Source organism: Rhodococcus sp. DN22 (assembly GCF_036669995.1).
Classification (GTDB): Bacteria; Actinomycetota; Actinomycetes; order Mycobacteriales; family Mycobacteriaceae; genus Rhodococcus_F; species Rhodococcus_F erythropolis.
In genome coordinates, this window is the sequence record NZ_CP133329.1 from 1 (window position 1) to 112,393 (window position 112,393).

General features: G+C 61.3%; 113 protein-coding genes and 8 pseudogenes (1 of these 121 cut by a window edge). 52 read left to right on the forward strand and 69 right to left on the reverse strand.

All coding sequences use genetic code 11. The annotated features are described in order from the left end of the window. Positions 1–655 precede the first annotated feature (655 nt). The 3 genes from RA302_RS32805 to RA302_RS32815 all read left to right on the forward strand — a co-directional run bounded on the left by RA302_RS32805 (position 656) and on the right by RA302_RS32815 (position 2,823). Positions 656–880, forward strand: a complete 225-nt coding sequence (locus RA302_RS32805; RefSeq protein WP_143173176.1) for a hypothetical protein — start codon at positions 656–658, stop codon at positions 878–880. A gap of 145 nt (positions 881–1,025) precedes the next feature. After that, positions 1,026–1,694, forward strand: a complete 669-nt coding sequence (locus tag RA302_RS32810) for a hypothetical protein (protein ID WP_030538086.1) — start codon at positions 1,026–1,028, stop codon at positions 1,692–1,694. Positions 1,695–2,289: 595 nt separating this feature from the next. Then, positions 2,290–2,823, forward strand: coding sequence for a potassium channel family protein (locus RA302_RS32815; protein WP_019747405.1), 534 nt, complete (start codon positions 2,290–2,292; stop codon positions 2,821–2,823). 189 nt (positions 2,824–3,012) lie between these two features. Here the strand turns inward: RA302_RS32815 and arsA are convergent, their stop codons facing one another. The 8 genes from arsA to RA302_RS32855 are packed head-to-tail and all read right to left on the reverse strand — an operon-like array spanning position 3,013 to position 9,351. After that, a complete protein-coding gene (gene arsA / locus RA302_RS32820; RefSeq protein WP_030538085.1) occupies positions 3,013–4,770 on the reverse strand; it encodes an arsenical pump-driving ATPase in 1,758 nt (585 codons plus the stop codon). A 16-nt stretch (positions 4,771–4,786) separates the two neighbouring features. Further along, on the reverse strand, positions 4,787–5,194 hold the full coding sequence (arsD, locus tag RA302_RS32825; RefSeq protein ID WP_030538084.1) for an arsenite efflux transporter metallochaperone ArsD: 408 nt from the start codon (positions 5,192–5,194) through the stop codon (positions 4,787–4,789). Between the two features lie 60 nt (positions 5,195–5,254). After that, positions 5,255–5,665: a low molecular weight phosphatase family protein gene (locus tag RA302_RS32830; RefSeq protein WP_030538083.1), complete on the reverse strand. Its 411-nt coding sequence runs from the start codon at positions 5,663–5,665 to the stop codon at positions 5,255–5,257. Positions 5,666–5,692: 27 nt separating this feature from the next. Continuing rightward, the gene (trxB, locus tag RA302_RS32835) at positions 5,693–6,679 is read right to left on the reverse strand and encodes a thioredoxin-disulfide reductase (RefSeq protein WP_075836384.1); all 987 of its coding nucleotides are present in this window, start codon (positions 6,677–6,679) and stop codon (positions 5,693–5,695) included. A 41-nt stretch (positions 6,680–6,720) separates the two neighbouring features. Beyond that, positions 6,721–7,137, reverse strand: a complete 417-nt coding sequence (locus RA302_RS32840; RefSeq protein WP_030538125.1) for an arsenate reductase ArsC — start codon at positions 7,135–7,137, stop codon at positions 6,721–6,723. 52 nt (positions 7,138–7,189) lie between these two features. Then, positions 7,190–7,843, reverse strand: a complete 654-nt coding sequence (locus RA302_RS32845; protein WP_030538124.1) for an arsenate reductase ArsC — start codon at positions 7,841–7,843, stop codon at positions 7,190–7,192. Positions 7,844–7,870: 27 nt separating this feature from the next. Then, positions 7,871–8,968, reverse strand: a complete 1,098-nt coding sequence (gene arsB / locus RA302_RS32850) for an ACR3 family arsenite efflux transporter (protein ID WP_011133472.1) — start codon at positions 8,966–8,968, stop codon at positions 7,871–7,873. After that, positions 8,965–9,351 (reverse strand): metalloregulator ArsR/SmtB family transcription factor, encoded by a 387-nt coding sequence (locus RA302_RS32855; RefSeq protein ID WP_020971547.1) that lies wholly within the window; start codon positions 9,349–9,351, stop codon positions 8,965–8,967. Before RA302_RS32855 ends, arsB begins: the two co-directional genes overlap by 4 nt. A 109-nt stretch (positions 9,352–9,460) precedes the next feature. Between RA302_RS32855 and RA302_RS32860 the strand changes: the two genes are divergently transcribed. Continuing rightward, positions 9,461–9,865, forward strand: coding sequence for a MerR family transcriptional regulator (locus RA302_RS32860; protein WP_011133470.1), 405 nt, complete (start codon positions 9,461–9,463; stop codon positions 9,863–9,865). Then, positions 9,862–10,200, forward strand: a complete 339-nt coding sequence (locus RA302_RS32865; protein WP_019747399.1) for a hypothetical protein — start codon at positions 9,862–9,864, stop codon at positions 10,198–10,200. The genes RA302_RS32860 and RA302_RS32865 overlap by 4 nt, the downstream gene beginning before the upstream one ends. A gap of 102 nt (positions 10,201–10,302) precedes the next feature. Here the strand turns inward: RA302_RS32865 and RA302_RS32870 are convergent, their stop codons facing one another. Beyond that, entirely contained in the window at positions 10,303–10,761 is a 459-nt protein-coding gene (locus RA302_RS32870) for a heavy metal-responsive transcriptional regulator (RefSeq protein WP_011133469.1), read from the reverse strand. A 305-nt stretch (positions 10,762–11,066) separates the two neighbouring features. Here RA302_RS32870 and RA302_RS32875 point away from each other — a divergent pair, with 305 nt between their 5' ends. Genes RA302_RS32875 through RA302_RS32890 form a run of 4 tightly spaced genes read left to right on the forward strand, consistent with a single transcriptional unit; the run spans position 11,067 to position 14,565 of the window. After that, on the forward strand, positions 11,067–11,447 hold the full coding sequence (locus RA302_RS32875; protein WP_011133468.1) for a metalloregulator ArsR/SmtB family transcription factor: 381 nt from the start codon (positions 11,067–11,069) through the stop codon (positions 11,445–11,447). After that, positions 11,440–13,392, forward strand: a complete 1,953-nt coding sequence (locus RA302_RS32880; protein ID WP_073513734.1) for a cation-translocating P-type ATPase — start codon at positions 11,440–11,442, stop codon at positions 13,390–13,392. Before RA302_RS32875 ends, RA302_RS32880 begins: the two co-directional genes overlap by 8 nt. 53 nt (positions 13,393–13,445) lie before the next feature. Then, entirely contained in the window at positions 13,446–13,913 is a 468-nt protein-coding gene (gene lspA / locus RA302_RS32885; protein WP_225320461.1) for a signal peptidase II, read from the forward strand. 49 nt (positions 13,914–13,962) lie between these two features. Beyond that, on the forward strand, positions 13,963–14,565 hold the full coding sequence (locus RA302_RS32890; protein WP_030538076.1) for a cadmium resistance transporter: 603 nt from the start codon (positions 13,963–13,965) through the stop codon (positions 14,563–14,565). Positions 14,566–14,927: 362 nt separating this feature from the next. On the opposite strand, the gene RA302_RS32895 is transcribed toward RA302_RS32890, so the two are convergent. From RA302_RS32895 to RA302_RS32920, 6 genes are all read right to left on the reverse strand, one after another. After that, positions 14,928–16,295 carry an MBL fold metallo-hydrolase gene (locus tag RA302_RS32895; RefSeq protein WP_003944677.1) on the reverse strand — a complete coding sequence of 456 codons (1,368 nt, stop codon included), beginning with the start codon at positions 16,293–16,295 and terminating at the stop codon, positions 14,928–14,930. Positions 16,296–16,348: 53 nt separating this feature from the next. Then, positions 16,349–16,618, reverse strand: a complete 270-nt coding sequence (locus RA302_RS32900) for a metal-sensitive transcriptional regulator (RefSeq protein ID WP_003944639.1) — start codon at positions 16,616–16,618, stop codon at positions 16,349–16,351. Between the two features lie 78 nt (positions 16,619–16,696). Then, positions 16,697–17,470, reverse strand: coding sequence for a sulfite exporter TauE/SafE family protein (locus RA302_RS32905; RefSeq protein WP_003944622.1), 774 nt, complete (start codon positions 17,468–17,470; stop codon positions 16,697–16,699). After that, the gene (locus RA302_RS32910; RefSeq protein WP_011133463.1) at positions 17,470–17,886 is read right to left on the reverse strand and encodes a DUF302 domain-containing protein; all 417 of its coding nucleotides are present in this window, start codon (positions 17,884–17,886) and stop codon (positions 17,470–17,472) included. The genes RA302_RS32905 and RA302_RS32910 overlap by 1 nt, the downstream gene beginning before the upstream one ends. Before the next feature lie 44 nt (positions 17,887–17,930). Then, positions 17,931–18,182, reverse strand: a complete 252-nt coding sequence (locus tag RA302_RS32915; RefSeq protein WP_003944652.1) for a YgaP-like transmembrane domain — start codon at positions 18,180–18,182, stop codon at positions 17,931–17,933. A gap of 26 nt (positions 18,183–18,208) precedes the next feature. After that, positions 18,209–20,275, reverse strand: a complete 2,067-nt coding sequence (locus RA302_RS32920) for an MMPL family transporter (RefSeq protein WP_223304706.1) — start codon at positions 20,273–20,275, stop codon at positions 18,209–18,211. 631 nt (positions 20,276–20,906) lie between these two features. Here RA302_RS32920 and RA302_RS32925 point away from each other — a divergent pair. The 3 genes and pseudogenes from RA302_RS32925 to RA302_RS32935 all read left to right on the forward strand — a co-directional run. Beyond that, a pseudogene (locus tag RA302_RS32925) lies at positions 20,907–21,296 on the forward strand (HAD-IC family P-type ATPase); the annotation flags it as partial. A 56-nt stretch (positions 21,297–21,352) separates the two neighbouring features. Next, positions 21,353–21,670, forward strand: a pseudogene (locus tag RA302_RS32930) (DUF3703 domain-containing protein); the annotation flags it as partial. 94 nt (positions 21,671–21,764) lie between these two features. Then, complete coding sequence (locus RA302_RS32935) at positions 21,765–22,103, forward strand: hypothetical protein (RefSeq protein WP_003944633.1); 339 nt, start codon at positions 21,765–21,767, stop codon at positions 22,101–22,103. 364 nt (positions 22,104–22,467) lie between these two features. On the opposite strand, the gene RA302_RS32940 is transcribed toward RA302_RS32935, so the two are convergent. After that, positions 22,468–22,833: a DUF4229 domain-containing protein gene (locus RA302_RS32940; protein WP_019747393.1), complete on the reverse strand. Its 366-nt coding sequence runs from the start codon at positions 22,831–22,833 to the stop codon at positions 22,468–22,470. A gap of 128 nt (positions 22,834–22,961) precedes the next feature. Here RA302_RS32940 and RA302_RS32945 point away from each other — a divergent pair, with 128 nt between their 5' ends. The 9 genes from RA302_RS32945 to RA302_RS32985 all read left to right on the forward strand — a co-directional run bounded on the left by RA302_RS32945 (position 22,962) and on the right by RA302_RS32985 (position 32,451). Beyond that, a complete protein-coding gene (locus RA302_RS32945; RefSeq protein WP_030538068.1) occupies positions 22,962–23,588 on the forward strand; it encodes a TlpA disulfide reductase family protein in 627 nt (208 codons plus the stop codon). Between the two features lie 115 nt (positions 23,589–23,703). Then, positions 23,704–25,245, forward strand: a complete 1,542-nt coding sequence (gene istA / locus RA302_RS32950; protein ID WP_030538069.1) for an IS21-like element IS1415 family transposase — start codon at positions 23,704–23,706, stop codon at positions 25,243–25,245. Then, positions 25,245–26,036 carry an IS21-like element IS1415 family helper ATPase IstB gene (istB, locus tag RA302_RS32955; RefSeq protein WP_003944771.1) on the forward strand — a complete coding sequence of 264 codons (792 nt, stop codon included), beginning with the start codon at positions 25,245–25,247 and terminating at the stop codon, positions 26,034–26,036. The genes istA and istB overlap by 1 nt, the downstream gene beginning before the upstream one ends. A gap of 146 nt (positions 26,037–26,182) precedes the next feature. Then, entirely contained in the window at positions 26,183–26,827 is a 645-nt protein-coding gene (locus RA302_RS32960; protein ID WP_011133459.1) for a TlpA disulfide reductase family protein, read from the forward strand. Then, positions 26,824–27,630 carry a cytochrome c biogenesis CcdA family protein gene (locus RA302_RS32965; RefSeq protein ID WP_011133458.1) on the forward strand — a complete coding sequence of 269 codons (807 nt, stop codon included), beginning with the start codon at positions 26,824–26,826 and terminating at the stop codon, positions 27,628–27,630. Before RA302_RS32960 ends, RA302_RS32965 begins: the two co-directional genes overlap by 4 nt. A gap of 47 nt (positions 27,631–27,677) precedes the next feature. Further along, complete coding sequence (locus RA302_RS32970; RefSeq protein WP_155277976.1) at positions 27,678–29,258, forward strand: cytochrome c biogenesis protein ResB; 1,581 nt, start codon at positions 27,678–27,680, stop codon at positions 29,256–29,258. Next, entirely contained in the window at positions 29,255–30,868 is a 1,614-nt protein-coding gene (lnt, locus tag RA302_RS32975; RefSeq protein ID WP_338481265.1) for an apolipoprotein N-acyltransferase, read from the forward strand. Before RA302_RS32970 ends, lnt begins: the two co-directional genes overlap by 4 nt. Before the next feature lie 46 nt (positions 30,869–30,914). Beyond that, on the forward strand, positions 30,915–31,715 hold the full coding sequence (locus tag RA302_RS32980) for a DUF3105 domain-containing protein (RefSeq protein ID WP_011133455.1): 801 nt from the start codon (positions 30,915–30,917) through the stop codon (positions 31,713–31,715). A gap of 31 nt (positions 31,716–31,746) precedes the next feature. After that, entirely contained in the window at positions 31,747–32,451 is a 705-nt protein-coding gene (locus RA302_RS32985) for a DUF305 domain-containing protein (protein ID WP_095996212.1), read from the forward strand. Between the two features lie 58 nt (positions 32,452–32,509). On the opposite strand, the gene RA302_RS32990 is transcribed toward RA302_RS32985, so the two are convergent. Both RA302_RS32990 and RA302_RS32995 read right to left on the reverse strand, forming a co-directional pair. Beyond that, positions 32,510–33,445, reverse strand: a complete 936-nt coding sequence (locus RA302_RS32990; RefSeq protein WP_030538024.1) for a cytochrome c oxidase assembly protein — start codon at positions 33,443–33,445, stop codon at positions 32,510–32,512. Positions 33,446–33,487: 42 nt separating this feature from the next. Further along, on the reverse strand, positions 33,488–34,030 hold the full coding sequence (locus RA302_RS32995) for a copper resistance CopC family protein (RefSeq protein ID WP_225320455.1): 543 nt from the start codon (positions 34,028–34,030) through the stop codon (positions 33,488–33,490). Between the two features lie 183 nt (positions 34,031–34,213). Here RA302_RS32995 and RA302_RS33000 point away from each other — a divergent pair, with 183 nt between their 5' ends. The 3 genes from RA302_RS33000 to RA302_RS33010 all read left to right on the forward strand — a co-directional run bounded on the left by RA302_RS33000 (position 34,214) and on the right by RA302_RS33010 (position 35,864). Beyond that, positions 34,214–34,870, forward strand: a complete 657-nt coding sequence (locus RA302_RS33000; protein WP_030538023.1) for a thioredoxin domain-containing protein — start codon at positions 34,214–34,216, stop codon at positions 34,868–34,870. Beyond that, positions 34,867–35,529 (forward strand): vitamin K epoxide reductase family protein, encoded by a 663-nt coding sequence (locus tag RA302_RS33005; RefSeq protein ID WP_030538022.1) that lies wholly within the window; start codon positions 34,867–34,869, stop codon positions 35,527–35,529. Before RA302_RS33000 ends, RA302_RS33005 begins: the two co-directional genes overlap by 4 nt. 143 nt (positions 35,530–35,672) lie before the next feature. Continuing rightward, positions 35,673–35,864, forward strand: a complete 192-nt coding sequence (locus RA302_RS33010; RefSeq protein WP_030538021.1) for an antitoxin — start codon at positions 35,673–35,675, stop codon at positions 35,862–35,864. A 132-nt stretch (positions 35,865–35,996) separates the two neighbouring features. Here the strand turns inward: RA302_RS33010 and RA302_RS33015 are convergent, their stop codons facing one another. From RA302_RS33015 to RA302_RS33040, 6 genes are all read right to left on the reverse strand, one after another. Then, positions 35,997–36,536, reverse strand: a complete 540-nt coding sequence (locus RA302_RS33015) for a hypothetical protein (RefSeq protein WP_011133446.1) — start codon at positions 36,534–36,536, stop codon at positions 35,997–35,999. A gap of 29 nt (positions 36,537–36,565) precedes the next feature. After that, positions 36,566–38,323: a cytochrome c oxidase subunit I gene (gene ctaD / locus RA302_RS33020; RefSeq protein WP_011133445.1), complete on the reverse strand. Its 1,758-nt coding sequence runs from the start codon at positions 38,321–38,323 to the stop codon at positions 36,566–36,568. Positions 38,324–38,440: 117 nt separating this feature from the next. After that, positions 38,441–39,391, reverse strand: a complete 951-nt coding sequence (locus RA302_RS33025; RefSeq protein ID WP_011133444.1) for a M56 family metallopeptidase — start codon at positions 39,389–39,391, stop codon at positions 38,441–38,443. Beyond that, on the reverse strand, positions 39,392–39,751 hold the full coding sequence (locus RA302_RS33030) for a BlaI/MecI/CopY family transcriptional regulator (protein ID WP_011133443.1): 360 nt from the start codon (positions 39,749–39,751) through the stop codon (positions 39,392–39,394). It abuts the gene before it with no gap. 32 nt (positions 39,752–39,783) lie between these two features. Next, positions 39,784–40,665, reverse strand: coding sequence for a M23 family metallopeptidase (locus tag RA302_RS33035; RefSeq protein WP_225320456.1), 882 nt, complete (start codon positions 40,663–40,665; stop codon positions 39,784–39,786). Positions 40,666–40,797: 132 nt separating this feature from the next. Further along, positions 40,798–42,747, reverse strand: coding sequence for a bifunctional copper resistance protein CopD/cytochrome c oxidase assembly protein (locus RA302_RS33040; RefSeq protein ID WP_051721010.1), 1,950 nt, complete (start codon positions 42,745–42,747; stop codon positions 40,798–40,800). 179 nt (positions 42,748–42,926) lie between these two features. On the opposite strand from RA302_RS33040, the gene RA302_RS33045 reads away from it, so the two are divergent. The 9 genes from RA302_RS33045 (at position 42,927) to RA302_RS33085 (ending at position 51,375) form a co-directional block, all read left to right on the forward strand. Beyond that, complete coding sequence (locus RA302_RS33045; RefSeq protein ID WP_030538018.1) at positions 42,927–43,847, forward strand: cation diffusion facilitator family transporter; 921 nt, start codon at positions 42,927–42,929, stop codon at positions 43,845–43,847. Positions 43,848–43,897: 50 nt separating this feature from the next. After that, the gene (lspA, locus tag RA302_RS33050; RefSeq protein WP_051721011.1) at positions 43,898–44,380 is read left to right on the forward strand and encodes a signal peptidase II; all 483 of its coding nucleotides are present in this window, start codon (positions 43,898–43,900) and stop codon (positions 44,378–44,380) included. Positions 44,381–44,625: 245 nt separating this feature from the next. Beyond that, positions 44,626–45,687 (forward strand): multicopper oxidase domain-containing protein, encoded by a 1,062-nt coding sequence (locus tag RA302_RS33055; protein WP_011133438.1) that lies wholly within the window; start codon positions 44,626–44,628, stop codon positions 45,685–45,687. 128 nt (positions 45,688–45,815) lie between these two features. Next, entirely contained in the window at positions 45,816–46,949 is a 1,134-nt protein-coding gene (locus tag RA302_RS33060; RefSeq protein WP_037127376.1) for a metal transporter, read from the forward strand. Then, complete coding sequence (locus tag RA302_RS33065; protein ID WP_011133436.1) at positions 46,946–47,365, forward strand: Rieske (2Fe-2S) protein; 420 nt, start codon at positions 46,946–46,948, stop codon at positions 47,363–47,365. Before RA302_RS33060 ends, RA302_RS33065 begins: the two co-directional genes overlap by 4 nt. An 89-nt stretch (positions 47,366–47,454) precedes the next feature. After that, entirely contained in the window at positions 47,455–48,174 is a 720-nt protein-coding gene (locus RA302_RS33070; protein WP_037127360.1) for a TIGR02206 family membrane protein, read from the forward strand. 311 nt (positions 48,175–48,485) lie between these two features. Beyond that, positions 48,486–48,815, forward strand: coding sequence for a metalloregulator ArsR/SmtB family transcription factor (locus tag RA302_RS33075; protein ID WP_030538015.1), 330 nt, complete (start codon positions 48,486–48,488; stop codon positions 48,813–48,815). A gap of 27 nt (positions 48,816–48,842) precedes the next feature. Next, complete coding sequence (locus tag RA302_RS33080) at positions 48,843–49,235, forward strand: DUF3703 domain-containing protein (protein WP_011133433.1); 393 nt, start codon at positions 48,843–48,845, stop codon at positions 49,233–49,235. Continuing rightward, entirely contained in the window at positions 49,228–51,375 is a 2,148-nt protein-coding gene (locus tag RA302_RS33085) for a cation-translocating P-type ATPase (RefSeq protein ID WP_011133432.1), read from the forward strand. Before RA302_RS33080 ends, RA302_RS33085 begins: the two co-directional genes overlap by 8 nt. Before the next feature lie 153 nt (positions 51,376–51,528). Here RA302_RS33085 and RA302_RS33090 read toward each other — a convergent pair. From RA302_RS33090 to RA302_RS33150, 13 genes and pseudogenes are all read right to left on the reverse strand, one after another. Beyond that, positions 51,529–51,636, reverse strand: a pseudogene (locus tag RA302_RS33090) (ArsR family transcriptional regulator); the annotation flags it as partial. A gap of 172 nt (positions 51,637–51,808) precedes the next feature. After that, the gene (locus tag RA302_RS33095; protein WP_021334701.1) at positions 51,809–52,606 is read right to left on the reverse strand and encodes a hypothetical protein; all 798 of its coding nucleotides are present in this window, start codon (positions 52,604–52,606) and stop codon (positions 51,809–51,811) included. Continuing rightward, entirely contained in the window at positions 52,606–54,456 is a 1,851-nt protein-coding gene (locus RA302_RS33100; protein WP_338481275.1) for a hypothetical protein, read from the reverse strand. Before RA302_RS33100 ends, RA302_RS33095 begins: the two co-directional genes overlap by 1 nt. A gap of 28 nt (positions 54,457–54,484) precedes the next feature. Next, on the reverse strand, positions 54,485–54,784 hold the full coding sequence (locus RA302_RS33105) for a type II toxin-antitoxin system PemK/MazF family toxin (RefSeq protein WP_007733685.1): 300 nt from the start codon (positions 54,782–54,784) through the stop codon (positions 54,485–54,487). Then, on the reverse strand, positions 54,784–55,020 hold the full coding sequence (locus RA302_RS33110; RefSeq protein ID WP_007733686.1) for a YlcI/YnfO family protein: 237 nt from the start codon (positions 55,018–55,020) through the stop codon (positions 54,784–54,786). The genes RA302_RS33105 and RA302_RS33110 overlap by 1 nt, the downstream gene beginning before the upstream one ends. A gap of 461 nt (positions 55,021–55,481) precedes the next feature. Further along, entirely contained in the window at positions 55,482–56,078 is a 597-nt protein-coding gene (locus RA302_RS33115; RefSeq protein WP_230587716.1) for a TetR family transcriptional regulator, read from the reverse strand. Between the two features lie 109 nt (positions 56,079–56,187). Next, positions 56,188–57,162, reverse strand: coding sequence for a DUF2637 domain-containing protein (locus RA302_RS33120; protein ID WP_030537938.1), 975 nt, complete (start codon positions 57,160–57,162; stop codon positions 56,188–56,190). Positions 57,163–57,792: 630 nt separating this feature from the next. Then, a complete protein-coding gene (locus RA302_RS33125) occupies positions 57,793–58,107 on the reverse strand; it encodes a hypothetical protein (protein WP_030537937.1) in 315 nt (104 codons plus the stop codon). Beyond that, the gene (locus tag RA302_RS33130) at positions 58,104–58,886 is read right to left on the reverse strand and encodes a ParA family protein (RefSeq protein ID WP_007733691.1); all 783 of its coding nucleotides are present in this window, start codon (positions 58,884–58,886) and stop codon (positions 58,104–58,106) included. Before RA302_RS33130 ends, RA302_RS33125 begins: the two co-directional genes overlap by 4 nt. A gap of 4,311 nt (positions 58,887–63,197) precedes the next feature. After that, positions 63,198–63,455, reverse strand: a complete 258-nt coding sequence (locus RA302_RS33135; protein WP_007733695.1) for a hypothetical protein — start codon at positions 63,453–63,455, stop codon at positions 63,198–63,200. A 774-nt stretch (positions 63,456–64,229) separates the two neighbouring features. Further along, positions 64,230–65,177, reverse strand: coding sequence for a phospholipase D family protein (locus RA302_RS33140; RefSeq protein ID WP_030537935.1), 948 nt, complete (start codon positions 65,175–65,177; stop codon positions 64,230–64,232). Positions 65,178–65,767: 590 nt separating this feature from the next. After that, positions 65,768–66,031: a hypothetical protein gene (locus RA302_RS33145; RefSeq protein ID WP_187781740.1), complete on the reverse strand. Its 264-nt coding sequence runs from the start codon at positions 66,029–66,031 to the stop codon at positions 65,768–65,770. A 28-nt stretch (positions 66,032–66,059) separates the two neighbouring features. Then, complete coding sequence (locus tag RA302_RS33150) at positions 66,060–66,542, reverse strand: polyketide cyclase (RefSeq protein WP_030537933.1); 483 nt, start codon at positions 66,540–66,542, stop codon at positions 66,060–66,062. 176 nt (positions 66,543–66,718) lie between these two features. Between RA302_RS33150 and RA302_RS33155 the strand changes: the two genes are divergently transcribed. Both RA302_RS33155 and RA302_RS33160 read left to right on the forward strand, forming a co-directional pair. Further along, positions 66,719–67,186: a hypothetical protein gene (locus RA302_RS33155; RefSeq protein WP_149357468.1), complete on the forward strand. Its 468-nt coding sequence runs from the start codon at positions 66,719–66,721 to the stop codon at positions 67,184–67,186. Positions 67,187–68,133: 947 nt separating this feature from the next. Next, the gene (locus RA302_RS33160) at positions 68,134–68,928 is read left to right on the forward strand and encodes a hypothetical protein (RefSeq protein ID WP_051721007.1); all 795 of its coding nucleotides are present in this window, start codon (positions 68,134–68,136) and stop codon (positions 68,926–68,928) included. Between the two features lie 315 nt (positions 68,929–69,243). Here RA302_RS33160 and RA302_RS33165 read toward each other — a convergent pair whose 3' ends face one another. Beyond that, positions 69,244–69,783: a diiron oxygenase gene (locus RA302_RS33165; RefSeq protein WP_230587715.1), complete on the reverse strand. Its 540-nt coding sequence runs from the start codon at positions 69,781–69,783 to the stop codon at positions 69,244–69,246. Positions 69,784–69,803: 20 nt separating this feature from the next. Beyond that, a pseudogene (locus tag RA302_RS33170) lies at positions 69,804–70,277 on the reverse strand (diiron oxygenase); the annotation flags it as partial. Positions 70,278–70,529: 252 nt separating this feature from the next. On the opposite strand from RA302_RS33170, the gene RA302_RS33175 reads away from it, so the two are divergent. The 3 genes from RA302_RS33175 (at position 70,530) to RA302_RS33185 (ending at position 71,552) form a co-directional block, all read left to right on the forward strand. After that, positions 70,530–70,652, forward strand: coding sequence for a hypothetical protein (locus tag RA302_RS33175; RefSeq protein WP_269138917.1), 123 nt, complete (start codon positions 70,530–70,532; stop codon positions 70,650–70,652). A gap of 334 nt (positions 70,653–70,986) precedes the next feature. Then, positions 70,987–71,199 carry a ribbon-helix-helix domain-containing protein gene (locus RA302_RS33180; protein ID WP_003943374.1) on the forward strand — a complete coding sequence of 71 codons (213 nt, stop codon included), beginning with the start codon at positions 70,987–70,989 and terminating at the stop codon, positions 71,197–71,199. Further along, positions 71,196–71,552, forward strand: a complete 357-nt coding sequence (locus RA302_RS33185) for a type II toxin-antitoxin system PemK/MazF family toxin (protein WP_003943396.1) — start codon at positions 71,196–71,198, stop codon at positions 71,550–71,552. Before RA302_RS33180 ends, RA302_RS33185 begins: the two co-directional genes overlap by 4 nt. A 197-nt stretch (positions 71,553–71,749) precedes the next feature. On the opposite strand, the gene RA302_RS33190 is transcribed toward RA302_RS33185, so the two are convergent. The 13 genes and pseudogenes from RA302_RS33190 to RA302_RS33250 all read right to left on the reverse strand — a co-directional run bounded on the left by RA302_RS33190 (position 71,750) and on the right by RA302_RS33250 (position 82,482). After that, positions 71,750–72,139, reverse strand: coding sequence for a helix-turn-helix transcriptional regulator (locus tag RA302_RS33190; RefSeq protein WP_007728194.1), 390 nt, complete (start codon positions 72,137–72,139; stop codon positions 71,750–71,752). Between the two features lie 1,072 nt (positions 72,140–73,211). Then, positions 73,212–73,664, reverse strand: coding sequence for a hypothetical protein (locus RA302_RS33195; protein WP_149357472.1), 453 nt, complete (start codon positions 73,662–73,664; stop codon positions 73,212–73,214). Positions 73,665–73,949: 285 nt separating this feature from the next. Next, positions 73,950–74,155, reverse strand: a pseudogene (locus tag RA302_RS33200) (IS110 family transposase); the annotation flags it as partial. A 600-nt stretch (positions 74,156–74,755) separates the two neighbouring features. After that, on the reverse strand, positions 74,756–75,196 hold the full coding sequence (locus RA302_RS33205) for a hypothetical protein (protein ID WP_024488231.1): 441 nt from the start codon (positions 75,194–75,196) through the stop codon (positions 74,756–74,758). Positions 75,197–75,923: 727 nt separating this feature from the next. Further along, the gene (locus RA302_RS33210; protein ID WP_021343300.1) at positions 75,924–76,169 is read right to left on the reverse strand and encodes a hypothetical protein; all 246 of its coding nucleotides are present in this window, start codon (positions 76,167–76,169) and stop codon (positions 75,924–75,926) included. A gap of 229 nt (positions 76,170–76,398) precedes the next feature. Further along, positions 76,399–76,833, reverse strand: a complete 435-nt coding sequence (locus RA302_RS33215; protein WP_157838978.1) for an ATP-binding protein — start codon at positions 76,831–76,833, stop codon at positions 76,399–76,401. A gap of 210 nt (positions 76,834–77,043) precedes the next feature. Then, positions 77,044–77,286, reverse strand: coding sequence for a hypothetical protein (locus RA302_RS33220; RefSeq protein WP_021343298.1), 243 nt, complete (start codon positions 77,284–77,286; stop codon positions 77,044–77,046). Between the two features lie 187 nt (positions 77,287–77,473). Further along, positions 77,474–77,707, reverse strand: coding sequence for a hypothetical protein (locus tag RA302_RS33225; protein ID WP_030537927.1), 234 nt, complete (start codon positions 77,705–77,707; stop codon positions 77,474–77,476). A 303-nt stretch (positions 77,708–78,010) separates the two neighbouring features. After that, positions 78,011–78,373 carry a hypothetical protein gene (locus tag RA302_RS33230; protein ID WP_230587714.1) on the reverse strand — a complete coding sequence of 121 codons (363 nt, stop codon included), beginning with the start codon at positions 78,371–78,373 and terminating at the stop codon, positions 78,011–78,013. Then, positions 78,322–78,642: a hypothetical protein gene (locus RA302_RS33235; RefSeq protein WP_230587713.1), complete on the reverse strand. Its 321-nt coding sequence runs from the start codon at positions 78,640–78,642 to the stop codon at positions 78,322–78,324. The genes RA302_RS33230 and RA302_RS33235 overlap by 52 nt, the downstream gene beginning before the upstream one ends. A 294-nt stretch (positions 78,643–78,936) precedes the next feature. After that, positions 78,937–79,334 (reverse strand): annotated as a pseudogene (locus RA302_RS33240) (IS6 family transposase); the annotation flags it as partial. Between the two features lie 1,097 nt (positions 79,335–80,431). After that, positions 80,432–81,469, reverse strand: a complete 1,038-nt coding sequence (locus RA302_RS33245; protein ID WP_030537926.1) for a methionine synthase — start codon at positions 81,467–81,469, stop codon at positions 80,432–80,434. A 20-nt stretch (positions 81,470–81,489) separates the two neighbouring features. Next, positions 81,490–82,482, reverse strand: coding sequence for a putative oxygenase MesX (locus tag RA302_RS33250; protein ID WP_030537925.1), 993 nt, complete (start codon positions 82,480–82,482; stop codon positions 81,490–81,492). 125 nt (positions 82,483–82,607) lie between these two features. Between RA302_RS33250 and RA302_RS33255 the strand changes: the two genes are divergently transcribed. After that, entirely contained in the window at positions 82,608–83,555 is a 948-nt protein-coding gene (locus RA302_RS33255) for a LysR family transcriptional regulator (protein WP_030537924.1), read from the forward strand. Between the two features lie 480 nt (positions 83,556–84,035). On the opposite strand, the gene RA302_RS33260 is transcribed toward RA302_RS33255, so the two are convergent. Then, entirely contained in the window at positions 84,036–85,043 is a 1,008-nt protein-coding gene (locus tag RA302_RS33260; protein WP_030537922.1) for an IS481 family transposase, read from the reverse strand. Positions 85,044–85,161: 118 nt separating this feature from the next. On the opposite strand from RA302_RS33260, the pseudogene RA302_RS33265 reads away from it, so the two are divergent. From RA302_RS33265 to RA302_RS33285, 5 genes and pseudogenes are all read left to right on the forward strand, one after another. Continuing rightward, positions 85,162–86,212, forward strand: a pseudogene (locus RA302_RS33265) (DUF2637 domain-containing protein). An 87-nt stretch (positions 86,213–86,299) separates the two neighbouring features. Beyond that, entirely contained in the window at positions 86,300–86,956 is a 657-nt protein-coding gene (locus RA302_RS33270) for a TetR/AcrR family transcriptional regulator (RefSeq protein ID WP_042926452.1), read from the forward strand. A 115-nt stretch (positions 86,957–87,071) separates the two neighbouring features. After that, on the forward strand, positions 87,072–87,314 hold the full coding sequence (locus tag RA302_RS33275) for a TetR/AcrR family transcriptional regulator (protein ID WP_230587712.1): 243 nt from the start codon (positions 87,072–87,074) through the stop codon (positions 87,312–87,314). Between the two features lie 59 nt (positions 87,315–87,373). Then, a complete protein-coding gene (locus RA302_RS33280) occupies positions 87,374–87,631 on the forward strand; it encodes a hypothetical protein (RefSeq protein WP_230587711.1) in 258 nt (85 codons plus the stop codon). A 55-nt stretch (positions 87,632–87,686) separates the two neighbouring features. Continuing rightward, complete coding sequence (locus tag RA302_RS33285) at positions 87,687–88,061, forward strand: hypothetical protein (protein ID WP_149357473.1); 375 nt, start codon at positions 87,687–87,689, stop codon at positions 88,059–88,061. A gap of 298 nt (positions 88,062–88,359) precedes the next feature. Here the strand turns inward: RA302_RS33285 and RA302_RS33290 are convergent, their stop codons facing one another. Together RA302_RS33290 and RA302_RS33295 are read right to left on the reverse strand one after the other, a co-directional pair. Beyond that, entirely contained in the window at positions 88,360–89,451 is a 1,092-nt protein-coding gene (locus RA302_RS33290) for a hypothetical protein (protein ID WP_051721006.1), read from the reverse strand. A 225-nt stretch (positions 89,452–89,676) separates the two neighbouring features. Beyond that, entirely contained in the window at positions 89,677–90,561 is an 885-nt protein-coding gene (locus RA302_RS33295) for a hypothetical protein (protein WP_030537918.1), read from the reverse strand. 336 nt (positions 90,562–90,897) lie between these two features. On the opposite strand from RA302_RS33295, the gene RA302_RS33300 reads away from it, so the two are divergent. Next, entirely contained in the window at positions 90,898–92,181 is a 1,284-nt protein-coding gene (locus RA302_RS33300) for an IS256 family transposase (RefSeq protein WP_003945410.1), read from the forward strand. Positions 92,182–92,267: 86 nt separating this feature from the next. On the opposite strand, the gene RA302_RS33305 is transcribed toward RA302_RS33300, so the two are convergent. Both RA302_RS33305 and RA302_RS33310 read right to left on the reverse strand, forming a co-directional pair. Then, a complete protein-coding gene (locus RA302_RS33305; protein ID WP_209923336.1) occupies positions 92,268–92,489 on the reverse strand; it encodes a hypothetical protein in 222 nt (73 codons plus the stop codon). 433 nt (positions 92,490–92,922) lie between these two features. Then, positions 92,923–93,561, reverse strand: a complete 639-nt coding sequence (locus RA302_RS33310) for a hypothetical protein (protein WP_024488096.1) — start codon at positions 93,559–93,561, stop codon at positions 92,923–92,925. A gap of 430 nt (positions 93,562–93,991) precedes the next feature. Here RA302_RS33310 and RA302_RS33315 point away from each other — a divergent pair, with 430 nt between their 5' ends. Next, complete coding sequence (locus RA302_RS33315) at positions 93,992–94,405, forward strand: VOC family protein (protein ID WP_024488095.1); 414 nt, start codon at positions 93,992–93,994, stop codon at positions 94,403–94,405. 39 nt (positions 94,406–94,444) lie between these two features. On the opposite strand, the gene RA302_RS33320 is transcribed toward RA302_RS33315, so the two are convergent. The 8 genes from RA302_RS33320 to fdxA form a co-directional block, all read right to left on the reverse strand. Continuing rightward, positions 94,445–94,642, reverse strand: coding sequence for a hypothetical protein (locus tag RA302_RS33320; RefSeq protein WP_024488094.1), 198 nt, complete (start codon positions 94,640–94,642; stop codon positions 94,445–94,447). A gap of 11 nt (positions 94,643–94,653) precedes the next feature. After that, positions 94,654–95,847, reverse strand: coding sequence for a globin domain-containing protein (locus RA302_RS33325; RefSeq protein ID WP_024488093.1), 1,194 nt, complete (start codon positions 95,845–95,847; stop codon positions 94,654–94,656). Positions 95,848–95,879: 32 nt separating this feature from the next. Then, positions 95,880–96,329, reverse strand: coding sequence for an Rrf2 family transcriptional regulator (locus RA302_RS33330; protein ID WP_042926755.1), 450 nt, complete (start codon positions 96,327–96,329; stop codon positions 95,880–95,882). A 174-nt stretch (positions 96,330–96,503) separates the two neighbouring features. Then, positions 96,504–96,740 carry a hypothetical protein gene (locus RA302_RS33335; protein WP_030537917.1) on the reverse strand — a complete coding sequence of 79 codons (237 nt, stop codon included), beginning with the start codon at positions 96,738–96,740 and terminating at the stop codon, positions 96,504–96,506. A 1,099-nt stretch (positions 96,741–97,839) separates the two neighbouring features. After that, the gene (locus tag RA302_RS33340; RefSeq protein WP_030537916.1) at positions 97,840–98,250 is read right to left on the reverse strand and encodes a DUF952 domain-containing protein; all 411 of its coding nucleotides are present in this window, start codon (positions 98,248–98,250) and stop codon (positions 97,840–97,842) included. A gap of 30 nt (positions 98,251–98,280) precedes the next feature. Then, a complete protein-coding gene (locus RA302_RS33345; RefSeq protein ID WP_024488065.1) occupies positions 98,281–98,727 on the reverse strand; it encodes a hypothetical protein in 447 nt (148 codons plus the stop codon). Beyond that, a complete protein-coding gene (gene ctaD, locus RA302_RS33350; RefSeq protein WP_030537915.1) occupies positions 98,724–100,469 on the reverse strand; it encodes a cytochrome c oxidase subunit I in 1,746 nt (581 codons plus the stop codon). Before ctaD (RA302_RS33350) ends, RA302_RS33345 begins: the two co-directional genes overlap by 4 nt. Further along, positions 100,466–100,852 carry a ferredoxin gene (gene fdxA, locus RA302_RS33355; RefSeq protein ID WP_030537914.1) on the reverse strand — a complete coding sequence of 129 codons (387 nt, stop codon included), beginning with the start codon at positions 100,850–100,852 and terminating at the stop codon, positions 100,466–100,468. The genes ctaD (RA302_RS33350) and fdxA overlap by 4 nt, the downstream gene beginning before the upstream one ends. Before the next feature lie 59 nt (positions 100,853–100,911). On the opposite strand from fdxA, the gene RA302_RS33360 reads away from it, so the two are divergent. The 5 genes from RA302_RS33360 (at position 100,912) to RA302_RS33380 (ending at position 107,090) form a co-directional block, all read left to right on the forward strand. Beyond that, complete coding sequence (locus RA302_RS33360) at positions 100,912–101,607, forward strand: helix-turn-helix domain-containing protein (protein WP_024488067.1); 696 nt, start codon at positions 100,912–100,914, stop codon at positions 101,605–101,607. A 167-nt stretch (positions 101,608–101,774) separates the two neighbouring features. Further along, on the forward strand, positions 101,775–102,464 hold the full coding sequence (locus tag RA302_RS33365; protein WP_024488068.1) for a hypothetical protein: 690 nt from the start codon (positions 101,775–101,777) through the stop codon (positions 102,462–102,464). 190 nt (positions 102,465–102,654) lie between these two features. Continuing rightward, positions 102,655–102,987, forward strand: a complete 333-nt coding sequence (locus tag RA302_RS33370; RefSeq protein WP_030537913.1) for a cupin domain-containing protein — start codon at positions 102,655–102,657, stop codon at positions 102,985–102,987. 223 nt (positions 102,988–103,210) lie between these two features. Beyond that, positions 103,211–106,780, forward strand: a complete 3,570-nt coding sequence (gene metH / locus RA302_RS33375) for a methionine synthase (RefSeq protein WP_215515923.1) — start codon at positions 103,211–103,213, stop codon at positions 106,778–106,780. Next, a complete protein-coding gene (locus tag RA302_RS33380) occupies positions 106,773–107,090 on the forward strand; it encodes an MGMT family protein (protein WP_030538118.1) in 318 nt (105 codons plus the stop codon). Before metH ends, RA302_RS33380 begins: the two co-directional genes overlap by 8 nt. Positions 107,091–107,468: 378 nt before the next feature. On the opposite strand, the pseudogene RA302_RS33385 reads toward RA302_RS33380, so the two are convergent. The 3 genes and pseudogenes from RA302_RS33385 to RA302_RS33395 form a co-directional block, all read right to left on the reverse strand. Next, positions 107,469–108,056, reverse strand: a pseudogene (locus RA302_RS33385) (uracil-DNA glycosylase family protein). A gap of 140 nt (positions 108,057–108,196) precedes the next feature. Further along, positions 108,197–108,859 carry a carbonic anhydrase gene (locus tag RA302_RS33390; RefSeq protein ID WP_030538117.1) on the reverse strand — a complete coding sequence of 221 codons (663 nt, stop codon included), beginning with the start codon at positions 108,857–108,859 and terminating at the stop codon, positions 108,197–108,199. A 342-nt stretch (positions 108,860–109,201) separates the two neighbouring features. Continuing rightward, entirely contained in the window at positions 109,202–109,741 is a 540-nt protein-coding gene (locus tag RA302_RS33395) for a DUF488 domain-containing protein (protein WP_024488101.1), read from the reverse strand. 420 nt (positions 109,742–110,161) lie between these two features. On the opposite strand from RA302_RS33395, the gene RA302_RS33400 reads away from it, so the two are divergent. After that, positions 110,162–111,109 carry a recombinase family protein gene (locus RA302_RS33400; protein WP_024488102.1) on the forward strand — a complete coding sequence of 316 codons (948 nt, stop codon included), beginning with the start codon at positions 110,162–110,164 and terminating at the stop codon, positions 111,107–111,109. A gap of 141 nt (positions 111,110–111,250) precedes the next feature. Here the strand turns inward: RA302_RS33400 and RA302_RS33405 are convergent, their stop codons facing one another. Next, positions 111,251–112,393 carry the 3' portion of an IS110-like element IS2112 family transposase gene (locus RA302_RS33405; protein WP_030538088.1) on the reverse strand. It continues 60 nt past the right edge of the window, so the window shows 1,143 of its 1,203 coding nt (coding positions 61–1,203); the start codon falls outside the window, past its right edge; its stop codon occupies positions 111,251–111,253.

Genomic DNA, 112,393 nt, shown 5'->3' on the forward strand with positions numbered 1-112,393 from the left:
GCGGCGCTCCTCCCGACGCTTCGCGTCGGGAGACGGAAGCGAGTCGCTGCGCTCCCCGCCAGGGAGCCGCTGCGCGGCTCGCAGTGGGTCGATTGCCGTTGCCGTCGATCGAGTCGCTTCGCTCCTCTGAATTCCGAATCTTGTTTCTTACCAAACGAATTCATCGCAACGCCTGAATCGGTACCCGACACCCGAACGAGGCTGGGGAGGAGGGGAAGGGTCACGAAAAGCGCCCCGTCTCGCGTCCACTGCCTCGTCATCATCGTGCTCCCAATCATACACCCCCACCCACCAAACCGCAAAACACCCCGAAAACATGAAACACCGAAACCCTCACCACCACAACAACATTCGACGTTCACGAAAACACCACCGTGCACACAACACACGAAACTAGCACAACACCAACTGAATACCGAAACCTACTGACACACAACAACATTCAAAAACACCCAAAACGAGCCCTCGCAACACCCCCGCACGACCCGGCACCACTCCCCCACACCACCCGACCCGAACACCCCGCCGGCCCCCGCCGGCACCCAAACCCGCCGGCGCCCCACACACCCGAAAATGATCGAACCGGTATGCCGGCACCTTCGCCTCGCGCAGAATGGGAGTCGGCGCACACACGCACGACCCCGGGAGCGGTGCAATGATCCGACGACGACTCCGCCACGCAGTGATGGCGATCGCGCTCGCCTGTGCGATCGTCTCGACCGCGCCCGCCCAGGCGCAGGTGCCCTCGCCAGACGCGGCGCCGGGAACAGTGACCGCGGCAGATCCCCTGCCACAATCCTTCTGGATCGCCGGCGCCGCCGACGTCTTCGCCCTTATCGGGATTCGCGGTGACTCGGACCGTCGCCGCGGCCCATCGTGATGCCGATGCACGCGCTTAGACATCCCCTGATCCAAAGATCCGGAACTCCTGACCAGCGATGTCGATACCTACCTCGAACAAGGCCCGGAAAGCGACCGCAGAACACGACACGGCCGGCCGTCGTCCACGATCACCGTGCCAGCCGATGACCACGCCATCCAACGGCTGGTCCGCACGCCTGTACTGGCAGTGGATTCTGTACAACACCATCGCCTTCGTAGTCGTGCTGACCACGGTGGCGGTCCTGTCGTGGATCGGCGCCGACATACTGCAGCTGTCCTGGGCAAACCGGAGCCCGGTCGCCGCGCTGCTCGTGGCAACGACTGGGGCCGTGCTGTTCGGTTGGGTGCTCGGGGCGCTGCAATGGCAGATCGTCCGCCAACGCGTGCCGGTCCCCCGGCGGAAATGGATCGTCGCAAATGTCGGCCCGGCGCTCCTGGGCTGGCTGCTGGTGATCATCCCTGCCATCACCACCGCGCAAGACTCGGGCACCAGCGTCACCGGCGCCTACCTACTTGCCGCCAGCCAAACCCTGGCACTGGGACCGTTGCTCGGGCTGTCCCAGGCGTTGGTCCTGCGAGCCCATACCCGCCGCTGGGCCGGATGGATCGTTGCCAACATCGCATCCTGGGCCATCGTCGACGCCGTGTTCTTGCTCCTTTCGTCCTGGCTCGACACCTTCGACCTCACGCGTCACGACGGCTCCGTCGCGGAGGTATACCTGATGCTCATCGCCACCACACCCCTGACCGGTCGCATGCTCCTCTGGGTGCTGGCCCCCGCCGCTACAACCACCGAACACCAGCACCCGTAACCGCCGCAGACCCTCCGCGCGATCACCGACTAGCGTTGCGCAGCACGCCCCAGCCGTTCCCGGCGCCGACGCCTCGTTGCCGTACTGGAACAGCGGGCCGACGAGCGCGGCGTCCGCGTCATGAGCACCGCCTTGCTGCTCAGGTTGTCGTCTGTGTGCCCGACCAGTGAACGAAACACCCATCACCGTTCAGAAAAACGGGGCGGCACACCGGGACACGTCCGGCCGAAATCAGTGACCGGTACCCGGACCGTTGCGATTCACCGTCACGACAGTTCGCCGGATCGCCGCGAAATACCCGGAAGCACACCATGTTGCGCACCCCTCCCGACTGACCGAACCGGCCTGCTGCCCAGTGCTGAAGCTCGAGCCCGCGCAGGGGCGGGGATCGGTGGCGTCGGAGGCGATCCGGAGGACGCCACCGACAGCCCGTGACCGGTCCAATGTTTACCGATCTGGTGTGGTGTCGACCCTGGTTATCACCGGCCCGGGCGTGCTTGGCTGGAATGGCAGGGGAACCGCGGGCAGGAACCCATCATGGCCGAGGATGACGCTCGTTACCGGTCCCACCCGCGCAGTTGCCCGGAGGAATTTCATGGGACAGGCCAGCGAGTTTCGCAACCTCGACCCGCGCGATCGTCGGCGCCTGCTGCGCCGCGGGCTCGTGCGCCCGGTCGCGACGGTTGCGCTCTGCGGCGTGGGCTACTTTGTGCTCCCGTGGACCTCCGTCGACGGCATTTCCACGGTCATGCTCCTCGTGGGGGGACTGCTCGTCGTGCTGGCGGTTGCCGTGTGGCAGATCCGGCAGATTCTGAGGTCGGACGTGCCCACCGTGCAGGCCATAGAAACGCTGGCACTGATTCTTCCCGTCTATCTGCTCGGCTACGCCGTGGGATACAGCCTGATGTCCCAGAGCTCCCCCACATACTTCTCTGAACCGCTCAGTCGGATGGATGCCCTGTACTTCTCGTTGACGGTGTTTTCGACCGTAGGCTTCGGGGATATCACAGCGACGACCGATCCGTCGCGCGCTGTCGTCAGTGTCCAGATCATCGGGAATCTGATTCTCATCGGCGTCGGCATCCGCGTGGTGGCGGCGGCCGTCGTCTGGGCCCGTGGACGGAAGTGACTAACGGAGCCGACGTCAGCAACAGTTCGACGTTGTGCGCTAGTTCCAGTAGACCCGTCCGATGACATTCCCATCGCCTGGGTGCCTCCGTGACGAACTCGATCGCCGGAAGCCCTGCGTGTCAGCATGAGTTGAGTCCACTGGTTCACAGCAACCCCGTCTGCAGGGCGAGATGATGTGACGCGATCGCTATGCCTTACTCAGTGCTGCCAGGGCGGCTTCGCCGATGGGTTCTTCGGCGAGCATCGGGACGATGGCGGTTCGTTGGCTGTATTGGCTTGTGATGGTGCCGATTTCGGTGATCTCTCCGGCTGCGCGCTGCTGCAGGAGCGGCGAGGTTGGTTCGGCAGCGGCGAGAGAGTTGTTGACCACCCACGCCCAAGGCTCGATTCCGGCTCGTTGTAGGTCGGCTTGCAGACCGGCGGCCTCGAGGACGGGTGTGGTTTCAGCGAGGGTCACGAGCAGTACCTTCGTTGCGTTTGGGTCCTGGAGTCGCATGAGTGGGGTGGTGAAGTTCGTGTTCTCCCCCATCTGGCGGGCGATTTCCCGGTGATACGAGCCGGTGGCATCGAGGAGCAACAAGGTATGCCCGGTCGGGGCGGTGTCGACGACGACGAATTTGCGACTCGATTCGTGGATGACCCGCGAAAACGCTTGGAAGACTGCCACTTCCTCGGTGCAGGGTGATCGGAGGTCTTCGGCGAGGTTCGCGCGTCCGCGTTCGTCGAGGTTCTTGCCTTTGGTGGTCAGGACTCTGGTGCGGTACTGCTCGGTGGCTTCGGCGGGGTCGATTCGGGAGACCTGGAGGTTGTCGAGTTCCCCGTTCAAGGTTTCTGTCAGGTGTGCAGCCGGGTCCGTGGTTGTCAGGTGCACCTGGTGGCCGCGTTCGGCGAGGGCGACAGCGATGACGGCGGCGATGGTGGTCTTGCCGACTCCGCCTTTGCCCATGCACATGATCAGGCCGTGATCGTCGGTGTCGAGTTCGTCGATCAGGGATGCGAGCGGAGAACTGGGTAGCTGCAGGGACGGGTCCGCTGAGGCGGCGGACACCGGGCCAAGGTCGGGGGTGAAGAGGCTTTCGAGTGCGTCGATGCCGACGATATTGGTCGCTTTGAGCGGGACCTGATCGGTCGGCAATTGCGCCAATCCATCGGGCAGGGCGGCTATCGCGGCTTGTTCACGCCGGTAGATCGCGGTCGCGAGCGGATCGGTGTCGTCGCCCGGGTCTGGGAGGACACCGTTGATCACGACATGCTGATGGGTCAGTCCGATGTCGGCGAGTTCGCGGTGGGTGCGGGTGATTTCGGCGAGCGTCGAACGCTGGGCGCGCGAGACCAGTACGAGGCGGGTCCGCTGCGGATCGGCGAGCGCGGCAACGGCGTCAGCGTAGATGGCGCGCTGCTTCTCGAGCCCGGACAACGGACCGAGACACGATGCGTCGCCCTTGCCGTCATCGAGGAACTCGGTCCACGATCCGGGGAGTTGGAGCAGCCGGATGGTGTGCCCGGTCGGGGCGGTGTCGAAGAGGACATGGTCGAAGCCCGCGGTGATGTCGTCGCGCCCGGAGAGCAGTCCGGTGAACTCGTTGAACGAGGCTATTTCTGTGGTGCAGGACCCGGAAAGTTGTTCGGAGATCGCCGCGATGTCCTTCTCGGGGAGTAGCCCGCGGACGGGACCGATGATCCGCTCGCGATAGGTGGCGGCGGCTTGTTCCGGGTCGATCTCGAGCGCAGACAATCCGGGAGCGGCGGAGATCGGGGTGATGGTGTTGCCGATGCTCACACCGAAGACCTGCCCGACGTTGGAGGCTGGATCGGTGCTCACGAGCAGCACTTTCTTGCCGGCGCGAGCGAGGGTCATCGCGCTCGCGCAGGCGATGGAGGTTTTACCGACACCACCTTTGCCGGTGAAGAACAGGAATCGGGGCGCGTTGTTCAGGAACCTCATTGCGGTGTCGACGCTTTCAGCAGCAGGTGGTGGAGTCGGCGTCGTCGGTGGAGCAGCATGCCGAAGTGTCGGAGAGTCCGAGCATGGCGATCCCGGCCGGCGCCTCAGCCGTTCCAGGTTCGGTGATGCCTGCCCATTTCGCGAGCTGGTTGCGGGTGGGATATGTACCGGTCAGGGCGGTGACTCCGTCGACGAGCGCCAGCGGGAGTCCTTCGGAACCTGAGATTTTGAGGAATGCTGCGACGGTGTCGTTTCCGGCGAAGGCCAGTGGGTCGTTGGCGAGGTTGTGGCGGGTGATGGTGCCGCCGTTGCTTGCGACCCAGTCGAGGTCGGCGGTGAAGGTGATCAGCGCTTGGTCGACGTCGTCGCCGCAGACGCCGGTGTTGCAGCACAGGGCGGGTTCGAATACTTCGATGGTGCTCATGGTGATGTCCTCTTTTCTTACTTCTCGGGTCTTTCGATTGCGCGGCTAGCGGTTCCGATATCAGCGGACCGCTAGACGGGCAGCAAGGGCGTCGACGCGGGCGGCGATGTCGTCGCGGACCAGGCGCATTCGTTCGATTCCGTCGATGCCGCGTTCGGACGGCTCGTCGGTGTCCCAGTTCTCGAAGTCGGTGCCGGCTACGGGATCGACCTTCGCTTCGTTGCCCAGGGTGACGACGAGGTCGACATCGCGCACCAGTTGCGGATCGATCAACGTCGGGGTCTGCCCGGAGATGTCCACCCCGACTTCGAGGAGCGTTTCGGCGGACAGGGCGTTGACCGCGTCGCCGGGTTTGGTGCCGGCCGAGTACACGTCCACCTGGTCGCCGGCGGCTTTGCGCATGAGGCCGGCGGCCATCTGGGATTTGCCGCCGTTCTTGACGCACACGAACAGCACTGAAGGCTTGCTCATCGAAGTTCCTTTCACTGGGTGTGGGAGTCAGACGGCGTCGACGGTGTGGCCGGCTGCGTCGAGCGTGTTGGCGGTGATGTCGCCGCGGTCGGCCAGCCAGCGTTCGGCGTCGATTGCTGCGGAGCATCCGGTGCCGGCAGCGGTGATCGCCTGACGGTACGTGTGATCGACCAGGTCACCGGCAGCGAAGACGCCGTCGACGGAGGTCGCGGTGGAACCGGGAGCGACGCGCACGTATCCGGCGTCGTCGAGATCGACCTGGCCCTTGACGAGTTCACTGCGCGGGTCGTGGCCGATGGCGACGAACATGCCGGTGATCTCGAGTGTGGAAGTTTCACCGGTGACGGTGTCGCGCACGACGAGGCCGGTGACGCTGTTCTCACCGAGCACCTCGACGGGCTCTGCGTTGGTCAGGAAGCGGATCTTCTCGTTGGCCTTGGCGCGCTCGAGCATGATCCGTGAGGCGCGGAACTCCTCGCGGCGGTGCACCAGGGTGACCGAGCGAGCGAAGCGGGTGAGGAAGGTTGCTTCTTCCATCGCGGAGTCGCCGCCGCCGACCACGACGATGTCCTGGTCACGGAAGAAGAAGCCGTCGCAGGTGGCGCAGGCGCTGACGCCGCGGCCGAGGAGGCGTTCTTCACCGGGAATGCCCAGGTAGCGGGCTGCCGCGCCCATGGCGAGGATGATCGCGTGCGCGGCGTAGGTTTCGCCGTTCGCGACGACCGTCTTGATCGGGCCGCTGAGATCGATCTCCTCGACGTCCTCGGTGCGGATGTCGGTGTCGAAGCGCAGTGCCTGCTCGCGCATCTGTTCCATCAGATCGGGGCCCATGATTCCTTCGCGGAATCCGGGGAAGTTCTCGACCTCGGTGGTGGTCATGAGGGCGCCACCGAACTGGGTTCCCTCGAAGAGCAGGGGCGCGAGCTCAGCGCGCGCGGTGTAGACACCAGCGGTGTAGCCGGCCGGTCCGGAACCGACAATGATGACGTCGTGGACCGTGGACGGGATGGTCATAGTGTCTCTTTCACGGGATCGAATACGGGAAGCGTAGGCGGTTAGCGCGATACCGACGGGGCGGTGAGTTCGCTGATCAGAGCCTGTACGCGAGTCTTGATCTCGTCACGGATCGGGCGAACCGCATCGATGCCTTGGCCGGCGGGATCCTCGAGGACCCAGTCGCGGTAGCTCTTGCCGGGGAAAATCGGGCAGGTGTCGCCGCAGCCCATCGTGATCACGACATCCGAATCCTGCACGGCGTCGGTGGTGAGGATCTTCGGGGTCTGGGCGGAGATGTCGATTCCGAGCTCGGCCATCGCTTCGACCGCGGCGGAGTTGATGGTGTCCGCGGGGGCAGATCCGGCGGAACGGACCTCGATGGCGTCACCGGCGAGGTGGCTCAGGAAACCGGCGGCCATCTGCGATCGGCCGGCGTTGTGGACACACACGAACAGGACGCTGGGCTTGTCGGACATGAGAAAGAAGGTTCCCTTCGAAGATGGAAGTTAGAGCTGAGGAAGAGGTCGCTCAGACGGCGACGGGTGTGGTCAGTTCGGTGAGCAGTGCGATCACCCGTGCATCGAGGTCGTTGCGGATTGCCCGCACCACCTCGAGGGGTTGGCCGTACGGGTCGTCGAGAGCCCAGTCGAGGTACCGCTTCCCTGGGTAGACGACGCACGCGTCGCCGCAGCCCATCGAGACGACGCAGTCCGCTGCGGCGACCACGTCATCGGTGAGTGGTTTCGGGAACTCGTCGGCAAGATCGATCCCGATCTCGGCCATCGCCGTGATGACGGCGGGGTTGATCTCGTGGACCGGCGCGGATCCTGCCGAGCGCACATGAACCCGGCCGCGGGCGTGGTGATCGAGTAGTGCCGCCGCCATCTGCGACCGGCCGGCGTTGTGGACGCACACGAACAGAACTTCGGGCACGTCCTTGGCGAGTGCTCCGCTGGACTGGGCCAAAGCGGTGAGGCGGTCGGCGGCGAACCGCGCCGCGAGCGAGGTGAGATGGGTGTGGATCTTCGCGGTGCGGCGCAGCGCCGTGTAGGACTCGAAGACGTAGCGTTCGACGGTTTGCGCGGAAAAGACCCCGACGTACTTCGCTGCCAGGTCTTGCGCGGTGCGCGAGAGAACGGCCTGCGGTGAGAGGAGATCGGGCTGGGCGCGGTGCTCGTTCATCATGACTCCCGAAGAGTTGTAGGTGACTTACGTAGCGGTGGGTGCGGGTGAAACCTCTTTGACGGCAAAGCGTTTGCGTAGAGCAAGGGAGACATAGACCAGCCCGACGAGCACCGGTACCTCGATCAGCGGGCCGACAACACCGGCAAGAGCTTGCCCCGAGGTGGCGCCGTAGGTGGCGATGGCTACGGCGATCGCGAGTTCGAAGTTGTTGCCCGCGGCGGTGAACGCCAGGGTCGTCGTGCGTTCATAGCCCAATCCGATTGCGGCGCCGAGGATGTAGCCGCCTCCCCACATGAGCGCGAAGTACGCCAGCAGCGGCAACGCGATCCGGACGACATCCCAGGGCTGGGAGGTGATCTGTTCGCCCTGCATCGAGAAGAGCACGACGATGGTGAACAGCAGACCGTAGAGCGCCCAGGGGCTGATCTTGGGGATGAACTTGGTGTCATACCAGTCGCGGCCTTTGGCGCGTTCACCGAAGAAGCGGGACAGAAAACCTGCCAGCAGCGGGATACCGAGAAAGATCAGGACCGATTTCGCAATCTGCCAGGGCGAGGTGTCGATGGTGGTCTGTTCGAGGCCGAGCCACCCGGGCAGGACCGAGAGGTAGAACCAACCGAGCACGGCGAACATGATCACCTGGAACACCGAGTTGATGGCGACCAGCACCGCGGCGGCTTCGCGGTCTCCGCACGCCAGGTCGTTCCAGATGATCACCATCGCGATGCAGCGAGCGATACCGACGATGATCAAACCGGTTCGGTATTCCGGCAGGTCGGGCAGAAACAGCCAGGCGAGGGCGAACATCAGCGCCGGGCCGAGAACCCAGTTCAGGAACAGGGAGCCGGCGAGGAGTTTCTTGTCCCCGGTGACTGTGTCGAGGCGGTCGTAGCGGACCTTCGCCAACACCGGGTACATCATGATCAGCAGGCCGAGGGCGATCGGCAGGGAGATGCCGTCGATCTGCACCTTCTCCAGGGCAGTGTTCACACCGGGGATCCAGCGTCCAACCAACAGGCCGACGACCATGGCCACGCCGATCCAGACCGCAAGATAGCGGTCGAGGGTGGAGAGTTTTCCGACGACTTCGGGGTGTTCGGTGGTGGCAGCGGTGTTGCTCATGCGGTGACCTCTGCGCATGCGTCCGCGACACTCACGCTCGTACCTTCGACCAGGAGCACGGCGGAAAGCTGTTGCAGCGCAGCCGGAATAACCCAGTAGTACACCCAGGTCCCGCGGCGTTCACAGTCGAGCAGCCCGGCCTGTCGCAGCACCTTGAGGTGATGCGAGATAGTCGGCTGAGACAGGTCGAACGTATCCGAGATGTCGCAGACGCAGGCTTCACCACCCTCGTGACTTGCCACCAAGCTCAGCAGGCGCAAGCGGACGGGATCGCCGAGGGCTTTGAACATCCGCGCCAGGTCGCCGGCCCAATCCTCGGTCAACGGTTCACGGACGAGCGGCGAGCAGCAAGCGCCGGCCTCCGCCCCATCTTGATTCGACATGCTTCGATATTGACAGATATCGAAATAACGCGCAACCAACCTCAGATGAATTTCCGCCGACGAGAGACGACTTGACTCCGTAGCCGGGTACCGGGTTCACAATGGCGACATGCGTAGCAGTGAACTGGCCACCCTCGCCGGGGTGAACGTACAGACGTTGCGGTACTACGAACGGCGCGGACTCCTGCAGCACCCGCCGCGATCCACCTCGGGATACCGCTCATATCCGGACGAAACTGTCGAAATTGTCCGGTTCGTCAAACGCGCCCAAGAACACGGCTTCAGCCTCGACGAAATCAACGAACTTCTCCATCTCGCCGGCGGCGGACCGGACGATTGCGACACCGCTCGGCGACTGGCGCAGACGAAGATCACCGAGTTCGGCGAAAAGATCCGAGATCTGCAACGCATGCGGGCCTCGCTGACCGAGTTCGCGTCCACCTGCGCGCGACCGCGAGCGGACCGGCACTGCCCCATGCTCCAGACACTGCACACCGACAAAGGACGACCATGATGCATCTCGAAATTCTGCAGGTCCCGGACTACCCTAACGTGCCGCTCCTCGAACAACGAATCGAGCACGCTCTTTCAGGCGTGCCGATCGAATGGGAACTGCGCCACGTGATCATCGAAGATCCTCGATCAGCGGAACTTGCGGGCATGGCGGGATCTCCGACGTTGCTCGTTGACGGCCACGACCCCTTTGCCGAACCGGATCAGGTGCCAAGCGTGTCCTGCAGGCTCTACCGCGACGCCGTGGGCGCGGTCGGTGGCGCTCCCACTGTGACTGCCCTGAGGAATGCATTCGAACGGGATTCACCCACTGCCGCTACTTCCGTACCTGACTGATCAATACACCGACAACACCACTACAACCGCTTCGCGCACCTCATCACGTTGCAGAGCGCCGAACCTGCTGAAATAGGAAGGGATGCATGGCCGCAATCAATTTCACGATTCGGCAACACCTTCCTGAGACTCGGATTCCAGGATCCAGCACACACCGACATCGTCGGCTTCCGACGGAATCTCCCCTTCCGCTCGACTCAGCAAAGCAACAAGGTTTGTTTCGAGCGTGGCAAGTTCGCGGATCTTGCCACGAACCTGGGAAAGATGCTCCGAGAGCATCTCCACGACCTGTTCACAAGGAGCCGCCCCGCGGTCATGGGTGGTGAGGATCTCGCGGATCTCTCGCAAGGTGAAACCTGCAGACTGGGCGCTGCGGACGAACCGCAAACGCGCAAGAGATTCCGGACCGTAGTCCCGGTAGCCGTTGGACTTTCGGACCGGGACGGGAATCACCCCACTGTCCTCGTAGAAACGCAGCGTTTTCGGGGCAACGCCACTTCGAGCGGCCAGTTCACCAATTTTCACGAGATCCTTGACCTTCCATCGCACTGGAATGTCCATTATGGATGACGTTCGGGAACCGCAGGTGACTCGGACCGTTCGTCGCCGCGCTGGCGATGAACACTCAGAAGGAGGTGAATGAAATGAATCCACTGGAGATGTTGTGCGACTGGCTGTGTCGAGCGATGGGTCCTTGCTGTCCCCCCATGTGATGCCGTGGCGAGCAACTCGCAAACTACAGATGTCACTTCGCCATTCCTGGTGAGGTACGTCGGCCGGCCACCGTTCGGCTGACGTACCGCATCTACTTCAAGTCCAGTGCGTCCACCCTTCCTGGAATCGTCCAATATTGCTATCATCGTCGTATGACGATGAATAACGAGCCTGGATGCCTCGCCGCAACCGGCAGCGGGTCGAGCCTGGATGCGGCAGTGGCACTGTTCCACAGTCTCTCGGACGGCACCCGGTTGTCGATCGTGCGCCGTCTCGCCGAAGGAGAGGCGCGGGTTGCGGATTTGATCGGTGAACTCGGCCTCGCCCAGTCGACGGTGTCCGCACATGTTGCATGCCTACGTGATTGCGGTTTGGTCGACGGCAGACCGGAAGGTCGGCAGGTGTTCTACTCGCTGGCCCGGCCGGAATTGATGGACCTACTCGCCTCGGCGGAGACGCTGCTTGCCGCGACGGGGAACGCGGTTGCCTTGTGCCCGAATTACGGCACCGCCATCGGAGATAGCCGTGAGTGACGCATGCGGTTGCGGTCACGACGAACCCCGCGTCGAAGGCGAGGAAGAACACGGGCCCGAAAAGTGGTGGCAGGTTACCGAGATCCGGGCGGCTGCAGCTGCGGGCGTGCTGCTGATCGCGGCGCTGATAGTGGGCCTGACCGGTGGGCCGGATGCTCTCGGGCTCGGTCTCGAGGTGGGCGCCCTGCTCATTGCCGGTTACACGTTCGTCCCGTCCACTCTCGCACGCCTGGTCAAGGGCAAGATCGGGGTCGGCACCCTGATGACGATCGCGGCTGTCGGCGCGGTACTGCTCGGTGAGGTGGGCGAAGCGGCCATGCTCGCGTTCTTGTTCGCGATCAGCGAGGGACTCGAAGAGTATGCGGTCACCCGCACTCGCCGGGGCCTGCGGGCCTTGCTGTCTCTGGTGCCGGCCACCGCGACAGTTCTCCGCGGCGGCCGCGAGGAAACCGTTCCGCCCTCCGAACTCCAGCTCGGCGAGCTCATGGTCGTCAAGCCTGGGGAACGGATCGCCACCGACGGGGTCATCCGCACCGGACGCACCGCTCTGGACACCTCCGCGATTACCGGTGAATCGGTGCCCGTCGAAGCCGGTCCCGGCAACGAGGTGTTCGCAGGATCGATCAACGGCACCGGCGTCCTCGAAGTCGAGGTCACCGCAGATGCGCAGGACAATTCGCTGGCCAAAATCGTGCGGATCGTCGAGGCCGAGCAGTCCCGCAAGGGCGAGGCGCAACGCCTCGCCGACAAGATCGCCAAACCGCTGGTTCCAGGTGTGATGATCGTCGCCGCAGTTATCGCCGCGGTCGGCAGTGTGCTCGGCGATCCGCTGGTGTGGATCGAACGCGCCCTGGTGGTGCTGGTCGCCGCCTCCCCGTGTGCGCTGGCCATCGCGATCCCTGTCACCGTTGTCGCCGCGATCGGTGCGGCGTCCAAGCTCGGTGTCCTGGTCAAGGGCGGCGGTGCACTCGAGGCCCTCGGCCGGATCCGCACCGTTGCGTTGGACAAGACCGGCACCCTCACCCGCAACCAGCCTGCCGTGATCGATGTGGCCACGGCGGACGGCGCCAGCCGCGAGGACGTTCTCGCGGTGGCCGCAGCGTTGGAGGCGCGCAGCGAGCACCCTCTCGCTCGCGCGATTCTCGCCGCCGTCGACGACTACGCACCCGCCGACGACGTGGACGCGGTCACAGGGGCGGGCCTGACCGGGGCCATCGACGGCATACCTGTGCGCCTCGGTCGACCGGGCTGGATCGACCCGGGTCCGCTGGCAGGGGATATCGAGCGGATGCAGCATGCCGGCGCCACTGCGGTGCTGATCGAGCGCGCCGGAACGGTCATCGGGGCGGTCGCCGTCCGTGACGAGCTCCGACCGGAAGCACGTGAGGTGGTTGCCGGGCTACGACGCGGCGGGTACACCGTCGCGATGCTCACCGGCGACAACGAACGCACCGCCCAGGCGCTGGCCGCCGACGTCGGGATCGACGACGTGCACGCCGACCTGCGCCCGGAGGACAAGGCACGGATCGTGGAAACCTTGCGTGCGAGCCGCCCGACGGCAATGGTCGGGGACGGTGTCAACGACGCCCCCGCCCTGGCCACCGCCGACTTGGGCATTGCCATGGGCGCGATGGGTTCCGACGTGGCCATCGAGACCGCCGATGTTGCTCTGATGGGTGAGGACCTGCGGCACCTGCCGCAGGCGTTGGCGCACGCGCGCCGCTCCCGGACCATCATGTTGCAGAACGTCGGACTGTCGCTGGCGATCATCACCGTTCTGATGCCGTTGGCCTTGTTCGGGGTTCTCGGCCTGGCCGCCGTGGTCCTGGTGCACGAGGTCGCTGAGATCGTGGTCATCGCCAACGGTGTCCGGGCCGGCCGCGCGCAAGCCTTCCCCACCGGATCGGTACCCGCACCGGCGGGGAAGGTCGAGGCCCGCACGTGAGCGAATTAGCGGCTCGATCAATCCGCACAGGTAGCACGCGGCGGGTGATTCTCGTGGTCGTCGGTCTCGCTCTCATCGCGATCGCACTGTCGGCCGAACCCGTTGCGCGCCGTACCCTTTCCGGTGCACGCACCGTCGATATGGGATTGCTGCAACTGAAGTTGGCGTACAACAGCGGTGTCGCGTTCAGCATCGGCCAACAGCTTCCGGCCTGGATCATCCTCGCGGTCACCGCCGCCATCACTCTCGGCGTCGGAATTTACGCCTGGCGCACCGTCCCCACCGCTTCACTGGTGGGGACGGTGGGTTGGTCGGCGATCCTCGCCGGAGCTGCCGCCAACGTGATCGATCGTGCCGTCGACGGAAAGGTCACCGACTATTTCCACACCGGCTGGTGGCCCACCTTCAACCTCGCCGACACCTACATCACCTGCGGCGTCGTGCTGCTCGTCGCATCACTGATCTTTGAGTCCACCCACGACCCGGCCGATCCCCCGCCCGCACAGGAGAGTTCGAAATGACAGCAATACCCGAGATCAGGCCGCGCCGCGGCAGCCGCCGGATGCGAGGATGATCGGCACCATCGCCGCGGCGGTAGCGATGTTCGCCGGCACCAACATCGACGACATCGTCGTACTGACCGTCCTGTTCGTCGCCTCCGCCAGTCAAGGACGGCCGCGGGCATGGCAGATCGTTGCCGGCCAGTACCTCGGCCTGATCACCCTCGTCGCGATCAGTGTGGTCGCCGCCCTCGGGTTGGTGATCGTGCCCGAGGACTGGGTTGGACTACTCGGATTACTTCCCCTGTCGCTAGGAATCTGGGGACTGATCCAGGGCTTACGCAGCGACGGAGACGGTGAACCCGTAGTGGTCGCGGCCGGGACGATCAGCGTCGCCGCCATCACCATCGCCAACGGCGCCGACAACATCGCCGTCTACACCCCGGTCTTCCGCACTCTCGGTGCGCCCCAGACCATCGTTACCATCGCCGTGTTCCTGATCTGTGTCGGACTCTGGTGCGCCGCCGGCAGAATGCTCGGCACCCACAAGAAGGTCATCGACATCCTCGAGCGCGTCGAGCACTGGCTCGTGCCCACAGTCTTCATCGGGCTGGGCGTCATCATCCTGCTCGAATCCGGTGTGATCGGCCGCCTGATCGCCGCCGCGGCATGACCGACACTGCTGGCACGGTGGCACCTTGATCCGTCCCGGCTCCTCGCGGTCGCCGGGGCACGCGGATGTCTGCGACTCCGCGCACCGCATCCCGGCCGGAACCGTGCATGGCGCGTCACAACGGTCCGGCCACCGAAGCAAAGGCGAGCGGAAGATCCAGTGCGAATTGGCAGAACGACAAACTCGGACGGCGCCCGAATGATCGTTGGACCAGCGGTGGCCGCCTTCTCGGACGTCGGCACGGGCAGGGGTTGGGCTTCCTGCCCTCTGTCGGAATTATCCGATGGCCGTTTGCTGAAATCGGGGAGATCAGCCCCGTGAACCACTCGCATCGTGCGGCTTGCGCAGCGGCGGCGCATTCGTCAGGCGGGCGATGTGTGGAGGCCGAGCTGCACGGCATGCTCGTAGTCATCGTCGATGAGGACCACTGTGCGGTGTTCGCGGTCGAGAAGTGAAGCGGCGATCGATGCGCGGTAACCGGATGCGCAGTGCACCCACACTTCGGCCGCGGAAACTTCCTCGAGTCGGTGTGGTAGCTCGTGGAGGGGGATGTTCACGGCACCAGGAAGGTGGCTGTCCGCGTACTCGGACTGTTGACGCGCATCGAGGACGCTTATCTCACGTTCGCCGGTGGCCGCCGCGAGTCCGGCGAAGTCGGATACATCGTAGGAGCGGACCTTTCCGTCGCCGACGAGCGAGTGAATCTCACCGACGGCGGATCCGGAGGGACTGTCGATGCCGATCCGAGCCAGCTCGCGGGTCGCCTCGGCGATCTGGTCGGTTGTTTCACCGATCAGCGTCAACGGCACGCCCCACTGATAAAGCCATCCGAGATAGGTGACGAAGCTGGTCGACAGTTCGAACCCGAGAGAGCCATCGACGTGGCCGGCGGCGAAAGCGGTGCGTGCTCGTAGGTCAACGACCCATTGCCCGGCGTCGATGCGGCGACGTAGTTCGTCTGGATCGACGGGCTCGGGCATGGACAGGTCGATCGGGGCCGGCCCTTTGGTGTTGATGACGCCCATATGGGCGTAGTACGCGGGATATGCAGACAGGCCCGCGATCAGCTCGTCGACATAGGTGTGTTCGTCCTGAGTCAGTGCGGGGTTGGACTGCTGCTGTTCACCGATGGTGGATGAGTCCCCGCTGGTCGGAGTTGCGGCACAGAAGCTACCGAACCCATGTGTGGGGTAGACCTCCACCTCAGCGGCCAGTTCGGCCGCGATACGGCGGACCGAATGGTACTGCGCGTGGGTCAGTTCATCAGTGTGCTCGGAGCCGAGCAGGTCAGTGCGCCCGGTGGACCCGTAGAGCATGGAGCCGCCGGTGAAGATTGCGATCGGCTCGCCGCGCCGGTGCAGAACGTAACTGACGTGGTGATGAGTATGCCCTGGGGTGTGCATGACCTCGAACGTCGTCGATCCCGCGTCGACGACATCGCCGTCGACGACTGCTCGGCGCTCGTATTCGACCGGATCGCCGTCCGGGACGACGTATTCGGCACCCGTGGCGCGCGCAAGTTCCAGGCCGCCAGTGACGTAGTCGTTGTGGATGTGAGTTTCCAGCACGTGGGTGATGACAGCGTTCTTTTCTGCTGCCAGCGCCCGGACGCGGTCGATGTCGCGTTGTGGATCGATCACCACGGCGATACCGTCGTGGCTGATCAGATAGCTGCGGTCGCCGAGGCTGGAAGTTTCAATGATGGCGATGTCCGGGTCGGTCGTGCTCATGGGGAGCTCCTACATGTTGTCGGTCGGCCTCGTTCCTGATGTGAAGCGGGCGTTCAGGCCAGCGCCAGGAAGAGCTTTTCCAGTTCTGCTTCGGTCATGGGTTCTTTGTTGTCTGCCGCTTCGCCTGTCATGCACTCTCGGAGACCGGTAGCGACGATCTTGAAGCCAGCTTTGTCGAGGGCCCTGGAAACAGCGGCGAGCTGGGTGACAACGTCTTTGCAATCGCGTCCGTTCTCGATCATGCCGATCACTCCCGAGAGTTGGCCGTGTGCGCGGCGGAGGCGGTTGAGGACCAATGCGATGCTGTCTTCGTCGCCGATCATGGGGTCTCCTTCAGATGCATGATGATGCCAGAAATTGCCAGATTACCCCCGGGGGCATCCAACGGGGTGCACGGTAGATCATCCGAGAACGAGAGTGTCGATGAGGACGTAACCTGCCACGACAAACACCAGGTAGGCGAACCACTGCCGAAGTGAGTCCGTGGCGATGCGTGTACCGAATCGTCCGGCCACCAACGAACCCGCAATGGCTGAACCTGCGAACGCTGCCGTCAAGGGCCAGTTTCCACCTAGGCCGTCGGCCTGAGCGATGAGTCCGGCGGCGGAGTTGGCGACGATGACCACCAAAGAGGTTCCGACGGCGACACTCATCTCGATTCCCAGCAGCAGAACCAATGCGGGGATGATCAAGAAGCCCCCGCCGACGCCGAACAGTCCGGTAAGGACACCGACGCCGAATCCGGTCGGTATGGACCGAGGTGCGCATCGGCGCCAGTTGATCCCGGAATTGCTCGTCCTGCAGGCGGTTCCGGGATTGTCGGGGCTGCGCAGCATGCGTGCCCCCGCGAGGATCATGACGATCGCAAAGCCGATCATCACGGCAGTTTCAGGTAGATGCTTGCCAAGGGCAGTGCCGGCCAGGGTGCCGAGGACTCCGGTGGCGGCGAAGATTGCCGCGAGTCGCCATTCGATGAGCCGCGCCCGCACCTTGGAGATGACCCCGACCGCGGAGGCGACACCGATCACCAACAGCGAAGTCGGTATCGCCTCCGGCAGGGGGAACCCGAGAGCGTACACGAGGATCGGGACAGCGAGGATCGATCCACCGCCTCCGAGGAGACCGAGCAGGATTCCGACGGTGAGGCCGAGCGCCAGCGCCAGGGTCAACGTCATCAACTGCGCACTGCATCCCGACTGCCGAGCGTGTCCAGGGCGGCTTGGAGTTTGGTGGTGGCCTCGGCCGCGACATCTGACAGTGCTGGTTCGCCCGTCACTTGGACCATGAGGTCCGGGTTCATCGCCTCGACGATGACCGATCCGGCGGTGGTGTCGGCACGGACGACGACGTTGCAGGGCAGTAGCAGGCCGATCTCACGCACGATTCCTACGGCGCGGTGTGCAAGCGTGGGATTGCACGCGCCTAGGATCAGATACTTCTCCATGTCTGTGCCAAGTTTGGCTTTCAGGGTGGCCTGCATGTCAATTTCGGTCAGCACACCGAAGCCTTGCTCGGACAGTGCTGCTTTGGTGGCGGTGACCGCCGTCTCGAAGTCGGTGTCGGTCAAGGTGGTCGAGAGTGCGATGGTCATGGTGGAGAATTCCTTCCGTTCGTCGAACTGCGGCAATTGTGTGCCTATCCGCTTCGGGGGTGGCGAAGACTTGGTACGCCCGCTCTGGTGAGAAGCGCACTTGCCGGGCACCAGCCGACCGCGGCGTAGAGGGCGAGGTTCGCGGCGGCGAAGGCGCTGAGCAGCCTCCACCGTGGTGCGTGGAGTTCGCCGAGGGTCAGGCCCGTCGCGGTGACGCCGGCGGCCAGTGCGGGGACGATACGTTCGATCGGCCACCCGGCAGACGTGCTCGAATGCGTGATGTTCGGATCGGTCATGATTCCTCCGTGAGGTGTTGTAATGGTCAGTGCGAGAAGCGGATCGACGGCAACATTCTGCGCAGCCAGCCCGGTGCCCACCATGCAGCGTGACCGCTCAGCCGGAGCAGGACCGGGAGCAGGATCAGCCTGATCAGGAAGGCGTCGAGCAACACCGCGACGCCGAGGATGATGCCCATTTCCTTGGGTGGGAGCGGATCGGAGAGCGCGAAGGTGAAGAACACGGCGACCATGACCGCCGCAGCGGCGAAGATGACGCGTCCGGAGTGCGCGAGGCCGTCGACCTGAGCAGCCTTCGGGTCCCCGGTCTTCTCGTAGTGTTCTTTCGCGGTGGCGAGCAGGAACACGGTGTAGTCCATGGCGATGGCAAAGATCATCGCGAAGAAGAACACCGGCCCCCAGCCGTCGAGGAAACCTTGAGGGGTGAAGCCGAGCAGCGACGATCCGTGTCCGTCTTGGAAGATCAGCTTCGCAACCCCGAACGCTGCGGCGGTCGACAGCAAACTGACGGCGGTGCCGAGGATCGCGATCAGTGGTGCCTGCAGAGCGACGAGCAGCAGGATGAAGCCGAGGGCGAGGATGATCCCGATAACCAACGGTAGGTAGTCGTTCAGGGCTTGCTGCAGGTCGAGGTTCTCCGCTGGCGCGCCGCCGACGAGCGCGGACTCCGGTAGTTGTGCGCGTAGGTCACCGAGGATCGTGCCCATGGCCTCTGCGGAAGGGTCCACGGCAGGAAACGCTTGCAGCAGTGTGTAGTTCGAATCGTCTGTTGATGGTGTGGGCGGGGTGACCATCGAGATCCCGTCGACGCTGCTCGCTGCCGCGGCGGTAGCAGCCGCATCGGAAGACGGGACAACTATCTGCAGCGCGCCGGGTGCCCCGTCACCGAACTGGGCCTGAACCAACTCGTAACCTTGCCGAACGGGCGCATCGTCGGGAACGACAGCGATGGACGGCATTGCCACCTTCAGTCCCAGGACAGGTAAGGCCAGGGCGACGAGGATGCCGACGGAGACCAGCGCGAACGGCCATGGGTACTTGTGAAGCAATTCGCCCCACGCAGCGAACTTCGGGGATCGGTGCTGTTGGCGTTTCGCGTAAGGCAGGGATGCTGCGTTGACCTTGGGGCCGAGTGCGCCCAGCGTGGCCGGAAGAAGTGTCATGGTGGCGATCAGAACGAACGTGACGGCCAGCATGATGCCTACGGCCATGGTGCGCACGGCCGGTGCGGGAACGAGCAGCACTGCCGAGAGGCTGACCAGGACGGTAAGTCCGGACAGGAGCACCGCTTTGCCTGCGGTGTCCATGGTTTCGGCAACGGCTGCTCGTGGATCGGCCGTACGGAGGGCGTCGCGGAAGCGGGCGACGATGAACAAGGCGTAGTCGATGCCGAGAGCGAGGGCGAACATCATCGCGAAATTCATCGCCCATACCGAGATCGGTGTGACCTCGTTGAGCAGCACCAAACCGCCGGCGGAGGCGACGAGTCCGGCCACTGTGAGCAACAGCGGCAGCCCGGCAGCGACGAGGGAGCCGAATGCGAGCACCATGATCGCCAAAGTGACTGGCCAAGAGAATAGTTCAGCCTGAATCATCGCATCGTGGTTGGCTTTGTTGAAGTCGGACCACAACGCGGAGGATCCGGTGGGATAGACCTCGATACCGTCGCCGGAGAGTGCGGTCAGCTCGTCTTTGACATCGTCGACGGCTTTGACCATGTCGTCCGCGTTTGCGTTGGCGCCGGCGATGAGGATGCCGGTGTGGCCGTCGGGGCTGATGGTCATACCAGGCTGTGGGGCGATGACGGCACCGAACCGGGTGTCACCGTCGAACACAGCTGTGACGTCGATGAGTCTCTGCTGCACGGTGGGATCGTCGATCGACGCGGTGTCCGAATGGACCACCACCTGAACCGCGGCCGAGGAGTTCCCGCCGAAATGCTGTTGCGCGAGTTCACGGACCTGGACCGATTCGGATCCGTTGGCTTGCCACCCAGCACCCGCCAGTGACGAAAAAACCGACGGCGCTGCAGATCCGAGCGCGACAAGCGCGATCAGCCAGACACCGAACACCCATCGGCGGCGTGCGACCATCGCGCTTCCCAGGCGTCCGAGTATGCCGGGTGTAGATACGCGATCACGATCGTCACGACCGGTGGCCGTCACGGTGTCGGGCACAGACATAACTTCTCCTAAAATACGGGCTGGGGTATTCAAATGAGCGAGCTAGACCTCGGTAAACCTGACCCAATTGGAAGGTTAGGCCCTTGCACTCGCGACCGGGATTGGCGGCGAAACAGCGATCGCGAGGCGCTGGCGCCGATCGATAGGACCAACGGTCTCAGCAGAGCAGGTGCACTGCCGAGGCCGTGAAACATCCTTCGTGACGTCGTCGACATGTCGATCGCAACCTGCCCACGCGATCTTGTCGCATATCGGGCACGGGACGGGGTAACACATAGACAGTCCTTTCTGACGAGCGTCTACCCACTGTTGCATATACCCAGGGGGGTATGCAAGTACCCCTGGGGGTATACGCTCGGGTAGGCCGTTCGCTCCTCTCGGGCGCCCACCCGAGGGGGTGGGCCGTCCGGGTCGTCGAGTGCCCAGGCGAGGTACCGCTTTCTGGGTAGCCGACGCACACGTCGGCGCATCCGTCGAGACGACTCAGTCCGGGTGCGGCGGCCACGCCATCGGTGAGAGGTCTCGGGAACTCGTGGCGTGGATCGAGCGCGCCGGAACCGTCATCGGGGCAGTCGCCGTACGAGACGAGCTCCGACCGGAAGCACATGAGGTGATCGCCGGGCTACGACGCGGCGGGTACACCGTCGCGATGCTCACCGGCGACAACGAACGCACCGCCCAGGCGCTGGCCGCCGACGTCGGGATCGACGACGTGCACGCCGACCTGCGCCCGGAGGACAAGGCACGGATCGTGGAAACCTTGCGTGCGAACCGCCCGACGGCAATGGTCGGGGACGGTGTCAACGACGCCCCCGCCCTGGCCACCGCCGACTTGGGCATTGCCATGGGCGCGATGGGTTCCGACGTGGCCATCGAGACCGCCGATGTTGCTCTGATGGGCGAAGACCTGCAGCACCTGCCGCCGGCTCTGCATCCGATGAACCGAATGCTCGCACAATTGCGCAGTGTCTACACGAAGCGCATCGCTTGCACGACCGACACAGCGCCGTCGCGTTTCGGCCCGCAAAGAGGACCGCAGCCGGCCGCACCAGCGATGACACCCAGCGTTGGCATCACCTCGAACGCACACATGTCCTCTCCCAGCCCTGTCCATGGCCACACAAACCACCTCGCCATGCTCCCCTGGCCTTACATCAGCGTGACTGCCGCGAAGCCGTCGGGCAGGTTCTTCGCATCATCGTCGTCGCCGCCCCGGGATCCGCACTGGGCCGCTATCCGGAGGGCAACACCGAACGAACTCGTGCCGGTCTTATGACACCGATGCCGATACCTGACGATCTTGCCGAGAAAATGCAGACCTACCAGTCCTGGGTTTCGTTTACCGCGAGCTGTCCTGCACTGCCGCATACTCGAAACCACACGCCGACGGAGGAACACCATGATGCACCTTGAAATTTTGCAAGTCCCGGACTGCCCGAACGTGCAGCTCCTCGAACAACGGATCGAGCACGTTCTCGCGGAGGAGTCCATCGATTGGGAACTGCGCCACGTAATCGTCGACGATCCTCGATCCGCAAGGCTTGCGGGCATGACCGGATCGCCGACGTTGCTCGTCGACGGCCGCGATCCGTTTGCCGAACCGGACCAGGTCCCCAACGTGTCATGCAGGCTCTATCGAGATTCCACGGGCGAGGTCGGTGGCGCTCCTACCGTTGCTGCACTGAGGGGTGCGTTCGGTATGGCTGCGCCCACAGCTGATGTAGAGGGCGATGAGTGAAAGTATCGGCCACCCACCGGTGGTCCCAACAGGGTCGTCTCCAGCAGCAGCCCCGGGGTTCCTCACAAGGGCGAGCTGACTCAACGGTCCTCCGTACTGCGCCTGCTCGAGTCTCGTCCGCCTGATCCCGCAGCTTGTACCGATTCCGAAACTCGAGACCACCACGGATACCGCCGACTCCGCACCTGATCCCGTCACCTGACATCTTCATCCCAATGCCAATCAATGCATGATCGCGCGCCCTCGGCATCACCCAGGAAGGCAGCTTTGAGCGGTCATACGTCCAAAAAAGACAGGTTGTGGCACCGATGCTGGGCATTTTCGTTACTGGAGCTTTCACGCGCACCTAACCGGAGGGAACCCTTCACCGGGTGCGCATTGCACGCCGTTTTTCATCTACGACCATCACTTCTTCATTGATCCGGCGGCGCAATGACCGGAACGCGATCGCAGAGATGGCGAATCCGAGCAGCACCGCCCCGAACAGTGCTAACACACCGGGGATTTCGAGTTCGAGTATGGCGTTGATTCCCATGATGATCACTGCGAGGCCGGCGATCAGGGCGAGTCGAACCGCGGTGTAGTACATCACCAGACGCACGAGCTTTGACCGTGCTACACGGTTGATCCGCGCCACGCGCGTCTGCGGTGCTTGATGGGCACCCAGTGCCGCAATTTCTGGGCTGACTGGTGGATTGATACGGCCCTTCGGAGCGGACTGGCGTTTCACGATGCTCGATTCTCGGGTTCGGATCCCGCCTCTGGTTGGCGGGGGCGACAGAACGAACCATATGTCTACTATGCACAATAGTAGTTCAGTGTTGTCCCGGTTCACCGCACCACGCTTGGAGGAAGTGCATGCAGGCACAGTCTCGGTGGTTCCTGCTCTTCCTGGTTGTGATCGGTCTTCTCGTCGTGGCGATCTGGCCTCGATCAACGTCAACCGAGACCCATTCCTCGACCCGGCCTCAAGTGCCTCCGGCCGCCCAGGCAGATGAAGATCGCGTCGACTCGGGGTTTTCCTCGAAGTCCGCGGCAGCAGCGGTTCCCTGTCCTGTGGCCCCGGCAGTACCGCCCGCTGGAGGAGAACTCCTGGGAATCAAAGCGACGTGTCTTGGCGAGAATACTGTGGTCGACCTCGGTGCAGCGCTGTCCGGGGAGCCGACCCTGATCAACCTCTGGGCCTCGTGGTGCGGGCCGTGCCGATCGGAAATCCCGGTCCTGAATGACTATGCAGGTACTCCGGGCTCCATCCGAGTAGTCGGGATCAACGTCCAGGACGACATGTCCACAGCACTAGCGCTTCTCACCGCTGCAGGCGTGCACTATCCCTCGTTCGCTGCGGTCGACGACATCGGAATTGCGCTATCGGCGCCGCCAGTTCTGCCGCTGAGCTTTCTCGTCCAACAAGACGGGTCCGTCGAACAGATTACAACCCCCATGGTTTTCGAAAACACTGACCAAATATGTCGACGGCCATCGTAAGCTCCCCACTGGCGGCCATTTATGGCGCATTTTGTGGCCATGGTTTCTCCCCGCGTACGGCCAGATAGTTCCCCACCTGCTGTGAGTCAGATTCGGTCCCGGCAACGCTGGGTGGATGAAATCGAGCAGGGAGATCATGGAAATTTTGGAGGCGTACGACCTCACGGGTAGTTATCGGGCGGCGGCGGAGCTGGCTGGGTGTGATCACCACACGGTGGCCCGGTATGTGCAGATGCGCGCTGCGGGGCAGCCGCCGGACCGCCGGCGGCATCGAGCGCGGGCGATCGACGACTTTCTGCCGAAGATCGAGGAGTTGGTGGTCCGCTCGCAGGGCAAGGTCCGCGCGGATGTCATCCACGAACGGATCGTCGCGCTGGGGTTCACCGGCGGTGAGCGGACCACGCGCCGGACGGTCGCGGAGGCGAAGGCCCAGTTTCGGGCTGGTCGGCGGCGAGTGTATCGGCCGTGGGTAACCGAACCTGGGCTGTGGTTACAGTACGACTTCGGTGACGGGCCAACGATTTCCGGCCGGAAGACGACGTTGTTCTGCGCATGGTTGGCGTGGTCGCGATTTCGGGTGGTGATCCCGATCTGGGACAAGACATTGCCGACGGTGGCGGCGTGTTTGGATGCGACATTCCGCCGCTTGGGCGGGGTTCCGGTCTATGTCCTCACCGACAACGAGAAGACCGCGACGATCGATCACGTGGCCGGGATCGCGGTCCGCAATCCGGAGATCGTGGAGGTGGCACGGCATTACGGCACGACGCTGCGGACGTGTTTACCTGCTGATCCGGAGTCGAAGGGAGGAAGTGAGGCGACGGTGCGGATCGCCAAAGCCGACCTGTTGCCGAAGGAGGTGAACCTGCGCGAGCAGTATCACTCTTTCGGTGAGCTCGAGTCGGCTTGCCGGCAGTTCTGCACCGACGTCAACACCCGCGTCCACAGCTCTACTCGGCGGCGGCCGGTCGAGCGGCTGGCCGAAGAGTTGCAGCGGCTGCATCCGCTGCCGAAATCTCCGTTCACCGCGGTGTTCGGCACTACCCGGCGGGTGAACTGGGAGTCGACGATCTCGGTGGAAGGGGTGCGGTATTCGGTGCCGCACACGTTGATCGACACTCGGGTCTGGGCCCGCTTCCATGGTGAGGAGCTGATCGTGACCGCCGTCGACAATGATGGCGGTGCAGTCGAAGTCGCGCGGCACCGCCGCGGCCAACCCGGTTCACCGGTCCTCGACAACGACCACTACCCACCCCGCCCAGACCGCGACGCCGCCGACCGGGTGCCCAAGCCTCGTACCGCCGCCGAGCTCGCCTTCCTACAGTTGGGCCAGGGTGCCAACAGCTGGCTGGTCGAGGCTGCCGCCGCGGGAGCGCGCCGCATCAGGGCGAAGATGGCCGAGGCCGTGGACCTTTCGAAGCTGCACTCCCCGGACGCAGTCGACAGAGCGTTGGGGACGGCGGCGATGACCGGCCGGTTCGCCGATCGGGACCTGATCTCGATCCTCGACTACCAAGTCACCCACGAACACGCTGATCCGGTCCGTCGCAGCGAGAACCACACTCTGCAACCGGGCACCGCCGCCTGGTCCACCTTCGGCCAGACACCAGCGCCGGCCAGCCCAGCCACTACTGACGATGAAAGCGATGACGCCTGATGAGCACCCCTTTGCGCACTGTTACCAGCGCTAACGGCGACCCGTTGGCCGAGGCGATCGACCTGACTAAACGCCTGAAACTGCCCCATATCCGCAGGTCCTTGAGCGATATCATCCCGACCGCGAAAGCCCAACGCTGGGACCCCGCCGAAGTCGTGCGGGTTCTCCTCGCTGAGGAAGCCGCCGGCCGGGACCGGGCGAACCTGCACACTCGCCGCAAACGCGCGGGTTTCCCTACCGGCAAGACCTTCGGCGACTGGGACGAAACGAAATCGTCGATTCCCCGCGCCACCCAGGACGCGCTCCGCACCCTGGAGTGGGTCGGGCGGCGTGAATGTTTCTGCGTCTGTGGGCCTTCGGGAACTGGCAAGTCTCACTTCACCGAGGCACTCGGGCAGGCCGCAGTCGAAGCTGGGCTGGCGGTGTCTTGGTTCACCATCGAAGACCTCGGTGCCCTGGTCCGCCGGCACCGTGCCGACGACTCCATCGCCCGAGCCCTGACGAGGATCATCCGCTCCGACCTGATCATCGTCGACGACATCGGTCTGCTCCCGGTCTCTGAAGACGCCGCCGAAGGATTCTATCGCCTCGTCGACGCTGCCTACGAACGCCGAGCGATTGCCGTCTCGAGCAACCTGCACCCCTCCGGCTTCGACGAGATCATGCCCAAAACATTGGCCACCGCCACCGTTGACCGGCTCCTGCACCATGCGCACGTCGTCGTCACCGACGGCGACTCCTTCCGCCTCACCGAAGCCACCACCGGCAAGGGGGTGAAGCCCTTCAGCTAACCCAAATCAGAAAGCGGGTGGGGAAAAACAACTGGCCGCCACCGGGGAGAACCCGTGGCCACCAGCGGGGAGAACTACTGGCCGCCTACGGGGAGAACTTCGTGGCCATTGACACAAATACGCTCCGCTGTAAGTGAGTTGATGAAATGAATGCCCCCGCACTCCCTCGCAAATCGAGACAACGCGTACTCGGAAAACCGACCCGCATCCTCCCACTGGTCGCTATTCTCACTGCGATCGTCGTCGCCGCGAGTGGATGTGCAACCGGCACCGATGCAGTCGCTTCGGGTGCGAATTTCGATTTCGTGTCACCGGGAGGACAAACCGATATCTTGTACGACCCGCCCGAATCGCGAAACATGATCGGTGTATTGGCCGGACCTGACCTCATGGCCGACGGTAGCGATATTTCACTCACTGATTACGCCGGTCAGGTCGTCGTGATCAATCTGTGGGGGCAATGGTGCGCCCCGTGCCGGTCCGAGGCCGACGATCTCGAGCGCGCGTACGAAGCAACCGAAAGTCTCGGTGTTCAGTTTCTCGGGATCAATGTTCGGGATCCTCAACGAGACAAGGCCCAGGACTTCGTCGTCGACAACAGCGTGAGCTACCCCTCGATCTACGACCCGTCGATGAGAACTTTGACAGCGCTCGGCGGAAACTATCCGACAAGCGTGATTCCCTCCACCTTGGTGTTGGATCGCAGACAGCGCGTCGCCGCTGTGTTTCTTCGCGCACTTCTCACCGAGGATCTGCAACCGGTCATCGAGCGTGTGGCGGCCGAGCGGTGAACGAACTCGCCCAAGGTGTCGGGTCCAGCTTCCAGACAGCCGCCGCGAGCGGCCCGTTACTGCTCGCCGTAGCAGCGTGCATTCTGGCCGGTCTGGTGTCGTTCGCATCGCCGTGTGTGGTGCCGCTCGTTCCCGGATATCTGTCGTATCTGGCCGGCATTTCCGGAGCTGATTCTCCAGCGGTGACCCGTGGCGACGAGACCTCGGAACCTGCAGGCAGATGGCGGGTTACCGGCGCGGCAACGATGTTCGTTGCCGGATTCACCGTGGTGTTCGTTCTCGCCACCGCGTCGGTGTTCGGGGTGATCGGCACCCTTCGTATCAACGAAGACCTGCTCCAACGGGTGGGTGGTGTGATCACCATCGTGATGGGGTTGACGTTCATCGGCTTGATTCCTGCCTTGCAGAAAGACGCACGGTTCGCCCCGCGGCGTATCTCATCCCTTGCCGGCGCTCCCTTGTTGGGGGGCGTGTTCGCGTTGGGTTGGACACCGTGTCTCGGCCCCACCCTCGCTGGGGTTATTTCGGTTGCGGCCGGAACTGAAGGCACGACAGCAGCGCGAGGGGTGATACTGATCGTCGCCTACTGTCTGGGATTGGGACTTCCGTTTATCGTGCTGGCGTTCGGGTCGGCGAAGGCGCTCCGCGGCGTCGGGTGGCTCAAACGCCATTCACGGACGATTCAGATCGTCGGCGGAATAATGCTCGTCGCTGTCGGGCTCGCACTGGTCACCGGCGTGTGGGGCATGTTCGTCGGCTGGTTGCGCAACGAATTCGTCAGTTCGGTCGTGTTGCCGATATGACAGATAGCGCCACCGCGGGAGGTCGCATCCGTCGCCTCCCGAGACTGATGATCCGAGAAAGCGTTCGGCTACTGCGCCAGAATTGGCGCAGGTTGACGTCGATGAGTACCGCGCTCGTGCTCCTGTTCCTCTTGGCGCTCGCAGCACTTCCCGGTGCTATGTTGCCTCAGCGAAATCTCAACGTACAGAAAGTTTCCCAGTACATCGCGGCGCAGCCAACCCTCGGCCCGCTATTCGACAAGCTGGAGTTGTTCGACGTCTTTTCCAGCTTCTGGTTCACTGCGATCTATGTCCTGCTGTTTCTCTCTCTCATCGGCTGTCTGGTTCCACGCTTGCAGGCGCATCTCGGCGCGCTTCGGAGCCAACCTGTGCGAGCGCCTCGAAATCTGTCCAGGTTGCCTCACCATTTTCGCGGCGTAGTTGACATCTCGCATGACGAGGCCCTCACCAGAGTGCGGCAGTCGCTCAAGGGCTGGCGGGTAGCGGTCAGGTCCGAAAAGGATTCCGAGGTAGCGGTTTCCGCGGAGAAGGGGTATCTGCGTGAGGCCGGGAATCTGGTGTTCCACTTCTCGCTGATCGGGTTGCTCGTCACCGTCGCGATCGGCAAGTTGGTGGGGTACGAGGGTTCGGTGATCGTCATTGCCGACGGCGGCCCCGGTTTCTGTAATACGTCACCTGCCGTGTACGACTCGTTCCGCGCGGGAAGTGCTACTGACGGCACGGGTCTCGCGCCCTTTTGCATCAAGGTCAACGACTTTTCCGCAGATTATCTCGATACCGGTCAGGCCGAAATGTTCACCTCCAACATTTCGTATCAGAGCGGGCAGGATATCGCGACCAATACCTGGAAAGACTATCGTCTTCGGGTCAACGAACCGCTGCGTACCGACGGTGCCCGTGTTTATCTGACCGGCCATGGGTACGCGCCGCAGTTCACCGTCACTTTTCCCGACGGACAGTCCCGTACCGAGACGATGCAGTTTCAACCGGACGATGCGGTCACGTTCCTGAGCAGTGGGGCGTTGCGGTTCGATCCGCCAGGTGGATCGTTTCCGAATCCGGACGAGCGCCGGAAGAATCAGATCGCCATCGAGGGACTCTTCGCGCCGACCGCTTCCTTCAGCGGGACGCTTCTGACTTCGTCGTTTCCCGATGCGCGTGACCCTGCGGTCGCGATCGACATCTACAAGGGCGATACGGGTCTGGACACCGGCATCCCGCAATCGATCTTCTCGTTGAACAAGGAAATGATCAACCAAGGAAGGCTGGTCAAACAAGATCGTGTGAACCTCCGCCCTGGAGAGACGCGGACTCTCACCGATGGAACACAGGTTCGGTTCGACGGCGCCAAGGAATTCGCCAATCTGCAGGTGTCGTACGACCCTGCGCAACAGTGGGTTCTCGTCTTTGCGATCACGATGATGCTCGGACTTCTGATCTCGCTCGTGATCAGGAGGCGGCGAGTGTGGATCCGCCTACGCCCGGGGACGGGACCGGAGCAGGCTGATCTCGAACTCGGTGGACTCGCGCGGACCGATCATGCCGGCTGGGGCGGCGAATTCGACGATCTCTGTGAGAAATTGTTGACTGACCAGCGCAGTTCTCCTTCTACGAGAGCGGGCCTGTGAGGGTCCTTTCGGTCGACCGTGCGATCACTGCCGACAGTGAATTAGATGCATGCCTGAAGAGTGGTCGCCCCAAACGGCACCACGGTGGGATCGCTTTGCGTCTCGCTCTTTCGGTGGGCGCTGGGTGGCTGCTGTTTCTCAGCTTTCCGCCGCGCACGCTGTGGTTTCTCGCCCCTGTAGCCATCGCCCTGCTGACCGTCGTTCTCCAGGGGCGCAGTCTCCGTGCGGGTTTCGGATTCGGCTATGCCGCGGGACTGGGATTCTTCGTTCCCTTGCTGCCATGGGTCGGAGCGTACGTGGGTGCAACGCCTTGGTTGGCGTTGGCGGCGATTGAAGCGCTCGCGTTCGGAGTGTTCGGCGTACTGGCGGTGGCCGTCGGCCACGCTCCGCTTTCCCCGGTGTGGATTGCGGGTGCATGGGTCACCGCAGAAGCACTTCGTAGCCGAGTTCCGTTCGGCGGTTTCCCGTGGGGGCGTTTGGCCTTCGGGCAGGCAGACGGCCCGCTGCTGCCGTTGGCTTCGATCGCGGGGGCGCCAGGTCTTTCCTTCGTGACTGCACTGATCGGAACACTCATCGCCTGGTCACTGGCTGGGCCCTTGAATGTTCGATGGCAAGCATTGGCGAAAGGTGGCGCTTGCATCGTCCTCATCTTTGTGAGTGCATTGGTGACCGGTTCTCCCGGTGCCGCCCCTGACGAGGTCGTCACTGCGACCGTCGTTCAGGGCAACGTGCCGCGACTCGGCCTCGATTTCAACGCCCAACGCCGAGCGGTGCTCGACAATCATGTTGCCCGCACCGAACAACTCGCAGCTGAGGTCACAGCGGGCCGAGCAGCCCGGCCACGACTTGTCATCTGGCCCGAAAACGCTTCGGATATAGATCCTTTGACGAATCGGGATGCGGCGGATCGACTGGACCGAGCAGCCCGTTCTATCGGCGCCCCGATCCTGGTCGGTACGGTCCTGCAGGGCGAGCCAGGAACATCGATCAACAGTGCCATGGTCTGGGATCCGACGGACGGCCCTGGGCAGCAACACATCAAGCGGCAGCTTGTGCCCTTCGGGGAGTACCTGCCGCTCCGATCGATCGTTAGTGCGGTGTCGTCATATGCCGATTCTGCGGGCAATTTCGTTGCCGGGAACGGGAACGGCGTCGTCGACCTCAACGGAATTCAGGTAGCTGTTGCCACGTGTTACGAGGTGGCCTTCGACGATCTGGTGACCGAGTCCGTCAAGGCAGGAGCCACCGTCATCGCGGTTCCCACCAACAACGCGACCTTCGGCCGGACCGAGATGACCTTTCAGCAGCTGGCCATGTCGCGGGTGCGGGCGGTCGAACACGGCCGCAGTGTGCTGATCGCAGCAACCAGCGGTGTCAGTGCGATCATCACGCCGACGGGAGAGGTACGCCAACAGAGTGAGATCTTCACAGCACAAGCATTGACCGACGAGATCGCCCTGCGTTCCGATCTCACACCGGCAACACGTCTGGGCGCGGTTCCCGAGATCGCCCTGGCGGTGATCGTCCTTTCTCTCGCTGCCGCATCTCTTCGGGGGCGCGTACCGCTTCTGTCTCGGCAGAAGAACGAAACCATGAATTACTATGATTGATAGTAATTCAGTGTCGGTGCCAGCGCGCAAGGGAACGAGTCCACCAATGTCGAAGAACCGCAAGAAGAACACACCCCGCCCCCGCGGCGGTGGGGTGCCCGGTGGCCGAAGTTTTCCGTGGTCGATATCGATCGCAGTCCTGATTATCGCCGGCCTGGTCTCGGTCATCGCCTACAACATGGTGCCCAAGGCCATCGAGAGAACCGAAGCGCAAAAATACGCTCCGAGCGCGGACAACCCGGACCCGTCGAAGTCGATCGAGGGGGTGACCGAAATCGAATATGCTGCCGCCAATCATATCCAAGCGCCTCAGCGTGTGGCATACGATCAAACTCCGCCTTTGGGCGGAGCGCATGATCAGTACTGGGCAACGTGCACAGGCATCGTCTACCCGGAGCCGATTCGCACAGAGAATGCGGTGCATTCACTCGAGCACGGCGCGGTTTGGGTGTCCTACGATCCTGACTCCTTGAACTCGTCCGACGTCGATGCCCTTGCCTCCCAAGTAGATGGTGAACCGTATTCTCTGATGTCACCGTTCCCCGGCATCGATTCACCTGTTTCGATTCAATCGTGGGGGCACCAACTCAAAGTCGACAGCGTCGACGACCCCCGTATCGCAAAGTTCGTCACCTCCCTCAAACAGAACCCGAACACCCATCCGGAGGTCGGGGCCAGCTGTGCAACCGTCCCCGGCGGATTCGACCCGAAGGCTCCTTCCCCCTTCGACGCATCTCCGCCAGGCCCTGATGCGATTCCCGCAGCATCGGAGCAGTCAGCAACTGGTCTCCCCGGGGCAACGGCCACACCGACGCCCGCGATCACGGGAGAACGCCGCAATGGTTGAACACGCTCCGGTACCCATTGAGACCGAGTCGATGTCCGATTCATCGGGCAATCGCCGTGACACGAGGCCCACAGCGTTGGTTCTCGGTGTTGTCATCGCCCTGTTGGTCGGAATCGTCATCGGACTGTGGGCAAAGGGACGAATCGAAAACACCTCGCAGAGCGCCCCAGCCGTCGGCGCAGTAGAGGTCGGCTTCGCGCAGGACATGTCCGTTCACCACGGGCAAGCGGTCGAGATGTCATCCCTCGCACTGATGAACACAGCCGACCCTGCCATCCGTACGCTCGCCTACGACGTCGTCACTACTCAGCAAAGTCAGATAGGAATGATGCAGGGGTGGTTGTCCCTCTGGGATCGACCAGCCCGGGGCACGGGCGAATACATGGAGTGGATGCCCTCGACTACCTCGGCGATGAATCACTCGATGCCCGGCATGAGCACCGGACAAAATGATTCCGGCACAAATTCGTCAGCTGTGATGCCCGGCATGGCTTCTCCTGCCGAACTCGCGGAACTACGCGCGCTGACAGGGCCGGCATTCGAAATTCGCTATCTGCAATTGCTGTTGCGCCACCATCAAGGGGGAATTCCGATGGCCCAATACGCCGCCGACAATGCCGATCTCCCCGTCGTGACAAATCTTGCGCGACAGATCGCCGCCACACAGCAAGCCGAATCGACCGCATTGCGAGAACTGCTCGCAATGCGAGGCGCCCAACCGATTCCGATGAACTGACACTCTTCTCACCCGCCGTCGCATCTGCTGAACCGGGGGTTACCGAATTCTGCGAAATTCATCGACGTGGGAGGGTTTTGAGGAACTCGTTGTATGCCTCGAGATCGACGTCACCGTCCCTGGCGGCCTTTTTGTCGACGGCGGCGTTGGTGTGGGTCTCGTCGCGATTCCACCTCATCGCGAAAACCACCATGATGATCAACGCGACCGGTTCTCCGTACGACCATGCCAAAGCCCCCGCCATTTGTTGATCGGCCATCAGATCGACGTTCCAGGACGCCGGCGGATTGGTGAAGGTACTCAGAAGCGGCGAGGTTGCCATCATCAGGATCACGCCGATGAAAACATGGAGAGGCATTTCGACGAACAGGTCGAAACATCGCCCCAGGTTGCTTTGCTTGACGGGCAACGGCCCCGATGAGAGCACCGGAACGATGAACAACACTCCAGTGGCCAGGAAGAAGACCTCCAGGCCCGTGTGACCGACCCAGGACGACGCCACCAGGTCGAACACCGGAGAGAGGTAAATGCCGTAGTAGCTGAACAGGAACAGCGGAATCGTGACGCCGGGGTGTAGCAGAATCTTCGCCGTCCGGCTTCTGAGTGCCGTCAATGCAAGCTTGAGGATCGGAATTCCCCAACCTGCATGAGGCGTGGAGCGCAGCAGAAGCAGACCTGGACTGCCGAGAACCAGCAGTGGTGGAATCGCCATCGACAAGGTCAAATGCTGGAACATCCAGATACTGAAGAGTTCGTACCCGTAGCCCTCGACGGCGAGCCCCGTGACCAGGATCAGCAATATACAGCCGAAGAGGAAGCTCGCCGTCCTCGTCCACGGCCACACCCGACCGGAAGCCGTCACCCGGTAGACACCCCAGCAGTACCACGCTGCCAGTAGGACTCCGATCAGTGGTAGGACCGGGAGCGGCTGCGGCGCCCACCCCACCATTGCTCCGAACGAAGGCACGGCCTCGGGTAAACGTATCCAGTCCATCACCTACGTTGTCCCTCCCCGCTCGTACTGTGTTGTAAAATCTCAGCGCTTCGAGCGCTTGTCTCCGCGGAGAACGATGACCATCCCGATCACGAACAGGATTGCCACTGCGCCACCGAGAATCGGCAACAACAGTGGGGATCCGTCGTCGGAGTCGGCATCGGCGGTCGCCGCCGACGGCGCAACAGTTGCCGGAGGTGTTGCACCTCCGGGAAGCGGCGCCGCATTGTTCGTCGCCGCGTTCAAGGTGAAGGAGTACGACCCCGTGATCGGGTGTCCGTCCTCAGAGATCACCCGGTAACCAACGGTGTAAGTGCCAGACGACATCTGACCGGTCGTCACGAGAGAAACGCGCTCTCCCTGCACCGACGGCTCCCCGGCTCCGACCTGCGTCCCGTCGGCCGCACTGACGGTCACGTTCGCGAAACTCGTCTGAATCTCCTGATTGAAAACCAATTCCACCGAACTCGGCGCAGTGTCGAGAACTGCGTCGGCGGATGGAGTCGATCCGACCAGTGCACTGTGTGCTTGCGCGGTGCCTGCGCTTATGAGCGCACACCCCGCAGCCACCAGCAGCACAACCATTGCACGCCTCAAAATCTGTTCCTCCTACTCGGCTCACACCATCGAGGTGCGGAGTCCGGCGATCGATGCACACCGCACTTCGCTGAGACAATACCTCCGACTACTATGTTGCATAGTATTCAGGGCTGTGTGGTGGCCGGGAGGTTGCACGCATCGACGAACTCCGATCAGGTAGGCGGATCCATGAAGTTGACCACCAACGCGAAATTCTCGATAGCCCTGGTAGCTGTCTTCGCTGTCGTCCTCGGCGCACTGTTGCTCGGCAACCGCAGCGCGACGGAGACCACCAACGCCGGGGCTTCGGGCGCGTCGGTTCTTCGCGACGACACACACCTGCTGTCCACTGCGCCGGACAACGACGTCGTTCTGGTCGAATTCCTCGACTTCGAGTGCGAGGCATGCCTGGCCATGTATCCGACGATGGAGCGGATACGTGCTGAGTACGCTGACCGCATCACGTTCGGTGTACGGTACTTTCCCATTCCCAGTCACACGAACAGTGGACTCGCGGCGCGAGTGGTCGAAGCGTCGTCCCGGCAAGGGAAGTTCGTCGAGATGTACCAGCGGATGTATGACACGCAGACCCAGTGGGGCGAGTCGTCCGAGTCCCAAGAAGCAGTATTTCGTTCATTCGCACAGGATCTGGGACTCGACATGGCAGCCTTCGACGCGGATGTGAACGACCCGGCGGTCGCCGAACGTGTCGAACAGGATTTCAACGAAGGAATCGACCTGGGAGTGCAGGGCACGCCCACACTGTTCCTCAACGGCGTCCAGTTGCCGTCGATGCCGACGTACGACGATCTCACCGCTCGCATCGACGCAGCACTGTCCCAATGACATCGACGGGTTCACACGGCACCCAGATTGATGCCGGAGCGTCTTCATCTGTCGGCGCGCATCCGAAAGTGTGCTCTGCCTCTGTGACCGGATGGATTCTCGTTACTACTGGCGCTCTCGGGTTGGCGGCGTCTCTGATTCTGACCATTGAGAAGATTCAGCTTCTCGTGGATCCCTCATACCGCCCGTCCTGCAGCATCAACCCCGTCCTCAGCTGTGGATCGGTGATGAGTTCTCCCCAGGCGTCGATCTTCGGTTTCCCGAACTCGATCCTCGGCATAGTCGGGTTCACCGTCTTGCTGACCACGGGAATCGTGACCCTCGTCGCAACAAACGCACTGCCTCAATGGTATTGGCGCTGTATCGTCATCGGATTGTTCGCCGGCGCGGTGCTGGTTCACTGGCTGATATTCCAAAGCCTGTACAGAATCCAGGCACTGTGTCCGTACTGCATGCTCGTGTGGGTGGTGACAATGACAGCCCTGTGGTACGCCACTTTGCACCTGTGCACCCGTAGCCGCTCAGCCTCCTCTCGAACCGTGACGAGAATCGTGACCGTCGGCACCAAGAATCACACGCTCGTGCCTACTATTTGGGTCTTGTCCGTCGCGAGCATGATTCTCAACGCATTCTGGACCTACTGGTCGACGCTGGTCTGAGAGTCTCACGAGAATCCGCCGACGCCGTCGACCTCGGTAGTTGCGCGAGCAGTCACCCCTTAACGCAACTACTATGGATCTTAGTTTTTAGATCCGCAATCTTCTCGACCATCGGCGATTGAGGCCAGACCAAGGAGACGACCATGAAACTCATGGGTGCAGCGAAAGCGTTAGTCGACAAAGGCAAGGAGGCTGCCTCGAAGAACGCAGACAAGATCGAAAATGCAATCGACAAAACTGCCGCTTCTGCCGAAGCCAGGACGGGCGGAAAACTGACCAGCCAGATTCAGAAGGCTGCGCTTGCAGCAAAGAGAGCAATTCCTCCGAAGAAGTAGCTGCTCTCTTTGCCGTGCCGCACTGATTGCTCGTTGGTCGCCGCGCCGTACGACTGAGAATCGGCGTCGAGATCGCGAACAATCTCACTTCGGTGTGCCCCCCTCGTGACAGCACACCGAAGCGAGGAGCGCTCAGGGTTCGATCTGCGGAGGAATGACGATACTCGCGTCAAAATCTTTGTGCCACAGCCGCGCAAGGAGAGCGTAATAGGATTCGGTCACCCTCGATCGGGTCGAGAGCGCCGCTTCCGACGACTCGATTGTCGCCGGAACGAGAAGGAGGGCACGATTCGCCAACGCCGCCGCGGAACTCCCGATATCCATCACCGCGCCACTGATACTGGCTGAGGCATTCAGCACGGGGTCTGGAAGGACAGTGGCGGAACGCGTGAAGATCCGCTCTGCGTCAACCGAACCCGCTACGGCCTGGAGATGATTCTCGATTGCCGCGATTGCTTCGCTGACTCGACGGGTGTGAACCCGAAGTTTGCGAGGGTGCCGGATGTGGCGACGAGATACCGGCGGCAACGCTCGCAACCGGGCACCAGCATGGTTCGCCACACCGCCGTCGAGAGCGGCCGGCAGTACGTCTCGAATCAACCAGTCCGCGAGTGCGGCAGCAGCAGCATCGGTTGCCGGGACGATGACCACCGGCATTGTTCGTGTTGACATTGACTTTCCCATCGGTCTTCGTCGCCGAACTACTTCTTCTCGTCACCATCGGACGTGGAAGCGGTAAGTACCTGCTCCGATTCCGATGAACTCGTCTCCGGCCGATGACCGGCCCCGACGTGCGCTTCTGCCCGCATCCGAGCAACCATGTGCGGGTAATGCAATTCGAAAGCAGGGCGTTCGCTGCGGATGCGCGGCAACTCGGTGAAGTTGTGGCGCGGCGGTGGGCAGGTCGTTGCCCATTCCAGCGAGTTTCCGTATCCCCACGGATCGTCGACAGTGACAACTTCGCCGAATCGGTAGCTTTTGAAGACGTTCCAGATGAACGGGAGGGTGGATGCTCCGAGAATGAAGGACCCGATGGTCGAGACTGTATTGAGTGTGGTGAACCCGTCCGCGGGCAGGTAATCGGCGTAACGACGCGGCATACCTTCGGCACCGAGCCAGTGCTGGACGAGGAACGTCATGTGAAAGCCGACGAACGTGGTCCAGAAGTGCCACTTGCCGAGGCGCTCGTCCATCATGCGACCGGTCATCTTCGGGAACCAGAAGTAGATACCGGCGTACGTGGCGAACACGACCGTACCGAAGACCACGTAGTGGAAGTGGGCGACCACGAAGTAAGTATCCGTGACCTGAAAATCCAACGGAGGGCTGGCCAAAAGTACACCGGACAGACCACCGAAGAGGAAGGTGATCAAGAATCCGAGAGAGAACAGCATCGGTGACTCGAACGTCAAGTGTCCCTTCCACATCGTGCCGATCCAGTTGAAGATCTTCACACCTGTCGGCACGGCGATCAGGAACGTCATGAACGAGAAGTACGGCAGGAGAACAGCGCCGGTTGCGTACATGTGGTGAGCCCACACTGCGATCGACAGCGCCGCGATACCCAGCGTTGCGTACACCAGGCCGCTGTAGCCGAAGATCGGTTTGCGGCTGAAGACCGGGAAGATTTCCGAGACGATGCCGAAGAACGGCAGCGCGATGATGTACACCTCGGGGTGGCCGAAGAACCAGAACAGGTGCTGCCACAGCAGGACTCCGCCATTCGCGGGGTCGAATATGTTGCCTCCGAGGCGACGGTCGTAAAGCAGTGCGAAGAGTGCGGCGGTCAACAGCGGGAAGGCCAACAGAATCAAGACGGAGGTGATGAAGATGTTCCACGTGAAGATCGGCATGCGGAACATCGTCATGCCGGGAGCGCGTAAGCAGACAATGGTGGTGATCATGTTGACCGCGCCGAGAATCGTGCCGAGACCGGAGACGAGAAGTCCTACAATCCAGAGATCCGCACCGACTCCGGGTGAGCTGACCGCCGAACTCAGAGGTGTGTAGGCCGTCCAGCCGAAATCTGCGGCACCGCCGGGGGTGACGAACCCGCCTGTAGCGATGAGGGCGCCGAAAAGGTAGAGCCAGTAGCTGAAAGCGTTCAGTCGCGGGAAGGCGACGTCCGGCGCACCGATCTGTAGGGGGAGAACGAAATTGGCGAATCCGAACACCACCGGCGTCGCGTACAGCAGGAGCATGATCGTGCCGTGCATGGTGAAGAGTTGGTTGTACTGCTCGTTCGACAGGAATTGCATGCCCGGAATCGCCAGTTCACTACGCATGATCAACGCCATGAGTCCGCCGATGAGGAAGAACGCGAACGAAGTCACCAAATACATCAGGCCGAGTGTCTTGTGATCGGTCGTCGTCACAAGGTTCCGCAGCACCGATCCCTTCGGCGCTCTACGCGCGGGGTACGGCCGGGCGGGGATAGGGGGTGATGCAATTGCGGTCATAGTCAGCCCGCTTCCTGTCGAGACGCAAATAGAGTGTGCGCCAGAAGCATAACCCAAATACTACGTTGCATAGTTTTTGGGTTGGGGTGGCGCCTCGGCCACCCTTTCCGACTGCCGTCAGGTCACGAGGGCATGAGCGGACGCCGAAAAAACGACCATGGTGGTCAACGCGGCGATGACGGGAACGATCATCGGGAGCACCGCTGCAGAGATACAGACCAGTTTGGTGCCGCGAATCCGGGAATCCGCTTGCAGCCTGACCAAGCGCACCGAGATCTCGTCGTCACCGAGTCCGAGGGTCCACACCGGCTGAGGTAGCGGCGACGTCGCCACCACGCGCAACGCCGACCTGACGGCATCGGGGCTGGTGGCCTGTGCGGCCCGATCGTCGGCAGCTAGCTCGACCAGCCGCCGCACCGCAACAGGAGCCGCTTTGAACAGCGGGATCAACGGCAGCGCCTTCGCGAAGACTTCGCACACACTGATGATTCGGTGATGGTGACCTCGCAAGTGTGCCCGCTCGTGTGCGATCACCGCTTCACGCTCGGATGCGGTCAAGCAATCGGAAAGACCTTTGGTCGCTACGACGAACCCTGGCCGTCCCGCGACACTGTAGGCCATCGGCATCGGATGATCAAGCCAGAGAACATCATCCGATGCCGGATCTGCGCGGGCGATGATCGATACGACATCACGGTGGTAGTCGCGGACCTTCGCTCGGCCCTTATGTTGCCGATGAGCCAAGAACAAGCTGCGAGCGGCGATGAGCGCGGTAACCGCAACTCCGCCGACAGCGAGCGCTTCCCCGATCCAGGGGGCCATCGCGTGTTGGAAGGCAGTGAAGCATCGCACAAGGGCCTCGGAGAGTCCTTCGGCCGGCGCATGGCTCGGCCACAGAAGGATCGCTACTGCCGATACGGCAAAGAACCCCAGACCTGCGATGCTGCCGATCCATGCCGCGAGAATCGCTGCAGGAGCCAGAGTGGTCGATTCGAAACGCCGCAAAACCTTGGGCATGAACGCTCCGATGAGCACCGCCCCGAGAAAGAGGACTGCAGCGAGAGTCATCTACCGAACCTTGCCGTGATCCAGTGCTCGCCGCAGTGCCTCGTATTCGTCATCGGAGACGTTTTGCGCGAAGTGCAGAAGCGCTGAAACAGAGTCATTGCTGTTGTCGAGTAATTCGCGCATGGCCAGCGAGGCAGCTTCATCGCGGCTACGCGATGGCGAATAGATGTACGCGCGGCTTCGTTTTTCCCTCTGCACCCAACCTTTTTCGTGAAGGTGCGTCACGACGGTCAAGATCGTGGTGTATGCCTTCGGGGCGCCGCCCTCGAAGCGGTCGACCAGATCCCGCACAGACTGCGGCTCGTCTGCATCCCACAGGAGATCCATCACTTCGGATTCGAGCCCGCCGAGCCTCTTCATCTTCCTTCCCCCTTCGAAAATCGTCGATTGCGTCAGTCACTGATGGCCGGAGGCTGGATCTGTACCCCGCGCGCGTCCAACCATGCCATGGGATCGACCTTCTGGCCGTCTGCCTGCCACACCTCGTAATGCAGATGTGGCCCTGTTGATTGTCCTCTGTTTCCTACCGTCGCAATCAATTCTCCGGCACGCACCTTTTGACCCGCGGTTACCAGAGTCTCGTTGATGTGTCCGAAGACCCCGATTGTCCCGTCATCCTGCAGGATACGGACCCACAGTCCGAAACCCGACGCAGGTCCGGACTCGAGTACCGTACCGTCGGTCACGGACACGATAGGCGTACCAATCTCATTGGCAATGTCCAACCCGTAGTGAGTCGACCCCCACCGCGGTCCGTAGTTCGAGGTCAATGTTCCGCTCACTGGAGCCATCGTCAGCGGCTGGCGCGCAGCCTCCTCTCTCGAAGCGCGCTCGGCGTCGCGTTCGGTGCCTCGAGCCAGCTGTTCGGCCAACTTCCCCAGGTCGGCCACTTTGGGGACCTGAAGAATTTCCGGAGCCGAAGCCAGTGCCTGCTCGACGAGAGGTGCCAGCGGTTGCTGGTCGAGCTCGACAGGAGCACTGACGCTCCCTGCCGAGGCATGTGAAGCGGATGTTCCGGCGGCGAGCAAAGCGCCGGTGGCAACAGAGAGAACCAAGGCCCGCCCACCAGGACGACTGCGGGACTGTCGGCGATGAGCGCCGCCTCGTCGCGAGTGAACGCTTCCAACGCCGGATTCAACGTCGACTGCTGACGTGGTGGAGATCCGGATCGAGTCGCCCTCCAGGTTGTGACCACTGTGGAGAGTGCCGAAAAGGTAACTTTCCCGAAGCGTGCAGTCGAGATCGTCGGTGTCGGGCTTGCGGTGTCGGGCCAAGATCGCATTCCTTGCGTCGCGGAAGGTCACAGAATGGTGACGGTCCCAGTCAGCGTACTACTATTTCGCATAGTTTTTCATCGGGCGTTGACAAGAGATCACACTCTCGATGAAAAGCCTCACTGCGAGTACTCACTTTTCCCTCCTGACTTGCTGAGAGTCGGTCTCTCGACCCGCACAGCGCCTGATGACAAGGATCCCTGTAGCAATTGCCAGGGGAATTACTCCGACAGCGAGTATCAGTCCGGCACCGAGGCGCTGATCTCGTGCGAGGTCCTCTAGCCAACCTCGCTGCAACGATGTGAAGTACCAATCGGCAATCACCGCGTCAGTGGCAATCAAGGCTGCTGCGAGGCACGCATAGGCGAAGAACGCCGCCAGAAGAAGGACCGTTCTGATTGCGGGGCTTGCTCGTCTCGGCAAGGGATCGACGCCGACCATGACCCAGAAGAACATGAAACCGCAGATCAGCAGGGTGCCATTGATCACCAGATGGGGGACGTGCGAGCCGGCGACAGCGCTGTACATCCCCCCCAGGTAAAGGAGAGGCAGGGCTCCGGCGAAAATCACAGCAATCACATAGGGCTGGGACACGAATCGGAACCAGGAGCCTCTGTACACGCTTTGCGCCCATTCCCTCAGCCCGGGCGCATCTCCGGACGATCGTCGAACGGAGAGCCTAAACAGCGTGAACGGGGCGCCCAGGACCAGACAGAGTGGAGCAAGGACCGCCACGGCGGACGTTGCGGCCATATGCACACTCATCACTGCGGGTGCATATCTACCCACTCCCGACGATGTTGCGACAAGCAACACGAGGCACCCCAGAGCCCAGCTGACCGATCGGCACGTCGACCACTGCACGCCCTGCTGCCGGAGGCGAAAAACGCCGACGAAGTAGCACGCAGCCAACACCACGGCGAGAGTTCCGAAAATGAGATCGAATCGCCAGTCGACGAGCAAGCGGCCCGCAGTCGGTACGCCATCGAGCGCATACCCGAGTACCTCCTCGACTCTGCTCGGATCCTGTCGTTCCATGGGCGCCGGGGGCGGCGTGCGGCCCAGCGCGACGGCGATACCGACGGTTACTGCGAGAACGACCGACTCCACCACTGCCAGACGAATGAAGGTGCGACCGTCGCCGGGGTCCTTCGTCAGTTCGGCGATCGCGACTTTCCGTTGGCGCCAACCCGCCAGTCCCGTGAGGACCAAGGCGGCGACTTTGGCAAGAATCAAGACACCGTAGGTGCTACTCCACACCTCGGTGAGCGGCACCCGCACGGCAGCGTTGACCACACCGCTGATCGCTATGACGACGAACGCCATGAGTGCCACGGCCGAGAAGCGGCGCGCGGCGAAGTCGAGATAGCTCCCCTTTCTGCGGGCATGCAGCACGAGAGCCGCTATTCCTCCCATCCAGATCGACGCCGCAAGGATATGCAGAACCAAACTGTTCGTGGCGATGTCGTGGGATCCTCCCGAGGAGGAGTGACCCGACAGTGCCCTGGGGAGCAGGCTGAACAAAGCGAATGCGAGGAGTAACGGTGTCCACGAATATCGCAGGGTCAGACGACACGCAATCGCGAGCACGAGTGCGAGTCCTGCGGTCCATGCCCATGCAGTGGTGACATCGATGTCCGCAATCGCGCGAGCGAACAGCCCTGGATCGGCGAACACGACGGAGAGAGGTTGGCCTGAACTGTCCGAGAGGGTGAGTGGAACGAGAAGCGCCGCGCATACCGCCCAGATAGCGGCGGCGACGCTTGCGGTTCGTAGCGCCAGATATCCGTCGACATCGAGTACACCTGAAGCTTGAGGCGGAACGAGAACGGCAGCCAAAAGCAGACTGCCTACGGTAATCACGGCGGCAACCTCGCCGAACGCCATCACTGCGGGGAGTCCGTAAGTGGTCAGGGGACCTGGATCAGGAAGTCCGAGCAATCGCAGCGCTTCGGATGTTGACGCCCTAGCCAACACCGCTGCAGTGATCGCGGCTACGACACCCCATCCCAACACTTTCCGCGTGGGTCGTCCGATGACAAGAATATCGGCGCGAGTGTCATCCGGTTCGGTTTCGATCATTGCGGGTGGGGCCTCTCGGGGTGTGGATCTCGCCCGCGCGATCGGCGCTCCGGACCAAAATACTATGACCGATAGTTGCAAGGGGGTTTCAGTCGGGGTTTACTGAAGCCCTCCAATCATCAGATATGCGCATATGACAATGCGACCATGTGGTCGACGACAGAGAAGGGCAAATCGAGATGGGTCACGGTCATGGGCACGGTGTTGCAGAACAGGCTGCGAGTGCATCCGGTAAACATGTCAGCAAACTGTGGATAGCCGTCGGACTCGGCCTGGTCACGTTCGTCACGCAAGTCATCGTGGGCTTGTCCACGTCATCGCTCGCCCTGCTCTCCGACTCCGCACACGTCTTCACCGATGTGTTCGGCATCCTCATGGCTTTGACAGCCATCTTGCTTGCTCAAAGGGCACGATCGCGCCCTGATCGCACGTTCGGTATGTATCGGGCAGAAGTGTTCGCAGCCTTGTTCAACGCTCTACTCCTGTTCGGTGTCGCCGGATGGGTTCTCTACGAAGCAGCCGGTCGACTTTCCGATCCACCTGAGGTTCCGGGGCTCCCTGTGAGCATTGTCGCTGTCGTCGGCCTCGTAATGAACATCGCGGCATTTTTGCTGCTTCGCAGCGGAGCAAAGGAAAGCATCAATGTTCGCGGCGCGTATCTCGAAGTCATGGCGGACATGCTCGGATCCGTCGGAGTCCTGATCAGCGGACTGGTCACACTGATCTTCGGCTGGCGATACGCAGACCCGGTAATCGGCGTTGCGATCGGCTTGTTCGTCCTACCGCGTGCATACAATCTCGGGCGCCATGCTCTGCGAATCCTGCTCCAGCATGCCCCCGCGGGCGTGAGCATCACCGAGGTGACGCAAGCCTTGCAGGGGATCGCCGGAGTCAAGGACGCCCACGACCTTCACATCTGGACGCTGACATCGGGCATGGAGGTTGCGTCGGCTCATCTGACGATCGATGACGAGTCCGATCCGACCAAGGTTCTTGCTGTGGCCCAGGATCTGTTGGCCAAGCAGTTCGATCTCGTGCACGCGACCCTGCAAGTGGAACCTGCTGCGGGCGACGGGCGTTGCCAGGAGCTTCCGTGGTGAGCGCCAGCGAGGCACTTGCCCCGGAACACGAACAACAAACCACATATCGCATGAGACGAGCACTCTTCGTAACAACAGCGCTTATTTCGGCAGGCATAGCTCTGGCGGTTGAACCCGTTGCACGGAAGCACCTTTCCGGGTCCAACGAGATAGATCTGGGCGTCGTCAGATTGAGACTGGCATACAACAGTGGTGTCGCCTTCAGCCTGGGTAATCAGCTGCCAAGTGCCGTCATCATCGCCTTTACCGCTCTCGCCACCATTGGAATCGCCGTATACGCCTGGCGGAGTGTCCCGCAAAGTCGTGGGGTGGCCGTGATCGGTTTCGCTCTGATTGTCGCCGGAGCTGCCTCCAATGTGGTCGACCGAGCCCTCGACGGGAAGGTCACCGACTACTTCCACACCGGCTGGTGGCCCACCTTCAATCTTGCCGATACCTACCTCACCTGTGGATTCATCCTGGTCGTCGTGTCGCTGCTGGTCGAATCCTCGTGCGGGTCCGAACCCGAGATTCAGCGCCCGCAATCCGTGTGACCTGACTCGCGCGAGGAGGGAGCCGGAGCGCTGTCGGCGGGGCAGCAGCCCATCTCTTCGAACTTCTGCGGTTCGAGGTGGCGAAACCACGACGCCCCCACTCGTCGAAAATTCGCGAGGTCCGCCTGGCTTCGGTCAAATCAGTTCGGATAGTTTGGGGACTATGAAAATAAAGTTTGGCATGACAAACTTTGAGGTGTGACTCTCTTGACTGTTAAGAATGTCGATGCTTCGGTCGGGTGGCCATGAGCGCACCCTCGCGGCGCCAATTGTTGATCGGCGGGGCGCTCGCCGGATCAGCCGGACTCATGATGAACGCAGGAAGAGTGGCGGGCGCATCGCCTACCGAGCATCCCGGAGACACCAACCCGGGTGCCGCCGCACCTGACGGAGACGGCGGAGTCCGTCACGGCGGCACGAGCGGTGCGACCTTTCGGGCCGGTCGGCAGGTGAACCACCTCGCCAACGGATTTCATCCCACCGCAATGCTGCGTGACTTCGACTACGGGACGACTTCCGTATCGTCTGACGGCCGAACGTTACGCGAGTGGGAGATCTTTGCAGCGGACGAGGAGATCGAGGTAGCACCGGGAGTCTATTATCCCGCGTGGACCTTCAACTCCCGCATTCCGGGTCCCGCATTGAGGTGCAGTGAGGGAGACCGGCTCCGAGTGAAGTTCGTCAACGGTTCCGCGCACCCCCACACGATGCACTTTCACGGAATCCATCCCGCTGAAATGGACGGAATTCCCGGGGTGGGCCGGGGCATCATCGAGCCAGGAGAGTCATTCACTTACGAATTCGATGCCACCCCTTTCGGATTGCATCTTTATCACTGCCACGTCAGTCCGCTCGCCGAGCACATTGCCCGCGGAATGTACGGCACATTCATCGTCGATCCCGCTCAGGGCCGTCCAGCGGCCGACGAAATGGTGATGGTGATGCACGGTTACAACACCACCTTCGACGGACAAGGAAATCAGCTCTACGCCGTCAACGGCATCCCTTTTCACTACATGCACGAACCTGTACAGGTGAAACGAGGCGAGTTGGTTCGCATCTATCTGGTCAACATCCTCGAATACGACCCGATCAACAGCTTCCACATCCACGGAAACTTCTTCGACTACTACCCGACCGGGACACGGCTCGAACCCAGCGAATTCACCGACACGATCGTCCAGGCCCAGGGCCAACGTGGAATATGCGAACTGCGCTTTCCCCACCCGGGCAAGTACATGTTCCACGCCCACAAGACTGAATTCGCCGATCTGGGCTGGATGGGGTTCTTCGAGGTGACCGAATGAGTGACGCCCCGAATTCAACCCCTCCGACGAGCACTCATGAGAATTCCCTTGGCGCTGCGGGTTCCGCGCAGACAGAGTCCGATCACGGCGACACATCTCGCGCTGGCCTTTGGTTCCGAGGCGCTGCAGTGCTCGCGATCATCGTCGTCGCCTTGACTGCGCTGGCAATGCTCGCCGGACAAAGCCTTCCCGAACGTACCGGCCCACCGATCGAGAACATCTCCGTCGAACGGACGGCCCTCGAACCAGGCCGAATCACGTTGACGCTACGCAACACCGGCCCCGACGCGGTGACCGTCGCGCAAGTTGCCGTGAACGACACATTCGTCGACTTGGTAGGAGCTGCAGATCCCATCGGCAGACTCGAGTCCCAGACGGTCACCCTCGACTACCCGTGGATCACCGGCCAGCCGTACCTCGTATCGATGCTCACCTCCACAGGATTGGTCATCGAACACGAAATTCCCGCTGCTGTAGCAACTCCCGCCCCCGGAGTGGCATTCTTCGGCCTGATGGCCCTCCTGGGCACATACGTCGGAATCATCCCGGTCCTGCTCGGGATGCTCTTGCTGCCGGTGATGCGGCGCGCCGGCACCAGGGCAGTCAGATTCGTACTGGCCGTCACGGTCGGCCTACTCGCCTTCTTGATCTTCGACGGCACGAGTGAAGGGTTCAAACTGGCAGCAGCCTCGAGCGGAGCCTTCGGCGGCGGCACTCTCGTCGTCCTCGGCGCGGTGATCGCCTTCCTGACGCTCACGTGCATCGACCGCTATCTGAGAGGAAAACGGCGCCGAGCCGGCACGACAGGCGCATCCGAACTCAGCCTGGCACTGATGATTTCCATCGGCATCGGATTGCACAACCTCGGAGAAGGCCTCGCGATCGGATCCGCGTATGCGGTAGGTGAACTTGCACTCGGCGCATTCCTCGTCATCGGATTCACCCTGCACAACACAACAGAGGGGCTCGCGATCATCGCCCCATTGGCTCGGCGACGCACCCCCCTACTGACCTTGTTGGGATTGGGGTTGATCGCGGGTGCGCCGGCAATCCTCGGTGCTGTTATCGGAGCGGGCGTCGACAACCGTGAAGTATCTGCGTTGCTGCTCGGAGTCGGTGTCGGGGCAATCATTCAAGTCATCATCCAAATCGCACCATCCCTGCGCACACAAGGCCGCTCAGACCTGGACCCTCTGGTCCTCGTCGGCGTCGGCGTCGGAATACTCCTGATGTTTCTCACTGGTTTGGTGGTCCCCGCATGAGCACGATCGATCCATCCGACATCAAGGTCGGGCGCCGAACGGTCCTCCTAACAGCCTGCGCAACAACTTGTCTCGCCGTCGCCGGATGTAGCACCCAGAACAACAGCAATGCACCCGGCGTAACCCTGGGCAGTGCCGAGGTTCCGATATCAGCGGTTCCTGTCGGCGGCGGAGTCATTCTGGCGGACGAGCAAGTCGTGATCACCCAGCCGCAGGAAGGCGTGTTCCAAGCCTTCTCTGCGGTATGTACCCACCAGGGATGCGTAGTCTCCGAGGTCAGCGATGGAACGATCAACTGCCCATGTCATGGCAGCCGATACTCCATCGTCGATGGCTCGGTCGTGCAACGACCGGCTCAGAAGTCCCTACACAGTTACCCCCTTTCTCTCACTGGGGACACGATCATCGTCAACTAAGCCGGAGAACGGCACTTCCGAACTGGAACAGCTATCTGCGAAGGTTGTCATGGAGCAGTGCGTTCGGCGGCGCCGAGGAAGTGAGAGATGTGTATTCTGCGCAACCCGAGTTTTCGGCGTACGGCCTATCGCATTGGGCCGTCATCGCTCTGTTTGTCGTGGGTTCGGTGTTTCTGATCTTTGCGGGACGTAGACAGACCGAGGTGCAAGCTCGCCACCTCAGCCGCGTCCTCGGCGGAATACTGGCGGTGATATACGGCTCGGCGGTGCTCTACTCGCTGTCCTCGCCCACGCTAGGAGGATCCGTACCCCTACAACTCACCGATCTCGCGACAGTTTCCGCGATCTACGCATTGTGGTCGCACCGACATTGGCCGTTCGCCCTCACCTACTACTGGGGGCTTGTATTGAGTACGCAGGCGTTGATTTCACCGGCTCTGGCCGGGCCAGACTTCCCCGGTTACGAGTTTCTTGTCTTCTGGGCGATTCACCTGTTTGTCGTCTGGGCCGCGATCTATCTCACGTGGGGCCGGAGAATGCGACCTACATGGCGCAGCTACCGCCTCGCGGTACTGGTCACGCTCACATGGGCGATAGTCACTTTCATCTTCAATCGCGTCGCCGATACCAATTACGGCTTTCTCAACGCCAAACCTTCCACCGCATCGCTGCTGGATCTGATGGGTCCGTGGCCGGTGTATCTGTTTTCTGGGATGACGATCGTATTCGTCATCTGGGCTCTGATGACGTGGCCGTGGGAGAGAGACGGGAGTCTCGACAAGGATGCCGCAGATCAACCTATGGGCTAGCCGCCCTCGCTCGACCTTCGCGCCCCTGGCACTGGACTGCTTCACAACAACAATCTGCACAGAGTCCCGCCCAACAGAACTGCCGGGCAGCCCAGTGGCAGGCCAACGAGAGCGGCAGATGTGATTGCTCAACCGGTATGTGGATCCGGTGGGCGGCGCACGCTCCGATCGGCGACTCGGAGTTTCACCCACGCGAGTTCGTCGGCACGTGCTTGATCCAATCGTCGACACCTATAACGAGAGGCGTCTGTCGACATACCGCAGACTATTCATTATTTCCTGTATTCATAATATTCTGTATTATGGTTGATATGGATACCTTGCTGCATCGGGACGCCCTGTCAAGATTCGGATACGCCCTCTCGGACTCGACGAGAACCCAGGTACTGCTCAGCCTGCGGGAGACCCCGGGGTATCCGTCGGACCTCGCCGACCAGATCGGGGTATCGCGTCAGATTCTCTCGAATCACCTCGCTTGCCTGCGCGGGTGCGGACTCGTCGTCGCCGTCCCCGAGGGCCGCCGAACGCGCTACGAGCTGGCCGATCCACGGATCGGGGACACCCTCGGACAATTGATGGACCTCGTCCTCGCCGTCGACCCCACTCTGTGCCCGAAATCGGATGCCGAAGGCTGCTGCTGACCGTGTCACGAATAGGGAGGAACCGCCATGTCTACGCCGACCACCGCAGTTCGCGCACTGTACGAGCGTGAAATGTCTTCCGCGCACACCGCGTCCGACGACACGGTCCGGTGGAGTCACCTCGAACGCCCCCATATCCTCTCGCAGCCACATCCGTGGCTGCATACCCGCAACCACCTCTCGATGCTCAACCTGGCGCTGCGGCAACATGATCGACGCGAAGCACTCGGTCAAGTCCTCCGCATTGTGGTCGCCGCGCCCGGATCGCTGAGTGGGCGGTATCCGGTAAGCAACACCGGACGCACTGCTGTCGGGCTGATGACACCGATGCCGATCCCGGCTGACATACAGAAACTGCTAGCGCGCAGCAACACCGAAGACTCCGACGCTGCAACCGAACCGGAGAGCACTCATGGCTGACGCATGCTGCGGCCCAGACCCCAGCGCGCAAGACGCCACCGAGGTGCACGAGAGTGAGCAACGACTCTGGCATGTCCGCGACCTGCAGATAGCCGCAGCAGCAGCGCTTCTACTGGCGATCTCCTGGCTGATCGGACGCACCGCCGCCGGCACCGCCGTAGCTCTCGTCGCCGCGATCATCGCGGCATCGACCTTCGTACCGAATACCGCGGTGAACCTGCGCCACGGCCGCATCGGCGTCGGAACCCTGATGACGATCGCCGCGATCGGCGCGATCGCGCTCGGCCAGATCAACGAAGCCGCGATGCTCGGGATCTTGTTCTCCGTCGCTGAAGGCCTCGAACACTATGCCGTGACCAAAACCCGGCGCGGCCTGCGAGCGCTCCTCGCGTTGGTGCCGCCGACCGTCTCCGTCCTGCGCGGCGGCCGCGAAGTCACGATCGAACCGGACGAGTTGACCGTCGGTGACCGCATGCTCGTGCGCCCCGGTGAACGCGCCGCCACCGACGGCACCATCGCCGCCGGCACCACCAGCCTGGACCTGTCCGCGATCACCGGCGAATCGGTGCCCGTCGAAGCCGGACCGGGCGATCAACTCCATGCGGGGGCGATCAACGGCGGCGGAGCCATCGAAGTCGACGTCACCGCCCGCGCCTCCGACAGCTCATTGGCTCGGATTGTGCACATCGTCGAAGAAGCCCAGGATCGTAAGGGGTCCGGCCAACGCCTTGCCGATCGCATCGCCCGCCCCCTGGTACCGGCAATCATGGTCCTCGCCGCACTGGTCGCGGGAATGGGCACGCTCCTCGGCGATCCGATGCTGTGGATCGAACGAGCACTGGTGGTGCTCGTTGCCGCATCACCCTGCGCACTCGCAATCTCAGTACCCCTGTCAGTGGTGGCGGCGATCGGTGCCGCAAGCCGAAACGGCGCCCTCGTCAAAGGAGGAGCTGCACTCGAAGAACTCGGCCGCATCACGGTGGTCGCCCTCGACAAGACCGGTACCCTCACCGCCGGAGCACCCGAAGTAATCGACGTCGTCACCACGCCCGGAACCACACGCGAACAAGCACTCTCGGCCGCAGCAGCACTCGAATCTCGCAGCGAACACCCACTCGCCCGAGCAATCCTCGACGCCGCCGAGACCGTCGATCCGGCCGACGACGTCACTGCCGTCGCCGGACACGGACTGCACGGCACACATCGCGGCGTAGTACTGCGGCTGGGAAAACCGGGCTGGGTCGAACCCGGTGCCCTTGCAGCCGATGTCGACCGACTCCAACGCGAGGGCGCCACCGTCGTCCTCATCGAACGTGGAGGCGTGGTGGTCGCGGCGATCGCCGTCCGCGACCAATTACGACCAGAAGCACCCGAAGCGATCCGCCAACTGACCGCACTCGGCATCGAAACAGCCATGCTCACCGGTGACAATCACCGCACCGCACAGGCCCTGGCCGGGCAAGTCGGAATCGGCATCGTCCACGCTGAACTGCTCCCCGAAGACAAAGCCCGACTGCTCCCAGACATCGCGCGAGGCCGTCACATTGCGATGGTCGGCGACGGAGTCAACGATGCCCCCGCGCTGGCCACCGCGAACATCGGTATCGCCATGGGTGCGATGGGCACCGACGTCGCCATCGAAACCGCCGACATCGCACTGATGGGTGAGGACCTGCGGCATCTACCGCAGGTTCTCACTCACGCCCGCCACGCCAGGGCGGTGATGTTGCAGAATATCGGGCTCTCCCTGGCCATCATTGGGGTCCTCATCCCGCTCGCCGCCACCGGTGTCCTCGGACTCGCCACCGTGGTGTTCGTCCACGAATTCGCCGAAGTCCTCGTCATCGCGAACGCGATTCGCGCGGCACGCACCACGCCGCTGCCTGGCCAACCCGAGATTCCGCGCACAACGGGCCAGTTGAACGTAAGCATTGCGCCGCCACGTCACGATCTCGGTGACGCTTGCTGCACACCTGCACCTGCACCACTGACACTGAACAAGCGCGAAGGCACACCGCCCACCATGTTGACGCTGACTACACCGCACCCCACGAAAGCCGACGGCGAATCCGACGGCGGTTGCTCTTGCTGTGAAACCGCTGATCCGGAGCCGATAGAGACTCACCAACGCGGAACGTGACATCCGGCCACGAGGAACCGCCTAGACCGGCGGGAATCGTGACTCATCAACCCGCTCGCCATCCCTCGGCACTCGCACTAAGCGCTGCTTCGAGTCACTGATCACATATGACGGATCGGTTGCCGAAAATGCTTCGATTGACGGTTCAGAAGATCAGGAATGCGCTGCTGTCCGGCGTTCGAGAAGGACTGTATCGCGCCCTATTCCGTCGAATTAGGCGATTTTCTCCCGGATCCCGATGGTCCGAAATCCCGTCGCATTGCCCGCCACCAACTTCCAAGCACTTACGTTGCGTGCTTGTCGAACACCGAGTACGTGCTGGCAAGAGCGTGACGAGGCTCTCGCGTTCACGTGAATCTACCTCGTACGCAGCCGCCTATCCAGACCAATTGGGCTGCCATCGGATCGGCGAGGTGCGATCGCAATGACCTATCTAGGTCCAGTCGATGTGGACGGATTCGATGGAATCGAAGTGAAATCCGAAAGTGTCGCCGTACTGGTCGAATCCCTTGTTTTCAGGGTAATCCATCGTGGCGTGACGTTCGAGGATGGCAACCACCCGGGCATGATCGTCGCCTGCCAAAGCCATGGCGAGTTCCCATGTTTCGTCGAGACTGAAGGGACTGTCGGAGTTCGCGAAGTCGAGGGTACGCACTCGATAGTCGTAACCTTCTTCGGAACCGTTGCGGACGGACACTCCCCCGCGGACTCGGATGGTGGCCTTTTTGGGTTGCCCGTCGGGTCGTAGTACGCCGGCGCGGTCCATGATGTCGCGAGCTTTGACGTTCTTGAGTTTCTTTTTCGCGTCAGCGCGCAGTTCGTTCGTTTCGCCGGAACGGTAGCGAGAGACCGCTGATCGTGAACGGCCGATCTTCTTTGCGACAGCGTCGATTCCACCGAGGCGTTCGATGGCGGCTCGCCGCCTGGCGCGTTCGGTGACGTCGGGGTGCGGGATTCGTCCTTGCTGCGCCCAACGGCGCAGTGTTCGGTCAGAGGGTGGCTTTCTCCCGGCGTCGACAGCTGCTTGCCGTAGGCCTTCTTTGCCGATTTCCGTACGGAGCTGGCGTACGGAGACTTTGCTGGTGAGTCCGGCTAATCCCCCACTTTTGACCGATTTCGATTTTTCGATACCGCTTGTTGCTGCTGTCGAGACGGATACGTTGAGTCCGTCCAAGCCGACGGTCTTCTGTGCGGGTTTGGTTGATCGTGGTTTCGGAAGATGTAGGGCCACTATATGTTTCCTTCATCTTCGTCGGTGAACGCAGCTTTGAGTGCGAGGTTGATCTCGTGGGTGTCGCGGGCGTCGGTCAGCATGACGGTTATGTTTTCGGTGAGCGGGGCGCTCTTTTCCAGAGTCATTTTCCCGAGTGCGTCACTCTCGTCTGCGATGTCGATGCCCGGGGGCAGGGGGTAGACCCAGGAGTCGGTGACGGTGCGCAGTGGCCAACGCCCGGTTTCGCGTGCGATGCGCATCGCGACGCGGCGGCCTCGCCAGCGGCAGTGTGCGATGATCGCTGCTCGCCAGAGCGGTTGGTGGTGGTGTTGCATTTGTTTGGCGGTCCACATGTCGGGGTTGACCATTCGGCCGATGTAACCCTTGTAGCAGGCGCCGATGAACCGTTTCATTGCTGTGTCGCCGGTGTCGACGGCAACTTTGCGGGCTTCTCGCAAGATTTTCGCCCACTTGTCGAGGGCTCGACCCTGTTCGGGGTAGACCCATGCTTCTGCGATGTCGAGGTCGTCGAGTTCTGCGCCGATTCCGCCATCGGCGATGGACGTTTGAAGTGCATCGAGGCTGACGGTGGTGATCCAGGTCTGCACAGGTTGGTCGGCGAGCATGTGTGGGTGAGGCAACGGTAGAGCGGGTGGGAGCGCCAGCATGTCACCCGGTGGGAGGGTTACACGCCAGAGTCCGAACGGGGTTTTCGATTGCCGCGCGGCGTCGAGCGCGTTCTCGCCGCGAAGATGTCGAGGTTTTCCGTAGCCGAATTCGAGCATGCCAGCGGAAGCGAGGTACGCCGCTCGTTGGTCTATCGATACCAGTTGTGTTGCATCGGAAAGTTCTTCGAGGTGCGGGATGCGGGTCCATCCGAGGGCAGGTTCGAGATCTCCGCGGGGTTCGCCGTCCAGCGGTGGGACCGGTCCACCGACAGTGACGACGATTCCTTTACCGCTGCGGGTGCGGTCGCGTTTGATCTTGTCGACGATGGCGGCGCCGGTGCGTGCTGGAGTGGGACCGGGTAGCACGCCGAGGTGTTGTGCGCACCAGGCGAGCCGGCGTCCCAGTTCCTGCGCAGCGGGGAGGTCGTCGTCGGGGAGGTAGGTTCCGGCGGTGGGAGATCCGAGGATCCCCATGTCCCCCACGCGATTGCCCCATCCGAAGTCTTTGTTCCAGTAGGTCCACACGTAGGGTTCGATGAAAATGTCGACCATGGATGTGAAGTTCCCGGTGGTGCGGGAGAGGTGAACGACGTGGCCGGGTTCTCCGCGGAGTTCCCATCCTGCGGTCAGCATCGGGGTCAGCGTGGCGTGGAGGATCGCGGTGAGTTCTTCGGCAGCGCGGGTGCGCAGGATTTCCATGTCGTCGACGTCGTCTTCGCTGCCTGGGTCGATGATCCATCCAAGCATGTCGCAGGCTTCGATTCCGACTATCCAGATCTGCGCCGGTGCGCCCAGCGGGGTGAGCGTTGCCCATCTGATGAGTTTGTCGAGTTTTTCGATGGAATCGACTGGGCCGGTGAGTGTGTGGCCAGATGGTGTGTAGGTGCCGGCTGCTGTGACAATGACGGCGTGGCCGTCTGCTGCCTCGCTGGCGGGAGGAAGAGCGGCCGGTTCGGTTGCGTCGAGTTCTGGCGCCTGGGTGGGTTCCGTTTCCATTTCGTTGGAGCGCTCATCCGGAGGGGCGACGATGTCGTCGGTCCAGGGGTGCTCCGCAACCCCGGAATCCGTTTCGAGACAAGCGGTGTCGTCAACGTCGAACAGAGAAGGCTGATCGGGTTCGGGAACTTCGTCCGAACGAGTAGCGGATTCTGGTGGCTCGAGCTCGAATAGCGTGAACTGCTCCCCTTTCTTCAGCGCCATGTTTCATCCTTTCCGTTCACTGTCGTCATCATTCGAGATCGAAGGCGGCGCGCACGGCTATGGACAGCGATTCCTCTTGCGCTGGAAGAAGATAACCGATGATGTTGCCGAGTGCACTGACGGGAATGGTGGTGATGTGGTCGCAACTGACCACCGCGTCGGCGGATAGTCCGTTAGCGACGCTGACGGACACCTCAGTGGACAGTCCTCGGATCTCGCCGGTGATGGGCGCTACCGTGACGGTCCCGAGGTGTGGACGGACCATCTCTCGGGTGAGTACGAGGACCGGCCGAACTGTGTCGAGCTTGGCTTCGTGAATTGGTCGCATCAGGTCGAGCCTGTTGGCTGTCGATTCACGGCGTGGTGAGCGAGGGGGCTCAAATCATGTTCGGATGTTGCGGCCGAGAGGATCTCCGCGTCTCGTGCGGCTATCTGACGGCGACGCTCCCGTTCGAGAGCGCGCAACACTAGTGAGGCTCGCGAGGCGGCGCGATGTTCCCTGACTTCGTCGTCGAGAAATTCCACGATCTCGTCCGGTAGTCGTACCGCGATCTGCGTGCTCATATGCTGATGGTACCGAAGTGGGATTCGTTTTGGTACCACCATCGCGTGCGAGTTCTGGAACCGATCATTTCAACGGGAGGCAAGGGCCGATGAAGTACTCAGCGGCCCCGACGCGGCACATCTTGCCACGCACACGGTTTCCGCTGTCTTCATCGGTCGATCTCTATCTGGTGTTCTTCAGTCTCAGTGACGGTCCCATCGATGGTTACGTCTCCACGTCGGTACGGCTCGGATCGCTGAAATATTCGCTATGAGACAAAGCACTTCGGGGATTCGACTCTCGATGTCAGGCACTTTGTCACTCCTCTCGACGACGCGACTGCCTCGCTACGGTCGAGGAATTAGCAGTACACCGTGCACACGGTTGGCGACGTCACCGCGAGGATTGAGTCCGATTCCTCTCCCCTACTCACGACCTCGCCAGCGCGCGGACTACGCATCTGAAATCAAATACGCGTTCACTAAGTCGTCGATGCGTGAAGTGAAATCTCCAGGGTCGCCCAGTACCTGTATGACTTGAACTGCGCCGATAAATCCCGCGCACAGATTCGCTGCCAGGCGCTGGGCGGCAGAGGCGGGAAGCTGTCCGTCTGCGATCGCAGTATCGACGAGTCGGCTAACGAGTTCCACCCACTCACGGAAGCGGGTGGGGCGGTATCGAGACCTGCTTCTGTGGTGAGCCTGAGGCCGGCTCGGGCCAGGGCATCGTCGGCTATAAGCGCCGCTGAACCGTTGAAGAATGCAGCCAACTTCTCGATCGCTGGTATTGCTGATTCATCGGTTGTTTGTCGGATTCCGCCGAGCGCGGTCAACCAGTGGTTGATGAGTTCTCTCGCGATCGTTTCCTTGGAGTCGAAGTGGAAGTACACGGCTCCTTTCGTGGAGGCAGCCTCCGCAACGATGTCGTTCATGGAGGTAGCGGCGTACCCATCGATCGAGAATGAGCGTGCAGCTGCCTTGAGGATCTTGGCCTTCGTCTCGTGCGCTCGCTGTTGTCGGGGTCGCTGGCGCGGTTCGGGCGGAACGATCAAGTGGTGTCGGTCGTCTGGGTCGGTCAATGCGGGTTCCTTACCTGCAGTCTGTGGGCACTCTGCTGTGGTCAACCCCTCCATGATGATGCAATTCCTGGCGCTCGGGAACCTTGGCGTTGGCGGGTTGCGGCGCTGCTCACGTTGTAGTGACGAGTTGGTCGGTGAAGTGAACATCGGAGGCTCGCATGTCGATGAGCGGCGGGTTGTCGAAGCCAGCTGCTCGGGCCGCGGTATCGAACTTTTCGTATCGGCGCCACGAGGTCGATGTTGCAACGGGAGGGTTGGACGTCTGGGCGATCAGCTCCCAGGTGAGAGTCGGGTCTGCAAGCTTGCGTCGTGCGGTGTCCTTGACAGCGTCGGGCAGGTCCGATGTGGCAATGAACCATTCGAGTTCGGCGTGCGCCACCGCCTCTGCGTTCGACGGCTCCGGGTCCACTGAAGACCCCGTTTGTTCGGAGGGGCTCGGATGCGGAGCGCTTTCCGGCGCGTCATGCGTTTCTACGACGCCTAAAGAAGGCTGGGCTCCTACGGCTGTTTCGTTGCACATGACGACGCTTTGCGTAGCGACCGTACCCACACCTGCGGCAGCATTGTCGATCTCGATCTTGTAGTCGGAATATGCAATACCCGTTGCTTTGATCAGGATTCCCAGACCGTGCGTGAAGGCGAGTACGAGCACCGGCGGAATGACCGCGATCATGGCAGCAACGGCCGGGTCGAGAGGCGTGTAGCCGATACTCTGACCTGCCGCAACGGCCTGTTGCGCAACTGTTGCGGAGTGGAACGCATGGTAGGCGTTCCCGAGGATGCTGATCGCGACCACCGCAACAGCAACAGCAACGTAGAAGTACTTGTCGCGTCGATGCATCTTCAGTTTGCTCAGAATGACGATGGCGACGGTGGATCCGAAGATTGCACTGTCAACGATGACGGGAAAGATCCATGCGAGGTTTTCGGGGATGGTTCCTTGGCGCGCGAGGTCTCGTTGGACCGCGAAGGAGAGGACAAATGCGCCTGCGGTGATCCCGATTGCGATGAAAATCGCGATGAGAAGTGCGGCGATCAGTGCTCCAAGCTGGATCCGCGCTGCGCGCAGACTAAAATCACCCATGATCGGGTTTTCCTTCCTACAAGGGGTGTTCTCGGTCTGGAGTCCCGCTGGTTGCCGCCGGCGGGACTCCTCCTGGTTTCGGAAGATTTCTTCTGGTTGTCCTCCTGCGTTTCGTCCGTTTTGCGTGCGGTGAGGGTTGACAGCGATTTCTAGCGGTCGTATCCGAGAGTCGACTGATGTTTTTTGCGTCGCGCTCAAAGCACGTCGGCGATGTCGTTCCAGCTGCGTGCCTGTTGATCTGAGAGTGACGTGGGGTGGTCTGCAATTTTGCGTGAGAATTGCGTGACTGCAGCGGATTGTTCACGCAATTTGCTCCAGGCTTTGCGCTGCCAAGGCTTCTAAGTTCTACAGAACGGACAGTCAGCAGATGAGAGGGACATGGCATTGCGCGCGCAGCAAGGACTTCCCGCCCCGGCGGTTCACCTCCCGCCCGCACCCGACAGCCGTTCTCAATATCGAGGTCCTTGGAATGTCCCCCACATATGCCTACTCGGCTGTCGTGCCAGGCGCCTCTAATTAGGTCTTCCAGCCGAAACACAAGATGCCCTCGCCCGGGGGCCGAACTCCACAATCAAGAATTAAGACAATCCATCATGCGTGCACGCAGTGCATGCCATGCACGCGGGTCCCTTATAGTCCTCTGGCCTTCAAGTATTCGTCAAGCGCGGCCTCGGTCATCGATGCCTCGCTGATTTCGCGATCGCCAGTCTCGTACCGCAATTTGTCGACGCCGCGCCGGAGGCGATCCTTGGTCGATGGTTTGATGCGCGTGTTGTGGGTCATCGACAGCTTCTCCTCCTCATCTTTGCGGGCGCTGAGATCCGCTGAAGGCGATGGTGGCGTAGCTGCAGGTGCCGCGGGGGTCGCGTCTCCCCTGGGCGGACGTTCCGGGATGAGTTCAGCCGGATGTGTCTTACGAATGGCAGGTTCCCGCTTCACGCTCATGCCGGGGCTCCGATCACGATGGGCAACTCAGCGAGCAAGTCACTGTAGGCAAGTTGCAGCGTCAATGCTTTCCCACCCTTGAACTGGTGAATCGGAGTGCGATTCGAGTGCGCGTCCTGGCGGGCCGCGAGTTCCGGGATCGATGTCTTGGCGACGAGTGAGCCGTAGGTTTCCCGTAGCTCGCTCTCTCTGAACTCGTGTTCGCCGGTAGACCGTTTACGACTGATCACGATCTTGTCGAATTCCAGCTTCGGATTCGCCCGTTTACGAACGGTGTCGATTGTCTCTTCGAGCTTCTGAACGCCACCGACACTGTCGATTGTGGGTTCAGTGATGGCGACAACGCCATCTGCTGCAATAAGAACCGCGAACAGCACCTTGCCCATATTGGGAGGGCAGTCGAAAAGCACGGCGTCATAAGGAGAAAGGTCGAGCCCTTCGAACGCAACGTCTAGGCGAAACACCAGGTCATTCGACCCATCCGACTCGATTTTGCCGAGCTCTTCGTCTGCGGGAATGAGGTCGACGCCATCCCATGGGGTGGCAATGATCGCCTCGGCTGCAATGCCTTCTCTGGTCTGGTTCATGAGGTGGTAGGCCGTCATCATGCCCTCTTCGAGAGTGACGCCGAGGCCGCCGGTCGTATTGCCCTGTTGGTCCATGTCGACGACAAGTACTTTTCCGCCGACCGCGGTGATGGCGCTGGCAAGCCCGAGAGTGGAGGCCGTCTTGCCTACGCCACCCTTCTGGTTGCCGAGTGCGATTTTGCGTGGCTGCATTGCGGACCTTTCATCGAGGGCGTTGACATTTGCGAGGCGTGCATTGCGTGTAAACCACGCGCTGCATGCAATATGTGCATTGCTTGCTGTGTGCGCAATCCACGCTGTACGTGGGCTGCATGCAGACTGTGCGTGACGGGCAATCCGAGCTCTGCATGCATTGCGCGCTAAGTCTGCTCCACTCGCTAAACACGCACACTGTGCATTACGTGCGCGCGTAGCATAACACGCATGTCATGCGTGACGTACAAGCCTCGCACTCTGCGCGTGTCATGCACGAATTGCATCAAGTGCAACCCTTGCGTTCAGCGCGTGCAATGCTCATCACGCGTTCACCGCAACCCATGCACGCCATGCGCGACATGCTACCCATGCCTCGCTAGCAAACCCCGCATGCTTTGCACACATTGCGTACCTCGCTAGCCAAGCACTGATCACATACAACGCATGGCGTGCTCTGCACGCACCGCTAGCGGTGCTACCTCCGCACGCACGCGTTGCTCTGCATGCAAACCATATAACGCTCGCAGCGCACGCAGGGCACGCATGACGCGGTATGCAAGGATTGCACGCATGCCATGCACTGCTAGCAGGACATGCCTTGCATGCACCGCACGTCTTTCACTTCTGCATGCAATGCATGCTGTGCATACAGACCACGCATTGCGTGGACGCGCAAAATAGCAGGTCAATGCACTCATTGCCATCGAACGAATCGAAAAACATCTGCCGTGAGTGTCACACACCGTTGCAAAAGGTCGACCGACCAAGAGCAGCTTGGCTGCCACGATCACCCGGTAGCGAGGCGTTCCAGACACGAATCGAAACGTGTGACAGTCCTTCTCGATCAGATTGTCAAGGAAGTCGAAGGGACGCTATTGGGCAGCCAACTGACTAAAGGCGGAAATATAGGGTTCAGCAATCTCCGCTGTGCGCACAGAACAAATTGCTCAACCGTCGCGAGCGGTCCTGCCCAGCCATCCGCCGATGCACCGCCCTTGCGGGATGGAAGGAACGCGCCAACCTTGCGAGGCGGGCAAGACAGCCTGCCACTTCAGAAACTTTCTGATGTTCGCACCGGGGGCACTTCAATAGAACCCTGTACCCCTTTGAAGGCCAGAACATATTTCATTCCATCGGGGTCCGAACATCCAGGGCAGAAGGAAGGACTCACGTGAACCGCACGGATGGTGAAAAAACTGAGACATGCGTGGGACGAACAACCGCACTGATCGAGGGGAGGGGGTTCCAATTCTATTGAGAGATACAGCCGACTGACTGCCAGTCGGGGTGCTCATCTAACTCACGAACAACATTGCGGAATCATCTCAGGACACAGCGGGGGCCCGCGGTGAAACGAAAATTCTGCGCGAAAGGTCGGTCGCGGTGTGAACCCGGACGTGTAAGGGAAGGGACGTGTGGAGATCCGGATCAGTCGAAGTTCGGCCGCGACGGAATGACCGAAGCGAGTCCGAGCAGGCACTAACTTTACGTCACAGTGACGCAATTAGGCTTGGGGACGGGGTGGGAAGAATCAGTTCCGTTAGGCTTGATTTCGCCGCTTTGCGAGCAGAAGTTTCGGGTGGGTGGGCACATTTCGAATACAGCGACGCATGAATCGCAACGCCGAAACACACGCACTTCTCGACCGAGTGGGGAGGGGATGGAGACAGCTTCCCGTCTACAAGTATCCCGTGCACGATGCCGGCGCTGCCGTGCCGACGGCTACGAACGACGCAAGGTGGCCCACCGTTTCACGCAACAGCGCTGCCATACATGCAATGCATGCCTTGCAACGCACGCATTGCATGTATGGCATGCGCGACCAGGATGCCTCGCAAAGCATGCGTCACACGCAGTGATCGCACCATGCTTCTCTGCACAAAAAGCCGTTTACCTGCGCAAATAAAGATGCTCAGTCAGGTACATGTCTCGGAGAGATAGACCGATAGACGATCCGAATACCTACGGGCGCGTCTGCATTGGAGGAAACGGCAGTCGTTTCAATCCCTCTCGGATGTTGAACCCGTACCAGCGCGGCGTTCTTCAAGCGCAGAGAAGCTGACCGCCGGCCCGCCATTGACTGGCTCGGGCGGGGTCAGTTCTCCGAAAATGGCTGTGGAGCTCCGCGTATTAGATCAAAATGTTGTCCTCCGGGTTCTTTGTGTCCCGATCAACGTCGCCATGAGTATTTACACCTGTGGCGATCAGGGTGCTGTGCCACGGATCGCCACACTTCTCGGCAACGCTTGTCGATCATCGTGAGGCGTGTTTTTCGGACGTGTATTGCTTGGCCGGATTGGGGCCAGTAAAGCCTCAATGCTGCTGCGTGCATGTCAGGTGTGCCCGAATGCTGGCTAGGATCTTGGCGCGGTGCTCCGGGTTCGCTGCCATTTTCGTACGTTGAACATGTGAGCTTTCAAGTAATTCTTGTTCCCTCTTTCGCGCCAGGTCGGCCGATTTACGCTGTTCACTGGGCGATTCTCCGGTCCAGTCGATCCCATCGAGCCTGCGTCTGAGGTATGCCAACGGTGAGATCAGGCTTGATCTTGTTGGCCAGATCCACCCCCGGTCTGCTGTGTCTCGGGAAAGCGTCTGTGCGATGTCACGTCCTGTCCATCGCGTCGTATCGATCTTGACATCGCGGAGAAGATCACAGATCGCCCCGATATGTCCGGTCGGTCTGAGAGCCGGCGCATGGTTGACGAGTTCGGCTGCAGTCCTCTGAAGTGCCAGAGGCCGCGGTGTGATCCGAGAAGTGCTTCGTTTTTTTGTTGTGAGCTGGGCTCGCGCGTGCGCGCGTTGGTGAGTTCTTCCTAACGGAAGAACTTCAAAAGATAAAAAACCAACACTAGATAGGGTGTCAGTTCCTATCGGCCCTGGTCGACTGCTGTGGGGCTGATAGACGCGATTGACGTCGGGCCTCAGAGAGTTGTGAGCTCTGTGGCGGGTTGCTCTTTCAGAGGCGCGAGACGGCCGCGTCTTGGCGAGTTTGCGGTGAGGTGTGGTTGCCACGATTGTTCGAGGGGATGACAGTGACCATGTCGATGCAGCGCGGTGCTGTTGACCCCCGTGATGGGCTTCAGCAGCCAGAAATTCCAGGGTTTTGAGGTTCCGTCCCCGGACGTGTTCGATGCCCATTCCCAGCGCGATGAGCACTCGCCTGGCGCGATTGACAGAGGATTCGCTGACTTTGGCCCGGGCAGCGATCGTTGATTTCGCTGCGGAGACCCCGCGGCCGGTGTGGGATTCGGCGAAATGTGCGTGAGCTTGAGCCACTGCGTAAGCCTTGTCGGGCTTGATCAGGTTGCGCGCGCACAACGCCTTGCCGGCCGGGCTGGTGGTGTGATGGCGGAATTGGCGGAGCCATTCCCTGCGTGATGTCCACACTGGAACGCGTGCTTGTTCCGTTGGTTCGACAGGTAGGGACCAAGAGCGTCCACGCTGGCAAGTGGACTCGTTGAGTTGCCGTGTAGCGGATTCGAGGCGCGCGATACGTGAGAGAGCATCGTCGACTGCCGCTTGCCATTCGTCGACTTCTGTCGATTGAGGAACAGCGGATTGGGTGCCGATGCGCGACACGCCGAAGGTTGGTGATATGGAATGAGTTGGGCTGTATTCAGGGTATGCGCTACCCTGAGACATACCTGCCATAGGTAAGTCCCTTCCAGGGGATGCAGTACGAGCAGAGAAAGCGCTAACTTTCGAAGCTCACCTCTCGAGAATGTTCGAGAACAGATGTCGGAGAACCTGCCAGTTCTCAGTCGACGTCAAGGACCTGCCAGTCCTTATTTCGCCGCGATGCGGTCCGCTCCCAATCACCCCCTTCGGGGGCCTTTGTGCTTTTCAAGAGGTCTGCGCTGTTTAGTTAGGTATCGGGGCACTTCGTTCGTTGTCGGCTAGGGGCGGCCTCCCTGTCTGCGGGTCCGCTGTACGCGCGTCACGGCCGCGGTTGTTCGGAAGGTCTGTTCGATCCGGCGGCCGCACATCGGTACCACTATGGGTACGGTGCTGGCTTGCTCGGATGGGACATTCGGGACGCAGAAGTGTGATCCGAGCGCCGCGAAAGCCGAAATGTGATCTGGACGTGCCAAAAATGACACCGCGAATACGTCCGCGAGTATGGCGGAATTGCGTTTCTGCGATATCATCGAGTAAGCACCGCCTCTTCCTTTCGAGGTAGTGGTGGTCACCGCCTCTTCCTTCACTGGGTTAGTGGTGGTCAGGGAGCTGGGAAGCTCTCACAACCGCATAAACGGACAGCCCCCGATGCCGCCAAGCCCTGGGGGTTGTTCGCTGTCTAGGGGTAGTTCATGCGCCGACCGCAAGCTGCTCGATGCGGCGCAGTGATCCAGCGGCCTCGACCTCAAGCAGTCTCAGCTGGTCCGGATGCAGTTTGTCGATGATGTAGTCCGGTATGTCCAGTCCATGGGTGATGGCCAGTATGAGCACGGAGTAATCCCCAGCAGGGATTCCGAGTTCGGCGGCCCGATCCTCGTACACCTTGTGCTGCTTGAGGGGAGCACGAGTCGCGATGTGTCCGCGAGGTCCCTTGTTGTGCTGTGCCATGAGGAAAGACTAGAACCAATCTGTAACTGATACGGGTAGGCGCGCTTGTTCGGTGTGTCGCGTGTGGTTGATGTTGCCATGGAGTTCTGAGGGATTTTGCGGCGGCCCGCCTCACAGGCCGCCGCCGGCCCGACCAGGGAGGGGCTTGACGGACCACCTCTGCGGCTTCGCTGAAGGTGGAGTTTGGGTGCGTTGGCGGTCGGCGGTTCGATGATGGGTCTAGCGTCGGAATCGGGTTGGATTCTTCGGGAACGAATGGAGATGCTTGGCTCTCATGCTGTCAGACGCCGGGGAGGTTCATGTGCGACTGAACGCGGGGGAGGGGTTATGTAACCCGCGTGTTGGACGGCGCTTCCGCAGACTGCTGCCGTGTGTCGTGGAGATGGATGGAGACGGGGGTCTGTGGACAGTCGATGGTGCGTCTGCGAGCTCGATGGCTCGGGTCACGTGTCGAGAGGAGCACCTGAAAGATCCGGAAAGGCACCTTAACCTGTCAGCTGCCGAACGTAGGTTTCCAGCGGGGAGGGTTTGTGCCTTCGTGTTCGCCTGCGAATCGTGAGGGACTTCGGTTGGGGGAGGTCGATCCGCGTATATTGTCACGCGGAATGCTCTTTATCGCAGTTGCGCAGAGGATTTCGTTCACCGGATTCGAACATTAGAGTCGTGCGTCGTTCGACTTCCGTGAGTACATTGCTCGGATCGACGTATTGACGGTGCGCTGTTCGCGCACTCGAAGGAATGCTTCGCATTCCGTCAACATTCGTTTCTCAGGACTCAAAGGTTCCACAACGCCAACAGTTCGGCCCGAAGACTGAGCGAGCGAACGTAGTGGTTGGACCGCAGTTGTGCGCTGGGGTGCCCGACCTCGACGAGATACCTCTCGGTGTCTGCCACAGGAAGCGGTAGCAGGTCGTTGCGAACGCGGAGAAAGAACTGAAAATGACTGGGGGAATCCGGTATTCGATCCTGGTTGGATATCACGACAGCGGGTGGCAATAACAATTCGTTGTCCGTGGAGACGCGGATGACGACGTCCCCACGTGCCATGCTGCTTGGTTTTCCGAGTCTGAGTGTTTCGAGTCGATATCTCACGCTCGGATTGACCGAAAGATGCTTCGTTGAAGTCTGTTTCACAGGTGCGATGCGCACGGAGGGACGGGTTTCGTGATCGCTGACTTGCCTGATAAATACTCGGTTGGTCGGAGCAAGAGGAAAGTCGTTGTCAAGGTTCTGCATTCGGCCAGTGATGCCAGGTATGGGTACGGCACGCCCGATCGCCCATTCGCGCGCGGCGTTGTCGATGAATATTTGGTCTACAGCAGTGGTTTCGTCGATATTGTTGATGAACGCGCGACTGTCGGCAACCACTTGGGGGTCATCGGAAATGACGACCGCTTCATGGGTGAATGTGGAATTTTCGGAAGCATTCGGCGAGCCGATTACAGCTCGTTGGTTCGTCACGATGACCTTGGCGTGCAGTGTTGACGACGACAGGATGCGAACGCCCTTGCTGAGGTAGTGCGCAAGAACGGCAGATGAAGTGGCGTGGGCGCGGATCGCCGCGGTAGAAGCATTGACGATCAGAAGGTCTCCACTGCGAAGTGGAAGTAGTTCGGGCGCAGGGTGTCCGAGATAGGGGACAGCGGCATAGCGTGGGCCTCGCGTGCGGATCGCGCGAGTGATGTGTGGCCACGGGTTCGGTCCGTGGAAGCTGGTCCCCATAGCCTAGAACGGTAGCGCGAATCGGGCCCGATTTCTGGCGCCTGCGTGAAAGCTGCCGTTGTTCTGCGTCGTCTCCGGAGCAAAAGAAACTTCCGGATATCTGTGATCTGTCGTGGAGGTCGAAGAATGTTGTAGTGATCAACCCTGCCGGGTCAGACGGCGTTAAACCCCAGTGCGACTGCAGCGCTGTCGATTCGGCGTGCGATTTCAATACGGGACGGTGGCAGTAATGGTGCCGGACGGGTGGGAAGGGTCTGCTGCTTGTTCGAGCAGCGCCCCGCACAGTGCACCGGGAAATTTACCGCGGTACGCGATGCCGCGGGGGTGAGGGCGGGCGTGGTGGATCGTGCGGGCCCATGCCTGGAGGGGCGTGTAGGCCTGAGATCGTAGGCGCTCGCCGTGTGGATATCGGGTGGCTGATGTAGTGTCGCTGGCGGGCCGAGTCGATTCGTGATCGGTGCTCGAAAAGTGAACGCGCAGAAAACGTCTCGGCATTCTAGTGTAGGTCGGGCGGCGTGGTCTTCATGAACTGATGGACCCGTGCCTCGTGACGGGGAAGCCGGGCGTGTTGGGCTGCAGTGGAGGTTCGTCTACCGCTCTTTGGCAGCCTCTCGTCGCGAGTTCAGGTGAGGTGGCGGCTGGGAGGCGTCAGCGTGGCTTCGGCGCCCCATCAGGTAAAAGGCGATAGTGGCCGGCGTGATGGTTGTGAGTGCAACGTAGGACATTGCACTCACTGGAGACGTTGTGGCGAAGAAGATTCCGTTGAGATAGATCCATGAGGTTGCGACGGCACCGGCGATCAGTGCTGCGATTGTCACGGTGGTGGCTGCGCGCTCGCGGAAGAGGAGCATCACGGCCCCGACGCTGGGCTTTCGGGCGGGGTCAGCGCGGATAACCTCTGGCTACGGTGCGTGCAAGGATACCGAGCGTGGCTTTGAGAGATCCTTCGGCGATGACGGGAAAGATTCCTGCTTGCCGCCAGGTGGGGCCGATATCAGACCAGTCGTAGTACGAGGTCACGAGGGAACTGTGGCCGTCGTCGGCCGGCTCGATCCGATATCCGTAGACGTGCCCGATCGGAGGCCGAACAGTTCCGAGGATGGTCCATGCTATTTCGCGTTGGGGAACAAAGGTTTTGATCGTCACTGTGACGTCGTACTGTCCCATGGGTAGGTCGCCCAGAGCTTCGCGATCCATGTGGACGACGAATTCGTCGCCGGTCGCGGTCACGAGTTCGCCATCTGCGCCCATCAGCATTCCGGATCCGTCGATGGCGACGTGCCCCTGAGGGTCGCAGAGGACCGCGAAGATCGATGCGGGGTCGGCACGGATGGTGCGCTGTACTTCGATCCGTTCGCTAGTCATGTGGCGAATGCTGCCATACCGCCGATCGGTCGGCGAGGTTTCTCTCGTTCGGTGGGTGCATTCATCGGCTTCGGTCGGCGAGGCGGGGTGATGCGCGGAGATGTCGGATGCTGTCCACCACGATCAGCCCCGCCACAGCCACTCCGGTGACGGCCACCAGGAGTGGGCTTAGTTTCGTGACAACTGGCGGTCTCGAGTTGTACTGCACCAGCGTCAGCGGAACCGGAACCATCCCTCCAGCGCCCGGTAACGTGAACTCCGGAACGGGCGGCATCAACATCAACATCGCGAGCGTGGGACTGTCCGGATGTGACCTCGAAGGTGTGCCGGCAACGATCACCACGTCGGGTTCCTGGGCTCTGAACGTCAACGCCGACAGTGGATCACCGATGGGAAGTATCAAAATCCCCACCGGTGGAGCTCACGTAGTCGCTGGTAGCTGCGTCATCGACGTCACCGCCAGTACTGCCGGCCCCGTGCCCTACAGCAACACAACACATACCGTGACCGCCAACAACACCGGAACGGTGAACTTCACCTCCAACGGGGGAAGCGCATCATGCCCGGCAGCAGGGGCCGGAACAGCGAAGATGACCGGGGCGCTCAAGTTCAATTCCACGCCCGGCATCACCGTCACTCCCTGACCCGGAATGTAGTTGCGCCACAGCCATACCCGCCCTAAGAGGGTTATGCGGGTGTGGCTGTGGCGTACTGTTCGCGTAACCGTCCCCTCGGCACAGGTCGCTGCCTGAGCAGGAAGATTCACAGAACACATGATCGTTTGGCCGAGGGCCCGCCCGATCTCTCGTAGTGTTTCGCCGCAGCAGTGAAAATCCCAGATCACCTTCTAGTGCTTCACCGAGAACTTCAGTGCCTTACTGCCCATCCACGGTCATGCATCATCTCACCAGTAGTGATGCGCTGACCCTGTTGAGATTAAGATCGTAGTCGGCCGACGAATCGATCCGAATCGACGCTGTGACTCTCGGAACTTTGTGGCCCAGTGCTCGGTAGAAATGGTCGGCCGCGGCTGTGACGGAACGATTGACGGGCGAGTTCCGAGTGTCGGGACGCTTTCAGTGTCCCGCTCGGTGGCGGTCAACTCGATGTTCGCGATAAGCGCTGATCGCTTCAAAACTGCATTCCTGCAGACCGTTCGATCGATTACGCGTGAAGGTGGGACTCACGGTTTTGGGTGAAATTTCGAGTAAGCGTGCTATTACTTTTCCGGAATAGCCTTCGGCGACCCGTTCGATGATCTGTTCTTGGCGCTTACTTAATCGCATCACGGTCGCCTCCTGCGACGGTATGGATGGCGCGGCGGGAGCGACTCACGATTTGCGTCCAGTGAGGACGTGGAGACAAAAACGGTGCACAACAACGCGGTCGCTGCAGATATGGGGTTGCCGAATCCGACTTCATCACGGGTGCAGGGTTGATCCTGGCCGTGCGCGATGATTGCCAGAGTCCGGCGCGGACGGCGATAGAGCATCGAATCCTGACCTGGTACCTCGTTCGTCAGATGTAGTACTGCAGATGGATGTGCAGTCGAGTACCTGCTGATTGACTCTCTCTCGGAAGGGAGTCGTCAATGAGTACGTCCGTCAACCGAAGCCGCTGGTCGATCGTTGCGTTGTCATGCGCCGGAGCGGCATTGGTGGCCGCGTTCGTTCTGGGTCCGGCCGCGTTGTTACGCGGACGCTATCCGCAGTTCCAGGATCAATCCGTCATGAGTGAGCTGCTCGGCCGCGGCTTGGTCGACTACTGGGGTAGCGGAGTCCGCACCTATCCTCGAGGCTTGGCGGAGATAGTGGACTACTGGTTCGAGTGGCACGTGATCAAGATCGTCATCTCGGTGCTGCTGACCACGGTTCTGTGCCTGCTCGCGGCGACTCTGTGGCGACGATCTCTGACGGCCGGCGTCGGTTGCGTGGTCGCGGCGACCACTACGACTGTTCTGTCATTGTTTTCGGTGTTTGTGGCTGTGCTCAACATCCAGTCGACGGCCGCACCCGTAATCGCGCTGCTTCCGATGCTCTCCGCTGACAACGCGGACGGGCAGACAGCGCAGTTTCTGATCGAGAACGGTGTGCAGAGCGGAGACTCCAGACCGCCACTGCTCGAGTTGCTCACACAGGTCGAGCACTACAACTGGGCGGCGATTGTCGCTACCGCCGTGGTGATCGCTGTAGTCGCAACCGGAACCGTCATCGCCGTCCGACGCTACAGACCGTCGGACACGACAAACGGTGCCCACCGTCGGATGTTCGTCGCCCTCGGATCGCTCGGTGCTGTGATGACCATTGCGATGACGCTGCTGTTCGTCGCGGCCGTAGTGGCAGTCGTCGATCCAGGAGAAGCTCTCCTCGGCGCAGTCGGCCTGTGACTCTATTGCCGGACCAAGATGAACGGCGAGGCGTATCCATGACCGAATCGCGGAAGTGCTGAACGTCGCTCGCAGTACGTTGTACCGAAACTTGCAGTAGAAAAATCGAATCCGCTACGGCATTGGAAATGCTGCACTGATGTCGCCGGTTCGGCCTCGATGGATCCGCTTCCTACAATTCGATGGGGCGATTCGGGTGTGGGCCTGTGGTTGGCGCGCTGATATCTGTGCGCCATTGCCTCGACCGCGGTGAGCGGGTAACGCAGCTGTCTGTCGAAGTGGGAGAGGGGCAGCTGCGTCGCGGGTTGCAGATCGTCAAGCCGCGGCCCTCGACGGCTCGTTGCGGTACCGCGACAGCCGGCCGTCGGTTCCGGTAAGCCGCCAGGACCAGAGGGTGAGCCGGGTGCGCATTCCGTTGGCGTCGGCGAGGCTCCGGACGTCTGCGCAGGACTCTGCAAGAAGTCGCCGGAAATCGGGGTTGCGCATCGAATAGGTCTCGCGCAGAACATTGCGGGGGATACCCAGCAACGTCGCGTCCTGCCGGCTCGGGACGACGATGGACCAAAACCCTATGCGCATGACAACAGGCGTGGTGATGCCGAGTGCGAGGCGGTTGAATCGGCTCATGCGCGGAGCGTGATGGCGCAACCATGCATGGGCGAACCCGATGTGACGTGCTTCCTCGGCGAGATGGATCTGCATGATGCGGTCGGTGAGCGGGTGAATGCCACCGCCGCGCATGATGCTCTTCTGGATGTGGTCGATGGGCTCCTCTCCAGCGAGGATGATCTGAAAGAAGAAACTGGGCCACAGCGATCCCAGCGACCCGACCAGGGGAAGGCCTTGACAAGCCACGTTGGGGCACCGTGTACCTCCGGAGCCACCCGGTTGGTGAACTCCTGAAACATCTGGATGTGGTGCGTCTCTTCGGTGAGTTCGTGCATGAAGTAGCGGAATTCGGGGTTCTCGTTCGCCAGGCCCATCAAGAACTGGGTACCGCCGAGAAGGAGCAGTTGCTCGAACTGGGAGCCGGTCTTTGTTATAGATGCGAGCCGAATCCGGGCAACCCGCCGTTGTTCCTGGGGTGAGAGCGCGCGGTACCAGTCGGTGTGGGACAAGGGGTCGACCGCGGGGAGTGTCCATCTCGGGTCGTCCGCGGGGGCGGCGAACTCGGGCGAATTCCAGGCGATGTCTTTGAACGCCTCGAAGTGGAGCCCTGTCGAGGATGCCTCGGACAGTGTGCGCAGAGTGTCGTGGTAATCGCGATGTTCGTTGACGGTATTGCGCCCCGGAGTTAACCGGACAGATGGCGCGTTACGCCGCGTGCGACGAAGTGTTAGGAACTGCATTTCAGGCTCCTTTGTGGCATCTATCTCAGATGTGCCCACAGTAAACTAAGTGTGACTGCGCGTCCACAGTAACTGTATGAGTCTGCACGTCCACGGGTAAGTCCGGAAGGGCGAAAGGGGCACTCAATATCGCACCATGCACGCAGCTCTCGGCATTTGATGGTGGTGTGGGTCCTGCCATCGAGACGACGGCACTGGACGTGGTCGACGTTAGGCCATTGTGTGCATCTGCCGACCTATACGGTGGGATAGGTGCAGGACGAGGTTCTCGCGATCTCGTCACGGTCGGTGTCCCCGCTTGATCGGGTCGGAACTCACCTCGCCGAACTCGCGTCCCTGCACCGCGACGATATCCGAGGCGGCGCAGACAGTTGATCATGTGGATTGGCCCGCACGTCTTTCGGCATGCGACGGGGATCCGATAGTCCGTGGTTATTGCCGGGATAACGAGCGGTAACAGTCGAAATATCTCATCGGCAACTGCAAGTTATGTCAGTTCTTAAGTGACTGTGCAACAACCAGTTTCGACGGAGGTCGCTATCTGAATTGAAATTCTGGGCGAAAATGCGCGACGACCAATGGCTCTGAGGTGGCTATGAGGGAGACGCGTCGGGGTGGTTGCCTCCTTGAATGGGCTCTTTCTTGCTGGTGAGGCGGTGTAGCCGTTTTCGCGGGTTACCGCCAGATCATACTTTGGTACGCTTAAAGTATGACCACGAAATTTACCATAAGTCTGCCTGACGAGGATGCGCACCTACTCGACGAGTATGTGCGTGATCACGGACTTCGTGGCCGGTCGGCAGGAATTCGAGCCGCACTCCGCCTACTCTCGACGTCCGGACTCGAACGTGACTACGCTGCAGCGTTTGCTGAAGGTGACGTAGATGAAGTGTGGGACGCTGTCACGGCAGACACCGAATGATTCGCCGCGCGCACATTCACTGGGTGGATCTCGATCCGGCGCAGGGCAGTGAAGCGGCGAAACGACGACCGGCGGTGGTGGTGAGCAACGACCGGGCCAACGCTACTGCAGAAAATCTCGGCAGGGGCGTGATCACCGTGGTTCCGTTGACTACCAATACCGCGCACGTGTTTCCGTTTCAGGTGATTGTCGAGTCCGACGAGTCAGGTTTGGCGCGAGCGTCGAAAGCGCAAGCGGAGCAAGTGCGTTCGGTATCGGTTCGGCGTCTGGATCCTGAACCTGTCGGCAAGGTCGGGATGGAGACTTTCGCCGCACTCGAGGACGCGCTGCGGCTGCACCTCGATCTGCAGTAACTTGGTGCTGTTGCGGCCGGGTGATCGCCTCGATCGTCGGGGTGCGGTTGCCGAAGACCCTACGTGGTCTGCTCTGCCCACTCGCTGCTTGCTTCCCTTGCCAGCGCGGCAGTGAGAGTGCGTCCGACGAGCGGCAGGACGACTCGGCTTGCTAGCAATTGGTCTCGATACAGCGAACGAACCGAGGGGCGGAACGCCTAAGGTGTGCTGGTCCATCCGTCTGGGGTGTGAAGTACTCCGTTCACTCGCACTGGAATAGGGGGTCCTCCGGTGTCTCCTACTGTGCGGCGGCATATCTCGTCGAGGATTTGCTTGTTCGACATTTGTTGCAGCGACATCCTGGTCGGGGAGAGAGGGCGGTTCTCTTCTTCGGTCATGTAGCCGGCGGCGATCAGCACGTCTTGTATGGGCGCATCGAACAACACTGCGACCTGCCGAAGAACTTGCGGGGACGGCGATCGCACGATCGTTGCCCAATGACGCAGCAACGACGGATACACCCCTAGCGCCCGGGCAGCCTCCTCGGTGCTCTCGTAGCCCCGAGCATCGATCTGATCACGAATCCACACTCCGAATCCTGTCCGCATGGCCTGAATTTTTTCATGGATTCGTGGACTCGATATCGGTGTGGCGCTGCTTACTGAATTCTCCCGGGGGGGAGCGTGAGTTTTGACGACAGTACTTCTGTCGTGATGGTGCGAAAAGCTCGGTGGCTAGTCGAGTCGTTCCGACACCGACTCAGGATGCTGCTCCTACGCCGATGCCGCGATGGACACTCAGCGGTCATCGCGTCCACGGGTACGGCGCTGGCCTCTGACTCGGTATCGGCTGAATCACCAGGGTTTTCGTTGGTGTGGTTGCCACCTTGAGCGACGGTCATTTCGGATTCGGGTTTCATCGTCCTTGGTTCGGCACGTACACCGCGTGTCCGGTATCGGGTGCACCACCGCCATACTGCCCGCCTGTCCTGTAATCGCTTCTCTCGGACCTCTGAGTCATCGACGGATTCGCGGATGCACCCCTCATTCAGTGTGCACTCCTGACCTATCACGTCTGTCGTCGGAATAGTGGACGAAGATCCCAAACATTGAGCACTGCAGGAAAACTGGCATTTCGGGTTCGAATTTGGTTAGCATCTTGTTGCTGCGGTGATTCTGAGTGGTCAGTTCGTCCGCGCAGGACCTGCCCTCCGGCTGTCCACTCGCCGGGGGCGGCGGGCTTCTACCTCGTCCCGATTGTCACACGTTCCGAATATGTCGGGTGCGTGGCGACGGTACAGACCCGGCCCTCGTCGGAGAGTGAGGAACTTGGTATGACCGCCAATGGATCATCTGCCAAAGCGCTTCGTGATGTGCGGCGGGCACAGTCGAGACGAAAGCTGGCGGGCATCTCATGTCTTCGGTCTCTTTACTTCGAGCGCCGGTTGTTTCTTCGTCCGTGGTGATGGCTTGGTCTGTTCACGACGTGGTGGAGTGCCAGCCGGCAGGCCGGGCGAGCGTGATCGTGCTAGGTGAGGCGCGGGTGGGAAGAGTCTTTCGGGATGGGAATCGCGGGATCGTGGTGGTCAAACATTCGTCCTGCGTGGCTCGGCTTTTGGTGGACTGGACAATCAGAGGAGCCCTGTCTTTTTGAAGAAGCTAGTGACAGCAGCGTTGTCGGTCATGCTGTAGACGTCGATTGTGAGGCCGGTTTCCATGTTGACGTAACTTCCCGATACTTGTCCGGTGGCGCCGTCACTGATGTTGACTCCTGCTGTGCGGGAGTCGTTTTCGACCAGGGTGTGTTCCCGTAGTCGTATTCGCCGTATCCGAGAAGTGTCTTTTTCGCTTGTTTCAGGTCGAGGCTGGCTGTGAAGCGATTGCCGTATTCGGAGAAGCTTTCGGCGAGTTGATTGGATTTTTTGATATCGCAGCTGATCACGAGGGCACCGTCGGTGGTGAAGGTGGATTGGCGACAGTTTTCGGAGGCACTGCTCAAAGCTGTGGGGAGGGCCGCTTTGACGGTGTCGGCGTCGGTGACCGGTCCGGCAGTCGTGGTCGTTGAGGATGTGCTGCCAGCGGCGGCTGGATTGTCCACGTTCGAGTTGCCCGGTGACGGGCGCAGAACGATCACGGCTGCCACGATTGCGCCGATGACGACGAGAGCGCCATGATCCTGCCGATTGACTTACCTGGAAACGCGCAGCTTCGAAACATCAGGCACACGCTTCCGGGCGGGGGATGCGCGCGGGCGATGGGCGTTCCCAGCGCCGTTGGACTCGCGCCGCTTTGCACGATCAAGTGACCAACCTGACGGCGCTCGTGGCACTGGAGTTGGTGCAGTGCAGTTGGGAAACCGACGGGCGTTCGACGGTTCGGAGCGTCGGACGATGAGTTGCCGGGGGCCATGTTGTCTTCGTCAAGCGGCAGTCACGGCGAGTAATCGATAGGGTTCATGGTTCTTGAGCATGGCGTAGAGAACATCGCAGCGACTTCCGGCGAGGCAGATGGGCGGCGGTGTGCTTCTTTCCTTCGACTCGTTTTCGGTCGTAGTAGGTGCGACTGGCAGAATCGTGCAGCACGACGAACGCCGAGAGGAACAGGACGCGTTTGCAGTCGACGGGAGACGGGCGTCCCGCCTCCCGTCGAGTGACCAGCCGGTCGACGGGCGCCCACAGGAAACATAACTGCGAAACCCACTACTGCACAAGGATTTCCTGATTTCAGGGTCATGTCAGGCGCGCCGGCCGCGCCAGGGATATCCGTTGAGTGATTCGATCTGTGCGCGGCGGTCACCTGTTCTGCTTCCGGATGGGGAGCTCGCTGGCTGATGATCGGCGCGCATCGAACCTTGGCACCGATGCTGGAGTCGCTCCGTAAGAGAAGCAGCGTCAGTGCTACAGACTGTGCGTCGTAAGGTTGGTCTCTCACGGCGTGCAGAGCCCGCCGGCGCAGCACTCACATGTGAGCTGGCGGGCACCACCGTTTTCTGGCGGCATTGCCTGAACCGTCTGCATCGACGAGTCGTGGACCACCGTAGAGAATAGATGTGGTGGTCAGTGGCCCGCCGAGGAGAGTGTCGGCTCCCTCGGCGGGCCGGTGGACTTCTGCGGCGAACCGTGCGGTTCGAACACGCCCGAAGCCGGCCGAGGCGACCGTCCTGCGACCGTGAGAACTGGTTCCCGATCGGTGCCGCTCTCAAACAGTGCCGGATCAGGGGCGGCCCTACTTGGTCGCCAACTCCGGGCACCGGTATGCCACTGCTCTTTCAGCGACACGAGTCATCATCTCCGCACTGACCCCGGTCTCGGTCGCCATCGCGGCGGAGACGGCCCCCAGTGCTCCCGGCCCTTGGGCGTTCTCCATGTCCAGACACACGATGTTCGACATCTGCTGCGCCGCCACGACAGTGACCTGCTCCCCGGTGATGGAGGCGAAATCGGCAGCGAGTTGGGCAGCTTCCTCGGGGCGTTGCTGGATTTGCGCTTGCGCGCCCTCGTTCATCATCTCCCCGAATTCGTCTGTAGGAGCGGGGGCGGAAGAAGATGCGCCGACAGTGGGCACAGCAGATTCTTGCAACTCCGGTGGAGTCTCGTCCTTGTCTGCGCACGCGGTGATTCCAACGGCTATCGCGGCAACGACCAGCAACTTCTTCATGCTGGTCATCTCATCAGAGAAACCCGCGCACGGATACCCGAGCTCTCTTTCTGCACGTGGATTCCCTCGTGTGAGTGGGCGTCGATGGTGGACTCGAGGAGGTCGACGGACCACGGGTTCTCCGGAGCAATGACCGATCCTTGAGAGGTCCATTCCGGTTCTCGCAGTCCCGGTGCTCGAAACCAGCTGTGCTGTTCTCGGAACTGATTTTCTTGGCAGGGTCTTCTCGGCGAGACCCCTTTTCGGTCCTTACCCGGTTGCAGCATGAGGCGACGGTTGCGGTGCTCGCACGAGCGTCAGCACGACGGTAGACAGGGTGCCCCTGCGGCTTGCATCTTCGTTGGCATCGGGCAGCCGCGCCAAGCACAGCTCGCGGTGATGCTGTTGGACCTCGTGACGCTCCCGGGGCGTGATCCAGTCACCTTCGTAGACGAGATCTCCGCAGTATCGGCACCGCGTAGAGAAGTAGCCTGTGGCCGGATTCGGTGCGTTGATCTTCGAGATTCTGCACTCCTCTCGCGTAGAAGGGGCCCTGCCTCCGTATCGACGTCGCCGTCGTTCCGCCGGGCCTCCCTGGCAACTGCCGCACGCTTCAGGTGGCTGCAGCGTCCCCGTTTCGCGCAGTGGGGCTGCTCAACCGGAGCGTATCGAACGTCATGCGGATCATCCGGGAAGGGACGGCGCGCGAATCTTTCGAATACGTCCCGGGTAATCCGACGGAACGGCGAGGTCGACCCTAGGCGGAGTGAAAGGTGTATCGCCGGCTCATCGCAGCGAGGGCCTCGTCGTCGTCGTCGGAGAAGGCAGTCGCCTGCGCCCAGATCAACGCTTGCAGGTAGTCCTGATGGCGTTGGAGAAGTTCGTCGGTTGAAAGCCCTGCATACAAAGAATCATTCGGTCTCTCCTCGGCCCTGGCGATGCCGGCGAATTGCGCCAGGTACGCCGCGAGAGCAGCAGCACGGCGACGACGACTTGCAGGCATGAGTTTTCACCTCGGCTTCGGAGCGGATGCGACTACGAAGCCGAGGTGACCTCACACGCATGTACTCGAGCAACTCGTCGACTCCACTACCCCCCACAGCAATACCAGAGCTATCGACACCACATCGACGATCATTACAGTGAATGAAAAAATGTAATGGATCGCATGCCGGAACGGCCCCGGGAACGTGTCGGGTCCGGTGCGTCTCGATCCGGGTGATCGGCGGGACTCACCCGCCTGATGGGAAGGCTTTTTCTACGCTGATGGTGACGGACAGTTCGTTCGCCGCGGGTGGTCTTGCGGGTTTTTGGTCGAGTGTCGCGTTGTCGACGAGGGCGGCGAGCACGAACCATCCGAACGAAGAACTAAGGGCGTCGACCGGAGCGTGGGTGGTGGCGGTCAGGTACACCCGCAGTGAGCCGGGACCACTGTCGACGACGCACACCACAGCGCTCGCGCTGCGGGCGTGACTGACGAGAATGGCAGCGGCTTCGTCCACGGCGAGGACGAGATCATCGAGTGCATCCCGCGAAAGCGGATGACGAGACACGACTGTGCGCACCATCGACCGGAGCATCCACAGGTGGTCGGGAGAGGCCGGAACGGACAGCGACAGGGACGAGGCGGTCGGTGAGACGGTCGCCTGCTCGAAGCACATGGGCATGGGGCTCCTGTTACACGAGAAAAGGTGCGAACCCCTGCGATGTCCGCGATCGCACCCTCGAACGAGGAATTTGATCCCCCGTCCAGTTAACCGGAATGTGTAGGCCCCAAACATGGGCACAGCTCAGCAAGAAGGGCACACGTCGCCGACTGCCGAGGCGACCCTCTGCGCGTCGAGGTGACAGCGATTTCGTGTCCGCACGTTTTTCCGTCAGCTCAGAACTGCGGTCACTTCGGATTCCATGAGAATTTCAGGTTGGACGATGGACGAGCCGAGCTGATTGCAAGAGGATGCACCGGCACAATCACACCGTGCAGTGCATCGCCCGGACACCGGTGCAGCTCCAGCGCGTGAGAGGCCCTCGGTGGCCGAGGCGGTGATCAGTTTCAGAGAACGACTGAAGGTTCGGCGCGACATCATGACCGAGACGATCGCGCTGGCCGGAGCCGGCATGATGCCTGTGTGTGGGGCGCCGCACTCTCGATGAATTTTGCCGGTCATCCGCATCAGCCGCGGAGCCGACGAACTGCGAACCGGATTACGGTTGTCTTTCAGCTAGGTCAGTGCTTCGCTCAGCGCTTCACCGCTCTGGCGGGTGCCGTCGGTGGAGGCTAATGCCGCGCCGTCGGGATCGGCTTGTTCAGGGGTGCGGGTTCCTGCGTGGTGCGGGTTGGATCGTTGCTTCGAGTCGGGTGAGCCGTTGTTCCAGGGCGCTGGTGACAGCGAGCAGTCCGAGCAGGGTGGGTTCGGTGATGTCGCGACCATGTTGGGCGTGATCGAGCAAGGTGGTGCGTAGAAGCTGGCACATGGCGGCGTCATCACTGATGGGTAGTTGTTCGAGTGCGGCGGTCAGACGCTTGGCGGGGAAGGTCACGGGTAGCTCCTGCACATGTCAATCATGCAGGCACAAGAGATGAAGTGACTGCCTGTCGTGGGGTGGGTGGTGCGCTGGAACCGAGGCGGAAAGCAGCGCACCACGAGCAGGAATGTTACTGCGTCAATGCTGATCGGCTGGTACCCCGGGGGTGAGAAATGCTCTTGCCCTGCGGTCGGCGGCGACCTCGGCGCAGGGTTGGCTAAGGACGCTGGGCTCTTCGGAGGAGCGGCATCGACGGCGTTCGACGGAGTGGCAGATTCGGTGAGGGGCGTAGTAGCAGCTCCGTCTACTTCTCGGTGCTCAGCGTGAGTCGAGAGTGCGCCACAGTGGCGGGGTGTCGTCGCTGTTGGCGAGGGTGCGGATTCCGTCGGCGTCCTGGGCGAGGATGTCGGCGAAGTAGGAGCGGTTGGCTTCGTCGAGTCCGTCGGAGAGGTTCGCGCCGCGCAGGATGGATGCCGCGGCCGCATCGAGGTACCGGGCGATGCGGAGGAGCAGTGGACGTGGGGTGGGAACGAGGGAGGTGTGAGCGTCGGCGGTAATCATGCCGAGGGTCGAGAGCAGTGACAGGCCGGTGACGGCTTCGATGTCGTCGAGGTTGATGTGGGCAACTTTCAACGCTTCGGCCAGTGCTGCGGTGGTGAGTCCGACGGCGGCAAGGGGCATGAAAATATGTGTTCGAATGCGATGAGGTCGGCGCCGGGGGCTTCGTCGGAGAGCGAGACCGCCAGTGATTGGGCGAATGCAAGGAGACGCTCTTCCGTGAAGGCATTCTGCGCGGTACGGCGACTGATACCGATCAGTGTCATGTGTTCGGAGATTTTGTCGGCGAGAATTGTCTGTGCTTGGGCGTCGGTGACGGTGAGCCCGAGGTCGAGCAGAGCGGCCCGAAGTTCGGCCGATCGTGCGGCGAGCCAGATGGATCGCGGTCTCATCACTGCTCCCGTGAAGGTGAAAGTTGTGTTGTCGAGGTGAGCTTAGATCGACCGTCATCGAGCGAACACAGGGGACGCTTGAAGACGCCGAGAGATCAGTCGAACAGTAGGGGTCCCGTCCTGGGGGATTGTCACATTAACGTGAATGTTCGGTGACACGGTGTGTTCGGATGCGTGGTGATACAACGGCCTTGTCGCAGGCGCCTTTTCAGGCGGCGACGGCGCTACCGGTAGCCTCGCGCCATACGGCGAACTGATCAGCCATCACCTGCCGGTACTCACCGGCCGACAGCAGCCCTTGAGCAGGTTTCGGAAGAACTGTTTGGCCGCGTTGGTATTTCGACGGGACTGAACTAGCACGTCCAGGACTGTGCCGTCTTGGTCGACGGCATGCCACAGGTAGTGCTGAACTCCGTTGATCCGGACGAAAACTTCGTCGAGGAACCACTTGTCGCCGGGGCGAGCACGGCGGCGACGCAGCCGATTCGCGTAGGCCTGCCCGAACTTGTCACACCATCGCCGGATCGTCTCGTAGGAGACCACGACACCACGTTCGAGCATGAGTTCCTCCACGTCGCAAAAGCTCAGCGTGAACCGAAAATCGTGAACCGAAAATACAGCCACACACAATGGTCGATGATCTCGGTGGGGTAGCGGTGACGCTTGTACGACGGCGCGGCGGTGGTGGTCACGATCGAAATCGTGCCAGCTGGCCCTCGATAGCTCGTCAACGTGACAATGCCTCGGGCCCACTCCCACCGGGCACAGATGTGATCAGACGGGCCTGCTTAGCAGCGCTGGAATACTTGACGCCGCCGATCTTGCAGGAGTGATCGTGGTGGAAGAATGAGGGGATGCGCCCGAACAGGTAACCCGACGGTTATCTGCATGGGCTGGAGTTCCTGGGCAGGGTGTACCCCGATGATTCGAGGGTGATCGCCGAGCGCGGGATCGTGGCCGCGCTCGATGATGATGATGATGATGCGTTCGTGCTCTTGCTTCGCTTGGTCGGACCAGATGCCCGGCGTTCGCGGATGAACTGTGGCAGTTGATCAGTGGTTTTCTGAACAGTCGCCGCGTCGAGGAGTTGTTCGGTAGCTCGGAGAATGCCGGTTGGCGGATCTCAACACAGAGAGGTCCGAGATACCGCCCACCTCCTACTCGACCGAGGATCCAAGGTGAGAGTGCCTGACGGCTACCATCGTGCCAAATAATTCAGGAAGAACGTGCCACATAATTCCGAGACTCACACGGTGGTGCTCGTTAATTTTCATGATGCGTTTGACTTGCGTGAAAGCGCAAACAGTGGCGTTCGGTACGCCCGAGGCGTACCCGACCGGCCGTTGCATAATCAGACGGACCGATACTGAGCCGCAACCGGACGCGTAGCTTTCCCGTTCGAGATGAACCTACGACCACCTGATGCTGACGTGCAGCGGCATATCGATCGGAGGCCTGTAATCCGCCGATTCTGTCGTCATCACTACCTTTACCCCAGGAGACGATAGCTGCGATCGGTACTTGCCCACCGTGTCACCACAGCTCCCCAACCGAACAAGGCCGCTGGCCCTTTCGGCGGCTGGCAAAACACACCTCGTCACCCCCGGTCACTGGTTTCTGACCACTCTGCGGTGGACCGGCCCAGAACTCGCCCCCTTCGGCCCGCCAGTACGGGCTTGATCACAGCCCCCAAGTCATCGGGAATCTCGTCGACGCGCAACACATACCCCGTATCACGCATCAAACATTGAGCAGCCCGCTCTTAACCGGTGAGATGAGGCCCAACAGGTTAGGGCTTCGCGGTCGATAGCTCCTCACGAACGATGCGCGTACCCGCGCTGAGCGCGCTCAACTTCGCCAGTGCAATGCCTCGGGAGAAGGGCGCCATGCCGCAATTCGTGCTCGGCAGAAGCTTGTCCGCGTCGACGAACCTGAGAGTGTTCCGAATGGTGGCGGCGACTTCCTCCGGAGTCTCGATCTTCTCGTTCGCCACGTCGATGGCACCGAGCATGACCTTCTTGCCCCGGACGAGTTCGACGAGGTCGATCGGGACGTGGGAGTTGTGGCATTCCAGCGAGATGATGCCGATGCTGGACTGCTGCAGGAGGGGGAACGACTCCTCGTACTGTCGCCACTCCGAGCCGAGGGTGGCCTTCCAGTCGGTGTTCGCCTTGATCCCGTAGCCGTAACAGATGTGTACTGCAGTCTCGGTGCGTAATCCCTCTGTTGCCCTTTCCAGCGTCGCCACGCCCCAGTCCTTCATCTCGTCGAAGTAGACGTTGAACGCTGGCTCGTCGAACTGGATGATGTCGACCCCCGCAGCCTCCAGGTCTCGTGCCTCCTGGTTGAGGATCGTCGCGAACTCCCACGCCAGCTTCTCGCGGCTCTGGTAGTGGCCGTCGTAAAGCGTGTCGATCATCGTCATTGGGCCGGGGAGTGCCCACTTGATCGGCTGATCGGTCTGCTGCCGGAGGAATCTCGCGTCGTCGACGAAGACCGGCTTGGAGCGGCTCACTGCGCCGACCACGGTAGGCACATTCGCGTCGTAACGATTGCGGATCTGAACCGTCTCGCGCTGCTCGAAGTCGACCCCGTCGAGATGCTCGATGAATGTCGTCACGAAGTGCTGACGGGTCTGCTCTCCGTCGCTGACGATGTCGATGCCGCGATCGCTCTGTTCCTGAGCGGCGATACGCAGTGCATCCTGCTTGCCTTCGACCAACTCATCGCCCTGCAACTTCCAGGGCGCCCAGAGGGTTTCAGGCCGGGCGAGCCACGAGGGCTTGGGCAGGCTGCCAACGATGGACGTGGGCAAGATCTGGTTCATGGTCGACTTTCCTCCGATGGTCATCCGACGAGAACGGGGAAGCGGGCGGCCCACTGTTCGAGTAACTCGCGGTGGGGCTTCACAAAGTGGTCTTCCGCGTACTTGCCCTGCTTCGTTGCCAGCTGACCGCGTTCGATGCGGTCGTAGACGATCGGGGTAGGCGAGTAGTCCGGCTGATCCAGGGTCGGTCGGTAGATCTCAGCGGCGGGCGAGTTCGCGTTGTATATCTCCGGCCGATAGATCCTCTGGAAGGTCTCCATCACACTGATCGTGCCGATGAGCTGCAGGTCGGTGTAGTCGCTGAGCAGATCGCCGCGGAAGTAGAACGCGAGCGGGGCGACACCGCCGGGCGGCAGGAAGTACCTGACCTGCAGCCCCATCTTCCCGAAGTACTCGTCGGTCAACGAGTAGTCGTCCTGCTGGTACTCGACACCGAGGGTCGGATGGTGATTCCCGGTCCGGCGGTAGGTCCGGCTCGTGGACACACTGATGCAGATCACGGGATCCACCGCGAAGCACTCCCTGTAGGCCTCGGAGTCGAGGAAATGTTGGAACAGTTTGCCGTGCAGGTCACCGAAGTCGCCGGGCACGGTGAACTCAGAGGTGCCCTCGTTGACTGCCGGCAGTCGAACACTGAAGTCGAAGTCGCGGACGTAGGAGGAGAAGTTGTTCCCGACGATCCCCGGGAATCGTGCGCCGGTGAGGCGATCGACGATCTGAATATCTAGTACCTCGATCAGGGGGAGCCGGTGATCCCCGCCGTCCGAGCTGAACTGCAGCTCCGCGGAGACGATCTCGAGCTCGACGGCGTAGCGGTCCAGGCCCGGATTGCCCCGGCTTGCGAGACCATTGAACCGGTCATTGATCATCGCCAGGGTTCGGCGGAGGTTCTGCTGACGGTGTTCGCCTCGGGCCAGGTTGGCGAAGTTCGTGGTGGTCCGAGAATGCTCCGACGGCGAGTAGTCCTCGTCGAAGCGGGTGGTGGTGATGCTGAACGTGAATTCGTTCGACATGAACGTCCAATTCGGGTCTTGATCGGCCAGGCTCGGCCTTGCGGAAAGTCTCTGCCACTATCCTGCAGTTCCAGTTCAGTTATCGGGTAACTAACGTTTCCTATGGTCCTCTATAGCATTTAGCTATGGTACGAGAATCCAGAGGCATCACACTGCAGCAACTGCATTACTTCATCGAGGTCGCGGCGGAGGGGTCGATCACCGGCGCCGCCGACCTTCTCTACGTCGCCCAGCCGACCATGTCTGCCGCGATGAAAGACCTGGAATCCCGAGTGGGACGCACCCTCCTCACTCGATCGGCCCGGGGGGCGACGTTGACCGAGGAGGGCGCGGAGTTTCTCGGCTATGCCAGGCAGGTCGTCGAGCAGATGTCGCTGCTGGAGCAGTGCTACCTCGGTCAGCCACCGTCCCGTCGGCTGCTCGGAGTCTCGGCTCAGCACTACTCATTCGTGGTCGAGGCGTTCATCCGGATGGTGGACTCCGTTGACGCGGCACAGTACGAGTTCTCGCTTCGTGAGACCCGGACCTGGGACATCATCGAGGACGTCCGGATGCTCCGCAGTGAGGTGGGCATCCTGTACCGCAATGACTTCAACCGGAAGGTCATCGACAAGCTCCTGCGAGATTCCGGCCTGGTGTTCCGCCCGCTCTTCGCCGCGGTGCCGCACATCTTCATCTCCAGACAGAACCCGTTGGCCTCCCGAGATCGCGTCGCTCTCGATGATCTGGCCGACCTGCCACGGCTCACCTTCGACCAGGGCGCGAACAACTCGTTCTATTTCGCCGAAGAGATCCTCTCCACCCTGTCGAGCAAGCGGGAAATCCGGGTCTCCGACCGCGCGACAATCTTCAATCTCATGATCGGACTCGACGGCTACACGATCTCGACCGGCATCATCAGTGACGATCTCGACCCCGAGATCGTCGCCATCCCACTCGACGTGGACGAGAGCATCGAGATCGGCTGGATCAGCCATTCCGGGGTCCCGCTCACGGCGCAGGCACAGCGCTACCTCGCCGAGGTGCGTGCCGTCGTCGCCGACTACGGAATCGAGCTGCTCGACTCTCCGTGAATCGGTCCGCGAGTGCGGATCACGGTCGGCGACAAGGCGCGGATGGAGGGAACGGACCACGTGATGGTCGACGGCAACGGTGTGAAGTCTCGCTTCAACGGCTGGCGGCCTGCGTCTACACCACTGCGGAAATTTCCCGGGGGTCCCACAGGCGACCGCGTATCGCAGGTACGCGGTCTGGGGGGAGACACTGAGGTGCTCCGACTCCACGCGAACGCACAGGGGTTCGTTGCAGCGGTGTTCGCAGACTCTTCCATCGGCTAGTTTGTCGTTAATCAGGAGCGCGAAAGATCGATGCTCGATGCTCGGTATGTCTGGCGCGCCGATGAGATTCCCGATGACTTGTGGGCTGTGATCGAGCCCGTTCTGCTCCCCCCACTGGCGGGCCGAAGGGTGCTTCCGTGGAACGACCACCGGTTGCCCCTGGAAGGAAAGAACCCAGTCATGACCGGCTTTAGCCTTCGGGCAGCTCGTATTCAGCTAGGTGTACGAGGCACGGACGTTGGTTACGCGATGCTGGCGATAAGCAGCGGGCGGTCGTCCTCCGCGTGTTGAATGCGGTCGGTGATAATTGTAGTGAACGTTCCACACCTCAACGGCAGTACGTCGTTGCTCCTCGCTGGTGTACTCACGGGAGTACAGCAGCTCTTCGGCGAGGATGCGGTTGTAGCGTTCCACTTTCCCGTTGTGTTTCGGTGTGTACGGCTTGATGCGGTAGTGCCGCGCCTCTCGCAATGAAGCAGTGAAATCGGCTGCCCGATAGCATGATCCGTTGTCGGTGATCACGCGCTCGATCCGGTTGATGCCATGCGCCGCGAAGAAGACGCGGGCGTTGTTCATGAAATCGACGGCTGTTGCTGCGGTTTCGTTGTCGCGGGCCTCGGTGTACGCCAGGCGCGTATTGCCGTCGATCGCGGAATGCAGATAGGTGTAGCCGATGCGGGCCTGTTTGTTCCTCGTTTTCCGGCGCTGCGATCGCTTGGTCTGCTCGGAGCCTCGCCCGTGGGCACGCCACCCGCCACCGTCCGGAATTTTTCCGACTTTCTTGATGTCTACATGCACCATTTGACCAGGTCGTTTCGCGACGATGACCTGCGGTTTTCGGTTGGTTTCGCCGTTCGGGTCGATGAACCGGCGGCGGTGCAATCCCAGGTTCCGCAGGATTTTCGTGACAGACCGGCGAGCAATGGTGATGCCGTCGGTGCGCAGTTCGAACGTGATCCGCGAGGCCGACCACTTCCGGGCCCGTCGCATGGATTCGATCTCGGTCACGATCTCTGCTGCTGTGGCGGTCGGGTGGTGTTTCGGTGTGCTGGATCGGTCCTGTAATCCCAGGTCACCGTACTGACGATGTCTATTGACCCACTTGGAAGCGCATTGTCGGGAGATGCCCATTTCGGCGGCGACGTGGGCAATCGGACGACTCTGGCAGCGCTCGATCAAGCGTCGTCTTCCCTCCACAGTCAGCGGAGCATTACGGTGTGTCACAGGGCTGGTCCCTTTGCTGTTGATGGTCAGTTTCGCAACTTCCATCCTGCCGCGAAGGACCAGCCCGTCCACTTCAATCCCGCGTCAGCAACGTCCATACCCGCAACAGCTAGGCGCATTGCTTGCTGCACTCGCACTCGCGATCGTCATTGCGCTCGGTATCACCACCGGCGCATTCGTACTCTCCTTCGCCGTACAACGCGACCTCGCACGGCAAGCACTGCTCCTCGAACACCTGACCTGGATCTTCCCTGCGATCGTCGACAGCGCCATCCTCGGCGCCACCATCGCGATCGTCATCATCAGCAAGCTCAACATGAACAAACGCGACAGAGGCTTCTACATCGCCCTCGCAGTCAGCGTCGTCGTGATCAGCATCCTCGGAAACGCCTACCACGCCTATCACGCAGCAATCGCTGCACAGGAGTCAATCGGTGGTGGGGGAGACCTCGGGTTCATTCCACTAACGCCGGCCATTGCGGCGGCCATAGCGATCATTCCGCCAACCCTGGTCTTGGCATTCACCCCCCGAAATCACAATCCTGGTGAAGGCAGTCGGATTGGCGTACGCCGCTTACCGTTCGATCGTCGAAAGTGCCACCGACAGTAAGGATGCAAAGAGTATTGCGTCTGACCTCACCGTAGGCCGGGGACCGATTCGCGTCCCTCAGCGCCGCGAGAAGTTCGCCCACAATATTGCGGAGCATCGTGAGTCGGATCTAGACGTGGACGCCAAAGCGGTGGATGCGAAGGCCGGCAACGAGGACGCTATTGCGGACTTTGCGGAGCCGTTTTTCGTGGACGAAATGACGAACGAAGGCCTCGACGAAATCCTCGATCCCCAAGACGCCGCTACGGAGCCAGCCCGTCGAGACATCGAAGGAATACAGGGCGAAACGGAGGCGGGCATAGACGATCTCATGGCCTTCATTGCCGGGTCGGATCTCGCGAAGAACGTGAAGGACACGGCAGTCCGCAAGCTCACGAACCCGAACCTCACGTGGGAGACCATCGCTTTGGAATCGAAGCCGCCTGTCGCGACATCGACAGCGTGGCGCCGGTACGAGAAGTTCGATACCGCAGCCCGAGAAGCAGGCTTCGACAGTCCGCCATTGCCCGACCTGCGAGCCGCCGAGAACCCGATGCGCAGCGAACTCACCACTGTTTGACCCACACGCACCAATAAGAGGGGTGGCCCCGACAGTGCTGTAACACCGTCAGGGCAGGCCGATGACCACAGAAAGCATCTGTGACCAATGAACGATCATAACGAGCTCTCCGAAGACATCGACCACGGTAAGACCGGCCGACCACCGATGCAGCCACGAGCGAAAGTCACCCGCGAAGCGATCCTCGAGGCGTCCGTAATCCTATTCAGCAAAACGGGATACGCGGGCACCACCATCGACGACATCGTCACACTCGCCCCGGTCACCAAGGGAGCGATGTACTTCCACTTCTCGAAGAAGGAATCCATCGCGAGGGAGATGCTTGGCCGCGGGTCCGACGCAGTCACCGCGACAGTCGGGAAAGCGATCGCAACCGGTCAACCCGCTGACCGGCAAGTACTGATGATCTACCGCGAACTCGCCCGCCGCACCCAAAACGAGGCGATCATCCGCGCCGACCTCATCCTGTCTGTCGACAAGTCGCTCAGCGGCGCCCGCGCCACCTACGAAGCGTGGACCGCTGCGATCGAACCGATCGTCGTCGACGCGAGTCGTTCCCGCGCCCTCGACTCCGCCGTGTCGTGGATTGCCGATACTCTCTGCGCCGGTTTCGTCGGCGCTGTGCAGGTTGCCGCCAGCCTCGACGAGAACCACACCATCAGCAGGCGGGTCGATGATCTACTGCTGATGTGGCGTGGAACGGACCCGGCCACCGTCCGCATGATCGAAGGAGCATCCCTGTGAACAGCCCCAACGAACCGGCACCCCGGAAAGCCTGGAAAGTGCTGCCACCACGAGAACCCGCCCGCGGATCGGGCGCATCCCCGGCAGCAAGAACTCTGCAATGCAGGACTGCGCAGTGCGAACGCGAGAAGCGATCATCGCCGTCGCAGCCCGGCACTTCGACACCGACGGCTACGGCCACACCAGCATCAACACCATCAGCGGTACCGGAAAATTCGCCAAAGGCGCGATGTACTACCACTTCCCATCCAAAGAAGCGATGCCGAACACCTCATCTCGGACTGGAACCGCACCCTCGACGAAATCATCCGTGAAGCACTGGCGTCCGGTTCGAGCAGCACGGCAGGGGAGAAGCTGACAGCGATCTTTACCTCCCTCGCTCGTCAGATCGCCGAGGACACCAACCTGCGGGCCGGCATGAAACTCACCCTCGAACCCACCATCAACAACGGCGCAGCATTCGCACACTGGGTCGACGCCATCAGCGACATCATCGAAACAGCCATCACCGACGGCGAACTCACCGACACCCCCACCACACACCGACTCGCATGGACCCTGTGCGCCGGCACCATCGGAGCCGTCGACGCATCAACGATCCTGCACGAAAACGTCGACCTCACGACCCGCATCGATGACATTGTCGCAGCGCACCTCCGCGGCACACTCGGTTGATCACACCCCATGTCAGAATGCGAAAACCACCATGGAACGCGGGGGACCGTCAATCATGCACACGACGCGATCAGGTTACGGCGCACCTGAACCCGAATCCGCTGCGCAAGCACTGGCCCGGGTCGACACCTTCATCACCCACCACCAAGCCTGCGGCGATCTCGTCTTCCAGAAACGAGTCGACGCCGCCCGCATCACCGAAGACTTACTCGCAGAACTCCACAGCGAAGCAGTCTCCCTGTTCGCAGTGCTCGAAGGACACGCGGTGCGCATCACGACGACTCCCCACTGCGTCGTCGATGAGGACAAGAAATATGTCTTCGCTGCGACGCCTACCTCGAAGCGCAGGCTCTTCCGTCCTACTCGACATCACACCGCGATCGTCGAACTCGCCGGAGCAACCGGCTTCACCCTGGGGCAAACCGGGTAGACCAGATGATGTGGGACCTGGCGGTCGTGAGGATTCCGCCGATCAGGATTCTCGGGTGGTGGCGGAGTCCGGGCCGATTGGCGGTATCGACGTCTATCGAAGACGACCGCGCGGCGTTTGACCTAGCCCTAAGCGGCTGCGACCGTCAAAAAGTTGGAAGATCACACCACTTTGAATGATGCTGAACGCGAACAGGTATCGAGCGTATCGACGGGTCAGATACGCTCGATATCTGCCACTGGTCTTAGGCTGCTCGGCACCGCTCGATAGCGGTCTTTCGTATGAACCTGAATCTGTATCAGCAGGCGATGATGATGTTGGGGTCGGTCTTCATGTCCAACCATTTGCCGTAGGCGTCGTCGTTTTCCCGGTGGACGCCGGCGCATACCTCGGCCTGTGTGTAGCCAGCGGGTTTGTAAACCGCGTAGATCGGGTTTCCCTCCTTGCTCTCCTGACGGAGGGATGGGCAGGAGTGGTCGGTGCGCAGGTACTTCGCGCCGGGGTGCGCGGCGAGGGCATTTCCCACTTCGGTGGCATAGTTTCCGGGCTTGGTTGCGCTGTAGACGACCACGATCCCGAGACCATCGCACGTGGGTGGGGTGATAGGCGTCGACAGCCCGAGATCTCCTGACCCACCGTCGGTATCGCCGCCGGAGTCGTCGGCGCAGTGGGTGAAGCTGCTCAGTTCGGCTTCGGGGACGCCATCTGCCCGCGCCTGGGTGGGGCACATTGTGGTCGGGAACGATGTGTAGACAACCCACTTGCCGGCGACCACACGGACCAACGAGGAGGAGTCGCCCAGAAGGTTCCAGACCACGTACGCCCACTGTACGTGGCAACGGATTTGGCCACCAATATCGCGACTGAGGTCGGTCTCGATGGCGTCAGCAGTGCACGGTGGCGTCGCTGTTGCGGTGGCATTGGCCGCTCCGTCGCCCGTAACGACAACAAGCGTGAGGTCACCATTCTCGCACTTCGATCCATAGCCAACCAACTGGGAGGCGACAGCGGTCGGGCTCACGCACATCCAGCCATCAAACATCGCTGACATGGTGTTGCCCTGGCGGGTGATCACCGGATCGTTGTAGTAGCGGTTGATGAGCGCCACAGCATCGGTACAGGTGATCGCGCCAGTCTCTACGACCACCGTGCCGGGGGTGCCAGCCGGGAAAGTGACGGTGCCGCAGGTGCTTCCGGGGGTGGCGAGCGCCTCGGTAGTTGGTTGACGGTTCGGTTGTTGCGCCGGCTGGGAGGACGCGCTTGCCGTCTCGGGCTGGGCACTGACGGCCTGGCCGGATGTTGAACAGGCAGTTGCCACGAGGGTCATACCGACGATCGCTGTAATCGTTGCGCGTCGCAAGCCGAGTAGCTGTGCTGCCTTGTGCCGCATGCATCTCCCTGATGAGTCTGGTCAGCTCGACGATCTGACCTGTAGTCGTGTGGTTCCAGGCTTTTGTTACATCAACGGCCTTATATCGGGGCGCATGCTCTGCACATCCTTACCGATAGATGAGCGCCGGCATTACTCCGGCGTGAGAGCGGATGATGCAAGGCTCCAGTGTCTCTTCTGCGACTCTGCACGGTTCAGCGTCGGTGCCGCCGGGTGGTGGTTTGGCTAGCACCCGCCGAGCGGGGTGGTCACGAACTTCTTGGTGCCACCACGAACCTGAGTGACGGTGTCGGAGTCGCTGAGAGCACCAATTTTCGCGTTCTCGAACTGGAAACCTAAATACATGGTCGGCTTACTGGGCTGGCTGACCACGAGGACTGGGCCGAGGTCATTCACTTGCTCGACCACATCGTCGCTGAAAGCGTTGCGTACCTGGGCAGGGGTACTGCCTGTTCCCACTCCGTGGATTGCCCGTGAGCCCACCGCGCCGACAACTGCGTCATTTTTCACGTTGATTGCAGCGGTGGTCCCGTCGTAGTAGACGGTGCAATCACCACCGACAGTCCTCATGTTAGTTTCGTCGATACCGTGGCTGACCAGTTCTGATTCCACGGTGCCGGTGACAACCTCGCCGTAGCCGCCGAAAGTTATCGCACCTGTCGAGGTAGGGGTGCTCGTGGTAGAAACTGCTGACGAGGTGGCTGCGGCGACTGAATTTCCTGCGTTCGTACACATGAGAAATGGTTCGGTGACGAATTCTTTCGTACCACTCCAAATCTCGTAATGATTGAAACCGTCTGCTCCGATGGAGAAGGCCAAATATCGGTCAGGATGGTTCGGATCGCTAACTAGCAGATCAGTGTTTCGCGGTGACCTGAAATTTGACGTCGAAGTGAAAGTAGCTTCAGGATAGGCAATTCTGATGTCCTGTTCGCTCGACGCGGATGTGATCCCGCTTGATGCCGAGGTGCTATTAGCGCCCACTATTTTGCCGTCGATAGTGAATATTTCAACGGTTGCGCCGTAGTTGCCGATCGAGTAGCGCAGGCACCCGTCCACTGGTTCCCCGGCGACGGTAATTCCTTGGGCGAGAAGATCCGCTTCGCTCATCCCGGCCACCACTGGTCCAGCCCACCGAAAGTCAGTGCCCAATCAGCTGTGGTCCTATTAGTGGATCCCGACAATGATTCGTCGAAGCCACCGCAACCGGACAATGTCAAAGCCCCAGCGATACCCACAACCGCCGCGATCTGGAACCTCGAGACCATGCGTTGATGAACCCTTCTGATTATTCGATGCACGCACTGATTATTCGATGCACGCATCTCCACGATCGGCGCAGCGCGTGTGGCGAACTCCAACTGGTGACCTCATGATGAACCAGGCCAAGACTTCAGGGGGGGACTGTAAGAACAACGGTGTAACTCTGAAAGGAGATACGCCACTATGACTGATGTGATTGATCGTGAGACAGAGACGAACTCGGCTCAGCCGGGTATCAGCGATGCGCGGCTCAAAGAGCTGGTCGAGCAGGCGCGAGCCGAAGGGCTGCAGTTGACCGGAGATGGTGGATTGCTGTCGAAGCTGACCAAGCTAGTCGTGGAGTCCGCGCTCGAAGGCGAGATGGACGACCACCTCGGATACGGCAAGAGCGACCCGGCAGGCAGGGGCAGCGGCAACTCCCGCAACGGCAGACGCACCAAGAACGTGTTGACCGAGGCCGGCCCGGTCGAACTCGAGGTGCCCCGTGACCGGGATTCCTCCTTCGAACCGAAGATCGTGGCCAAGCGGCAGCGTCGGCTCTCAGGCGTGGAGGACATGGTGATCTCGTTGTCATCCAAGGGTTTGACGACCGGTGAGATCGCTGCACACCTGGCCGAGGTGTACGGAGCCGATGTGTCCAAGCAGACGATCTCGACGATCACCGAGCGGGTGATGGAAGGCATGGCCGAGTGGCAGAACCGGCCGTTGGACCCTGTGTACCCGGTGCTGTTCATCGACTGCATCCACGTCAAGATTCGCGAGGGCAACGTCGCCAACCGGCCGATCTACGTCGCGATGGGGGTGACTGTCGACGGCACCCGCGACATCCTCGGATTGTGGGCCGGTGAGCACGGCGACGGGGAAGGGGCGAAGTACTGGCTTCGGGTGTTGTCCGAGCTGAAAAACCGTGGTGTGCAGGATGTTCTGATCGTCGTGTGCGACGGTCTCAAGCATCTACCCGACTCGATCGAGCAAGTGTGGCCACAGACCATCGTGCAGACTTGTGTGGTCCATCTTCTCCGTAACACCTACGCCTATGCCTCCCGCAAGGACTGGTCCGAGATCGCCAAGGACCTCAAACCCGTCTACACGGCGCCGTCGGAGCAGGCCGCGCTCGACCGATTCGCAGAGTTCAGTGACAAATGGGAGAAACGCTATCCCGCGATCATCAGGCTCTGGACCAATGCCTGGGCTGAGTTCGTGCCGTTCCTACAATTCGACAACGCCATCCGGCAGGTCATCTACACGACCAACGCCATCGAAAGTGTCAACGCCCGAATCCGCAGGGCTATCAAGGCCCGTGGACACTTTCCGACCGAGGCCGCGGCCTTGAAATGCGTGTATCTGGCCATCATGAGCCTCGACCCGAAAGGCACCGCCCGCCAACGCTGGTCCAACCGATGGAAGGCAGCACTGAATGCCTTCGAGATAACGTTCGACGGACGGCTGTCTGCCGGACGAAAGTAGTTAGAAATCAATCAATTACACCGTTTTCTGGACAGACCCGAATTTTCGGACGCGCTTTCGTCGGTCGATGCGAGGCGGTGGTGCCGTCATGGTGTGGGGGAGGGCTGAATCGTGGCTTCGAGTCGGGTGAGGCGTTCTTCGAGGGCGCCGGTGATGGCGAGCAGCCCGAGCACAGTGGGTTCGGTGATGTCGCTGCCGTGTTGAGCGTGTTTGAGCAGCGTTGTGCGCAGGAGTGAACACATGGGGGCGTCGTCGCTGATGGGGAGTTGCTCGAGTTTGGCGGTTAGACGCTCGTCGGGGGAGGCCATGGGTAGCTCCTGCACGTGTGGATCATGCAGGCCGAGTGAAAGGGGCGACTGCCTGCGCGGTGGTAACGGGTGGTGCGTGGTGCGCTGGAACCGAGGCGGAAAGCAGCGCACCACAGTGTGATGTTACTGCGTCATTGCTGGCCGGTCGGTACGCGGGAGGTAAGTGAAGGCGACTCATGGGTGCGATGAACTAACTCGGTACCGGTTCACCTGCAGGCGGCGAGGCACTCCCCTCGATAGTTCAATGCTCAAGTAGCTGTAACTGTGCGAAGACTGGTAACCGGGGTGGGTGACACGTAAATTTTCGGGGGCGGCATCACCCGGTCCCCAACGGGCATGGCGAACGCTCCGCCGGTAGCCACCCCTGGTCTATCGGCGGGCGAGCCGTCCCGCAGGTTTCAGCGCATCGACTGTGTTTTCGCTGCACCGGCGGTCAGCGCGGGTTGGGGGTGCGCCACAGTCGCGGGGTGTCGCCGTCTTCGGTGTTGGCGAGGGCCCGGATTCCGTCGGCGTCCTGGGCGAGGACGTCCGCGAAGTGCTGTCTGTGGGTGTCGTCGAGTCCGTCGGGAAGGTTCGCACCGTCGGTGACGGATGTCGCGGCGCCGTCGAGATAGCGCGCGATGCGCAAGAGCAGAGGACGCGGGGTCGGGACGAAGAAAGCATTGGCGTCGGCGGTGATCATACCGAGAGTCGACAGTAGCGACAGGCCTGCGAGGGCTTCTTTGTCGTCGAGGTTGACGTGCGCGACTTTCAAGGCTTCGGCCAGCGCCGCGGTGGTCAGGCCGACGGCAGCGACGGGCATGGAGATGCTGCGTTCGAATTCGATCAGGTCGGCGCCGGGGGCTTCGTCGTAGAGTGACACCGCGAGGGACTGTGCGAACGCGAGGAGGCGTTCGTCGGTGAAGTCACGCTGTGCGGTCTGGCGGGTGACTCTCATCAGGGTCGCGTATTCGGTGAGTTTGTCGTCGAGGATTTTCCGGGCTTCGGTGTCGGTGATCGTGAGCCCGAGATCGAGGAGTGCGGCCCGAAGTTCGGTGGATCGGGTGTGGAGCCAGGTGGGCCGGGGACTCATCGCTGCTCCTGTGAGGGTGTGGCTTTAATTGTTCTGGTGAGTTTAGATCGGCCGAACTGTGGGAGGGACGTGACCGTGGTAAGTCGCAGGCAGTGGTAGATCAGTGGAACTGTGTGCGCTACATTCGTTTTCCGCGTCGTCTCTAGTTCCGAGACGGTGACGGATGGGGTTCTCCGGGAGGTCGTCACACACGTCCGGTGGGCCGATCCCTGATCGTGCGCCCGACTCTCCCAGGTCGGGTGTACTCGGCCCGCCTGGCTGGTACTGACGACCGTCCGGGCGGGTCACCACGGAGCGGGAGTTGGCGAACGGTCATCGACGTCAGCGGCGAATTCTGGTGCATGCGGACTTCGCGCCACAGAGAAAGCCAATACACCGAGTGCGACGGTACTGTGAAGGCCTCTGGCTTGTTCGGGAGTAGGAGAGAAAAATGTGTGCTGCCGCCAAAGTTGCCTCGTCGGTGATGCAAGTAGCCAACCTGGATCGGTCGGTGAGCTACTACTGCGACGTATTTTCCTGCCGTGTCGCCTTGCGTGAACGCGAGGCGGCGCTCCTTCTGACGCCGGATGATTTCCAGATCTACATGTATGTCCAACAGGGCGCATCGCGGCGCAACATGAGCAACATCGGCGTCCACTACGTCATGTGGTCCGCTGATACCGAAGAAGAATTGGCGCGGATCAGTGAACGACTACGCGCATACGATGCCTCTACCTTCACCCAGGTAGTCGGTGGAGTGACTTTCGTCGATGGCTGCGACCCTGACGGTATACGTGTCATCGTCGCCTACCCGGGCCCAGAGAAACTACCCCGAGAGCTGATCGCACAACGATTCCACGGATGACGTGCTCAACGCACCGCAGGTAGCGGTGCGTTGGACACGTCAGTCCTCGCTGCTCACACGGTCACCGATCCACTCCAGGAGGTCGGGATCGGATGAGGTCAGACGCTCAACTTCCTCGCCCCCGTCGCAGCGCCGTAGTGAGACCGTGATCGATGTGGAGGTGCGCCGTAGAACACGCCACGTCGCTCCCGAATCCGACCACCGCGAAAGAGTTTCCACCGGTGGGTCTTCCGTCATGTCGGCTCCGCTCAGGTATTGGCCCAGCTGTCCGGTCCGAAGACCTCGTAGTGGATATTCTGCGGCGGGACGTCCCGTTCGAGCAACGATGCGCGCATCGCCAACATGAACGGCATCGGCCCGCAGAGGAAGGCTTGGGTATCGGGCTCCACTGCAATGTCTTGCAAATCCGCCCGTCCTTCGTGAACAGATCCGAACGCCACGTGCGTGCCGAGATCCTCGTACCAACGGTGCAGGGTTGCGGCGGGAATCTTCTCGACGAGTGTGCTGAGTTCTGCTCGGTGCGCATGATCGGCGATGGATCGATCCGCATGAATGACAGAGACCGAACGCTCGGCGCCGGTGTCCACGAGATGATTGAGCATGCCGATCATCGGTGTGCAACCGATTCCGGCCGACGCGAGGAGCAATGGTGAGTCGTCGTCAGGCATCATCAGATCGCCGAACGGTGTGGTTACCGACAGCTCGGAACCTTCGAACGCGTTGTTGTAGAGGAAGTTCGACACCTCGCCGTCGGGAGTTCCCGAGATTCGCTTCACACTGATCCGCCAGCCCGCGCTGCTCGGCACGGAACAGAGGCTGTATTGACGTATCTGGCGAGCGCCGTCTGGAAGCACCACGCCGACCGAAAGGTACTGTCCGGGAGCGAAGGTGGGGAGAACGCTGCCGTCGAGTGAGGCGAGTGTCAGTGACACGGTATCGGCGGACTGCAATACCCGTTCGGTGATTCGAACCGTCCGCCAGACGTCACCGGTATCGACGCCGGCGAGCTGGTAGAGGCCTCGCTCCATCGTGATGAGGGTTTCGGCCATCAGCCAGTAGACCTCGTCCCATGCTGCCGCGACGTCGGGAGTGACTGCATCGCCGAGTATTTCGACGATTGCGGCGAAGAGGTGTTCGTGCACGATTGCGTACTGGTCAGGGGTGATGCCCAACGACGCGTGCTTGTGGGCGATACGTGAAAGTATGAGATCGACCTTGGCGCTGTCGGGTTCGAGCTGAAGCGTTGCGAATGCCGCGATGGCGCCCGCGAGTGCCTTCTGCTGTTCACCCTGCTTCTGATTGCCGCGATTGAACAGATCGCGTTCGAGTTCGGGGTGTGCGTCGAACATCGTGCGGTAGAACAGGGTTGTGATATCGCCGATGGCGGCGCCGACCACGGGAAGGGTGGCGCGAATGACCTCGGTTGACTGTGGGGAAAGCATGAGCTGCTCCGTTCGGTCGAAATTGACGTTGATCAGCTTGCTTCGTCGCTCCGGGTGGTGAGGCGAAGCAGAACAGTTTTGGACGGCTGCCGGGTGACGTCTTCGATCGTGACCGCGTCGAGTGAGACGAAAAACGCTTCCTGTGCTTCGCGCAAAGCGCTTCGAAGGAGGCAGCCGCCGCGCAGTGGGCACGGTTTGTCGCCTTCGCAGTCGACGACTTCACCCGGGCCTTCGAGGCGTCTGGCCAGCCAGCCGATGGTGGCGGTGCGGCCGAGTTCGGTGATGGAAAGCCCACCGCCGCGGCCGCGCCTGGTTGTGACGATGCCGAGCTCGCCGAGCAGTGTAACCACCTTGGTGGCATGGGAGTACGACACGTTGAGCTGCTGCGCAATTACCCGGGTACTGGGGGAGGCATCGGCGTCGAGTACGGCCAGCCGCATGACGACGCGCAATCCCAGATCGGTGAACTGCGTCAGTTGCATGATCTGAACCTACATAATTCGCATCTGAGATGACTATTTATGTGAGGGGGATCTCAAACGAAGGGCTAACGCACCACGTCGACATGGTCGAGAACGCTGTGAAGCGGCACCGACCGTGCAAAATTGGTTTGTTGACGAAAGGTCGAATCGAGCACATCGTCCCGTAGTGCACTCTCAGAGGGCTGAGGTAAAACCGTACCGTCGACGCATTTCCTTGAGGTTGGCGACGTCGTTCGTGCTGAAACTCGTTGCAGTTGACCATTGCACCGCTTGCTCGTAGTCCTCTCGCCACTGGTCGATCTCACGGGCGGTGAGGCGAGTGAGGGTCGGTTTCTGTCCCCCGGCTACGGGTTCGAATTGTGCTAGAAACACGGCGAGCAATGCGGCTTCGCGCCGACACGTGTTCGTCATGGCGCCACCGTCTTGACGCTGATTGCGGCCGTACGGAACGGTGCTGCAATGATCCCGCAAGCATCGATCGGATCTCGGTGAGACAGCTCGATGCGTCGAACGCAACGACGAACAAATAATGTACAGGGACTTTCGTTCCGGAAAAGCGCTGTGCTACATAGTTTCATTGCAGGTGGAGCTCCATTCGGCCCCGACCTCATGAAGAACGAACAACTTTCAAGTAACTTACCGTAACAGTACAATCCGGATTTTCGCTAACCTCAAGCTATCGACGGTTCGCTCACCGTACATCGCACCCAAACGGCAACTGTCGACGGTGTAACGGGTATGGGGGACTCGATCTGGAATCGGTCTGCCGCCGAAGACCGTCGTACACTTTTGCGTCGAGCGACTTATCCACAGTCGAGCTCGAGATCGCACGTGTAGGCATCGGCCCCATGTTGCACGGTTCGGTCCGTCGCGCGCTGTCCACAAGGGATCGGCAGGCACAGGCTTTTAGATATGAAACCACTCCCGACCAGGAGCGCTGTGCCGGGTCCAGTACAGCCGAGGGTGGTCGGTGAGAATCTGTATGCCCGACCGGATGATGAAGACCATCAGAAACAGATTAAGAAATTGCTGCGCACCCAACCATGTGGGAAGGGCAGACGTTTCCCCTGGGCTGACCTCGCGACTCCGCGGTGCTGTTCGACGAACACCTGCACCGACGACAACCCACGTAAGTGCTGTGCCGCAGCCACCGCCGCGATCAGGACGGCGAATCCGATCAGGAGCAGCCAGGGCAGGTTGAACCACTTTGCTGTGGCCGATGCGCATACGAGGTGCGATGCCGGCGGCATACGGCACCGAACCTGCCCACGTGACAGGGTTGACGACGTCTGCGACCGGGGCAAAATTGTGTGCGGAATCTTTATGCCACAGTAGTTTCCGCGTGCCATGGGTCCGCTCTCGGTAGTGCAGGCGGATCGGTGGAGTCGACCATCGGTCACATCCAAACGCTGTAAGCGACACCGGCGAGAGGTCGGTGCGCAAAAAATGTTCGATGACCTGACCCTGCTCACCACTATTAGCCGCAAAGTCCGCTTACATGATTTTTTGACTACCGGGACGTATCTCGGAGCGTATATGCGGACACGTCGGGAACAAGCCATTCCCCGCCGACTTCCTCGATCGGGAGAACATCGAGGACGATGTCCGGATCCAACGGTATTGCTCCCAAGATCCGGTGAACCCGCGTGTCTGCACCAGGAGGTGATGGGTTGCGCTCGTCCCACCTGATCGAGACCCCCGCTGCAAGGAGAGCATCCTGATCGACAACCACCACTACCAGTGGAAGTCGAAGGTCCCCGTACACTGTCGCGAGAACATGCTCGAGATCCCCTGCAGTGGCAGCGTGGACGAAGCTAACCTGATCGAGAGTCTTTGCGCGGGTTGATCCTTCATATTCTCCGAATCGTTGAGCGCCCTCCCAGTCATCAGCAAGGGCTACGTGAAAAATGCATTCGTTCATCGGAAACCTTTCATCGAAATGGTCCGGGTATCAGTGAAGACATGCGGACAACAACGCGAACAGGGAAATGATCACGCTGATCAACAACACAACCTTCACCAACTCGAAAGCGATGTACACCAGATGTATCTTCGAACGCGGTAGGTCTTCTCCGGCGAGGATTCGGTCGGAGCGTTTACCCAGGAGTGGCCGGATCGCCGCAACCTGAACAATGAGCACCATCGCGGCCAGCACGAAGAACGTCAACGCGGGTGTGTCAGGTTTCGCGACGATGCAGGATGCCGCCAGTACCAGTGTCAGAACCAACTCCACGGCGTTCAGTGCGGTGAAGACCTTTCGGCCGATCCCGAGCCCGATGGCCAGGCTCACTCCTGGAGCGCGAAACTTGATCGGTGCTTCCAGGAAGGAAATCGCAGCGACCATCCCGAGCCAAAAGACCGGCAAGATTAATTGCGCGTAGCGTGCCGCTTCGGTCATAGGTCATCGGCCTCACTGGACGGGATCGAGTTCGGTCCTTCCACTACGGCTGTGGAAATCTTCCTTCTAGCTGCATGTTCTTCAGTCCTCATCCGTTCGACCATGTGCGGGTAATGCAGTTCGAACGCGGGACGCTCGGAGCGGATCCGAGGCAGTTCGGTGAAGTTGTGCCGCGGTGGCGGACAGCTCGTTGCCCATTCGAGCGAATTTCCGTAGCCCCACGGATCGTCGACCGTCACGACCTCTCCGTAGCGGTACGAGGTGAACACGTTCCACACGAACGGCAGCAGTGACGCTCCGAGAACAAACGAACCGATCGTCGAGATCGAGTTAAGCGTGGTGAATCCGTCCGAGGGTAAGTAGTCGGCATATCGCCGCGGCATGCCTTCGGCGCCGAGCCAATGTTGAACCAGAAAGGTCGTATGGAAACCGACGAAAGTCGTCCAGAAATGCCACCTACCGAGTCGTTCGTTCATGAATCGTCCGGTGATCTTCGGGAACCAGAAATAGATCCCGGCGTATGTGGCGAAGACGATGGTCCCGAAGAGAACGTAGTGGAAGTGCGCGACGAGGAAATACGAATCGGTGACGTGGAAGTCGAGGGGCGGGCTCGCCAGTATCACCCCCGACAGACCGCCGAAGAGGAAAGTGATCAGAAAGCCGATCGAGAACAGCATCGGCGACTCGAAGGTCAGTTGTCCTTTCCACATCGTTCCGATCCAGTTGAAGAATTTGACCCCGGTGGGTATGGCAATGAGAAAACTCATCATCGAAAAGAACGGCAGCAGAACGGCTCCCGTGGCAAACATGTGATGTGCCCACACTGCCGCCGACAGCGCAGAGATGGCGATCGTCGCGTAGACGAGTCCGGCGTAGCCGAAGATCGGCTTGCGGGAGAAGACGGGAAATATCTCCGAGACGATACCGAAGAACGGTATGGCCACGATGTACACCTCGGGATGTCCGAAGAACCAGAACAGATGTTGCCACAGGATCGCACCACCTGTGGCGGGATCGAAGAGGTGTCCACCGAGGTGTCGGTCCACGAGCAGTCCCATCAGCGCTGCGGTGAGTATGGGAAAAGCCAACAACACCAGGATCATGGTGATGAAGACATTCCACGTGAAGATGGGCATCCGAAACATCGTCATCCCGGGCGCACGCAGACAGATCACGGTGGTGATCATGTTGACCCCGCCCAAGATGGTCCCGACGCCGGCCAGTGCGAGTCCCATGATCCACAGATCTCCGCCGACACCCGGTGAATGCAGTGCACTGGTCAGCGGGGTATATCCCGTCCACCCGAAGTCCGCGGCCCCGCCCGGGGTGAGGAATCCGGATACGGTGATGAGCGCACCGAACAGGTACAGCCAGTAGCTGAGCGCGTTCAGTCGCGGGAACGCGACATCCGGTGCACCGATCTGCAGGGGAAGTATGTAGTTCGCGAAACCGAACACGATCGGAGTCGCATACAGCAGCAACATGATCGTGCCATGCATGGTGAAGAGCTGGTTGTACTGCTCGTTCGAGAGGAACTGAAGACCGGGCACGGCGAGTTCGGTCCGGATCAACAAGGCCATCAATCCGCCCAACATGAAGAAGGCGAACGAGGTGACCAGATACATCACGCCCAGCTTTTTGGGATCGGTCGTGGTGGCAGCGGAATAGAAGAACGATCCCTTAAACCCCCGGCGTTTCGGGTAGGGCCGCGAAGGCAGGAGTTCTGTCACAACGGGAGTCATTGCCGTTCTTCCCGCGCGGGGGATGGCGGTCCGATATTCGGATGATTCGAGTGCGGATAACCGCCTACCAGCTCCGTATCGACGCCTACGCGACCGAGATTCATGGATCCCCCCGGTGATCCCACTATCTCGGCCGCTCCGGGTAGCAGTCGATGGAAGAAGTGGGCGTTGTCGTCGATGAACTCTTCCCAGCGGGCGGGGACGTCGGATTCGTACGAGATGGCCTCGACCGGGCAGACCGGTTCGCACGCACCGCAGTCGATGCATTCGTCGGGGTGGATGTAGAGCGACCGTGCCCCTTCGTAGATGCAGTCGACCGGACATTCCTCGACGCATCCTCGGTCCATCACGTCGATACATGGTGCAGCGATCACGTACGTCATGAGTGGCCTCCAGGACACTGCCTATTTTCGAGGACATCTTTCCTCTAAAGTCTTACAGTATGGCGATACGAAAGGGAACAGGGTCGGCACGCGCCGGTACTCATGCGGTACTGGCGTCACGGCGGCGTGTCCAACTGCTGGACGCCCTGCGGGCCGGCGCGGAATCGATGACCGCCGCCGAACTGGCGGATTTGTGCGATCTGCATGTGACCACGGTTCGGTTCCACCTGAACGCGTTGATCGAGGTCGGTCTGATCGCGAAGGAGACCGAACACAACGTCACCCGTGGGCGTCCACGTCAGCTCTACCGGGCACAGAATGCACTCGGCTCGGGAGTCGGTGCTACCTCCGGATACGAAAAGTTGGCTCACGTTCTGGCGGCCCACTTCGCACGCCAGAGCGACGGCACCCCGGAGAACCTCGCCGAGGCTGCGGGCAGACAGTGGGCACTCGATGAACTCGGCGCAACCTCCGGAGCCGACCGGCCGACAGAAGAAGCGGCGCTCGTCGTCACCACCTTGTTCGCGGAGATGGGGTTCGATCCGGAACTCGAAACCTCGAATACCGAAACCCGTATCCGATTGCACGCCTGTCCGTTCGAGAGCGTCGCCCGACAAAGTCCCGGCGTTGTCTGCTCCTTGCACCTGGGCTTGATACGCGGGGTCCTGACGCGACTCGGCGCACGTCAGATCGAGAGCTCGCTCACCCCCTGGGATACCCCGCGTACGTGCCTCGCGCAACTGGAGCGGCAATGACACACAGGACCGTGTATATCGACGTTGCTGTCGCGCAGTCGCATTCCCTTCCCCGCCCGTTGTGGGACCGCTGATGTGCACGCACGATCGAACGTATTCGCCGTTTCGGCGGACCGCACCGAGACATGAACAGCTGGAAACTTCCTCACGGCAAGGGATTACATCCCATGAGCATCTATCGCATCATCTGGTGGGTCGCCGCAGCGATCCTTACCGCTTCAGGAGGGATCGTCGCAGCCGCCACCGTCCCTACCGACATTCTGGTATCGGCGGTGATTGCCGCAGTATTGATCGGAGGGGGTTCACCCTGGTTGCGACCGATCACGCTTCGCACTACTCCACCGCCCCGAACTCTCCTGACGATTGCGCTACGAGACGGCGCTACGTGGGCGGCAGTCGTGATCACTGTCATCGGATTGATCGCGCTCTCCGGCGCTGCTGCCTTACCGTTGATACTGCTGATGACCCTCACCTCGGCTCCGATGTGTCGCTACATCGGCGGCAGAGTCGAGTTCACACAGGCACTACCATGCTCGCCGAAAAGTCCCCTGATACGCACCAGCACCGTCGATGTGCCGCTTCTTCCGCTGCCGGACTGCAGCCAACTCTCGGACGAAGCCCTGTGCCGATGTTGGCGCATGAGCTGGCCCGCTCTGCAGAACGGCCCCTCGCCATCGCCGTCGACGACGGACGCGCTGCACCTCGCGCGTACCCGCGAGCGTTACCTCGACGAAATCGAACGTCGCGATCCTCGAGGATTCGCCCGATGGCTCAGCAGCGGTGCTCGTGCCGGTAGTGACCCCGCGAAGTTCCTCACCACACGAGATCATCCCCAGCCCCCGACACCGCAACCCTGATGGAAAGCCCTGCACGATACCGAAACCGCCAACTGATCCCGCGCGGACATCGATCACGGCTGAATCAGTGCCGCACAAACACATATATGGACCCACAGTAGAAACCCACTCCGGAACCTCGTAACCGCCGAGTCGAGAACGACGTGAACCCCCTCGCAGGCACCGGACAAATGCACAGAAAGCGAACATCGTGGAAAAGATGTCTTTGACAGCGCTAGCGCGCCAACTCGCCGACAAGGCGGAAAACTCGAAGAGCGGCCGGAGCGCTCGTACCGTGTACGGCGGCCATGAGCACGTCCTGCGTCAAACCGTCATCGCGCTGGCTGCGGGACAAAGGCTCGACGAGCACGAGAACCCTGGGGAAGCGACCGTCTACGTGCTCACCGGTCGGGTACGCCTGTGTGCAGCCGAAAACGCGTGGGAGGGATCGTCCGGCGATCTGTTGATCGTCCCGAATGCTCGACATTCTCTCGAAGCGCTGGAGGCCTCGTGCGTACTACTGACGGTCGCTAAAGCAATCTGAAGTATCGACCCGGTCTTCACGGCCACTGATCTGACCGTCATTTCTTACTCCGCTTCGTCATCGACCATGCTCCAGTCGCGAGCTGTGCCCCGCATCGTCCGCGGGCACGGTTCGCGGTCCTTCTACGTGTCGATGGCAATCGTCCTGTTAGGTAAATGCATTGAACCGTTTCGAGACCAAGGATCCGAACACCGTTGATTCCTCGGAGCCCGCTGTCGGCGGCTTGTCTGCCCCATTTAACTCTGCCCTGCTTGATGCGCTGAAACAGCGCGTTGTCATCGGCGACGGAGCGATGGGCACCATGTTGCAGGCCGCGGACCTCACCCTGGACGACTTCCTCGGCCTCGAGGGGTGCAATGAGATCCTCAACGACACCCGTCCCGACGTGCTCAAAGACATCCACCGTGCGTACTTCGCCGCTGGTGCCGATGCCGTCGAGACCAACACCTTCGGTTGCAACCTGCCCAACCTCGCCGACTACGACATCTCTCACCGGATCCGCGAACTCGCGGAAAAAGGCACTGCTCTCGCCCGTGAAGTAGCGGACGAGATGGGACCAGGCCGCGACGGCATGGCCCGATTCGTACTCGGCTCGATGGGACCGGGAACCAAGCTCCCCAGCCTGGGACACGCACCGTACGCAGTCCTGCGTGACGCGTACACCGAAGCTGCGCTCGGCATGATCGACGGTGGCGCCGACGCCATCCTCGTCGAAACCTGCCAGGACCTGCTTCAGGTGAAAGCTGCAATCCTCGGCAGCCAGCGTGCGATGGAGCAACTCGGACTGCGGTTGCCGATCATCACGCACGTGACGGTCGAGACAACCGGAACGATGCTCCTGGGCAGTGAGATCGGTGCGGCGCTGACGGCACTCGAGCCACTCGGTATCGACATGATCGGTCTGAACTGTGCCACCGGGCCGGCCGAGATGAGTGAACATCTCCGTCATCTGTCCAAGTACTCCACGCTGCCGGTGTCGGTCATGCCCAATGCCGGCCTGCCGCAGCTCGGCCCCAAGGGTGCCGAGTATCCGCTGACTGCCGACGAATTGGCCGAAGCCCTCAGTGGTTTCGTTTCCGAGTTCGGACTCGGCCTCGTCGGTGGCTGCTGCGGTACGACGCCCGAGCACATCAGCGCGGTCGCCGACGCGGTCCGTCAGGTCGAGAAGGCCCAGCGCACGCCGATCCACGAGCCGAGCACCTCTTCGCTGTACTCGGCGGTGCCGTTCGAGCAGGACGCCAGCATCCTGATGATCGGCGAACGCACGAACTCCAACGGCTCCAAGGCTTTCCGCGAGGCGATGCTCTCCGCGGACTACCAGAAGTGCCTGGACATCGCCAAGGACCAGACCCGCGACGGCGCACACATGCTCGACCTCAACGTCGACTACGTGGGCCGCGACGGTGCCGCCGACATGTCGGAACTTGCCAGCCGCCTGGCGACGTCCTCGACGCTGCCGATCATGCTCGACTCCACCGAGCCTGCCGTGCTGCAGGCCGGCCTCGAGCACCTCGGTGGCCGCTGCGCCGTCAACTCCGTCAACTACGAAGACGGCGCCGGCCCCGAATCGCGTTTCCACAAGATCATGACTCTGGTCAAGGAGCACGGCGCGGCGGTCGTCGCCCTGACCATCGACGAAGAGGGCCAGGCTCGCACCGCCGAGACGAAGGTCGCCATCGCCAAGCGTCTGATCGAGGACATCAAGGGAAACTGGGGACTCGCCGAGTCCGACATCATCGTCGACGCCTTGACCTTCCCCATCTCGACCGGTCAGGAAGAGGTACGACGCGACGGCATCGAGACCATCGAAGCGATCCGTCAGCTCAAGGCTGCGTACCCGGAACTGCACTTCACCCTGGGTATCTCGAACATCTCGTTCGGTTTGAACCCGGCCGCACGGCAGGTCCTCAACTCGGTGTTCCTGCACGAGTGCACCGAGGCAGGTCTGGACACGGCGATCGTTCATGCGTCCAAGATTCTGCCGATGGCCCGAATTCCTGACGAGCAGCGTGAAACCGCACTCGACCTCGTCTACGACCGTCGTAGCGAGGGCTACGACCCGCTGCAGAAGCTGATGGCTCTGTTCGAGGGTGTCTCGGCTGCGTCGGCGCGCGAGTCCCGTGCGCAGGAACTGGCGGGACTTCCGTTGTTCGACCGGCTCGAACGCCGCATCGTCGACGGCGAGCGCAACGGCCTCGACGACGACCTCACCGAGGCGATGACGGTCAAGTCCCCGATCGAAATCATCAACGAGACACTGCTTTCGGGCATGAAGACCGTCGGTGAACTGTTCGGTTCCGGACAGATGCAGTTGCCGTTCGTTCTGCAGTCCGCCGAGGTCATGAAGGCAGCAGTTGCGTTCCTCGAGCCGCACATGGAAGCGAGCGACGAGGACGGCAAGGGCCGCCTCGTCATTGCGACGGTCAAGGGCGACGTCCACGACATCGGCAAGAACCTTGTCGACATCATCTTGAGCAACAACGGTTACGACGTCGTGAACCTCGGCATCAAGCAGCCCATCGCGACCATTCTCGATGCTGCGATCGAGCACAAGGCCGATGTCATCGGCATGTCCGGACTGCTCGTGAAGTCCACTGTCGTGATGAAGGAAAACCTCCAGGAACTCAACGCACGCGGAGTCGCCGAGAAGTTCCCGGTTCTGCTCGGTGGTGCGGCGCTCACGCGCTCCTACGTCGAGAACGACCTGCAGGAGGTGTACGAGGGCGACGTCAGCTATGCCCGCGACGCCTTCGAGGGTCTGAACTTGATGGACCAGATCATGACGACCAAGCGTGGTGGCGGCCCGGCGCCGGACAGCCCGGAGGCCATCGCTGCTCGCGAGAAGGCTGCCGAGCGTAAGGCTCGTCACGAGCGTTCCAAGCGCATCGCCGAAAAGCGTAAGGCTGCAGCGGTTCCCGTGGTCCTGCCGGAGCGTTCCGATGTCGCTACCGACATTGCGGTGCCGACACCGCCGTTCTGGGGCTCGCGCATCGTCAAGGGAATCTCTCTGTCCGAGTACTCGGGGCTGCTCGACGAGCGCGCTCTCTTCCTCGGCCAGTGGGGCCTTCGTGGTCAGCGCAAGGGCGACGGTCCGACGTACGAGGAACTGGTCGAGTCGGAAGGCCGTCCGCGGCTCCGGTACTGGCTCGATCGGCTGACGTCCGAGGGCATCCTCGCGCACGCCGCGGTTGTGTACGGCTACTTCCCGGCGATCTCGGAGGGCGACGACGTCATCGTGCTCACCGAACCGAAACCGGATGCACCTGAACGGTTCCGGTTCACCTACCCGCGTCAGCATCGCGACCGTTTCCTGTGCATCGCTGACTTCGTGCGCTCGCGTAAGGAAGCAGAAGCGACCGGTCAGGTCGACGTTCTTCCGTTCCAGTTGGTGACGATGGGTCAGCCGATCGCGGACTTCGCCAACGAGTTGTTCGCGTCGAACTCGTACCGTGATTACCTCGAGGTTCACGGAATCGGCGTCCAACTCACGGAATCTCTGGCCGAGTACTGGCATCGACGCGTTCGTGAAGAGCTTGTGCTCCCCGAGGGGCATACCGTCGCGGAGCAGGACCCGACCGAGGTTGCCGGCTACTTCGATCTCGAGTACCGCGGCGCTCGTTACTCGTTCGGATACGGCGCGTGCCCGGACCTCGAGGATCGTGCCAAGTTGGTGGCGTTGCTCGAACCCGAGCGAATCGGCGTCGAATTGTCCGAGGAACTGCAGCTGCATCCCGAGCAGTCCACGGACGCTTTTGTCCTGCACCACCCGGAAGCAAAGTATTTCAATGTCTGAGTTGTTGACCGAAGTATCCGAAGAAGGACCCTCTCCGTTCGCTCGCCGCGTCCTCGACATCATCGACGGTATCCCGGCAGGCCGAGTGATGACATACGGACTGATCGCTACCCTCGTCAACGGACATCCTCGCCAAGTCGGGCAGGTCATGACCCGTTGGGCAGACGAAACCCAATGGCATCGCGTGGTCTACGCCAACGGCACTCCCGCTACCTGTCACGGCAATAGTGCTCTCGTCCTACTGCGCGACGAAGGAACGCCCATGCGTGGCGGACGGGTCGAGCTCATACACGCGTTGTGGAATGGATGATCCACCGGACGTGATGGCGAGAACCGTCCTGCAATCGCCTTTGACGAAATGTCATGTCCACCATGTGAATAAGTCTTCTTCACCCTGGTATCTGCCTCCCCGGGACCATGTCTTAAATCTGGTATGTCGGATGAGACACGGCCCCTCGCTGCGCGGCCTCGGCATGCTTCCAGTGAAATGGCAGTTGGCGACACATCCGGGGGCAGTGTGTAAGGCGCGAGAGCGTGTAGCGCCGGCGCGGCGTGTGAACGGGGTGAGCTCAGCGTCCGAGAGGTCCGTCCGGTATCGGTTCGGTGATGTAGACGGTCAATTGATCACTGACGAACACAGGTGTGTGCGTGCTTCGCGTTGAACTTCTACGTGAAGAAAAGAGATCTTTCACAGGGCGAGCGAACGAACTGCGGTCTGGACGATTGGCAACACGTCCTTCTCGAACCACAGGTTCTTGGCAAGCCACGGCTGGTTGCGCGGAGAAGGATGTGGGAGGGGAAGGTACCCCAACGGCAGGTAATCCTTCGCTGCTTTGACGGTCTCGGTCAGCGTCGGCTTGCGCCGACCACGTAGATAATGTGCCTGCGCATACTGACCGACCAACACCGTGAGTCGGACGTCGAGCAAACGATCGTTCAGTGCCTCATGCCAATGAGATGCGCATTCGGATCTCGGTGGTTTATCGCCCGACCTGGCTTTGCCTGGATAGCAAAAGCCCATCGACATGACGGCTACCTTGTCCGGGTCGTAGAACTCTGTGGGCGTCAGACCGAGCCAAGTGCGCAGGCGGTCACCTCAGGGATCGTCCCAGGGAACACCCGTCGTATGGACTTTGCGGCCGGGCGCCTGGCCGATCACACGCAGCCGAGCCGATGGGCCTGCTTGCAGTACGGGACGCGGTCCGCACGGCAGGTGGTCCGCGCAGAGCGTGCACCGTCGGATGTCCCTGAGCAACTCAGCCAATGGTTCCGGCATATTCCCCCATCTCCGGGGTCGAGGCAAGCATAGAAGTGACGTCGTTATCGGATGCGTTCGAGGTCGTCGGCGTACCGGGAAATCACCGTAATTCGGGTGGAAGGCTCGAAGCCGCGTCGGTAGGCCGGCTGACAGGTTCCTCAGTCAGCGGGCAGCGGGGCGTCGAGCCCCCCAGTATTTGGCACGGTTTCTCCTATGTCTCCAACCGTGCCTCGAAGACGCATATGCCCGTCGGACAATGTGTAGGTGACGCCGACGATCGCGCAGGCGCCTTTGTCCACTTTTTCCGCGATGATCCGCGACCTCTGCATAATCAACGACCCTGTTTCCACCACATGATGGCCTTCGAGTTCGTCGACCGTCGACAATCCCTCGCGACGGCCCATCAGGATCGAGGGGGTGACGCGCTCGATCACACTACGAATGAAACCGTCGGGCACCGCGTTCTTGTCCAAGGCATCGAGAGTGGCTTTCACTGCGCCGCAACTGTCGTGGCCGAGGACGACGATGAGTGGCACATCGAGCACGTCTATGGCGTATTCGATCGAACCGAGCACCGAATCGTCGAGCACATGACCTGCCGTGCGCACGACGAACATGTCGCCGAGACCCTGATCGAAGATGATCTCGGCGGCTACGCGCGAATCACCGCAACCGAACAGCACCGCGGTGGGATGCTGTTCGTTGACCAGCTTCGCGCGGTCGACGATTCCCTGGCTCGGGTGAATGGACGCGTCGTTGATAAATCGCTCGTTACCCTCACGAAGAGACTTCCAAGCGGAAATGGGGCTTGAACGTGGCATTCATTCATTGTGCACACGACGTCTTCCGCATTGCTGACAGGGTTGCACTAATCCACAAGTGGTGAGGTACGACCAGAAGGTAAGCACGAACGCGTCCGTTCGATACACGTATCTGTACTCCGCGATCGACTGCAGTACCTCTTCGACCTCACGGCGAGAGTCGACAACGAACCTCCTGTACCAACGGTCGCTGTGATAGCGAATGACCGCGTGTTCGTGATCGCGCAGGGACTTGGCCGGATCGAGCGCGCGATCACTAACAATGGATCATGCCGTCGGGTAGTTGGGTTTCCGTGTCTGCGGAAACTCTTCGGCTCACTTCACCCACTGAGCCCAGTGCGCTCAAGGCGACGTCTCCGACGAGGCCGGGTAACTCACACGCGACCCGTCAACGCGCGCGAACGAGGTGAGCGTATGCGGAGGTGCCGACTTCTTGGTCATGATGTCGAGCACGACGACACCGCGCACCACGAGCGCATCGCCGATCATCGAACGATGGCATCGCCACGGCACAGCTTCCGCGCACATGATCGCTGCATCGCTGTTGTGTCCTCGCTCCACGAGCAGGTCGATCGCATCGGCAAACTCTTCTGTCTGCATGTAGTCCGCGTACCCCTGGAACGACGCGTTCCGCCAGGCACCGTTGATGCTGTCCTTGCGTACATGACGCAAACCGCCCAATGCCGTCATACGGCGGTACGTGATCTTGCGCGCACGCACGCTCGCCGCCAAAGCAGCCTCACCGAACTGCGGATTGTGCCGGGACTTGGCGATGGTACGCACGTCGATCAATTTCCTGATCCCGTACGTCTCCAAGAGATCAATGAACTCGTCGATCGGGTGCGTTGAGTGTCCGACAGTGTAAATCGTGATATCTGACATGACGCCACGCTACGTCGCCTTCACCCCGCAGACGTCGTACCGAACCGAAGACCATGCGGTCGGCGGAGGGCAACGCCTGCCCGGCGGCCGGCCACCTTCGGTGTCCCCCGAAATGAACTCCGCTTCCGTCTGGAAAGCCTTCTCTTTGTTTTCCTTAACCTCTTTGGCGGGCGGTTTCGCGTTGTTGCTCGTAGGTTTCGGAGCTGCCTGGGGACGCTGCGGTATGGCTTATTTGTTTTCGCTGTGTGTATGGCCGGAAAGGAATGGCCGCCGCCGGTGTTCTCGACGACTCGATTGCTTATTGCACAGAACACCGCCACTTAGCAAATAGGGGCCACAACGTACACCCAGCCCATGCTTGTCTGGAACTCGTGTCGTAAAACTATGTCGAATAACCCTGCTTCTGAGTATTGTCGACAGATGTTGTTCGGTTACGCACGAGTCTCGAGTGCAGATCAGAATCCAGCTCACCAAGTCGACGCGTTGGCGCAGGCGGGCGTCGAGGTCGAGAACATTCATCTCGATCATGCCGGCGGTGCGAAAGCCTCACGCCCGCAACTCGATGTCGTTCTGGCGCGGTTGCGGGGTGGGGACACGTTGGTGATCACTCGCCTCGACAGATTGGGGCGCTCGGTACTGCATCTGATCACCCTCGGTGCGCAGCTGCGCGAGCGCGGGATCGAGTTGAAGGTCCTCGAGCAGGGAATCGACACATCGACCGCGGAAGGCCGGGCGATGTTCGGGATGCTGTCGGTACTCGCGGAACTTCAGCGTGAGCTGATTGTGGCGAACACTCGGGACGGCTTGGCCGCTGCGCGGGCGCGCGGCAGAAAGGGCGGCCGCCCATCGAAGCTTACCGACGATCAAATCGCGCTCGCTCAGCGACTGTACGACGCGGGGGAGAATACGGTCGCGCAGATTGCGGCGATGTTGAACGTGCCCCGCACGACTGTGTACGGCCATCTCAACAAGAACAAGTCAGCTTCGACCTCCACAGCGCATCCTCCCGGGGACGTTCCTGTGAATTCTGTTGTGCACGTGCGAGTGCCACGCACCTGCCCGACGTGTGGTTACGAGCCGAGTACGCGAGCGGAAGCCGCTCATCAACGGGGCGACCTGGCCGTTGCATGGCTCCATCCGGATGTCGACGATCCGAATGCGGTCGTCATCCGTTCGCACTGTCGCCATTGCGAACCCGAGCCACCCGCTTTCGACGTCGCGTGCGCCGTATGCGGTGACGGTCCAATTCTTGCCGACACCTTCGCGCAGGCCGCGGCAGTCGAAGGTCTCCCGGTTCCTGTTCAACAGTGGCTGACTGCCAGTGGGTGGAATTTGATGCCCACCCTCCTGTGCCCGGACCACCGATGAGAGGCGACGATATGGATTTATCAGTGAAAACCCAAGCGGACCTGCGTAAACGAATAGTGCACGGTTGGAATACCGACACTCCACCAGTCCCGGCCGCCTGACCACACCCTTTCACCAGCGAAGCGAGTTTCAATGAGGAAATCAAGCAGTTCGAAGAGCGGGTGCATCAACGATGAACAGCCGGTCGTCGCGCAACAATGCCCAGATCACGTTCACTCGTCGACGCGCCAAGGCGATAACCGCTTGAACGTGCCTCATTCCTTCACTTCGTTTCTTGAGGTAGAACTCGCGATTCGGTCCATCTTTGATGATCGAGGTTTGAGCGGAGAGGTAGAAGACCCGCCGCAGTCGCCGGCTGTAGCGTTTGGGTCGGTGCATGTTGCCGGTTCGGCGACCGGAATCGCGGGGGACCGGAACCAAACCGGCTGCCGAGGCAAGGTGTCCGGCATCGGAGTACGCCGACATATCACCGGCAGCGACAACGAATTCCGCGCCGAGGATCGGACCGATACCGGGCATGGATTCGATGACCGCAGCCTGCGGATGGCGGCGGAAGGTCTCACCGATCTGCGCGTCGATACGAGCGAGCTGGACGTCCACTGCGAGGACTCGGTCGGCGATATCGGCCACCAACTGCGCCGCAACAGCCTCACCAGGCAGGACCACATTCTGCGCAGACGCCGCCTCCCACGCAATCTCGGCGACACCGTCCGCCCCGCGCACCCCACGTTTACCAAGCCACAAGCTCAAGCGAGTGCGTCCGCGTCGCCGAATGGCACGCGGGGTCTGAAAACCGGTCAACAACACCAACGCGCCCTTGTGTCGCCCGAAGTCGAAAGCCCGCTCGAGCGCAGGAAAGACACCGGTGAGAGTGTCACGCAGACGGTTGATCAGCCGGACTCGGTCAGCGACGAGATCGGTCCGATGCGAGGTCAACAGCGCGAGTTCCGCGGCCAACTGAGCCGGTGGGATCAACACAGACAGATCATGTCGGTGTCGAGCAGTTTCCGCGATCACATAGGCATCGCGGGCATCGGTTTTCGCCTCCCCTCGATACGCGCCGGACATCCTGTTGACGGTGCGACCAGGGACGTACACCGCACTCTGGTCGTGTGCGGCGAGAAGAGCGAGCAGCAACGCAGAGGAGGTTCCGGAAATATCTACCGCCCAATGGAGTTCGTCGGCCAAGGCCAGAATCTCGCTCAGCGCGTGCAGTATCGCGGTCTCGTCGTTGATGATCTTGTGCGACCACACGATCAACCCTGCTTCGTCGACCACTGCTGC

What these genes read in the sequence shown, in the direction of transcription:
- RA302_RS33085 (WP_011133432.1), top strand. Translation starts at nt 49,228, where the DNA reads ATGGCTGACGCATGCTGCGGCCCAGACCCCAGCGCGCAAGACGCCACC.
- RA302_RS33140 (WP_030537935.1), bottom strand. Translation starts at nt 65,177, where the DNA reads ATGGGGACCAGCTTCCACGGACCGAACCCGTGGCCACACATCACTCGC.
- ctaD (WP_030537915.1), bottom strand. Translation starts at nt 100,469, where the DNA reads ATGACTCCCGTTGTGACAGAACTCCTGCCTTCGCGGCCCTACCCGAAA.
- RA302_RS32990 (WP_030538024.1), bottom strand. Translation starts at nt 33,445, where the DNA reads ATGGACTGGATACGTTTACCCGAGGCCGTGCCTTCGTTCGGAGCAATG.
- RA302_RS33215 (WP_157838978.1), bottom strand. Translation starts at nt 76,833, where the DNA reads ATGCCCATGTGCTTCGAGCAGGCGACCGTCTCACCGACCGCCTCGTCC.
- arsA (WP_030538085.1), bottom strand. Translation starts at nt 4,770, where the DNA reads ATGAGGTTCCTGAACAACGCGCCCCGATTCCTGTTCTTCACCGGCAAA.
- RA302_RS33340 (WP_030537916.1), bottom strand. Translation starts at nt 98,250, where the DNA reads ATGAACGAATGCATTTTTCACGTAGCCCTTGCTGATGACTGGGAGGGC.
- RA302_RS33220 (WP_021343298.1), bottom strand. Translation starts at nt 77,286, where the DNA reads ATGCCGGCTCCGGCCAGCGCGATCGTCTCGGTCATGATGTCGCGCCGA.
- RA302_RS33005 (WP_030538022.1), top strand. Translation starts at nt 34,867, where the DNA reads ATGACATCGACGGGTTCACACGGCACCCAGATTGATGCCGGAGCGTCT.
- RA302_RS32860 (WP_011133470.1), top strand. Translation starts at nt 9,461, where the DNA reads ATGCGTAGCAGTGAACTGGCCACCCTCGCCGGGGTGAACGTACAGACG.
- RA302_RS32840 (WP_030538125.1), bottom strand. Translation starts at nt 7,137, where the DNA reads ATGTCCGACAAGCCCAGCGTCCTGTTCGTGTGTGTCCACAACGCCGGC.
- RA302_RS32920 (WP_223304706.1), bottom strand. Translation starts at nt 20,275, where the DNA reads ATGGTCGCACGCCGCCGATGGGTGTTCGGTGTCTGGCTGATCGCGCTT.
- RA302_RS33295 (WP_030537918.1), bottom strand. Translation starts at nt 90,561, where the DNA reads ATGAGCGAAGCGGATCTTCTCGCCCAAGGAATTACCGTCGCCGGGGAA.
- RA302_RS33330 (WP_042926755.1), bottom strand. Translation starts at nt 96,329, where the DNA reads ATGCAACTGACGCAGTTCACCGATCTGGGATTGCGCGTCGTCATGCGG.
- RA302_RS33335 (WP_030537917.1), bottom strand. Translation starts at nt 96,740, where the DNA reads ATGACGAACACGTGTCGGCGCGAAGCCGCATTGCTCGCCGTGTTTCTA.
- RA302_RS32855 (WP_020971547.1), bottom strand. Translation starts at nt 9,351, where the DNA reads ATGTCGAATCAAGATGGGGCGGAGGCCGGCGCTTGCTGCTCGCCGCTC.
- RA302_RS33235 (WP_230587713.1), bottom strand. Translation starts at nt 78,642, where the DNA reads ATGAGACCGCGATCCATCTGGCTCGCCGCACGATCGGCCGAACTTCGG.
- istB (WP_003944771.1), top strand. Translation starts at nt 25,245, where the DNA reads ATGAGCACCCCTTTGCGCACTGTTACCAGCGCTAACGGCGACCCGTTG.
- RA302_RS32945 (WP_030538068.1), top strand. Translation starts at nt 22,962, where the DNA reads ATGCAGGCACAGTCTCGGTGGTTCCTGCTCTTCCTGGTTGTGATCGGT.
- RA302_RS33210 (WP_021343300.1), bottom strand. Translation starts at nt 76,169, where the DNA reads ATGCCTGCAAGTCGTCGTCGCCGTGCTGCTGCTCTCGCGGCGTACCTG.
- RA302_RS32915 (WP_003944652.1), bottom strand. Translation starts at nt 18,182, where the DNA reads ATGACCGATCCGAACATCACGCATTCGAGCACGTCTGCCGGGTGGCCG.
- RA302_RS33245 (WP_030537926.1), bottom strand. Translation starts at nt 81,469, where the DNA reads ATGAACCAGATCTTGCCCACGTCCATCGTTGGCAGCCTGCCCAAGCCC.
- RA302_RS32935 (WP_003944633.1), top strand. Translation starts at nt 21,765, where the DNA reads ATGATGCACCTTGAAATTTTGCAAGTCCCGGACTGCCCGAACGTGCAG.
- RA302_RS33040 (WP_051721010.1), bottom strand. Translation starts at nt 42,747, where the DNA reads ATGATCGAAACCGAACCGGATGACACTCGCGCCGATATTCTTGTCATC.
- RA302_RS33285 (WP_149357473.1), top strand. Translation starts at nt 87,687, where the DNA reads ATGCACACGACGCGATCAGGTTACGGCGCACCTGAACCCGAATCCGCT.
- RA302_RS32865 (WP_019747399.1), top strand. Translation starts at nt 9,862, where the DNA reads ATGATGCATCTCGAAATTCTGCAGGTCCCGGACTACCCTAACGTGCCG.
- RA302_RS33250 (WP_030537925.1), bottom strand. Translation starts at nt 82,482, where the DNA reads ATGTCGAACGAATTCACGTTCAGCATCACCACCACCCGCTTCGACGAG.
- RA302_RS33065 (WP_011133436.1), top strand. Translation starts at nt 46,946, where the DNA reads ATGAGCACGATCGATCCATCCGACATCAAGGTCGGGCGCCGAACGGTC.
- RA302_RS32805 (WP_143173176.1), top strand. Translation starts at nt 656, where the DNA reads ATGATCCGACGACGACTCCGCCACGCAGTGATGGCGATCGCGCTCGCC.
- RA302_RS32970 (WP_155277976.1), top strand. Translation starts at nt 27,678, where the DNA reads ATGATCCGAGAAAGCGTTCGGCTACTGCGCCAGAATTGGCGCAGGTTG.
- arsB (WP_011133472.1), bottom strand. Translation starts at nt 8,968, where the DNA reads ATGAGCAACACCGCTGCCACCACCGAACACCCCGAAGTCGTCGGAAAA.
- RA302_RS33205 (WP_024488231.1), bottom strand. Translation starts at nt 75,196, where the DNA reads ATGACCAGCATGAAGAAGTTGCTGGTCGTTGCCGCGATAGCCGTTGGA.
- RA302_RS33180 (WP_003943374.1), top strand. Translation starts at nt 70,987, where the DNA reads ATGACCACGAAATTTACCATAAGTCTGCCTGACGAGGATGCGCACCTA.
- RA302_RS33400 (WP_024488102.1), top strand. Translation starts at nt 110,162, where the DNA reads ATGTTGTTCGGTTACGCACGAGTCTCGAGTGCAGATCAGAATCCAGCT.
- RA302_RS33015 (WP_011133446.1), bottom strand. Translation starts at nt 36,536, where the DNA reads ATGTCAACACGAACAATGCCGGTGGTCATCGTCCCGGCAACCGATGCT.
- RA302_RS33080 (WP_011133433.1), top strand. Translation starts at nt 48,843, where the DNA reads ATGTCTACGCCGACCACCGCAGTTCGCGCACTGTACGAGCGTGAAATG.
- RA302_RS33230 (WP_230587714.1), bottom strand. Translation starts at nt 78,373, where the DNA reads ATGCCCCTTGCCGCCGTCGGACTCACCACCGCAGCACTGGCCGAAGCG.
- RA302_RS33320 (WP_024488094.1), bottom strand. Translation starts at nt 94,642, where the DNA reads ATGACGGAAGACCCACCGGTGGAAACTCTTTCGCGGTGGTCGGATTCG.
- trxB (WP_075836384.1), bottom strand. Translation starts at nt 6,679, where the DNA reads ATGACCATCCCGTCCACGGTCCACGACGTCATCATTGTCGGTTCCGGA.
- RA302_RS32890 (WP_030538076.1), top strand. Translation starts at nt 13,963, where the DNA reads ATGATCGGCACCATCGCCGCGGCGGTAGCGATGTTCGCCGGCACCAAC.
- RA302_RS33000 (WP_030538023.1), top strand. Translation starts at nt 34,214, where the DNA reads ATGAAGTTGACCACCAACGCGAAATTCTCGATAGCCCTGGTAGCTGTC.
- RA302_RS33025 (WP_011133444.1), bottom strand. Translation starts at nt 39,391, where the DNA reads ATGACTCTCGCTGCAGTCCTCTTTCTCGGGGCGGTGCTCATCGGAGCG.
- ctaD (WP_011133445.1), bottom strand. Translation starts at nt 38,323, where the DNA reads ATGACCGCAATTGCATCACCCCCTATCCCCGCCCGGCCGTACCCCGCG.
- RA302_RS33290 (WP_051721006.1), bottom strand. Translation starts at nt 89,451, where the DNA reads ATGCGGCACAAGGCAGCACAGCTACTCGGCTTGCGACGCGCAACGATT.
- RA302_RS33075 (WP_030538015.1), top strand. Translation starts at nt 48,486, where the DNA reads ATGGATACCTTGCTGCATCGGGACGCCCTGTCAAGATTCGGATACGCC.
- RA302_RS33110 (WP_007733686.1), bottom strand. Translation starts at nt 55,020, where the DNA reads ATGAGCACGCAGATCGCGGTACGACTACCGGACGAGATCGTGGAATTT.
- istA (WP_030538069.1), top strand. Translation starts at nt 23,704, where the DNA reads ATGAAATCGAGCAGGGAGATCATGGAAATTTTGGAGGCGTACGACCTC.
- RA302_RS33305 (WP_209923336.1), bottom strand. Translation starts at nt 92,489, where the DNA reads ATGGCCTCCCCCGACGAGCGTCTAACCGCCAAACTCGAGCAACTCCCC.
- RA302_RS32900 (WP_003944639.1), bottom strand. Translation starts at nt 16,618, where the DNA reads ATGATCGGCGACGAAGACAGCATCGCATTGGTCCTCAACCGCCTCCGC.
- RA302_RS33125 (WP_030537937.1), bottom strand. Translation starts at nt 58,107, where the DNA reads ATGAGCGTGAAGCGGGAACCTGCCATTCGTAAGACACATCCGGCTGAA.
- RA302_RS32910 (WP_011133463.1), bottom strand. Translation starts at nt 17,886, where the DNA reads ATGACCATCGCACTCTCGACCACCTTGACCGACACCGACTTCGAGACG.
- RA302_RS33105 (WP_007733685.1), bottom strand. Translation starts at nt 54,784, where the DNA reads ATGCGACCAATTCACGAAGCCAAGCTCGACACAGTTCGGCCGGTCCTC.
- RA302_RS33055 (WP_011133438.1), top strand. Translation starts at nt 44,626, where the DNA reads ATGAGCGCACCCTCGCGGCGCCAATTGTTGATCGGCGGGGCGCTCGCC.
- RA302_RS32905 (WP_003944622.1), bottom strand. Translation starts at nt 17,470, where the DNA reads ATGACGTTGACCCTGGCGCTGGCGCTCGGCCTCACCGTCGGAATCCTG.
- RA302_RS32995 (WP_225320455.1), bottom strand. Translation starts at nt 34,030, where the DNA reads ATGGTTGTGCTGCTGGTGGCTGCGGGGTGTGCGCTCATAAGCGCAGGC.
- RA302_RS33365 (WP_024488068.1), top strand. Translation starts at nt 101,775, where the DNA reads ATGAGCATCTATCGCATCATCTGGTGGGTCGCCGCAGCGATCCTTACC.
- RA302_RS33255 (WP_030537924.1), top strand. Translation starts at nt 82,608, where the DNA reads ATGGTACGAGAATCCAGAGGCATCACACTGCAGCAACTGCATTACTTC.
- arsD (WP_030538084.1), bottom strand. Translation starts at nt 5,194, where the DNA reads ATGAGCACCATCGAAGTATTCGAACCCGCCCTGTGCTGCAACACCGGC.
- RA302_RS33135 (WP_007733695.1), bottom strand. Translation starts at nt 63,455, where the DNA reads ATGGCACAGCACAACAAGGGACCTCGCGGACACATCGCGACTCGTGCT.
- RA302_RS33345 (WP_024488065.1), bottom strand. Translation starts at nt 98,727, where the DNA reads ATGACCGAAGCGGCACGCTACGCGCAATTAATCTTGCCGGTCTTTTGG.
- RA302_RS32845 (WP_030538124.1), bottom strand. Translation starts at nt 7,843, where the DNA reads ATGAACGAGCACCGCGCCCAGCCCGATCTCCTCTCACCGCAGGCCGTT.
- RA302_RS33130 (WP_007733691.1), bottom strand. Translation starts at nt 58,886, where the DNA reads ATGCAGCCACGCAAAATCGCACTCGGCAACCAGAAGGGTGGCGTAGGC.
- RA302_RS33010 (WP_030538021.1), top strand. Translation starts at nt 35,673, where the DNA reads ATGAAACTCATGGGTGCAGCGAAAGCGTTAGTCGACAAAGGCAAGGAG.
- RA302_RS33185 (WP_003943396.1), top strand. Translation starts at nt 71,196, where the DNA reads ATGATTCGCCGCGCGCACATTCACTGGGTGGATCTCGATCCGGCGCAG.
- RA302_RS33300 (WP_003945410.1), top strand. Translation starts at nt 90,898, where the DNA reads ATGACTGATGTGATTGATCGTGAGACAGAGACGAACTCGGCTCAGCCG.
- RA302_RS32960 (WP_011133459.1), top strand. Translation starts at nt 26,183, where the DNA reads ATGAATGCCCCCGCACTCCCTCGCAAATCGAGACAACGCGTACTCGGA.
- RA302_RS33325 (WP_024488093.1), bottom strand. Translation starts at nt 95,847, where the DNA reads ATGCTTTCCCCACAGTCAACCGAGGTCATTCGCGCCACCCTTCCCGTG.
- RA302_RS32875 (WP_011133468.1), top strand. Translation starts at nt 11,067, where the DNA reads ATGACGATGAATAACGAGCCTGGATGCCTCGCCGCAACCGGCAGCGGG.
- RA302_RS33390 (WP_030538117.1), bottom strand. Translation starts at nt 108,859, where the DNA reads ATGCCACGTTCAAGCCCCATTTCCGCTTGGAAGTCTCTTCGTGAGGGT.
- RA302_RS33120 (WP_030537938.1), bottom strand. Translation starts at nt 57,162, where the DNA reads ATGGGTGATTTTAGTCTGCGCGCAGCGCGGATCCAGCTTGGAGCACTG.
- RA302_RS33380 (WP_030538118.1), top strand. Translation starts at nt 106,773, where the DNA reads ATGTCTGAGTTGTTGACCGAAGTATCCGAAGAAGGACCCTCTCCGTTC.
- RA302_RS33030 (WP_011133443.1), bottom strand. Translation starts at nt 39,751, where the DNA reads ATGAAGAGGCTCGGCGGGCTCGAATCCGAAGTGATGGATCTCCTGTGG.
- RA302_RS33315 (WP_024488095.1), top strand. Translation starts at nt 93,992, where the DNA reads ATGTGTGCTGCCGCCAAAGTTGCCTCGTCGGTGATGCAAGTAGCCAAC.
- RA302_RS32810 (WP_030538086.1), top strand. Translation starts at nt 1,026, where the DNA reads ATGACCACGCCATCCAACGGCTGGTCCGCACGCCTGTACTGGCAGTGG.
- fdxA (WP_030537914.1), bottom strand. Translation starts at nt 100,852, where the DNA reads ATGACGTACGTGATCGCTGCACCATGTATCGACGTGATGGACCGAGGA.
- RA302_RS33100 (WP_338481275.1), bottom strand. Translation starts at nt 54,456, where the DNA reads ATGGCGCTGAAGAAAGGGGAGCAGTTCACGCTATTCGAGCTCGAGCCA.
- RA302_RS33310 (WP_024488096.1), bottom strand. Translation starts at nt 93,561, where the DNA reads ATGAGTCCCCGGCCCACCTGGCTCCACACCCGATCCACCGAACTTCGG.
- RA302_RS32980 (WP_011133455.1), top strand. Translation starts at nt 30,915, where the DNA reads ATGTCGAAGAACCGCAAGAAGAACACACCCCGCCCCCGCGGCGGTGGG.
- RA302_RS33150 (WP_030537933.1), bottom strand. Translation starts at nt 66,542, where the DNA reads ATGACTAGCGAACGGATCGAAGTACAGCGCACCATCCGTGCCGACCCC.
- RA302_RS33360 (WP_024488067.1), top strand. Translation starts at nt 100,912, where the DNA reads ATGGCGATACGAAAGGGAACAGGGTCGGCACGCGCCGGTACTCATGCG.
- RA302_RS33045 (WP_030538018.1), top strand. Translation starts at nt 42,927, where the DNA reads ATGGGTCACGGTCATGGGCACGGTGTTGCAGAACAGGCTGCGAGTGCA.
- lspA (WP_051721011.1), top strand. Translation starts at nt 43,898, where the DNA reads ATGAGACGAGCACTCTTCGTAACAACAGCGCTTATTTCGGCAGGCATA.
- RA302_RS33280 (WP_230587711.1), top strand. Translation starts at nt 87,374, where the DNA reads ATGAAACTCACCCTCGAACCCACCATCAACAACGGCGCAGCATTCGCA.
- RA302_RS32870 (WP_011133469.1), bottom strand. Translation starts at nt 10,761, where the DNA reads ATGGACATTCCAGTGCGATGGAAGGTCAAGGATCTCGTGAAAATTGGT.
- RA302_RS32830 (WP_030538083.1), bottom strand. Translation starts at nt 5,665, where the DNA reads ATGAGCAAGCCTTCAGTGCTGTTCGTGTGCGTCAAGAACGGCGGCAAA.
- RA302_RS33190 (WP_007728194.1), bottom strand. Translation starts at nt 72,139, where the DNA reads ATGCGGACAGGATTCGGAGTGTGGATTCGTGATCAGATCGATGCTCGG.
- RA302_RS33395 (WP_024488101.1), bottom strand. Translation starts at nt 109,741, where the DNA reads ATGTCAGATATCACGATTTACACTGTCGGACACTCAACGCACCCGATC.
- RA302_RS33160 (WP_051721007.1), top strand. Translation starts at nt 68,134, where the DNA reads ATGAGTACGTCCGTCAACCGAAGCCGCTGGTCGATCGTTGCGTTGTCA.
- RA302_RS32985 (WP_095996212.1), top strand. Translation starts at nt 31,747, where the DNA reads ATGTCCGATTCATCGGGCAATCGCCGTGACACGAGGCCCACAGCGTTG.
- RA302_RS33270 (WP_042926452.1), top strand. Translation starts at nt 86,300, where the DNA reads ATGAACGATCATAACGAGCTCTCCGAAGACATCGACCACGGTAAGACC.
- RA302_RS32895 (WP_003944677.1), bottom strand. Translation starts at nt 16,295, where the DNA reads ATGAGCACGACCGACCCGGACATCGCCATCATTGAAACTTCCAGCCTC.
- RA302_RS32815 (WP_019747405.1), top strand. Translation starts at nt 2,290, where the DNA reads ATGGGACAGGCCAGCGAGTTTCGCAACCTCGACCCGCGCGATCGTCGG.